Genomic DNA, 115,343 nt, shown 5'->3' with positions numbered 1-115,343 from the left:
AAAGGAATCAATTGGCGCTCGACCACCAACTTGATCACCTGTAGCCATTGCTCACGATTGAGGTCAACGCCGGTCGGGTTGTGGCAGCAGGGGTGGAGCAGTACGATGGTCTTGGCCGGCAACTTGGCCAGGGTGGCCAGCATGTCGTCGAAACGCACGCCACCGGTGGCCGCATCGTAATAAGGGTAATCGAACACCTGGAAACCGGCGCCTTCGAACATCGCGCGGTGATTGTCCCAGGTCGGGTTGCTGACCCAGACATCGCTTTCCGGGAAGTAACGTTTCAGGAAATCGGCACCGATCTTCAGCGCACCCGAGCCACCGATGGTCTGGATGGTGGCGATGCGCTTACCGGTTACCGCTTCATGTGTCGCACCGAACACCAGCTTCTGCACGGCTTCACGGTAGTTGGCCGCGCCTTCCATCGGCTGATACGGGCGCGGGCCAGGTTGAGCGGCCCGTGCGGCCTCGGCCTTGCGCACCGAGCCCAACAGCGGAATGCGGCCTTGCTCATCGTAGTACAGACCAATACCAAGGTTGACCTTGGGTTGGCGGGTGTCTTTGTTGAAAGTTTCAACCAGCGTCAGAATCGGGTCGCCCGGATAGGCATTTACGTGCTCGAACATGGGAAAGGCATTCCTGTTGGCGGTGTTGACAAAGCAAGGGAGTTGCGACGCGTCGAGACGGCAAGCGCCTCAATCAGCAGGCATTTCCGGAAAACATATCATGATACGCGAAAGCACACCGATGATCATCTCCCGCCCGGTCAGGCGGCTCACGCCAACAAGCCCAGTCGGCGGGCCTGAAACACTGCCTCACTCCGGTTGCGGGCGGACAGCTTGCCCAGCATGCGGCGGATGTGCCATTTGACGGTATGCACTGACAGATGCACCTGTTCCGCGATCTGTTCATTTGCCATACCGGTCGCCAGGAGTTGCAGAATCGCCAGCTCACGCTCGCTCAGCAAGGTGTCAGGCGTCGGCCCGATCAAGGCTGTCTGTAGCAATGCCTGATGATATTGCCGTAACGACTCACCTCCGGCCTGCCCGATTGTGGCGCCATCCAGCCCGGCGAGTTGGTGCAACAGCGCCGGGCCTTCGTCGAGAAAGCTGCGTTGCGCCTGCATGGCGGCGCCCAAGGTCAGCGCAGCCATCAGGCTTTGGTGAGCGGCCTCATCCAATTGCAGCGCGGCCTGTGCCTGTGCCATCAGGATCAGGAGCCGCAACCTGCGCCAGCGTTGGCCGGTCCGCTGAGCATGGGCCTCGGCCAGAGCCAATTGCTCTGCCGCCAATGCCGCTTGCCCTGTCGACAACCAGTAACGTGCCCACTCGATGCCCGCGCCATTGAGCGCTGCCGTATGCGAGGGCATGACCGGCCAGTCGGCATCTGGCTTTGGTGGCTGGAATGTTGCCCAGCGCTGTGTTGCGGTGGTGATCTGCCCCTCGATCAGGTCAATGCGAATGCGCTCCCACATGGCGATATGATGGATGCGCTCGAATTGCCAGGCCTGCGCCTCGCGCTCCGCGTCGTCCAACCCGCTGAGCGCAAGGGCTGATTGGCCCAATGCCAACCGGCAGCGGCATCGCGTCAGCACCGCCAGCAGGTAAAGATCCAGCGATGGCAGGTGGCGCATGAGTGGCAGATAGTCGTCCAGCAAGGCAGCAGCCATCTCGACCCGGCCCTGCTCGTAATGCAGGCTGGCGGTCAGACCGATGGTCATGGCCTTGACGTGACCAGGCTCGAACCAATGCTGGCGCAGCTGCAGATGGGCCATCCGGTCGGCTTGCTCGAAACAGGACAGGGCTTGATCGAGCTGACCTTGGCTCGCCTCGATCAAGCCTTGGATGCTCAGCGCATAGCCCAGGCCCAAGCCGCTGCCAATTGCTTCATTGTGCCGTCGCGCCTCGGCCACACTCCGTTGAGCGTCGCCAAAACGGGCAGCCAGGGTCTGGCAATAGGCCAGCATATTGTGCAAGGCCCCTGCTGCAAAATGCTGGCTGTCGGGCACGGTAGGCACCAGCGCCTCCCCTTGGCGCAAGGCATCGTCGATATGGCCACAGACGGCCTGCAGAATCGGTTGCAGCACGGCCAGCTCCCCTTGCCGTGCCTCAGGCAGCTGATCAGCAAATGGCATCAGCCGAGCCAACCATGCAGCGGCCTGTGCCAGCTCACCGGCAAACCCGGCAGACCAGGCGGCAGACAGTAGCAAGGTAAGGGGCAGCTCACCATCCGGTGGCAGCCTGGCCAGCCACCGGTTCAAAGTGACGAATTGGGCCTGGATCACCAGCTCGCTGGCTTGGTCGGCTATTTCCCGAATGGCCGCCGTGATGTCGCCAGCCTGCAGCCATAAGGCGATGGCCTGCTGCACCTCGCCTTGCTGGGCCAGGTGGCGCGCCCCGCCTCGCAACACCGCCTGGATCTGGATCGGAGCACGGCGATGTTGCTGGTGCAGCCGTAAGCAGTCGGCAAACAGTGCGTGGTAGCGGTATTGCCGTGGAGTGGTGGTGTGCACCGAAGTGAACAGGCCCTGCTGGGCCAGCCAGTTCAACCAATATTCGCTGTCCCGCCGCCCTGTGGCGGCATCGCACAAGGCAGGCGACAATGGATCGAAACCACAGGTGTCGAGCAGGAAGTCCTGAGCAGCGGCAGGCAGGGTCGAGATCACCTCATCCACCAGATAATGCAGCAAGGTCTGCGCTTGGTGGTACCGATCCGCCAGATGCTGTTGCAACGCAAGCTCATCACTACTGGCCAACAAGCTCATCTGGATCGCCGCTGGCCAGCCACCGGTCTGGGTCAACAGCATCTGCTGGGTATCAAGCGCCAGGTCGATCCCCAGCGTCATGGCATGCTGCTGCAGCTCGACCAGGTCATACGCCAGCATCTGGCTGTCGATGGTCAAGGTTGGATGGTGCAATTGCAGTCTGGCCAGCCCCAGCGCGGGCAGCACCCGTGCGCCCAGCACCACCGTCATGGTCGGTAGCTGCTGCGCAAGCCAAAGCCGCATGGTGGCCAAGGCTTCAGGGTGGTCGAGCTGATCCAGGTCATCGATGAAGCAATAATACACACCATCCTCGGCATGCTCGACGGATGGCGCGGACAGCGCTTGCAGGTAGATGCTGAGGCGGACGGGGTCGTTGTCGGTGGTATCCACCCGCAGCCAGCGTAACCCATCGGCCTGATCAGGCCGCCGCCGCAACAGCTGCTGCCAGCATTGTTGCATCCAGATCGTCTTGCCATAGCCAGCAGGGGCGTGGATCACCACCAGCCTTGCGTTGGTCTGCTGTGCAAACCTGTCGAGCAGGCGCTGGCGCACCACCCAGCCCAGCGGGGCAGGTGGCGGTTGTAATTTGGTCGGGTTTGGGACAGGCAGTGAAGACGTACTGGGGTCGAGGATCGCCATGGCAGCAATGATCAAATGGCTCTAGGCACGATTGACATGGTGTCATAGCCTGCGCCAAATCGTGCTCCAGGGCAAGGCCGAACACCATGTAAGCCATACCGTCCCGGCCTGATCGGCAGTCATTGGGCCTGACCGGATCGTTGGCGGGCAAAGGCGGCCACGGGATGTCGATTACGCCCTGGCCAGCACCCGCCAGGCTACAGATTGGCGGGGGTCGCCATCTCGGCCACTGGCGCGGGTGTCGCCCGATCCGACGCCGCAGGATGACCAAGCTGAGCGGATTGATGGCGATCGGCTTTGATCAGATCCGCTGCCTTTTCCGCAATCATGATGGTCGGCGCATTGGTGTTGCCACCGATCAGCAAAGGCATGATCGAGGCATCCACCACCCTTAAACAGCCCACACCATGAACCCGAAGCTGGTCGTCCACCACCGCCAGCGGGTCATGCCCCATTTTGCAGGTGCCAACCGGGTGATAGATGGTTTCCGCCTGCTCGCAGATGAATTGCTCGATCTCAGCATCGCTGACGACATCCTCCCCAGGCGTCAGCTCCGGCCCACGAATGGCGTCGAATGCCGGGGCAGCCAGGATGCGCCGTGCCAGCCGTACCCCGCGCACCATATGCGCCATGTCATCGGGGTGTGACAGATAATGGGGGCGGATATCAGGCGGTGCAAAGGGATCAGCGCTGTTCAGGCGGATCTCGCCCCGGCTTTTGGGTCGCAGGTTGCATACATGCAGCGAATACCCCTCACCGCACAGAAAGCGCCAATCCAGCGAGTGTTTACGCAATTTGCCAGGGGTGAAATGCAATTGCACATCGGGCAGGGGCGCTTGCGCATCCGTGCGGGCAAAGCCACAACCCTCGGCACCATTGGTGGTATACATGCCGTCACGTTTGACCAGATAGCGATAGAGATACCAGGGGCCGCGCAACAGATTGCGCCAGGTGATGCCATAGCTGCCTGGCTGCTTGGCCTGATGCGTCACAACCACATCCAGATGATCCTGCAGATTACGCCCAACACCAGGTAGATGCACCACGGGCGCCACCCCGGCCTGCCGCAGCCATTCCGTGTCACCCACACCAGACAGCATCAGGATCTGTGGGCTTTGCACCGCCCCGGCAGACAAGATGACCTCCGCACCAGCAAGCACCTCATGCGCCTGCCCATGCCGCGTGTACGCTACCCCCACCGCCCTGCCCGACTCCAGCAGGATGCGCGTCACATGCGCATCGGTGATCACCTGCAAGTTGGGCCGCCGGCGGGCCGGTGCCAGATACGCCTTGGCTGCGCTGCAACGCCGCCCCTCGTGCTGGGTGACCTGGAACAAGCCAACGCCCTCCTGATCCGGCCCATTGAAGTCAGGGTTGAACGGCAAACCAGCCTGGATGCCAGCTTGCACATAGTGGCGCGACATATCATTGGTCGAGCGCAGATTGGACACCTTTAGCGGCCCTGCACCATGATGATAGGCGCTGTCTCCTAGCTCATTGCCCTCGGCTTTCAGAAAATAAGGCAGCACCTCCTTGAACGACCAGCCCACATTACCCAAGGCCGCCCAGGCATCGTAATCAGCCGCATGACCACGGATGTAGCACATCGCATTCGATGAGCTGCTGCCACCCAGCATGCGCCCTCTCGGCCAGAACATGCGGCGCTGGCCCAGCTGCGGCTCAGGTGCAGTGTGGAATCGCCAATTCAACACCTTGGAGCGCATCATCCACAAAATACCCAAGGGCATGTGGATCAGCGGGTGGGTGTCCGGTGGCCCGGCCTCCAACAGGCACACGCGGATCGACGGATCTTCGCTGAGGCGATTGGCCAAGACGCACCCGGCTGAGCCGGCGCCGATGATCACATAGTCGAACATGTCTCGTCCTGTTAAATTGTCTGACAATTTGATTGTTACGGAATCTTGATCGATCCGAAACTAGCCAAAAGGATGGTTTCATATGCGCTTGCACAAAATTGATGCAACGCACCATGTCACCACTTCGATCCATTCCATTTTGGCATACCGCTCGACACACCACTGTAGTTGACATAGCTGTGCCAATCTGCCCCGCGCCGCTGCCAGAATCACATGGTGCGGCACTGCAGCGGGGCCCGCGCCCAGGGTGCCTCATCCAGAACATCCATCACTCCTGACCAGCTGCTGCTTCAGCCCCTGGGCCACATCACGCGAATCAACAAACTCCTCCAACAGAAGCTCAGCTGGCACTTGGCTGATGAGTGGCATACACTGAACCGATATCCACCAATTGCTCGCGAGTGACTGAAAATGGAACTCAAAATACTGGTATGCGACGATTCATCCATGGCACGCAAGATGCTGATCAAGGCACTTCCGGAAAGCTGGGGCGGGCATATCCAGCAGGCAGGCAATGGGGTGGAAGCCTTGGCGCAATGCCGTGAAAACAAACCTGACGTGGTCTTCCTCGACCTGACCATGCCCGAGATGGATGGTTTCCAGGTCTTGGAGACACTGAAAGACGAGGGGATCGCACCTGCCATCTTCGTCGTATCCGCAGACATACAGCCCATTGCGCAAGAACGGGTGCTATCCCTGGGCGCGAAAGCCTTTGTCCGCAAACCCGTGAAGTCAGACGAGTTACAAGCCGCGCTCAAGGCACAAGGCTTGCTCTGAATCAGCGAGGATCGGCTCATGACTCATCCCCCGCTTCTCACCACCGACCAGACAGATGCCCTTCAGGAGGTGACCAATATCGCCATCGGGCAGGCGGCTACGTCGCTGGCCGCCATTCTCGACTGCTTCGTCCGCTTGTCTGTGCCACGCATCCGCGTGCTGGAGGCCAGTGACCTGTCACGTGCCATGACCGACATGATCGGCCTCGGCACGGAGATCACCGCCACTCGGCAGTCGTTTCAAGGCTCCATGCAAGGCGAGGCGCTGGTCATCTACGATCAGACCGGCTGTGCCGAGCTTGCTGCCGAGCTGATGGGCTATGAAGACGACCTGACCGATCAGGCGGAAGTCGAAATCCTGTTGGAGGTCAGCAATGTGCTGATCGGCGCCTGCCTAGGGTCGATCGCGGAGCTTTTGGGGGTGCAGCAGAGCTTCTCTCCCCCCACCATCCTGGTGACCCGGCGTCCGATCGATACGCTGTTTGCTGACATGACCTTGTGCTGGCAGCATGCATTGCTGGTCGAGGTCAGCTTTTCACTCGAAAACCGACAGTTTTCCTGTCACATTGCCTTCATGATGCCTGATGCCACCATCGAATCCATGCGCCAGGCGATTGAGAAATTCATGGAAAACTATTGATGCCAGGCCAATTGCTGGAACTGAATCCACCCATTGTCGAACACATCGAGGTCGGCATTTTCGTTGTCAATAGCGCGTTCGAAGTCCAGCTCTGGAATCAGTTCATGGTGCGGCATAGTGGAAAAACAGCGGAGGAGGTGCTGTCGCACAATCTGTTCGATTTGTTTCCCGAGCTGCCGCAGAAATGGCTGGAGAAGAAGCTCCGCAGTGTCTTTCTGCTCAAACATTTCTCTTTTGTCTCGTGGGAGCAGCGCCCCTATCTGTTCAAGTTCCCACATAACCGGCCCATCACCGGTGGGGTCGATTTCATGCAGCAAAGCTGCACCTTCATGCCGCTCAGGGGCGAACAAGGGCAGATTGAAAACATCTGTGCGCTGCTGTATGACATGACCGATGTTGCCATCTACCAACGCCAGCTGCAGCAAGCACTCCATCAGCTGGAGGAAACCAATAACCGGGATGCCCTGACAGGTGTATTCAACCGGCGTTACACCATGCAGCGCCTGCTGAATGAGGCGGAACGCGCGCAGCGCTATCATTCACCGCTATCGGTGCTGATGTTCGATCTGGATCATTTCAAACAAATCAACGATACCCTGGGGCATCTGGCAGGAGATGAAGTCCTGCGGGTGTGCAGCCGCCATGTGGTGCAATTGCTTCGCGAATCTGACATTCTGGGGCGCTTTGGGGGCGAGGAATTCCTGATCATCCTGCCGCAGACCGATCTGGATGGCGTCAAATTGCTGGGTGATCGTCTACGCCACGCGATCGAGCAACTGGATGTGTTGATCGAAGACAAGACGATCCAGATCACGGCCAGCTTTGGCGGCGCTTGCCTGATGGAGGGCATGCAGGATATCGAAGACCTGATCCAGGTTGCGGACCTGGCGCTGTATCAGTCCAAGCATGCGGGACGGAACCGCGTGACGGTGTGCTGACCACGGTGGTGCTGGCACCACCCGCCTGGCCGTGCTGGATCAAGCTCGACGAAACTAGCCCAGTGGCCGCTTCAGCAATTGCCACAACGCAGCCCGCAGATTGGGCAACTCCATCGCATCCAGCAAGTTCTTGACGGTCAACCCCAGCTCGGTATCGCCTTCAATCACCAGCCGACGGTGAAAGAACAGCGTATCCGGGTCTTCCTCTCGCTGAATCAGCGCCCAGTAGTCCGCCAGCTCGGCGGAAAAGCGGACATCCGGCTCTGCGCGGCTCAATATCGGGCGAAACCGGCCTTGCTCAAAGCGACAGGGTATGAGCACCCCCAAGTCACGGATCTCGATGGCAAAGCTGCGTCCTTCCAGGCATTGCAAATCGGGCAATACCTGGGCGCGCTGGGCGAGATTCAGCCCCAGGCTGCCGATGACGCCATGCGGCCAGGCCGGTAATTTGCGCAACAGCGTGGCCAGTAGGGGGGGAAATGTCGGAAGTGCTGTCTGCATGCTCAATCCTTTTGCAACATGCCTGCATCACCATGCCAATAGCCATTGCATGGGCCGATTGGCATGCTGGCAGTCCAGGGTGCTGGCTGGCCACGGCGCGCGGCGTCAAATGACTGGATCACGGCCTGCATGTCATGCGCCTGCGGCGAGAGGCGCAACAACGACACGCCAGTGGCAAGACATGCCGGCAGCTCTGCCAGCAGGTTATAGGTCAGGGCTGACTGGGTCTGAATGCCATTCAAGGTCAGAAACGGCTGACCATCGCGGGTCTTCAGGGTGATGCCATCCTCGTCATCCATACAACGGAACTGGCAATCATCCTTCTTCAGGTTATGGTGCCGTGCGGTGAAGCAGCGGGCAGAATAGGCTAAAGGCAGGCGGCCATAGGCGAACAGCTCGGTTTCGATGGCCGGGCGGCCCGCCTGCAGAATCTGCTTGAGCGCTGCACCAGTGATCTCAACCGGCGGCACCCAGCGAGTAGCCCCTTGTTCAGCGAAAAAGGCCAATGTGTCTGCGTTATAGATATTCAGGTGTGGGCCCGCGACAAAGGGGTACTGGGCTTGCTTCAACAAGCGTACCGCACCCAGGTCATTGGCCTCCACGCCAAATCCCCCATGCTCGATCAAACGCCGCAAGGCCCGTTGATCCGACTCCGACTCCAGCAAGACCTGGGTGGACAACACCACCTGTTTGCCCGCCGCCGCCAGATCTGCCGCCAACCCCAACCAGTCGTCTGGCCGAAGTTGGAAACGGCGTGAACAGACCACCTCGCCCAGATAGATCACTTCGACCGGCGCATCTGCCATGTCGGCGTAGAACTGTAGCACCTGATTCTTTGGCCAATAATACAAAACCGGCCCTAATGTGAGTTTCATCATCCGATCATTTCCAGGGTCTTGAATATGCGCCCAGCGTTGCCTGCTGGCCCTCTGCCACTTTGTTGAGCGCACCCGCCCAGGCAGGCTTGACCGAATAGCGTGCAGCATCACGCCCACAGGCATCCAAGGCGGCACGCAGTGTCTGGGTGACTTGCGCCACATAGGCCGGGCTACGCTGTCGGCCCTCCACCTTGATGGCGGCCACACCGATGCGCAGCAGCTCCGGCAACACAGACAATACATTCAGGCTGGTGGGCTCCTCCAGAGCATAGTAAGTCTCATCGTTGACCTCGAACCGCCCTTTGCACAAGGTCGGGTAGCCCGCGTGTTCACCCTCGCCATATTGATCGATCAGCACACCATTGAGCCGCGACTGCAAACCTGTCGGCGTCTGCATCCACCGCACCGCCTTGGCCGGTGAACAGACCCCATGCGTATTGGGCGACTCACCTGTCACATAGGAAGACAGCAGGCAGCGCCCCTCGACCATCACACACAGGCTACCGAAACCGAATACCTCGATTTGGACCGGTGTATGTTTCAACACATGTTCGACCTGACTCAAGGTCAACACCCGTGGCAATACCGCACGCACCACTCCGAATTGTTCATGACAGAAATTGATGGCCTCGTAATGCGTGGCCGAGCCCTGCACTGATAGATGCAGACGCAACTGTGGGTGGGTTTTGGCGGCATAGGCCAGCAGCCCCATGTCGGCCAGGATCACCGCATCGACACCCAGCTCGGCGGCCTGATCGACCGCTCGACGCCAACGGGCCTCTTGTCCAGCCTGCGCATAGGTATTGATCGCCAACAGCACCTTGCGTTGTCGTTGGTGGGCATAGCGGATACCCTCACGCAAGGTAGGGATATCAAAATTCAAACCAGAGAAATGTCGGGCGTTGGTTTCGTCTTTCAGGCCGCAATAGATGCAATCGGCACCATGGTCAACAGCCATCTTCAGGGCGGGCAGGCTGCCGGCAGGGCAGACCAGTTCTGGCAGGTTCACAAGCACATCCTTCAATCAATACGACTGGCTGACGCCGGGCAGGCCGTCGGCCAATCAGGATGCGGCAGCCTACCAGCGCCCCATCCTGTCGCAATTGACCAAGGTCAAGTGCAGGGTGGATTGGGGCTGTTAAGCTGATACCTGAGTCAAATGATCAGGTACTTCCCATGCCCCCCCCTACCTCCCGTTGGCAGACTTTCACCGCCGCACCACATCGGGTCATGTTCTATGCAGGCGCCACCCAGGCACTGCTGGTCATGGTGTTTTGGGCCTATGACCTGGCCGCCCGCTTCGGCGGCTGGCTGCCCAGTGTCAATTGGGCATTGCCTGCTAAGGAAATCCATGCCTTTTTGATGCTATTTGGCGTGTTCCCCTTTTTCTTCCTGGGCTTCCTGATGACCGCCGGCCCCCGCTGGTTGGGGATGCCCGGGCCAGGTCGCCCGCAATATCTGCGCGTATTCGCCGTGTGCACCAGCGGGCTGACCCTGTTCTATGTGGGCATCCTCAGCCACGCGCTGGTGGCCAAGCTGGGCATGTTGATCTGGGCTGGGGGAATGGCCGATGCCACGCTTTGGTTCGCTCGCACCATCCGACAATCGCCACAGAGAGATCGTCTCCACGCCAAAGTGATCGTTGCAGCCCTGACCATCGGCATACTGGCCTGCATTGGGCTGGCTGTTGACAGCCGCCTGCTGGCGCACGCCCTCACCCTGGCACTTTGGGGCAGCCTGCTGCCCGTCTATTTGACGGTAGCGCATCGCATGATTCCGTTCTTCACCGCCAACGCAGTACCCCTGGTCAAGCCGTGGCGACCCATGTGGCTGTTATGGGCGCTGACGGGTGGCTGTGTCCTGCATGGCTTGATCATCCTGGCCCAACTACCGACATGGAGCTGGCTGATCGATCTACCGTTGGCCGTGCTGGCGGGCTATACCAGTTATCGCTGGGGCATCCGTCACGCCCAGCGGGTCTGGATTCTGGCCATGCTGCATTGGGCCTTCCTGTGGTTTGGCATAGGCATGGCCGCCTACGCCATCTCGTCATTGATGCAACTGCTGGGCGGGATCGGGCTGGGGTTGGTGCCGCTGCACCTGATCAGCATCGGCTTCATGGGTGCGTTGCTCTTGGCCATGGCCACCCGCGTCACCCTTGGGCACTCAGGACGGCCCTTGGTAGCGGATGCACGCACTTGGCAGATTTTCTGGCTATTTCAATTGATTGTACTGACCCGCAGCCTGACAGATTGGCTGCCCTGGTCACCAGCGGTGGGATATCTGCTCGCCGCCGTGCTTTGGCTGGTATGTTTCGGCTGGTGGCATCGCCGTTATGCGTCTTTGTACCTGCATGCCCGCGCAGATGGTGTAGCAGGTTGAGTGCCAAACTTCGGATACGCTCGGGTGGAAGACAAACGTCTTTTTCGCCGGTTCACAGCCAAACCGCATCCGATTTGATCGAGGCGTTCCCTGGCCCTTGGGAAACAGGTATAATGCGGGCCTTGTTTTGACGGGTGGTCATCGGCTACCCGCCAAACTGTCGTTCTCCCTGTAGTTAAATGGATATAACGGCCCCCTCCTAAGGGGCAGTTCTGGGTTCGATTCCCGGCGGGGGGGCGTTCAGTGCAACCAAGCCGTCTGCTGTAAACCCCAAGCCACCACAATGCTATAAACTGCGGCGAGCATGTCGTCCAGCATCACGCCCAGCCCGTTGTGCGTCCGTGCATCCAGCTGCCGGATCGGAAAAGGCTTCCAGATATCAAACAGCCTGAACAGACCGAACGCCACCGCCCACCACACTGCAGTCACCGGAACAAAAGCCAATACCAGACAAAAACCGGCAATCTCATCCCACACGATGCCGCCGTGGTCCGCCACACCAACTGCCCGCCCGGCGACATCACAGATCCAGACACCCACCACGCACATCACGGCAATCACCGCCCAGACCGCCATGGGCGGCAACAAAGTGATCAATAGCGCATAGACTGGAAAAGCAGCCAAGGTGCCAAACGTGCCAGGCGCCTTGGGGCTCAAGCCACTACCGAAGCCAAAAGCCAGAAAGTGTGCCGGATGTGCCATCAAAAATCGCCAATCCGGCTTCAATAAAGGTCGAGGGTTATTCTGCAAAATGATTGAATCCTGTTCGTGAAATCGACATGGGCCTACCGTGGAGATCCAAGACCACCAGGCCTGTCGGGACAATCTGCCCGATTCGCGACAACGGCAACTGCAGTGCATCGGACAGCGCGCCAATTTGCTCACGGTGGCAACGGGGCGCGGTAAAACACAGCTCATAGTCGTCCCCGCCCGACAACATGGCCATCAGGCCGAACTCCTTGCCCAGCTCGGCGGCCAGCTCGGGGCGTCGTGCCAAGACACGGCTATCGACCTCAGCCCCCACGCCACTTCGGGCCAAAATATGTCCCAGATCAGCCAGCAAGCCATCCGACACATCGATCGCGCTGTGTGCCAACCCGCGTAGAGCCAGCCCCAGCGCTACGCGGGGCACCGGCTGCTCCAGGTGTTGTAGCGCCAGCGTCGGGTCGGGCAAAGCCAGCCGCCCTTGCAGGTGCGCCAGCCCCAAGGCGGCTTCACCCAGATACCCCGACACCCAGATATCATCCCCAACTTGTGCTGCGTCACGCCGTAACGCTTGTTCAGGTAGGACTTCACCCATGATCTGCACCGACAGGTTCAACGGGCCACGGGTCGTATCACCGCCCACCAGCCGTACCTGCCACTGATCTGCTAAGGTGAAAAAGCCTTGTGAAAAGGCATCCAGCCAGCCTGCATCCGCTGCTGGCAATGCCACGCTCAGCAATGCCCATCTGGGTTGCGCCGCCATGGCAGCCATGTCCGACAAATTGACCGCCAAGGTTTTCCAGCCGAGTCTGAATGGGTCGGTGTCAGGAAGGAAATGACGACCCGCCACCAGCATGTCTGCAGACATGGCCAAAGCCATGCCAGGCGTGGGCTGCACCAGAGCGGCATCATCCCCGATGCCTAGCATGACATCAGGTGTTGAGCGGGTGAAAAAACGCTGAATCAGTTTGAATTCGTCCATGGCCGCGAGTATAGCGGAAATGCACCGAGTGCCTTGGGTTCCGTTGGCAGGGCTTCGTAGCCTGTGATGGCCAATCGGAGGCAAAGTTCGCACGTCAATTGAAATCGTTCGCCACAAACAGCAAAGCCACCCGAAGGTGGCTTTGCCATGACAAGCCGTGCCAAGCGCTCACTGCGCCTTGAATTGGGCGCAATGCTTCTCGCGCTTGGCCTCCAGCTCGCCCCGCTTTTGAAGAAAGCGTTCCTTTTCGGTGGCGCGCAACCCGAGCTTCTCGCGTTTCGCCATCAGGCCCAATTGCTTGTCGAGATCGGCACAATAGACGCGCATCTTCTCGGTATGCTTGGCTGGGTCATACTCAGTTGGGGCCGACTCAGCCCAGGTTTGCGGTGCCACCAGCAGCATCAGCAAGGCTGGCAATAATGTTTGCTTTTTCATATTCTCAGTGCGGTTGATTCGGCCAGCGCACGATCCCATGCTGCCCGAAGCTGTTGGAATCTGGCAGACAGTCCATATGGTTGCCCTTCCACATCGATGACCGGCACTAGCCCGATCAGACTGTTTGCCACCATGACCGCATCGGCATTCGCCAGGATGTTGTCATCAATCCTGCCCATTATCACCGGTATCGACAACTGGCGGCAACAAGTCAAGCACACCTCACGACTGAGGCCAGACACGCCAGCGTGCGCCAGATCCGGCAGCCACAATGCGCCCTGATATTCAACGAACAGGCTGCACATGGTGGTTTCAAGCCAGGCCCCGGTCTGGTCGGCCATCAAGCCGTCGAATACCTGGCTGTCTTGCCACTCGCGGCGGGCCAGTACGCTATCCAGTCGATTCAGGGTCTTGGCACCCGCCAGTGCAGGCTGCACCGTCACTTGGGTCCGACAGCGGATCAGCCTGATCCCTTGCTGCAGCTGGGCATCTTGATAGGGCCAGCCTGCGGTCGCCTGTAGGATACGCGTCGGTGCACAGGCTGGATCGATCCGATAGCCGCGCGGCCCCTCACCTCGGGTCACGGTGATCTTGGCTACGCCCGTCTCGATCCCGGCTATACATTGACGCATTTCATCAGCTAACAGATCGAGCGTTGGCATGGGCAGGTGCAACGTTTGGCAATCCCGCGCCAACAGGGCCAGGTGCCATGCCCAGCCGGCAATCATACCGTCGCGGATCGGCAGTGTTCGGAACACCCCATCGCCGTAGGCCAAGCCCCGATCATTGGCTGCGACCGTTTCCAGCGGCCTGCCGTTGACCAGTATCATGCCGATACCCCGAGCGCCCGCAACAGTCCTCGGGCCTTGGCCCGCGTCTCCTGCAATTCCCGCTCGCGATCAGAGTCGGCAACAATCCCCGCCCCCGCACGGAACCGCAGCTGATGACCAGTCTGCATGAAAGTACGGATCAAGATGTTCAGATCCATGCTGCCATCACGGTTCACATAACCAAAGCTGCCGGTGTAGGCACACCTGGGGCCAGACTCCAGCTCAGCGATGATCTGCATGGTTCTGACTTTGGGGCACCCCGTGATGGTGCCGCCAGGAAACAGCGCGCGTATTGCAGCAGCAGGGGTTACGTCGGCACGCAACCGGCCTTTCACATTGGACTCGATATGATGGACATATGCATAGCTGCATACCGCCATCAATTCATCGACCTGCACGGTGCCGGGCACACATACTCTGCCCAGATCATTGCGCTCCAGGTCGATCAGCATGACATGCTCAGCGCGCTCTTTGATGCTGCCGATCAGTCGCGCTTTCAACGCCGCATCTTCAATTGGATCGGCAGATCGTGGATGCGTGCCGGCAATGGGCCGGGTGTCTGCCCAGCCATTTTGCACCCGTAGCAGGCGCTCTGGTGACGAGCTGACGATGCTATGTGTCTCGCTCAACCGCACCAAGCCCGAGAATGGGGCCGGGTTGGCAACACGTAGGGCGTGGAACAGGTCGATGGGTCGAATCGTGGCATCCAACGCCGCAGACCACTCTCGCGACAAGTTGACCTGAAAGACATCCCCTTCGCGGATGTAGCGTTTGATTTTATCCACACCCGCAACAAATTGGCCTGGGTCTTCCTCTGCCATATCGGTCAGACTGATTGCCTGTGGCTGCCAGGGTGCATCCTGGCGGCATAGAGCCACCAATTCATCAAGCAATGTCTCGGCGCCCTGCTCCACCACCACCCAGGCCTCGCTGGTGGTGCGGTTGATACAGATCGCGGCAGGCACGTCCGCCAGCATGGCATTGGGGAATGGCGTTGGCGCGCCGAGTACCGGTACAGAGGGCTCGATCGCATGCAGCATCTCATAGCCCAAGTAAACGAACCATCCGCCTTTGAAGGGCGGACGTGCAGGGTCGTGTTCCTGTGGGCTGACCAGGCTCGATCCTGCACGGCGGTCCAGCACCGAGAACACATCTCGTGGGTCGCCAGGCCAGAACAGAGTGACATCGCGCGGGCAGGCAAACAACAAATCCCAGCCCTGCGGGCCGGAAGACTGAAGCAGATAAGGAAATCGGGCGGGGGCGGCTGCATGCAGACCCATCAGGTCTGGTAGCCGATCCAACTTGAAATAATGCATGGGGATCACTGGCGTAAATGAAAAACGGGCACCCTAACCGGGTGCCCGCATTTTACGTCAGGCTCGCTTGAACACCAACGTGCCGTTGGTACCACCAAAGCCGAACGAGTTCGACAGCGCATAGTCGAGCTTCATCTGCCGTGCGGTATTCGGCACAAAATCCAGATCGCACTGGGGGTCTTGTTCATGCAGGTTGATGGTGGGCGGCACAACTTGATGGTGCAGCGCCAGTATGGAATACAGCGCTTCGATACCACCAGCGGCACCCAGCAGGTGACCGGTCATAGATTTGGTCGAGCTGACCACGAGCTTGTTGGCGTGATCACCAAAGCAACGCTTGATCGCCACAGTCTCAGCCAGATCACCCAATGGCGTGGAGGTCCCATGCGCATTGATATAATCAATCTGATCTGCATTCAACCCCGCATTACGCAATGCATTCCGCATACAGCGCGCAGCACCTTCGCCATCATCGCAAGGCGCGGTCATGTGATAAGCATCGGCACTCATGCCATAGCCTACCAGCTCGGCATAGATCTTGGCGCCCCGTCGTTTGGCATGTTCGTATTCTTCCAATACCAACACCCCAGCGCCCTCGCCCAGCACAAAACCATCACGACCAACATCCCAGGGCCGACTGGCCGCTGCGGGGTCATCATTGCGGGTTGACAAGGCGCGCGCAGAACCAAAGCCCCCCATGGTCAACGGGGTCACGGCTGATTCCGTTCCGCCGCAGACCATGATGTCTGCGTCACCATATTCAATCAGACGACCAGCATCACCGATACAGTGTGCGGCGGTCGTGCAGGCACTGACCATCGCATAATTCGGCCCCTTGAAGCCAAAATGGATGGACAGATTGCCAGAAACCATATTGATGATCGAGCTGGGGATGAAGAACGGGGACACTTTCCGTATACCGCCCTCCAGCACCGCTTTATGAGTCTCTTCGATCATCGGCAAGCCACCGATGCCAGAGCCAATGATCACGCCAATGCGCTCTGCATCCAGCCCCTCCAGACTATCCAACCCAGCGTCACGCACAGCCTGGATACCGGCTGCCATGCCATAGTGGATGAAGATATCCATCCGACGCGCATCTTTGGGTGAGAGATATTCTGCAATATCGAACCCCTTCACTTCTCCCGCAATCTGGGAATTGCAACCAGATGCATCAAAGCGTGTGATTCGGGCGATGCCGGACTGCCCGGCGACAATATTGGCCCAGCCTCGCTCGACATCATTGCCCACTGGGGACAAATGACCAAGGCCGGTGACAACTACTCTGCGTTTAGACAAGGTAGCTCCACATACGTGATAAAGAAGGGTGCAACAAATCGTTGCCGCCGGCGCGCAAGCCTTGTGGGCAAGCCGCGGCCGGCATGAAACCTGAGCAGGTTAGCTTTTCGAAGCGTGGCCGTTGATGTAATCGATGGCTTGTTGAACCGTCGTGATCTTCTCAGCTTCTTCGTCTGGGATCTCCAGGTCAAACTCTTCTTCCAGCGCCATGACGAGTTCCACTGTGTCCAGCGAATCAGCGCCCAGATCGTCAACAAACGAAGATTCGTTCTTGACTTCAGCTTCATTTACACCGAGTTGCTCAGCTACGATCTTTTTGACACGCTGTTCGATGTTTTCCATTTAACTAACCCATACCTTTCAAGAGGATTAATAAAAGCCCGGGCATTGTACCAAAATTCGCAAACCCGGGCGCAAGCCTTGAGGCGAAAGGATTTTCGCCAATCAATTCATGTACATGCCGCCATTTACATGCAGCGTGGTGCCCGTAATATAGCCAGCCTTGTCAGAGGCCAGGAAGGAAACGGCATCCGCGATATCCTGCGCCGCACCCAAGCGCCCAAGCGCAATCTGCTTGATCAGCTCCGCTTTGGCATCCTCCGGCAGCCCTCGTGTCATGTCGGTATCGATGAAGCCCGGCGCAATGCAATTCACCGTGATGCTACGGCTACCGACCTCTCGTGCCAGTGACTTGGTAAAACCCATGATGCCGGCTTTGGCTGCTGCATAGTTGGCCTGACCAGGGTTCCCAATACTACCGACAACCGACGCGATGCTGATGATACGCCCCCAACGAGCCTTCATCATGCTACGCATGACGGCCTTGGAAAGGCGGAATACTGACTTCAGATTGGTTGAAATGACGTCGTCCCAGTCCTCGTCCTTCATCCGCATCAACAGCTGATCACGGGTGATGCCTGCATTATTGACGAGAATGGCGATGTCACCGAACTGTTTTTGAATATGCTCCAGCACGGCATCGATCTGGGCCGCGTCCTTGACATCCAGCGCCAAGCCACAACCCTTCGCGCCGACGTCGGCCAGATAAGCCGAAATGGCAGCGGCACCCGACTCAGTGGTCGCTGTTCCAATCACCACCGCACCTTGTCTTGCCAACTCCAATGCGATGGCCTGACCAATACCACGACTTGCGCCGGTCACCAGCGCGACTTTGCCTTCAAACATAGCTCACCTTGAGTGTCAGAAAGGATTGTGATGGGATCAGGCAATCAGCAATGACTGCACAGACGCAGTATCAACCAGCGCAATACCTTTGGCGTTGGGATCGATCCGTTTATTCAGCCCTGTCAGCACTTTGCCCGGACCACATTCAACCACTCGCGTGACACCTTGTGCCACCATGTATTGAATGGTCTCCACCCAGCGGACGGGACTATAAAGCTGACGGGTCAGCGCTTCCTTAATCTTATCCGTCGATTCGTGGCTGGCCACATCCACATTGTGAATGACTGGAATGGTCGGCGCACTGATCGCGATACCAGACAATTCCACAGCCAGCCGCTCAGCAGCAGGTTTCATCAAAGCACAATGGGAAGGCACGCTGACAGGTAGTAACATGGTGCGCTTCGCACCTCTTTCCTGGCAAGCCGCCATGCCGCGCTCGACCGCAGCTTTGTCCCCGGCAATGACCACCTGCCCTGGGGAGTTGAAATTGACTGCTTCCAACACCTGCCCTTGCGCAGCGGCTACACAAGCCTCCACGATCAGCGCATCATCCAGCCCCAGTACGGCGGCCATCGCGCCTTCACCTTCCGTGACAGCCTCCTGCATTGCCTGCGCACGGAACCTGACCAATCTGAGTGCATCTGCGTAGCCCAATGCACCCGCCACAACCAGCGCTGTATATTCACCGAGGCTGTGCCCAGCCAGCCACTGGGGGGCCTGACCACCGATGGACAACCATGCACGATAGGTTGCAACGCCTGCCGCCAGCATGGCGGGTTGCGTATTGATGGTGAGATTCAGGGATTCCTGTGGGCCAGCTTCTATCAGGGCCCATAGATCGAAGCCCAATACCGCGTTGGCCTCATCGATTGTTTCTTTGACGACGGGCAAATCCGCGAAACCGTTCAGCATGCCGACGGATTGCGAACCCTGCCCGGGAAATACAAAAGCGGTGCTCACTGAGCGCCTCCCATCATTTTTACAACAGTATTCTTTGGTGACTGTTTTTATAGTTATCACATAACGCCGGGGATCCGGCATTTACCAACGGACCAGCGCTGAGCCCCAGGCAAATCCACCTCCGATGCCCTCAAGCAGCAGTAAATCACCCTGCTTGACCCGACCATCCCGCACCGCTGTATCCAAGGCCAGCGGAATGGAGGCCGCCGAGGTATTGCCATGCTGCGGCAATGTCACCACCACCTTGCTCATCGGTAGATCCAGACGTTTGGCTGTGGATTCGATGATGCGCAGGTTGGCTTGGTGTGGAATCATCCAATCCACCTCGGCCTTGCTGATCCGCTGCGCGGCGAGAATGGACTCTGCTGCGTCGCCCAGCGCTTTGACGGCGAATTTAAACACCGCAGGTCCGTCCATTTCCAGATAGGGCTTACCCTTAACTGCACCTGCTGCGATACTGCCAGGCACTTTCAGTATGTCGGTATAACGACCATCCGCATGTAATTCCGTAGCAATCACACCTGGCAAGGCATCGCGCCTCAACACAGCCGCACCGGCACCATCCCCGAACAGCACACAAGTTGTCCGATCAGTCCAGTCCAGAATGCGTGAAAAGATTTCTGCCCCAACGATCAATGCGCACTTGCTCGACCCCGCGCGAATGAAATTGTCGGCAGTCGCAAGCGCATACAGGAAACCACTACAGACTGCTTGCACATCAAAAGCAGCACAACCAGGGATACCTAGTTTCTGCTGCAAGATACAAGCCGTGCTGGGGAAAATGACATCCGGCGTGGTCGTGGCCACAACGATCAAATCGATGTCCGATGCCTGGACACCAGCGGCCTGAATGGCGCGCTGACTTGCCACCAACGCCAGATCACTGGTCATCTCCCCCTCTGCCGCCATCCGGCGCTCACGAATGCCGGTGCGTTCCGTAATCCAGACATCGCTAGTATCAACCAGCTTGCTCAAATCATCGTTGGTAAGAATTTTCTCGGGAAGATAACTGCCGGTGCCGATGATTCGAGCGTGCATGGTCTAATCTGCTGCCTCTGGTGGGTGGGAAGGAATCTGTTCGGCGATTTTTTCTGCGATGCGGTGCAGAACCTTATTCCTGACCTCTTCCACGGCTTGGCCCAGTGCGTAGCGGAAAGCAAACTCATCAGCCCCGCCATGGCTCTTGACAACCACGCCGCGCAAGCCGAGCAGGCTGGCGCCGTTATAGCGACGAGAATCTACGCGATCTTTGAAAGATTGCAATACAGGGAAAGCGATAACCCCCGCCAACTTACTGTAAACATTACGCTTAAACTCCTCGCTCAAAAAAGTACCGACCATCTTGGCCAGACCTTCCGACGTTTTCAGCGCGACGTTCCCGGTAAATCCATCGCAAACCACGACATCTGTCGTACCCAGATAGATATCATTGCCTTCGACGTTGCCTGCGTAATTCAGACCACTCTTTCTCAGTAACTCACCAGCCTGTTTGACAACTTCGTTGCCCTTGATCTCCTCGGAGCCGATATTCAGCAATCCAACCGTCGGATTGGATTTGTGGTGCACTGCCGAGACCAACATGGCGCCCATGATGCCAAACTGTAGCAACTGCTCTGGCGAACAATCTACGTTCGCACCCAGATCAAGCATGCAGACACTGCCACGCATGGATGGCATGAGCTTGGCGATGGCGGGCCGCTCAATTCCCGGCAGGGTTTTCAGCACGAAACGCGAAATGGCCATCAGCGCGCCCGTGTTCCCCGCGCTCACGCAGGCATGGGCCTCGCCAGTTTTGATCAGATTGGCTGCAACTCGCATTGATGAGTCTTTTTTGCTCTTCAATGCCAAAGCGGGGGATTCGTCCATGGCGACGACCTCGCTGGCATGATGAATGCGCAGACGAGGCCCAATCGTCGCTCGATGTGCCTTGAGCTCTACCTCAAGTGCATCTTGCAGACCAACCAGGATGATATTGACTTCAGGATTTTCGCTCAGAAATTTGAGCGCAGCGGGGACGGTGACATGTGGGCCATGATCACCGCCCATCGCATCAATTGCGACTGTGATATCCATCTTTTGATGACCGCGTGGCGGCCGGAAGTGGAAGCGGTAGACAGTGCTGCGAGGGCCAAAGCCCTAAATCATTCACCCTTGGTGCGGATGACTTTTTTGCCACGGTAGAAACCGTTGGGGCTGATGTGGTGGCGCAGGTGAACCTCGCCAGTCACTGGCTCGACAGCCAGACCAGGAGCGGTCAGAAAGTCATGAGCACGGTGCATACCACGCTTGGAAGGGGATTTTTTGTTCTGTTGAACTGCCATTTCATCAACTCCTAGAAAGTAAACCGAAATCGTTATTTCGGTTGTTTCAACTGTTTCAATACGGCAAACGGATTTGGCTTATCCGAGCGCGCGTTGTTATCGCCAGCAGCTCGACATACGTCATGCCTTGGCGCAAGCGGCAAGCTCAGCAGCACCTCGTCTTCAACCAGCGCTACGACGTCAAGACGCTTGCTCGCCACAATTCCTTCAATATCCGGCTCATCTTCCGAAGCATCTTCGATCGCCTGCTCGTCCTGAAAGAGCGTCAACGATGATTCTGTATCGATCGAGACATTCATGGGCTCAAGACAACGCTGACACATTTGCTTGACATGGCCGGCTGTCGTCAACGCGAGCGTGCCACGCTTGCGTAGGTCAACCCCGCCCGTCAGCTCGAAAGTGATCGAACCCTCGGTCGAAACCAGCTGATCGTGCAATCTTGCCAGATCAGCAACTGCCACTTTGCCGGTCAGATGCTGACCGTCACGGGCAAATTGTTCGCTATCAATGAAGATGGAGTCGGACATAAACGGTGCATGTTATACTGAAATGGAAACCCTGTCAAAAATGCGCTGCACATGTATGTGTTGCCGCGCAACCTTACCTCAAATATCGCTTTTTCCGAACATGAATCGCCCAAACCTTATCCTTGCTTCGACATCCCGTTATCGGCAGGCACTCTTGGAGCGGCTGTCCATTCCATTCACAGTGGCCTCTCCTATCAATGTAGACGAAACACCGCTGCCTGATGAGTCGCCCACACACACTGCGTTGCGTCTGGCCGAATGGAAGGCCAGATCGCTTAGCCAGCAGTATCCACAGGCATTGATCATCGGCTCGGATCAGGTAGCCACGCTGGATGGCGAACAGATTGGCAAGCCGCATACGCATGAGCGGGCCGTGGCACAGCTACAGAAAATGCGGGGGCGAACCGTTGAGTTCCATTCTGCGCTTTGCCTGCTGGACACCCGGACTGGCCACTTGCAGATCGCTGATGTGGTGACGCAGGTGCGATTCCGTCAGCTCAGTGATGAGTTGATCGAAGCCTATCTGCGTAAAGAGCAACCTTATGATTGCGCGGGCAGCGCCAAATCAGAAGGCTTGGGCATCATTGTCATCGAGGCCATTTCCGGTGACGACCCCAATGCTTTGATCGGCCTGCCATTGATTCGCCTGATTGACATGCTCAATCAGGTCCACTACCCGATTCTGTGATGATCATGCCACTTGGTACGCTTTATTTGATTCCAGCCCCACTGGGGGATGTTCCGCTCGAATACTTCCTGCCTGCGGAGGCCAAACGCATTGTCTCGACGCTGCAACATTTCGTTGTCGAACATCCCAAGACGGCTCGTCTGTACTTGAAGCAGCTGGAGATCGCGACGCCTCTCCAGCAACTGCAGATGAGTGAGCTCAATGAACATACGCCCGCCAATGCTGTGCCAGACCTGCTCAAGCCTTTGATGGCGGGTCACCATGTGGGCTTGCTGTCCGAGGCTGGTTGTCCGGCCATTGCCGATCCTGGCGCATTGCTGGTCAGGCATGCCCATGCCAAGGGTATTCGTGTGAAACCGCTGGTTGGCCCGTCCTCCATTCTGCTGGCGCTGATGGCATCTGGCGCCAATGGTCAGCGGTTCAGTTTCCAGGGCTATCTTCCGGCAGACCCGGCCAATCGCGCCAGGGCATTGAAGGAGCTGGAGAAGCGCTCTGCCCAGCAAGATGAAGCCATCGCCTTCATCGAGACACCTTATCGTAACAATCAGCTTCTGGAGGCCATCCAAAGCCAATGCCGCAGCTCAACACTGCTGTGCGTCGCGAGTAATCTGAACACGGATGATGAAACGATCATTTCGCTGCCCATAGGCAGCTGGCCCAAACCCAATCCCAATCTGCACAAGATTCCGACGGTGTTCGTACTCTACGCCAAACCATAGTGCTACCGATGTGGTGTGCCGCCAGCCTGGGCACACCCGCTCACCCCTGGCACTGCCCCGCCTGTGCGCGCCAGGCAAACGAATTCATTCGAATAATTTCGAATAGAACACCCCATTCTGATACGCGCCTAGCGCATCCCGTCACAGCCACGCCCTGGCCATATCAAGCCAATTGATGCTTATGCAAGCACGGGATGTGTTCGATGGATCTCCTGTGAAAACCCTGGCGAAGCGCCTATGATCAAATAGGAAATCGAATTCAAATATTTCACTTTCAATCAAAAATAAATACAATTCGAAAAATAATTGTAAAAAACGAAAACACTCAGCTATAGTTCAACAGACTATATGATCAGCAGCAGGTGCATCGGCACATCGGGCGTTCCGCCACTTGCTCATTTGGAGGCCACGGACGTGCAGAAGTTGGATTTCGACATCTTGGTGATCGGTGGTGGTATCAATGGTGCGGGGATTGCGCGCGATGCTGCGGGCCGGGGCTATTCGGTGTTGTTATGTGAAAAGGATGATCTGGCTCAACACACGTCCTCTGCCAGCACCAAGCTGATTCATGGTGGTTTGCGCTATCTGGAGTATTACGAATTCGGCCTGGTGCGCAAGGCGTTGCAGGAGCGGGAGGTGCTGCTCCGTTCCGCGCCACATATCATGTGGCCGCTACGCTTTGTCATGCCGCACAACCGGGCCATGCGACCTGCGCTGCTGATCCGTGCTGGGCTGTTTCTATATGATCATCTGGCGCGGCGGGAGATTCTGCGCGGATCACGCACCATCAACCTGCATCGCCACCCCGCTGGCAGCCCGCTCAAGCCCAGCTTTGGGCGGGGGTTTGTCTACTCAGACGGCTGGGTGCAGGATGCGCGGCTGGTGGCGCTCTGTGCGATGGATGCCGCCGAACACGGCGCAGCGGTGCACACCCGCACCCGCTGCATTGCCGCCACCCGAGAAGCGACGGGCTGGCTGGTCACCTTGCAGGCCACGACCGGCCAGACTTGGCAGGTGCGGGCACGCAGCCTGGTCAATGCTGCCGGGCCCTGGGTGGGCGAGGTGCTGGGCACCGTCACCCAGCGCAATGCAGCGCGGCGGGTACGTCTGGTCAAGGGCAGCCATATCATTGTCCCCCGGCTGTATGACCACCATTACGCCTATATTTTCCAGAATCCGGACAAGCGCATCATCTTTGCCATTCCATTCGAGCAGGATTTCACCCTGATCGGCACCACCGATATCGAATACACCGGCGATCCTGGGCTGGTGAGGGCGGACGAGGACGAGATCAACTATCTGTGCGACATGGCCAGCAGTTATTTCCGGCATCGCATCAAGCCCGCTGATGTCGTCTGGCACTACTCTGGCGTGCGTCCTTTGCTGGATGACGAATCCAGCAATGCCTCCAGTGTGACCCGGGACTATGCACTTGAATGCGACACCGATGGCGCCCCCTTGCTCTCGGTGTTCGGCGGTAAGATCACCACCTTCCGAAAACTGGCGGAGGAAGCCGTAGATAGGCTACAGTCGCTACTTGGCGGGGGGCAACCCGCCTGGACAGCCCAAGCAGTGCTGCCTGGCGGGGACATTCCAGGCGCGGATTACGATGCGTTCTGCCAACACATCCAGACACGTCATCCCTGGCTGGACCCAGTCCTTACACATCGCTACACCCGTGCCTATGGAACACGCTGTGAGCGGATACTGGCAGGTTGTCATGCCATGGCTGACCTGGGAGAAGAGATTCTGCCTGGGCTGTATGAGGCAGAAGCCCGTTATCTGGTAGACAACGAGTGGGCGCGGACTGCAGCAGATATGCTGTGGCGACGTTCCAAGCTGGGGTTGAAAGCATTGAAAGATGGTGAGCAGCGGCTGTCCGACTGGCTCGACAAGCATCAAGGGCACCATAGCAGCCCAGACGCCGCCTAGCTACAGCTGACGGACTGCCCGCCCCTAGCCCTGCGGCAGCTGTGGCTGCGTAGTGCGCTTGCAGCTGGCGACGGCTCGTTCATGTGGCGCTCCGCACATGGGCCGGACAATCCGTGCTTCAGGCCAGGCCATGGATCTGATCACCCATGCATCACCTGGGCACGACATCAAGATCGTGCGAACAACAATGAGATGCACACCTAAGTGCACCATTTGAAATCGGCTCCACCACATCACTTTGCTGGGTTTGTTATCCATCGACAACCCAACCTTGACCGCATCCATCGGCCAGCATTGCTCGCCGACCGCAACACAAGCACGAACGGAAGATCGCGGGGCTCGCCCCGGACAAGGAGGACGTTTCATGCTGTTGAAGTTGAATGGTGTCAGCAAGCGGGTGGCGGGTGAAACCCACCTCTACCCACTCGATCTGGTGCTTGCACCCGGCGAGATCAATGTGCTGCTTGGGCCGACCCGGGCAGGCAAGACCACGCTGATGCGCCTGATGGCTGGGCTGGATCACCCAACCACGGGCCAAGTGGTGGACAACGGCGTGGATGTCACTGGTGTATCGGTGCGCAAACGCAATCTGGCCATGGTCTATCAGCAGTTCGTCAATTACCCATCGTTCACTGTATTCGACAATATCGCTTCGCCTTTGCGGCTACAGGGCGGCATCCGGGCCGATGAGATCAGGCGCCGGGTGGGTGAGATGGCGGATAAATTGCACATTGCACACCTGCTGGATCGATTGCCAGGCGAGCTGTCAGGTGGCCAGCAGCAGCGCACCGCCCTGGCCCGGGCGCTGGTCAAACAAGCCCCCTTGTTGTTGCTGGATGAGCCATTGGTCAATCTGGACTACAAGCTGCGCGAGGCGCTGCGCACGGAGCTGAAACAACTGTTCGCCCATGGCTCGACCACCGTTGTGTATGCCACCACCGAGCCACAGGAAGCGCTGTTGCTGGGCGGCCATACCGCCGTGCTGGACGAGGGCCGGCTGTTGCAGTACGGGCCGACTCTCGATGTCTTCCACACCCCGTCATCGATGCGGGTCGCGCAGGTCTTCAGCGACCCACCCATGAATCTGCTGCCCGTCACCGTGCAGCCCGATGAGCGACAGCTGATGCTTGGCCACCACACCCGGCTGCCGTTGGTCAGCCATCTTACTCAGTTGAATCAAGGCCCGGCCATCATCGGCATCCGCCCCAGCCATGTTCGACTGCAGCCACGCCACGCTGATGACCACCCGCTGATCTGTGATGTCGATCTGGCTGAGGTCAGCGGCTCTGACACCTACCTCCATGCCCATCACGCCGGGCTGGCGCTGGTTGCACAATTGCCCGGCGTGCAGCTGTTGCCACCGGGCAGCCAGGTCACGGTCTACCTGAACCCGGCTGACATGTTTGCCTTTGCGGCAGATGGCCCGCTGTTGGCTTCGCCACACCGTCACACCCTGGCGGCAATGCACCAGGCCTCCGTCAACGAATAGGAGCAGTGGACATGATTTCATCACGCGCGTCGGTCTGCTGTTGAGCTTGTTGGTCAAACACGTCGCAGAGCGCCCCTGCAAGCGGCGCTTGACGACACAGGCCCAACAGCAGACCGGCCCGAGGCCAGATCGCTCTCCGAGCAATGCGCCCTTGCCACCCGCTCGACGGCAACGTGCAACGTGCTACCCCGAGATCGACCCGGCACCGGGCTTGCAACCCTGTCAACAACATCTAGGAGGCTGACCATGGCCAGAATCGAACTGGTGAACCTAGGGCACCGTTATGCCAGCCACTTGCCCTACGCCCTGCAACCCCAGAGCCTAGTCTGGGATGATGGTGGCGCCTATGCGCTGCTTGGGCCATCCGGCTGCGGCAAGACCACGCTGCTCAACATCATCTCGGGTCTGCTGATCCCCAGCGATGGCCAGGTGCGGTTTGATGGCCAGGATGTCACCCGGCTGCCGACCGAGCAACGCAACATCGCTCAGGTATTCCAGTTCCCAGTCATCTACGACACGATGACCGTGTTCGACAATCTGGCCTTTCCACTGCGCAACCGTAAGGTGCCGGAGCGTGAGGTCAAAAGCCGGGTGCAGGAAATCGCGGAGATACTTGATCTGACCGGGGAGCTGAAACGCCGGGCCAGCGGGCTGTCAGCAGAGGACAAGCAGCGTATTTCACTAGGGCGTGGTCTGGTGCGCAAAGACGTGGCGGCGGTCTTATTCGATGAGCCATTGACGGTCATCGACCCGCATGTGAAATGGCTGCTGCGCCGCCAGTTGAAGCGCATCCATCAGCAGCTGAAGCTGTCGCTGGTCTATGTCACGCATGATCAGGTCGAGGCACTGACCTTTGCCGATCAGGTGGTGGTCATGTATGAAGGACAGGTGGTGCAAAGCGGGCCGCCACAGGCGTTGTTTGAAACGCCGGAACATACCTTCGTCGGCCACTTCATCGGCAGCCCGGGCATGAATCTACTACCCTGCGATGTGGCAGAGCAAGGCGTCAGGCTGGCTGATCACACCTTGCCGATTGCAACCGACCATCTGTCCCGCCTACGTGCCACGGGGCAGCCCATCACGCTGGGCATCCGGCCCGAGTTCATCCGCCGCGCCCAGGCCGATGATGCGCTGGTGCTCACCGCACAGGTTCACCGGCTGGAAGACCTCGGCACCTACCGGTTATTGACCGCGCAGATTGGCGGGCACCTGCTGTCCGCCAAACTTGGCGAGCACGAGCAGATCGACACACCGCAGATCAGACTGGCTTTCGAGCCTGGCCGGGTGATGTTCTATGCCAATGGCCAGCGTGTAGCGTAAGGAGCCGACATGAACAAGACAACCAACCAGAAAGCTTGGCTGCTGGTGCTCCCAGTGATTCTGTGCGTGGCGTTCTCCGCCATCATCCCCTTGATGACCGTGGTGAATTATTCGGTGCAGGACATCCTGGGCCCAGATCAACGGGTGTTTGTCGGCACGGAGTGGTTCAAAGCCGTGCTGCGCGACAGCGAGCTGCATGGCGCCTTGTATCGCCAGCTGTTGTTTTCAGGCGCGGTGCTGCTGATCGAGATCCCGCTGGGCATCCTGCTGGCGTTGGCCCTGCCCGCTGCCGGCTGGCGGGCCTCATTGAGCCTGGTTCTGCTGGCCATGCCGCTATTGATCCCTTGGAACGTGGTTGGCACCATCTGGCAGATCTTTGGCCGCACCGATATCGGCCTGGCGGGCGTTCTGTTGACCCAAGCCGGTATCGATTACAACTACACCGGCAATGCGCTGGATGCCTGGCTGACCGTGCTGGCCATGGATGTCTGGCATTGGACACCCCTGGTGGCCCTGCTTTGCTACGCCGGTCTGCGCGCCATTCCTGAAGCGTATTACCAGGCGGCCAGGATTGACGGGGCTTCGCGGCTGGCGGTATTCCGTTACATCCAGCTGCCGAAGATGCGCGGCGTGCTGTTGATCGCCTTGCTGCTGCGCTTCATGGATAGCTTCATGATCTACACCGAGCCCTTTGTTCTCACCGGGGGCGGGCCGGGCAATGCCACCACCTTCCTGTCGCAATACCTGGCCCAGAAAGCGGTCGGGCAGTTCGACCTGGGGCCAGCGGCGGCGTTCTCGCTGATCTACTTCCTGATCATCCTGTTGCTGTGTTTCGTGTTCTACAACCTGATCCAGCAAGGTGACCAACCATCCACCACGGAGCGCCCATCATGAGGAAACGCAGCATCGGGCTGGCCATCTATCTGCTGCTGGCCATTCTGCCGATCTACTGGATGTTGACCATGGCCCTCAAATCCAATGAGGAAATCCTGGGCGGATTCAGCCTGTGGCCCGCCCAGGTCACCTTCGACAATTTCAAGCTGATCCTGACAGATCCGGCCTGGTACTCGGGCTATATCAACTCGCTGATCTATGTCGCAATCAACACTGTGCTGTCCGTGGCCGTGGCCTTACCCGCCGCGTATGCTTTTTCACGCTATCGGTTTCTGGGGGACAAACACCTGTTCTTCTGGCTGCTGACCAATCGCATGTCCCCGCCTGCTGTGTTCCTGCTGCCATTTTTCCAGCTCTATTCCAGCATCGGCCTGTTCGATCATCATATCGCCGTCGCCCTGGCTCATATGCTGTTCAATGTGCCGCTGGCGGTCTGGATTCTGGAAGGCTTCATGTCTGGTATCCCACGCGAGATCGACGAAACAGCCTATATCGACGGCTACAGCTTTCCGCATTTTTTCCTGCGTATTTTCATCCCACTGATTCGGGCTGGCATTGGCGTGACAGCTTTTTTCTGCTTCATGTTCAGCTGGGTGGAGCTCTTATTGGCGCGCACGCTGACCTCGGTGGATGCCAAGCCCATCGCGGCAGTCATGACCCGTACCGTCAGCGCTGCAGGCATGGATTGGGGGGTGTTGGCTGCAGCAGGCATTCTCACCCTGGTACCTGGCGCATTGGTGATCTGGTTTGTCCGGAACTACATCGCCAAAGGCTTTGCGATGGGCCGCGTGTAAGCACCCGACCCGATATGGAAGGAGAAAGACATGGAGTGGATGGCCTGGACGCCGATTGTTGCCGGTTTTTTCATCTGCGTGGTGCTGATGCTGATCGGCATGACCATCTGGGAAGTGATCAGCCCGACCGTGCCACGACGCGGCTTTCTACCCCTGGTCACCACCCGGGGCGACCGCCTGTTCCTGGGATTGCTGAGCGCTGCTTATCTCAATCTGGCCTGGGCGGGCCTCACTGACATCAATCAATGGCAGGGTGCAGCGCTGTCGTTCGGGGTACTGGTGATCATCATGCGCTGGGGCTGAGTATCGCCACCTTGCTCACCTGGGGCTTGCACTGTCTGCTTTCCGGCGCAGGCCACCTTGCTGTACCAGAAGGCACACGATAAACAGAAGGAGAAGGTTGTGATGAAAAGAATCGCACTGGCCGTCGCCACCGCATTCGCCACGCAAACCGCCATGGCTGACGTGGCGGAAGCCCAGAAGTGGATCGACACGATGTTCCAACCCAGCACCTTGAACAAACAACAGCAATTGGATGAGCTGAAATGGTTCATGGCAGCCGCCGACAAGCTCAAAGCCAAGGGGATCAAAGAAATCAATGTAGTGTCCGAGACCATCGACACCCACGTCTATGAATCCAAGACGCTCGCCAAGGCGTTTGAGGAGATCACCGGCATCAAGGTCAAGCACGATCTGATCCAAGAAGGCGATGTGGTTGAAAAATTGCAGACTCAGATGCAGTCAGGCAAAAACATCTACGATGGCTGGATCTCGGATTCCGACCTGATCGGTACCCATTTCCGCTATGGCCAGATCGTGCCGCTGACCGACTTCATTGCAGGCGATGCCAAAGACTTCACCAACCCGGGCCTGGATCTGAAGGATTTCATCGGTGCCAAATTCACCACCGCCCCCGATGGCAAGCTCTATCAGCTACCTGATCAACAGTTCGCCAACCTGTATTGGTTCCGTGCTGACTGGTTCGCCCGCCCGGATCTGCAAAAGCAGTTCAAGGCCAAATACGGGTACGACCTGGGGGTGCCGGTCAACTGGTCGGCGTATGAAGACATCGCGAATTTCTTCACCCATGATGTGAAGAACCTTGACGGCGTGCGGGTCTACGGCCACATGGACTATGGCAAGAAAGACCCCAGCCTGGGCTGGCGTTTCACCGATGCCTGGCTGTCGATGGCCGGCACGGCAGACAAAGGCAACCCGAACGGTGTACCCGTAGACGAATGGGGGATTCGTGTCGCTGACGACAAATGCACCCCGGTGGGGGCCTCGATGTCACGTGGTGGTGCAGCCAACAGCCCCGCTGCCGTCTACGCCCTCACCAAATACGTGGACTGGATGAAAGCCTACGCCCCACCACAGGCAACTGGCATGACTTTCTCTGAGGCCGGGCCCGTCCCAGGTCAGGGCAACATTGCCCAGCAGATCTTCTGGTACACCGCCTTCACCAAATCGTTGACCAAACCCGGCCTGCCGGTTGTCAACGCAGATGGCACGCCCAAGTGGCGCATGGCGCCCAGCCCGCATGGCCCCTACTGGAAAGAGGGCATGCAGAACGGCTATCAGGATGTAGGCTCATGGACATTCTTCAGCTCCACGCCGGTCGAGCGTCGCCTCGGCGCATGGCTCTATGCCCAATTCGTGACATCCAAGACCGTGTCATTGAAAAAGAGCATCGAAGGGCTCACTTTCATCCGCGAATCAGACATCCAAAGCAAGGCCATGACCGACATGGCCCCCAAACTGGGCGGCTTGGTCGAGTTCTACCGCAGCCCGGCAAGGGTCGCCTGGACACCGACCGGAACCAATGTGCCGGACTACCCGAAACTGGCGCAGCTATGGTGGAAAAACGTCGCCACTGCTGTGACCGGCGAACAAACGCCCCAAGCCGCCATGGACAATCTGGCCAAGGAAATGGATGGCGTCATGGCACGCCTACAGCGGGCTGGTATGAAGAAATGCCCACCCAAGCTCAATGCCGAAACCGATCCCAAACAATGGATGGCAAAAGGCACGGCCCCCTGGCCCAAATTGGCCAACGAGAAACCTAAAGGCGAAACCGTGCCCTATGAGCAATTATTGCAAGCCTGGAAAGCTGGCAAGGCACGCTGAGCAAGCTGGCCCAATGAAAACGCCACCCATCGGGTGGCGTTTTTTGTCTGATCCGCCCAGATCGATCAAACCGAGAACGAAGAGCCGCAACCGCAAGTGGATTGAGCATTCGGATTCCGAATGACAAATTGTGAACCCTCGATCCCTTCGGTGTAATCAATCTCGGCCCCCACCAGATACTGGTAGCTCATCGGATCGATCAGCAATGTCACCCCGTCTTTATCCAACGCGGTATCATCTTCATTCACCATCTCGTCGAAGGTGAAACCATATTGGAAACCTGAGCAACCACCACCCGTCACAAAGACCCGCAGTTTCAGGTCGGGATTGCCTTCTTCCAGAATGAGCTCTTTTACCTTCGCCGCAGCGCTATCGGTAAAAATCAATGGGCTCGGCATCTCGGTAACGGCATTCATGTCAAACTCCTGAGTTGATTCAATCTTCATTATCCGCCGCCAAGGCGGCAATTTCAATCCAACAGACAGTAGGGATATTGATGCACGATAAGACTTTTTCAATCCCTACCGTACACTTTACCCAAGCAATGTGAGCACGCATCAAACGCAGTTGCATAGCTTCATCGCCCAACTTAGGGCAAGAGTGGCACCACGTCCAGACCCGCCCGCTCGTCCAAGCCAAACAGGATATTCATATTCTGCAACGCTTGGCCTGCTGCCCCTTTCACCAGATTGTCGATGACCGACAAGATCACCACGGTATCCCCACCCTGCGGCTGGTGAACAGCAATACGGCATACATTGGCACCACGCACCGAGCGGGTTTCAGGGTGGCTCCCTGCTGGCAGCACATCGACGAACTGCTCGTTTGCATAGCGCTGCTCATATAGCGCCTGGATATCCGCCGGTTTGTTCAATCTGGCATACAGCGTGGCATGGATACCCCTGATCAAAGGCGTCAAGTGCGGTACGAACGTCAGGCCGACCTCGTGCCCCGCCACTCGGGCCAGGCCTTGACGGATCTCCGGCAAATGACGATGCCCCGCAACACCATAAGCTTTGAAATTATCCCCCGCCTCGGCAAACAGCGCGTGAACCTCAGCCTTACGGCCCGCCCCACTGACACCTGATTTACAATCAGCGATCAAGTGACTGGTATCGATGATCCCCGCCTCGATCAAAGGCAAAAAGCCCAGCTGCACAGCAGTGGGATAGCAGCCAGGGTTGGCAATCAGGCGCGCTTGGCGGATCTGCTCACGATTGATCTCAGGCAAGCCATACACGGCTTCCGCAATCAAACCGGGGCTGGCATGCTGCATCCCATACCAATGTTCCCAGGTTGATACATCCTTGATACGGTAATCTGCCGCCAGATCGATCACTTTCACCCCGGCATCCAGCAGGGCCTGTGCCTGCGACATGGCAATGCCATTCGGGGTGGCAAAGAAGACGACATCACACTGTTTCAGATCTGCCTTGGCGGGATCGCTGAAGGCAATATCCACCCAACCACGCAAGCTGGGATACATCTCAGCAACAGGCATACCCTCCTCTTTGCGTGAGGTGACAGCAGTCAGCTTCACCTCCGGATGACGAGCCAACAACCTCAACAGCTCAACACCGGTATATCCCGTACCCCCAACAATACCTACCTTGATCACTGTGACTCTCCTGCCAATAAATTTCGATGCACTGCAACATACTACCACGCCAAACCACCCCAGATGGACATCGCTTTACATTCCACGGGTAAGGCTTCACAACTCAAATCAGGCCATCAACCAACGGATGACCTGAGTAGCCGTCAATAGGAGGTGACCACCCTTTACATGGACGACAGGCCACCACCACAGTCGCCCCAGCGCCAATCGCAATGGGTGCCAGTCAAGCTTTGTTACCCGTGGTCGATGCCTCTCATTCAGCCATGCACTTTGATCACTGATCGACTGCGCGTAAACGGATTACCCATGCATGCATTTCCGCAGCCCTCTTTCATGGCGCTACCAAGCCATTGCCGATGCAAAGCCATCACGCCACAAAACAAAAGCCGCCCGAAGGCGGCTTTTGCTGAAGGCAACCAGGCGATCAACGCTTGGAGAACTGCTTGCGGCGACGAGCACCACGCAGACCAACCTTCTTACGTTCAACTTCACGTGCATCACGAGTCATCAGACCTGCCTTACGCAGAGCAGACTTCAAAGAGGCATCGTAGTCAACCAAAGCACGGGCGATACCATGGCGAACCGCGCCAGCTTGACCGTTTTCACCGCCACCAGTCACGTTGACTTTGATGTCGAACGTTTCAACATGGTTGGTCAGCTCCAGCGGCTGACGCACGATCATGCGGCCGGTTTCACGAGAGAAATACTCATCAACAGGCTTGCCGTTGACGATGATCTGACCCTTGCCAGCAGCCAGGAACACGCGAGCGACAGCGCTCTTGCGACGGCCGGTACCGTAGTTATATTTACCGATCATGGTGCGAATCCCTTAGATGTCCAGAACTTTGGGCTGTTGAGCTGTGTGCGGATGCTCAGCACCAGCATATACTTTCAGCTTCTTCAGCATGGCGTAGCCCAATGGGCCCTTTGGCAGCATGCCCTTGACAGCTTTCTCCAGGGTACGTTCCGGGAACTGCTCTTGCATTTCGCGGAAGGTACGCTGATAGATACCGCCAGGGTAGCCAGAGTGGCGATAGTATTTCTTGTCTTCAAACTTGGCGCCAGTAACGCGAAGTTTCTCAACGTTCACAACAACGATGTAATCGCCAGTGTCAACGTGAGGGGTGTATTCTGCTTTATGCTTGCCACGCAGGCGGCGAGCGATTTCGGCTGCGAGGCGGCCGAGCACCTTGTCGGTGGCATCCACGACGAACCAGTCGCGTTTCACCTCATGCGGCTTGGCGGAGAAGGTTTTCATTCGTTCTTCCAATAAGCTAGATTTCGAGAAAGTTGCGGATTGTAAGCTGGAACGAACGAAGCGTCAATGAAAAGACGCGCGTGCAAAAACCCCTACCCCAAATCCGTTTGGGGCCGGTTTATCGCATCGCACATTTCGTTTGTTGCAGCGCAACCAACGCAGGTCACTTACGTTAAACCCCTCCTCCAATCCGCCTCAAGACAAAAAAAAGCGCAATCTTGGGGATTGCGCCAAATTCCACCAAAGAAGGAGGATGGAGGAGACAACACCAAAACACACATTGCGTGTAACGTCTTAGTGCTGAGTTCATTATACGGATTCAGACAAACAATGCAACTTTTTTTGTGCAGTGCAGTGTAAAAACCATGTGCAAATGCACATGACTGCCAGTCAGAATGCCGGTTGCCGCGTTTCTGGTTACAATGAAGTTCATCCTCGAACCAGTGCATCTTTGAGAAGGGCGTTAAGTATGAAGGCAAGAATCAAGTGGGTGGAAGGTGTGAGCTTTCTGGGTGAAACGCAAAGTGGTCATGCCGTATTGATGGATGGCCCACCGGAAGGTGGTGGCCGTAATCTCGGCCCTCGCCCGATGGAGATGGTGCTGCTGGGTACGGGGGGATGTACCAGCTATGATGTCATCCATATTCTGAAAAAAGGACGGCATGAGGTTTCGGATTGCCATGTGGAGATCGAAGCTGATCGCGCCGACAGCGACCCGAAGGTGTTCACCCGCATTCACTTTCATTTCGTGGTGAAGGGCAAGGGGCTCAAAGAGGAGGTTGTGAAGCGTGCAATCGAGCTTTCTGCTGAAAAATACTGCTCAGCTTCGATCATGCTAGGCAAGACTGCCGACATCACACATGATTTTGAGATCATCGCTGAATAAAACTGATTGATGATTCAGGGTGACCAAGCCAGCCGGTAACAGGCGGGCTTGGTTGGACTCATACCCAATACGCTGTGCCGGTCATAACCTTGGATGACAATTTCATCAGCCCCCGCACCGGCAGCGGCAGCTTGGCGGCACCATGCGCTATTGCTGTCTCGGCATGCTGCGCTTCATCATCACGCATCTGTACCAGAATCGCTCGACTTTTGGTATCGGCTTCCGGCAGCTTGCTTAGATGACTATCTAGATGACGACATACTTGGCGTTCGGTTTCCGCCAGGAAACCGAGGTTCCATTTGTCGCCAATCAACCCTGCCACGACGCCGATCGTCAATGATCCGGTATACCACACCGGGTTGAGGAGGCTCTTGCGTCCGCCCAGCTCGGCAATGCGCCGCTCGGTCCAGGCCAGATGCTCTGTCTCCTCCCAGGCTGCGTGCTCCAAGGCCTCACGGGTGGCAGGATCACGTGCGGTCAGGGCTTGGCCTTGATAGAGAGCTTGGGCGCAAATCTCACCGACATGGTTGATGCGCATCAGGGCGGCGGCGTGTTTCTTCTCTTCCTCGGTCAGGGGGGCTTCATCGATCTGCTCATCCGGGTAGGGGCGGATGGTGTGGGCGGGTGCCAGCAGGGTACGCAATCCTTTGTCGAACTCCACGATCAGTCGGTCGAGCGTCAGCATGAAATGAAAGCCTTTGATACGGACAATGGTCGGTATTTTATCAGCCTATGGCAAATTCCAGTTGATTTTGCGCAAGTGATGTCAATCAGGCGTTCATTGGTATAATGTCTGGCTTTCCTGAAAACAGCACGGAGTAACACAGATGATTCTCGACCGCGTTCCTGCCGGTAAGGATGTGCCCAATGATTTCAATGTTGTGATCGAAATCCCGGCCAACAGCTCGCCAATCAAATACGAACTGGATAAAGAGACCGGTGCGATGTTCGTTGATCGCTTCATGGGTACAGCCATGTTCTACCCTTGCAATTACGGCTATGTGCCCAACACCTTGTCCGAGGACGGCGACCCGGTGGATGTGCTGGTGGTCACGCCGTTCCCGTTACAGATTGGTGTCGTAGTCCGTTGCCGTGCGCTGGGTATGCTGCGCATGGAGGATGAATCAGGCATCGATGCCAAGCTGGTTGCCGTACCTGTTGAAAAGCTGTGTCCGATGTACAAGGACATCAAGACCACGGCTGATCTGCCTGAGCTGCTGCTGTCTCAGATCGCACACTTCTTCGAGCACTATAAGGATCTCGAAAAAGGTAAGTGGGTGAAGGTGCAAGGCTGGGCTGATGTCGAAGCGGCCAAGCAGGAGCTGATCGACGGTGTTGCCCGCTACAAGGCGTAAAACACACCAAGTCAGAAAACCGCCTTCGGGCGGTTTTTTTTTAAGTGCAGGAATGGATGAGGTAGAAATACCGCCGCCCAGGCGGACCGACCTCTTTGGAACCAATCGGCAAATGCGCCACCATGGCGCTTGGTGAGGCTATTGCACTTCCAACGCATTTCAATACATCGACAGACGATGTGCGCCCATTGCCGCAAGATGGGGATTCAATGTTATAACCGCACCAGCAGGATCTGACGAATTGAAATGAACGTTTTTCGCGGTCATGTCTCACATGGCCAGCATGTAAACACCAAGTAGGCCAGCATGCAGAATGAAACCAATGGGCGCGCATGCTGACCACTCCCCACATTGCCCACCCCACTTAGGATTGAAAATGCGTCAATACAAGCTTACAGCGTTGTTGCTGGCTGCCTTATGGGCCACACCCGCAGCCTTTGCCCAGTCCGGTGTCGATCAGGCTGGCATCGACCCCAACACCCGTGCACAGGATGATCTGTTCCGGGCTGCCAATGGCAATTGGTTGGCCACGACTGAGATTCCTGCCGACCGAGCTGGCTGGGGCTCCTTTTCAGTATTGAATGAGCAATCCAAGCAACGGCTACGGGATATGATCCTGGCGTTGGTCGCTGCGGAACAAACACCTGGCAGCGAGGCTGACAAGATCGCCAAATTCCACCGCGCCTATATGAATACCGATGCGGTGCAGAAACAGGCCTTGTCTGCCATTTCACCGTGGCTCGATCGCATTGACGCATTGAAAGACAAAGACGAACTCGCTCGCTTATTGGGCGAGATGAGCCGGGCGGGGTTGTCCGGGCCAATCGATGTCTACGTGCAACAAGACCGCAAACAGTCGGATCGCTATCTGGCGCACATGTCTCAGGCCGGGCTAGGCCTGCCGGAGCGGGATTACTACCTGAAGAAAGATGCTCGTTTCAAACAAGCGCGGTCCGCTTACCAACAATATCTGACCCAGCTCATGACGCTGTCAGGTGAGTCACGCGCTTCGCAGAAAGCTGCCGATGTGCTTGCTTTTGAAACCCGGCTGGCAACCGTCAATTGGGATGCCACGACCAATCAGGACGCCACCAAGACCTACAACAAACGGGCCTTGGATCGCCTGAACAAAGAGGCCCCGGGGATGAACTGGTCTGTATTCCTGGATGCAGCAGGCCTCGCCACGGCTGGCGAAGCCAATATCGAGCAGCCCAGCTACATGGCGGGACTGGCCAAGTTGCTGGCCAAGGCACCGCTGGCGACCTGGCAGACCTATTTGAAAGTCCGCCTGCTGGATAATGCGGCGCCCTATCTGCACCGGCCTTTTGAAGAGGCGGCGTTCAAGTTCCATGATCAAGCCTTGTCCGGCACCCCACAGGAAAAACCACGGATCAAGAAAGCCGTCGAAGCAGCGGAGGGCAGCTTGGGCGAGGCATTGGGCAAGCTGTATGTGGAGCGTTACTTCCCAGCCGACTCGAAAAAGCGGGTCGAACAGATGGTGGAGAACCTGATGACCGCCTATCGTCAGAGCATCGACAACCTGAGCTGGATGACCCCGGCCACCAAAGAAAAGGCCCGCGAGAAGCTGAGCAAATATCAAGTCAAGATTGGTTACCCCAATAAGTGGCGCGACTATAGCAAGCTGGAAATCAAGGATGACGATCTGGCAGGCAATATGCTGCGTGTCCAGCGCTTCAAGCAGGACTTCCAGCTGGCGCACCTGGGCCAGCCGGTCGATCGAGAGGAATGGGGCATGACGCCACAGACTGTCAATGCCTATTACTCACCCAACCAGAACGAAATCGTGTTCCCGGCTGCCATCCTCCAGCCACCATTTTTCAATGCCGAAGCGGATGATGCCGTCAACTACGGTGCGATTGGCGCCATCATCGGGCACGAGATCAGCCACGGGTTTGATACTGAGGGCAGTAAATTCGATGGCAATGGCAACCTGGTGAACTGGTGGCAGCCGGCGGATCGTGCCGCATTCGAGAAATTGGCGGATCAACTGGTAGCCCAATACAACCGCTATGAGGTGCTGCCAGGCAAGTTCGTCAATGGCCGATTGACGGTGACGGAGAACATTGCCGATCTATCCGGCCTGCAGATCGCCTACAAGGCCTATCATCTATCACTGAATGGGCAACCTGCCCCCAAGATCGATGGCTACACAGGTGATCAACGGTTCTTCCTGGGCTGGGCGCAGGGCTGGCGTGCCAAGCTGCGTGAGCCGCTGATGCTGAAGCTACTGGTCAGCGACCCGCACTCACCTGGCCATTTCCGCACCAATGGGGCCGCGTTGAATACCGACAGTTTCCACGAGGCATTCGGTACCAAGCAAGGCGATAAGATGTTCAAGCCGCAAGCGGAGCGCATCCGCATCTGGTAAGCCAGCCTGAGGACTACTCACATGGCTGCTGGGTGCTGTTGATACCGCACCCAGGCATCACCCCAGGGGCTGGGCGAACTCCCAGCCCGCTGCCAGCACCTGATCAATCGCCTGTAATGCTTGCTGCAAGCGCCACTCACGGCTGCCGGTGATTTTCAACCAAGGCACGGATTGTGCCTGCAACACCTCACAGAAACGCTCTGTCATCCAGGCGCGAATTTCCTCTCCATCGCGCAGTCCATCGTCTTCAAATGGCACATGCTCGTGGTCGGTCAGCAGATACAATGCCCTCGGCGGCATGCGGGCAGCCACGTCACAGCATGCCGCCGAGGCGCTGCCCATATAGCGCTCATGCCAGATGGTGGTGGCCAGCGCATCGGTGTCGCAGATCAAAACAGGGCTGCCTTGTCTGCCGGCCCAGTCCTCACGCTGGGTCTGCGTGGCCGCGATAAAGGTGAATTCGTCGCTGTGCCAGTCCAGATCAGCCACACCGGGCCGTGGGCGATGATTGAAGAGCGCCAGCCCTTGCGCCATCGCCAATTTATTCCAGGTGTGTTCGCGGCCAAACTCGGGCACCCATTGCGTCGCCGCCCACACGCCGCCTCTGGCCTGCAGTGCCTGCGTCAGATCGCAGGCCAAGGTGGTGGTGCCGGTCGATTCCGCGCCCAGTACCACAATCCGTTTACATAAGGCAGCTTTGACCGGAGCTGTCAGCCGTGACCATGTCGAAATGGGCGACGCCCGCACTGCCGTACCGGAAACCGGATAACTGACCCGAGGCAGATCCAGGCAGACCGGCACGGCCTGGAAACGCCTGGCCAGCTCCACCACATATGGCTCGGAGGCAAACACCGCATCCACCGGCTGCAGCGGCGCCAGCCGTTGCCGGTTGGCCTCCGCAACCACCCAACGGAAATGGGCCTCATGTGCATCCCAGATGGCCGGGTCGTGATAATCCACTGGCGTATCGTCGTGGCGGCCCACGACGATGACATGTGGGCAGTCTGCCAGGTCTTCCCGCATCCAGGCCAGCCGGTCAGCCAATGCGATGGATTCACCCGAGCCCGGCAACACGCCCACTGTGACCTGCTGGCAATAGCTGGCTGCGGTGCGGATCAGGTAATAGTGTCCGGCATGGGGTGGGTAGAATTTACCGATCACCAAGCCATGACGAAAGGTGGGCTCAAGCTTGACCATCGGCAGGCTCCAGTACCAATCCGCTCTCCTGCTGATCCCCCAGTGCACGGCGCCAGACCACAAACCCATGGCAGGCCATGACCAGGAACAAACCATACAGCAGGGCGACCAGATACAGGTCTTTACTGACATAGAGCGGAATCGACACCAGATCGACCACCACCCACACCAGCCAGCTTTCCAGCCGTTTGCGGTTCATCAGCCCCTGTGCGACCAGGCTCAGTGAAGTCACCAACGCATCCAGGAAAGGCGCACCACCTTTGACATACCACAAGGCTGGCCACATCACAGCCTGTAATGCCAGGCCAATCAGCGCCGCCAGCCACAGTTCGCGGTGCCCTGCCCGCGCAACTTGCAACGGCCCTTCGCCATGAATGCCATGCAGCCACTCCCACCAACCTCGCAAGCCCAATGCGATGAACAGGATCTGCAATATCGCATCCGCGAACAAACGCGCATCGACAAACAGCATCAGCAACAATGCGCTGTTGGCGATACCAATCGGGTAATTCCAGATGTTCTGCCGCCATACCAGCGCCACGCAGGCAATGCCCGTGACAAAGCCCAGCACCTCGGCCCAGGACATGGGCGCACCCCAGGCAACCAATGCCGGCATGTTCAGCCAATCAAACATCATCTGAAACATGTATCATCCCTTCCATGAAAAAAGCCGTGTCAGCGACACGGCTTGGCGCGATTCACACCGCATTGGCGCGGACTTCATCGAAACTGAAGTCCCGCAGCAACTGGCCGTTCTCCCAGACCGGTACCAGCACCTCATCAAAGCCCTCGGGTATCACCTCATCAACCCGCAACGAGCGATATTCGCCGTCTTGATTGCGAAACAGTGAAATACGACCTCGCTTGGAGCGCTTGCCCGAGTCAGTGACCGGGTCTTTGTAGACATCCACCCATTCACCCTGGATGCGCATGGCAGAGCATTTCATGGCCCATTTCAAGGTGTCGCGGTTCAAACCTTGCAGCAGCATGCCGCCCATGCCGAATGCCACGTTCTCGGCGCTGAACCCAGCAGCCAGCAGGCCATCCAGAATGGCGCGCACACTGCTTGGGTTGATACCATCCCCCTGGATCAGTCGCACATGCTTGAGCACCTTGTACCCCTTGCCATTCACGGTACTGCCAAAGCGTGCATCCAGCAAATGGGCGCATTTCAACACCACGGTTGCCGGGTCGCCCGAGTCCGGGCGGATCACCACAGTCGCCCCGGAATCCACGACAGCCTGCCGCAAGGTGTCACCCCAAATGTGTTCAACGGCGTGATAGATATCATAGGAATCAGACACCACCGCCACCAGACTGCCCGGCTTGGCAAATTGGGTCAACATGTTCTGGTAGGCCGCCACCTCGCCAGCCCGCCCCCAGCTGGTGATGGTGGAGTGCTCCGCCGCCGGGATCGAATAGGCGGCCATCTCCACCCCATAATAACGCTTGGCGGCCACCACACCCATCACGGTATCGCTGCCCATGAAATTGACCAGATGCGCCATGCCCCCCAGGGCAGATGACTCAGTGCTGGATACGCCGCGCGCACCGAAATCATGCAATTTGAACGGCAGCTCGCCATCCGGGTTGTCACAGCTGATGTCCAGATAGTGACGGATCAACTGTTTCAGATGATAACTCTGAGTCGCAACGCTGGCGGGGTACCACACTCTTAACAACAGTGGTTCGAAATAAGAGCCGACCCAGAAGAAATCAGGATGGGTGGATTCGATGGTGGCCAGCACCTGCCGGGTTGGCACCACCAGCCCTTCAGGCGCAGCCTTGATCCGGATCGGCAGAAAGCCTCCCAGCTCATCGACGATGCGATGAAAACCCACGGCATTGAATGGCTCGCCATGCGCCTGGAAAAACGTGGCAGCCTCGTCAACCATGGCATGGGTGATGGGCTTGCCCAGATACTCCTTCAAAATGCTTTGCAGGCCAAAAAACACCAGCTTGTCCCACGCTCCACCTCGGGACTCGATATAGCTGAACATGGCATCAGCCCCAGCGGGGTATTGCAGGAAATGAGATGCTTTATAGGAATCGGTATTCAGCAGAATATTGTCGAACATAATGAACCTCCAACGGTTTCAGGGCTGTAAAACGCGGGTCTGTCCCGCGAGTGTTTAGGCAATACCTAGGAAATAGCTGATGATCTCAGCGTGGTCTTCGTACATGGCCGGCTCCAGCAATGCCAGCTCTGCGATGGGGAACCACTTCGCCTTCTCGGCATCGTCCCCACCTTTGACTTCAGGCAGTTGTCCGCTTGGAAAATCGATGTGGAACGCTTGGGTCAGGGTACGGCCCCGCAGGCTTCGATCGGGGTGATCAAACAAGCGATTGGCCTTGATCGAGCCGCGCAGCACCGATGGCAGGATCTTGACTCGGGTTTCCTCACGCAACTCACGAATCATCGCCTGCTCGGTGGTCTCGGTCTGCCCGACAAAGCCGCCCGGCAGGGCCCACAGCCCCTTACCGGGTTGTGCACGGCGTTTGACCAGCAATACATGTCCAGAGCAAGTCAACACTGCATCCACCGTCATGAAGGTAGGCGGATACGGCGCATGAGCCCAGGCAGCTTTGTAATCACGGGTAAAGGTGTATTCCTGCACCAGGCTGTCGTATTCCGGGCTTTGTGCAAAACTCTGCAAGAAAGCCGCCACTGGTGCAGGCACCTTGGTGGCCAAGCGCATCCAGTGTCCATCCCGGTTGGTATCGCAGAACATCATGTCGCGCAGCTCGGTCGCGTTCAGACCCGACAGGTTTTCCACCTCGATCAGCTCCCACTGTGGGAACATCTTCAAATAATAGGACGATGCATCCTTGCTGTGGCCGATCAGGCCGATGCGAGCACCTTTTGGCAGATTCTCGTCCGCCACTGCCTGCTGCACCACCTTGAGCCATTGTGCTTCGTTATAGAGAAAATCACGCAATGGCTTGATGGCCACACGCCCACGCTCTTCGGCATCCAGGCAATGGTGCAGCATGATGGCGCGTTCATCGAAGGTGAATGGATTTTTGATGGTACGAGGCTTGTTGCTGGAGCCAGCCAGCACCAACACACGGTTGGCTTGAGACAGCGCAGTCTGAACGATATGCAGGTGCGCGTTGTGCAGGGGCTGTAAACGCCCGATGAAAATGATCAGATCGTATTGCATGTCGATTCTCCATCGATTCATTGTATTGACTTCGCTACCGAAGCCCTACCGCGTCTATCGCAGTGTCATAGCAGCCATGATGACACCCATCAAAATGCGATGTCAAGTCTCATCTGGCAGGGTGGGGCGCGCCTCATCCATCATCCGATTTGCGGTGCCTTGTCACCATCTGCACAACCGTTCATCAAAACCTCTTGCCTTGTGCCATTAAAACCAAATCAATTTACTCAACCATTCCATTTCATGACAAAACAATTTCAAAAGACCACTCAGACTTTGACAAAGATCAAACAAGCATCAATCTACTCAAAAGCACAAAAAAACAGCCATTCAATCACATGATATTCAATCAATTTCGAAACAATATATTGAAACAATATAGAGCATCATTGAAATAAAACGAAAAAATCAAATAGAAATAAGCAAAGTTTATTATATACAAATACAACAAATATATAAAATATATCATTTGAATTTACAACAATTTAGCCTTCTCTTATGCTGATCTCGCCTATCAAATTGGCGCATTTCAAATTCATTTAAATGCGAAAAGTCAAATAGACTTTTATATAGCAGATACCACCCTCTCACCGCCACTCAAGATATCGGATAAGCAGCTGAAAACCACGGAACTGGAACAATGAATTACACCGCCCACCTGGATACGTTTACACGAGACGGGCTTCCCCCGCCTGATCAACTGCCGGAATGTCTATTTGATCTGCCCGAACTGCAGTTTCCGAGCCAAGTGAATTGTGCTGCAGCGTTGCTCGACGATGCCGTCCATGTCCGTGGTTGGGGGGATCGGGTGGCGCTGCGATTTGAGGAGGGTGGCTGCTGGACGTATCGGATGCTACTGGCACAGGCCAATCGCATTGCCCAGGTATTGCGTGAAGACATGGGCCTGGTAGCGGGGAATCGCGTGCTGTTACGCGGGGCGAATCACCCTATGCTGGCAGCGGCTTGGTTTGGCGTGGTCAAGGCTGGGGGGGTCGCGGTGACGACCATGCCCTTGCTGCGCGCCAAGGAGTTACGACAGATCGTGCAGAAAGCGCGGATTTCACATGCAATCTGCGAAGCAAGCCGGGCGGATGAGTTGCAATTGGCTGCAATGGCCTGCCCTGATCTGCAATCGGTGTGTTTTTACCATGACGAGTCGGCACAGGGGCTGGAAGCGCTCATGGCAAGCAAGGATGGCTGTTTCGACAATGTGCCGACGGCGGCTGACGATGCCTGTCTGATTGCGTTCACATCGGGCACCACCGGGCAACCCAAGGCCACGGTGCATTTCCACCGCGATGTGTTGGCCATCTGCCAGTGCTTCCCGCAGTACATTCTGCGAGCCGACGCAACAGATGTCTTTTCGGGCTCCCCGCCGCTGGGGTTTACCTTCGGACTGGGAGGGCTGTTGCTGTTTCCGCTCAGCATCGGTGCCTCTACCGTCTTACTGGCAAAAGGTGCGCCAGAGCAGTTGCGCACCGCCATTGCACAACATCAGATCAGCGTCCTGTTCACCGCCCCCACCGCGTATCGGGCCATGGCTGCGGTGGCCAAGGCTGCCGAGTTACGCAGCCTGCGCAAGTGTGTTTCGGCGGGCGAGGTTCTGCCGGTTTCCACTCGTAACAGTTGGCGACAATTGACGGGGATCGAACTCATCGATGGAATCGGCGCCACGGAATTGCTGCACATTTTTGTATCAGCCGATGAGCAGCAGGTACGCCCGGGGGCCACTGGCAAGGCCATTCCAGGCTATCAGGCCCGTGTGGTGGATGAGCTGGGCCGCCCACTGCCGCCCTATCAGGTAGGCCGATTGGCCGTCAAAGGGCCGACGGGTTGTCGATATCTCGATGATCCGCGCCAAGCGGATTATGTGCAGGGCGGCTGGAATCTCACCGGTGATGCCTATTACATGGATGAGGACGGTTATTTGTTCTATCAGGCCCGCGTCGATGATCTGATCATCAGCGCTGGCTACAACATCGCCCCTGTCGAGATCGAGGACATTCTGCTGCAACACCCTGCGGTCGCGGAATGTGCGGTGGTGGGGCAGCCAGATGCGGACCGCAACATGGTGGTGTGCGCACACGTCGTGCCCAGGCCGGGTTTCGAGCCCTCCGAGCAGTTGACCCAGGATCTGCAACAGTATGTCAAACAACAAATCGCACCATATAAGTACCCACGGGTGATCGAGTATCACACCGCCCTGCCCCGCAATGAAACAGGCAAGTTGCAACGCTTCCGATTGCGCCATGCAGCCATGGCCTAGGCGTTGTGCCGATGGCGCGCCCCACCCTGCCATATGACTCACCGGGCAGCCGGTCTTACCTCAGAACCTGCATTGACCTGGGTTGTGGCGCCATACCAACAGAATCTGGGCGGGGTTGAACGCCCCCCAGTGGATTGAAAGCCGTTTGTGTCCATCCCGCACTACCGAAACCCAGTGCGGGGCGTAGTGAATCTTGTATCAAGGAAGGAAAGTGCAGTGAACATTCTTGGCGCCGGCATTGCCTTGCCGGATACCCCACCCAACCCCAACGCACTGGCCAGCGACTATGCCGTCAAAGCGGCGCGACAGGCATTGTCGCAAGCCCGTACCCTCCCCTCGGAAATCGATCTGATCATCAGCCTGTCGATTTCGCCCAGCCGGGTGGCAACAGCCGCCAACATTGCCGGGCCCAGGCTCAGCCACCCTATTCAACGTGATCTGCGCGCCAGCCATGCGGTGGTCTTCGACCTGCTGGATGCGGACTGGTCGTTCGCGTTGGACATCGCGCAAAGCTACTGCCGCCAATTGGGCTACCGTCGTGCCTTGGTTGTCCGGGCAGAATGCCTGGCCGATGTCGCCCAGGTCGCAGGCAGTGGATTCAGCGATGGCGCGGGGGCCATTGTGCTCACCTCGGGGCGCCGGCCTCATCGTGCAGCCTATGGCGAGCTGGGCATTCCACCATTGGTAAGTGCCCCGGCACTGTCTGTTGCGCAGATACACGATACCGGCTGCTACGCCCGGTTGGATAGCTGCTACGACGCCCAGGCCCAGCGCTTTGCCGCACACCCCGCCCAGGTCGGGCGTGTCTTCGAGACCATCATCGAGTCAGTGCTCAGCTCGCAGGATGGCCCGGTTGACCGCCTGTTCTGCGAATCCTGGCTCAGCCCGTGGTTACCTCACCAGACGTGGGCTCATCGTGCCGATCACATCATGATCGAGCACGCGTCCACTGATGTCCCAATGCTCTTCCAATTCCCCGCTTGGCTGGCAGACCGGCTGCGGCAGTCTGGCCGTTCGAGTGGTACCAATCAATTGGCTCTCACGCTCGATGTGTTCAAGTCGCGTGTTGGCTGTTTCGTGATGGAGTGACGCATGACCCCAGCCGTTCAGATGGCCAGCCTGGCCTACACCCTTCCCTCGCGCCTGTTACGGAACGATGACCCGGCTTTTGATCGGATCGAAGGTATCCAGCCAGCCTGGTGGCAATTCTGGGGGATCGAATCCCGCTATGTGGTGGATGAAACAGCCGGCGAATCGGAGCTGACCCTGGCTTGGCAGACAGCGGCCCGAGCCTTGGACTACGCAGGCATCGAGGCTGCGCAGCTCGATCTGGTGTTGACGAATATCACCTCGCCATTTGTTTCACATGATGGCACCACCGACAGCCGCCATTTCGCCCCCCGGCTGTCGGGCCTGCTGAAAGCCAAACTGGGCGCACACCGCGCACTGCACGCAGATATCGAAGTGGAATGTGCCAGCTTTCTGTTCCAGATGCAGACAGCGGTCAATCTGATCAAGCAAGGGCGAATCCAACGTGCGTTGATCTGCTCGACAGAGCGCATGTCAGCTTTGGTGGACTACACCTGCAAGTCCTCGACCAATTTCGGTGATGGTGCGGCAGCAGCGGTGTTGACCGCTGCCAATGCCGATGAGGTGACGGCAGACTGGGTGGACGCGGTCTATCACAGCGATGCCCAGCATTATGACCTCGCCACCGTGCAGTGGCGCTACCCCAAGGCCGCTGACACTGCAGCGACGCCTGACGCCTACGCCGATCAATTTGGTGCCTATTTCACGCTGAAACCGGAAGCCCAGGAAGCCATTGCGCGATTCATGCCAGAGACCATTCCAGACATGGTCAATCAATTGCTGCGCAAGACAGGCCATCGTGCAGACGATATCCACACCATGGTTTTCCACCAACCGTCGAAGATCCTGGTCGAGGCGTGGGCGCAGAAACTAGGCCTCTCTCCCGAACGCTATGTGATCAGGCTGTCAGACTGTGCCTGCCTGGTTTCCGCATCGGTGCCAATGGCGCTGTTCGAATCGATCCGGCTGGGCAAGATCAAACCTGGCGATCTGGTCATCATCGCCGGGGCGGGCGCGGGCTGGGGGTTTGGCGCACAGCTTTGGCGGTGGGGTCATACCGCCATCGGCCCGGAAGGAGCGTCATATGCAGCCTAGTGTGACGATTGCCGGGCTCGGCTATTGCCTGCCGGAGCGGGTGGTCAGCAACGATGAGGTCGCCCGCTTCATCGACACCAATGATGCGTTCATCCGCACCCGGACAGGTGTGGTTGCCCGCCGTTATCTGGCTCCCGAGCAATGCCTGGCAGACCTGGCCTGCCCTGCGGCGGAGCGGGCCATGGCACAAGCGGGTGTGCAACCAAGCGAGATCGATCTGCTGATCGTCAACACGCTATCCCCCGATTACCACGACCCCTCCGAGGCCTGCTATATCCAGCCACGGCTGGGGTTGCGTCCGATCCCTTGTTTCGATATCCGCGCCCAGTGCAGCGCTGGGCTGTATGGCCTGGAGATCGCCCGCCATTTTCTCGCCAGCGGCGTGTACCGCAATGTGCTGCTTATTTGCGCAGAAGCCTTGTCGCGCCGCCTGGACACCAGCAATGAAGGACGCAATTTGTCCATCCTGCTCAGTGACGGGGCGGCAGCGATGGTGTTGCAACCCGCCAGCAAGGCGGGGCCTGGATTGCTGGATATCCTGCTGGGGGCGGATGGCAGCCAGTTCGAGCTGCTCCATACCCAGGCGCCCGGCACAAAACGCCCGCACTTCATCGATGCAGATGATCTGGCCGCTGGGCGGCATTGTTTCCGCATGCGTGGGGCAGACATGTTTCAGGATGCCACCCGCCGCATCGTCGAATCCTGCCGTGCGCTGTTGGCCCGGCACCAGCTCACTTTGTCCGACATCGGTCTGGTGATCCCGCATCAACCGAATCTGCGCATTCTCGAAGCAGTCTGTGCCGAGCTGGGCCTGCCGCCAGAGCGCTGCATGCAGACGGTTGACCAGCTTGGCAACATGGCCAGCGCCGCCTTCCCTGTCGCCCTGGCAATGGCGCGCGAGCAAGGGCGCATGCCCCCCGGCCAACTCAATCTGCTGGTGACCTATGGCTCTGGGGCAACCTGGGCCGCTGCCTTGTATCGGAGCTGACAAGATGACCCACACCAAAATCGGCTGGCAACACCCGCACCTGGCTGTGCTGGGTACCCCAGAGATACCACTGTATCTGATTGTGAACCAAGACAGCGCTACCTTGATCGAAGGCGGGCTCTCCGGCATGACTGATCGAGTCTGGCAGCAATTGCACAGCCTGCTCGCCCCATATGGTGGCATCCGCCATCTGCGCCATTGGTTGATCACCCACTCCCACTATGACCACTGCAGCCTGCTGATGACGCTCAAATCACGGATGCCGTGGGTTCAGGTCATGGGCTCGATACGCACCGCCGATGCGCTGCAACGCCCCTCTGCCATCGAGGTGATCCGCATGCTGGATGACGAAGCCTCTGCCTGCTACCAACCGGTGCCACTGGCTGATCGGCACCCTCTTGCCGACGTGCCCTTGCATGTGCTGTTGCCCACCCATGCGCTCGACATCGGGCAAGGCATGCAGATCCGCGCCATTCCCTTGCCTGGCCATAGCGTTTGCCAGCAGGGCTATTACTGTGAGGCGCTGGGGCTGTTGTTCGTCTCCGACGCCCTGGGTGAATGGCAAGGCGAGGGGCAATGGCTGCCACTGGTCTTTCAGGATGTACCCGCCTATCGCCGCTCGCTGGCCTGCATCGATCAACTGGGCGCGGAGCAGATCGCGTTGGGTCATCACGCCATCTTACAGGGCCCGGCAGCTCGGCTGGCCGCAAGCCAGGCCATGGCCAAGCTTCACAGCATGCAGGAACAGGCATTGGCCCTGGATGCCACCCCCGCCAGTCAGCACCGGCTGGCGCAACAGTGGACGACACAATTCGGACTCCGCAGTGCCAAGGTGGTGTCCCCCAAGCTGCATCTACAAAGCATGCAACGCATGATTCAACTGTTCCGCCGGAACGAATTGGAGATCTCGGTATGAAACAAGACAAAATCGATGTGCTGATCAATGGCTGCGGCATTGGTGGTGCGGTTCTTGCCTATGCACTGGGCAGGCAGGGCTATCGAGTGGCGGTGGTGGAGCAAGCCTCGCGGGAGCGCAACCTGAATGGAGCGGATCTGCTCAAACCGGCTGGCATCCAGGTGCTCGATGATCTGGGTCTGCTTCCGGCCACACTCGCCCATGGCGGGCGGGTACGGCATGAAGTCGAGGTGTTCCATGACGGCGAACTCATGGCCACCATCGACTACCGTTATATCAATGAGCGCGGCTATTTCATCCTGATCCCCTGTGAACACCTGCGGCGCATGGTGTTGCAACAGATCGAGTCCCAGCTGCCCAATGTCCGGCTGCTCTACCAGACCCGTGTGACCGATGTTGAATACAGCGAGCCAGACCACATCAGCAACGTCACCCTCAGCGATGGTCAACAGTTGCACCCACAGGTGGTGGTGGGGTGTGATGGCGTATCGTCCATGGTTCGCCGTTGGCTTGGCGTACAAAGTAACCGTCAGGTATATGACGAGCCCATGTACTTCGCCACGTTCCCACTGACCACCAGCGTCGATCAGCGCAATCGCCTGTATATCGATTCCGGCAGAGGCTTGGCTTATTTCTACCCGGTTGCACGCGATCAAACCCGCCTGGTGATCTGCTTTCCACGCGAAGAAGCCCGCACCCTGCTGCAAGACACCAGTGGCGAAGCCCTGCGCACCCGTCTGCGGACATTCGTTTCCTCCGCCAGCGATGATGCCATCGCCATGGTCACCGACACTCGCGACTTCAAGGGCATCCCGATCGGTTCGGTGAATATCGATCGCTACCATGGCGGTAATATGGTGCTGCTGGGTGATGCAATCCACACTGTGCACCCCATCACCGGCCAAGGCATGAATCTCGCCATTGAAGACGCCGGCTGCCTGTCATCCTTGCTCGATCAGTATTTCCAGGGCCAGATCACGCTGCCCACGGCGCTGGCGGCCTATCAACAGGAACGCCATCCCATCAACGGCGGCGTGGTCGAATATGGCCATCGGCTGGCCAGCTCGTTTCATGATCACCGCTGTTTTGCCGCCAACTTCAACCTGCACCTGCAAGGCAGCGGGCGCAACCCCGCGATGTTCAATGCGGCGTAGACCACACAGCCTCTCCCCGACATTTGATGACTGACCTCGACACCATGACCATCCGCGCCTTTCCCACTACTTTGAACGAATTGTTGCAACTTCGCGCTGACACCACACCCGACAAGACCGCCTATGTGTTCTTGAACGGCCCAGCAGATGCGGAAACTGCCACCCCGCTCAGCTACGCCGAGCTCGACCAGGCCGCGAGACAGGTTGCTGGCAGGCTCATCCAGCAAGGCATCGCGCCCAACGACCGGGTGCTGTTGCTCTGTCAGCCGGGGCTGGATTATGTCATCGGCTTTTTCGGGGTACTCTACGCCGGTGCCGTTGCGGTGCCGGTGTTCCCACCCCGCAATCGCCAGCATGTTCCACGTATAGTCGGCATACTCGACAACGCCGGTGCGACCGCCATCATCTGCACCAGCAGCGACAGTGAGCGCTTTGCCAAGCTGTTGCAAGACACCGCCGCGCATCGCATTCCTTTGTTGGATGTCAGCACGATCGATGCGAACCCGCTACCTGTTGCTGCCACTGTATCACCCTCACAGATCGCCTTCCTGCAGTACACATCAGGCACCACCGGCACCCCAAAAGGAGTGATGGTGACCCACGCCAATATCCTGCACAACCTGGGGTTGATTCTGGAGTGTGTCGGAGGCCATGACCACAGCACCATGGTCAGCTGGCTGCCGCCCTATCACGACATGGGCCTCATCGGCGGCATCCTGACCCCGTTGTACCGTGGCTATCGTAGCGTGTTGATGGCGCCGGAGCGGTTCATCCAGCACCCGTATCTGTGGCTGCGCGCCGTCAGCCAGTATCGGGCCGACCTGACCGGTGCGCCGAATTTCGCCTACAGCTTGTGCTGCCGACGTGTCTCGGACGAGCAACTGACGGGGCTGGATCTCAGCTCACTCAACACGACCTATTGCGGCGCCGAGTCCGTCAAACCCAGCACCATGCAACAGTTCAGCCAGCGCTTTGGCGCAGTGGGTTTCGACCCGGCCAGCCTCGTGCCATGTTATGGCTTGGCGGAAGGCACGCTGATTGTCACAGGCCGGCGGCGACCAGACCCACTCCATACCTTGCATGTCGATCTCGCTGCATTGCAACAACAACGGCTGCAGATCAATCGGGCATTCGATGGTCTCGACCAGGCCGCAGCCGCCGCCGTTCAGGCTGATCGTGAATTGATGAGCGTCGGCATGCCAATGGGGCAGCAACTGGTCAAGGTACGCGATCCTCAGACCCATGCATGCTGCGGGGAAGACGTGATCGGGGAGATCTGTGTCGCCGGGCCGAGTGTTGCCCCCGGCTATTGGGAGCAACCCGAGCAAACTGCAGCGACATTTCAGCAAGCCCTCGTTGGTGAAAGCACCCAGGCATTCATGCGCACTGGCGATTTGGGATTTTTCCACCGTGGCGAGTTGTATATCACGGGTCGTCTGAAAGACATGATCATCATCGCCGGACGCAATTACTATTCGGAGGATATCGAACATAGCGTCATCAGCCATCAGTCCATGGTCGTCCCCAATGGTTGTGCAGCGTTCACGCTCGACCATGACGACACCGAGAAATTGGTGATCGTAGCGGAAATGGAACGCACCCAGCGGAAAGGGGATCTGGAACAGGTCACCCGTGGCATCCGTGATGCAATCTGGGCACGGCATGAAATCAGCCCCAGTGCAGTGATCCTGGTTCAGCCGGGCGGGGTGCCCAAAACATCCAGCGGTAAGGTCAGGCGTAGCACCTGCCGCGCCATGCTCTGTGAAAGCCAGCTGAAGGTGTTGCACCACTGGGACAATGGCACGCTGCCGGCGGCTTGGGTCGCCCCCAGCGGGGAGACCACATCGATACCGGCACCATCTCAGACAGATGTCGATGCCATTCTGACCTGGCTGCGGGACTACGCCCGCACCCGCATCGATTCACGCACCATTGACGAGCGCCGCACCATTCCCCCGCATATTGTGCTGGATCTGGGCAATCGCGGCCTGCTGGGCATGCAGATCGGGGCGGAATATGGCGGGCTGGGGTTGTCCACCACCGACATGCTGCGGGTGGTCGAACAGCTGGCCTCGATCGATCTGACCCTGGCCTTCTTCGTCGGCCTCAACAACACCCTGGGCATCCGTCCCATTCTGCAACATGCCCAACCCGCGCTACGCCAAGCACTGCTACCACAATTGGCCACTGGGCGCATGCTGGCGGCCTTCGCCTTGACCGAGCCTGGCGCCGGGTCCAACCCCCGCGCCATTCAAGCCACCGCCAGCCTGAACGGCCAGGGAGAGTGGTCATTGTTCGGGCAGAAAAGCTGGAGTGGTTCATCAGCCTGGGCTGGTGTGATCAATGTGTTTGCCAAACAAGCAGATGGCAGTGGGGTGACGGGATTTGCCGTGCTGCAAGGCACGCCAGGATTACGCATGGGAGAAGAAGAGCTGACCATGGGTGTCCGGGGCATGATCCAGAACACCGTGTACCTGGAAGATGCCTGTGTCAGCGACACCCACCGACTGGGGGCGAACGGTGCCGGCATGGACATCGCACAGGAAACCATGAACTTTGCCCGACTGGGGTTTGGGGCCACCGGCGTGGGCGGTATGAAACGCTGCATCCAGTTGCTGCACCGCTATGCTGAGCGTCGCCAGGTCAGCACGGGCCTGCTGCTGAACAATGTCCTGACCCGGCAACGCCTGGGCGAATGGGTGCAGCGCACGGATGCTCTGTCCGCACTGGTCAAGCGGCTCGCACACGACATCGATCAAGGCTTTGGTGTGCCCGAAGACAGCCTGCTGATCTGCAAGGTACTCAGCTCAGAGCTGCTCTGGAAGACCACTGATGAGCTGATGCAGGCCCTGGGTGGTCGTGGCTATATCGAAACCAATCTGGTGCCGCAGATGCTGCGCGATGCCCGTCTGACACGTATTTTCGAGGGGCCGACCGAGACATTGCTGATGCACCTGGGCAGCCGGGTCCTCAATCGAGGCGACACCTTGCTGCAATACATCGACGGCAAGCTGGGCGGGCACGCCATTGCCGCCGACATCCGGCACATGGCAGACCAGATTCTGCACGACAGCCTGCGTGCCGCTGACCAGCTGGGCACTGAGACCGACGCCACACACTGGGCGCACTACTGGCTGGGCAACATCGCGCAATGGGGTCTGTTGTTGGCTGTGGTGGAGCAAGCTGCGCAATCCAAAACCTTTGACGATGCCGCGCTCACCTGGGCCCGCGCCCAATACGAGCAGGCGATCGAAAACAGCCTGCGCCAGGCCGACCTGCGGCAGGCCCTGCCTACTCGCGCCATGTTGGACAAGCAGGTGGCGCGACTGACCGAATCCCTGCAGGACATCGAACAGACTCTCCCTCCGGCCCTGCAACAACCGGACGCCTGGTTACAAGACGCGCCCCCAGCACCACGAGCTGCCGTGGCCATGCCCGCGTTCGACAGATCGGTCAAGATGCCAGAGCCGACACCATGCACCGAACAGGAGGTGGCCATCCAGGCTTGGCTGGTGGGGTGGCTGCGGGCGCGCATCCCGCACCAATCGGGCGAGCTGAATGGGCACACCACCTTTGCCGATATCGGCCTGGATTCGATATTGGCGATTGAATTGATGATGTCCCTGACCGACACCTATGGCGTGCAGGTGGATTCGTCCGCTGCCTGGGATCACCCCACCATCGGTGCCCTGGCCGCCTTTGTCGCCAGCCGGTTGGCCAGCCACAGCCTGGTCTGATCCATCCGAACCTTGAGAAATCGAGAAACCCAATGACCACCACCACACTTGCAGATACATTGGCATCACTCAGCCAACAACTGACCGACTACTTATGCTCCCACCCCACCGACACCTATCGCGCGTTGGGTATCCCGCCCACTGCAGGCTTGACGGTAGAGGTGACAGAGTCCGCCTGCCCCATCACCCACCACGAGCAGGATGGCCTCACCTGCATCCGGATCGGGCTGGAAGACGCCCGCCGCGTACTGGCCTACACCCATGCTTGCGGCTGGGCGAACGGAGTGGTACTGATCCCGACCCTGACCAAACTGGTGGCAGCGGGTGCCTTTGCCGATCTGAAGGCGGGCGAGCCTCGCGGCATGCTGGCTTTTGCCCGGCAACGTAGCAGCGACCCCACCCCCAACCTGGGCATGCTGTGGGGCGCACTGAATCTGATCGCCCTGACAGGCTGGCTGATCTTGGATCGTGGCGATGAAACCGCCCACTATCAATTGACCCCGAGTGGTGCCTGTGCCGTGGCCTATGTCGAGCAACATCGCGCCTTGTTCAACCGCCTGGCCAGCGCATCGGATATGTTGCAGCACGCCCATGCGCTATGCCATGGTCGCCTGCAAAACCCGGCTTACGTCGCACTGTATGTCGATCTGGTGCAGACCAGCCAGTCTGGCTGGCCATTGCGCACCGGCACAGACCCGATCTCCAAACGGGTACGCTGCCAGCTGCAGACCGCCATGGATGGCCTGCTGGCGGGCCCGACCTGGATCGCGCTGGACATGCCTGTTTTTGAACAGCGGGGCGACAGGCAAAGCAAAGTCGCACCGGCCATCCTGGAGCAGATGAGTGACCCGCTGGCATGGGTCGATTCAACCACCAGCTGGCCCCATGCCTCGCCCGATTTCCTGACAGCCGCATGGCAGTTGATGCACCGCCTGGGCATGCTGGAGCGCAGCCCGGACGGCCAACAGATCCGCCTCAGTGCTGAAGGCGTGATCCACCGCCCCATCGCCGCCCCCTATGCCGCCCTGCCCGCCTCGTATCTACGCTCTTATGCCGTGCTGGAAGAGCTGTTGTTCGGCAACCCAGACCCATTGGGCGTCGCACACGATCGACACATCGACCGGGTCATGAATATCTATGGCTCCAGCGGCGCCGGCTCTGGGCCCGCCTCGCGGGAGATCTCAGAAAAGATCATCCGTCGACTGTTCAACGATACCCCACTGAACCGCCAACCTGCCGGCATTGCAGACATAGGATGCGGCGACGGCAGCGCGTTGAAGCGGCTGGCCGAGTACATCATCCAGCACACCTTACGCGGCAAGCATCTGGCCGACTACCCCTTGCTGGTGGTGGGGGCCGACTATAATGAATCCGCCCGCAGCCGGGCGACCGACACCTTGGCGCCGCTGAGTCAGCAAGCCGATGTGCAGGTACGGGTACTCCATGCCGACATTGCTCGACCTGATCAATACAACCAGACCTTGACCGAGAGCGGCCTGACCGTCAGAACCCAGTCCGGTGCGTTGCGCCCAGCCCAACTGAGTGATCTGGTGCATACCTTCATGTTCCTGGTACATAACCGGCCACTGGCCATCCGGGCTCCGGAACAGGCAAGCAGCATTCTGCAACAGCATCTCGACAAAGTAGACCCACAGCGGCTGCGGAAGATCCTGTCCCAGCACTTTTCCGAGGCTTACCCACCAGCCAGCCCTGATGCCACGGACAAACCGACACTGGAAGAACTGAAAGGCCTGTTCCGGGTTGCCTATGCCGACGAACAAGGCTTGGTACCAGGCTATGTGGCGGCGGCAGACCTGATCGACTTCATCCACCGCTGGCGCCCATATATCCAGCACGGCTTTCTGGCTGTGGAAGGCCATAGCCCCTGGGCCGCCAACCTGGTAGAAGCCGCGCCCAGCAACCCGGCGCACTGGATGCGTAGCGAACAGCTGGCAGCCGTGTTCAACTGGGGGATGCATTTCCTGTCCTGGCAGCTGATGATGCCGTTCAATGAATTCCAGCTTGCGTTATGCTTGGCAGGTTTGGCGCCACGGCAGGACATCTATGGCCGAGTCCATCCAGAGGGCTTCCCTGGGCTGGATCTCCTGAGTGAATACCGCTTCTTCAGCATTGCCGACTATATACCGGTCGATGACACAACCGGGCATTGAGCACCTATGCATGACCGTCATCAAATATCATGATGGCGGTCATGCCAGGGGGGATGAAAGATACCCGACGATATCGAGAGATCTGGATCTGATCACAGAAATGGTGGCAGGCTATGTGCGCAAACCTGCCCAGTAGAGGAACAGTCGTGGCGCCCCGAGCGGGCAGTGATCATATTGACGGCGTCTAGGCTTGATTGCCTGCACAACCGCTCAGCATTGTCTTGAGCCCGGTAAGATTCTTCAATTCGATGTATTTGTTCTGAACCGTGATCAAGCCCTCGTCCTGAAAGCGGGAGAGCGTCCGACTGACGGTTTCCAGCTTCAGCCCGAGAAAGCTGCCGATCTCCTCACGGGTCATCCGCAAATGGAAACCACTCGCGGAATAACCACGCGCAGCAAAACGTTGTGACAGATTCAGCAGAAATGCCGCCAGCCGCTCCTCGGCCTTCATATTGCCAAGCAACATCATCACGCCATGATCGCGGACGATCTCGCGGCTCATCACCTTGTACAGATGCCGCTGCAGCGCGGGAATGGCCCGACACAGATCCTCCAGGCGCTGGTAGGGCATTTCACAGATTTCGCTGTCCTCCAACGCAATGGCATGACAGGTATGGTTCTCCGTGCTGATGGCATCCAAGCCCATCAGCTCGCCGGACATATGAAAGCCAGTCACCTGTTCGCGACCATCTTCAGACAACACCACCGTCTTGAAAAAACCGGTGCGGATGGCGTAAAGCGATTTGAATGGCTCGCCTGCCCGGTACAGGGCTTCACCTTTTTTGACCTTGACACCTTGGTTGACCAGCCGCTCCAGCTGCGCCAACTCCTCCAGCGACATTCCGACCGGCAGACACAATTCCTGCAAGGTGCATGTGGAACAGGCTGCCTTCAGTTGTTTGAATGAGATGTCTCGAATAGGAATAGATGCGGATTGCTGCATAAATAAGGCCACGAAAAAAACAGTGAAACTATGACATGGATGTTGACCCAAATCAAATGGGATTGCGCCTTACGCTGGCATGATCCGATCATCGATTCTTGTTTGCAGGCGACACAATGTCCGTTCTTCCCCTTCCCTCCTCCCTGAATGACTACAACACGGTCGAGGTCGATCTGGAGTTGATCCGACGGTTGGATCGCAATGGGCCGCGCTACACCTCATACCCGACAGCAGATCGCTTCATCGAGGCATTCAATCAGGACAGCTATGCAGCCTGGATGCGCCGCCGCAATATCGGCCCCTTGGCACGCCCACTGTCACTGTATTTCCATCTGCCTTTCTGCAACACGGTGTGTTACTACTGTGCCTGCAATAAGGTCATCACCAAGGATCGTGGCCGGTCTGCCAAATATGTGCGCTATCTGGCCCACGAAATGAAGCTGCAAGCCTCGCTACTGGGCCGTGACCGGCGGGTGGAACAACTGCACTGGGGCGGTGGTACGCCGACGTTTCTGCCGGCGGAGCAGATGGTCGAGCTGATGAACGCCACCCGTGAGCATTTCCAGCTGATCGAGAACGGGGAATATTCCATCGAGATCGATCCGCGCAAAGTCGATGCCGAAACTGTCGCCCTGCTTGGCAAGCTCGGGTTCAACCGCATGAGTGTCGGCGTGCAGGATTTCGACCCCTCGGTGCAGGTAGCCGTCAATCGGGTGCAGTCCGAGACCGAGACGCTCGCGGTGGTCGAGGCCGCCCGGGCGAACGGCTTCAAATCGGTCAGCATGGATCTGATCTACGGCCTGCCCTTGCAGACGGTCGATTCATTTGACCGCACCTTGGACAAAGTGCTGTCCATGCGCCCCAACCGCCTGTCGATCTACAACTATGCGCACATGCCACAGCTGTTCAAACCGCAACGGCGCATCAATGTGATCGATCTGCCCCAGGCCAAGACCAAGCTGGACATCATGAAGCATGCCATCTCCAGATTGGCCGAAGCGGGCTACGTATATATTGGCATGGATCACTTCGCCCAGCCGGATGACGAATTGGCGATTGCCCAGCGTCAGGGTCGCCTGCACCGCAATTTCCAGGGTTACTCCACCCATGCCGATTGTGACCTGCTGGCCATGGGCGTCTCGGCAATCGGTAAGATCGGGCCCACCTACAGCCAGAATTACCGCACGCTCGACGAATATTATGATTGTCTGGATCGGGATGAATTGCCCATCATGCGAGGCATCGAGCTGACAGGTGACGACCTGTTGCGCCGTGCCATCATCCAGGCGTTGATGTGCCAATTCGAGATTTCCATCGAATCGCTGGAAATCGCCCACCTGGTGGATTTCAACCGCTATTTCGCCAGCGAGCTGGCGCAACTGCGTGAGTATGAAAAATCAGGGTTGCTGTCGATCAAAGATGGCTGGATCACTGTCTCCCCGAAAGGCCGATTACTGATCCGCACCATCTGCATGGTATTCGACCGTTACCTGCGCCATGACGATGAACGGATGAAATACTCCAAAGTCATCTGATCACCCGGCCCACCGGAAAAAAGCTTTCCTGTTGCTTGTCTTGTCGCCGCAAGGTGCCTTCCAAGTACATTGATCTACCGCGTCGCAAGGCGCGGTTTTTTTGCGTGGCCTGTCAGCACCCAACCTGACCTGCTATGCTTCGCCCCATGCTTGAAATCAGCCTATTGTCTCTCTTTCTGTCTGGTCTGCTGGGCGGTGTGCACTGTGCCGGGATGTGCGGCGGACTGGTCGGCGCCATGTCGCTCAATTTGCCAGCAGCCAATCGCCATCGGCTCATCATGGGCTACAACCTGGGCCGCCTCACCAGTTACGTGCTGGCTGGGGCCCTTGCCGGGGCAGTGGGGGCGAGCAGCTTGTTGCTGCAACAGCTCCTGCCCATTTCAATAGCGCTCTACCTGATTGCCAACCTGCTCCTGATTGGCCTGGGCCTTTATCTGGCGGGGCTGTCCAGTGCGATTACCCAACTGGAACGGCTGGGCGGAAGGCTGTGGCGGGTGATCCAACCCAGACTGGCCCGTCACCTGCCGATACGCCGGTTGTCGGATGCATGGTGGGCAGGCATGGTCTGGGGCTGGCTGCCCTGCGGTCTGGTGTATACCGCATTGGTATCGGCCTTGGCCAGTGGGTCGCCATGGCGGGGAGCGGGTGTGATGCTGGCATTTGGATTGGGTACCCTGCCAAATCTGATTGCGATGGGCCTGTCGGCACAACAATTGCTGCGATGGTTGCAACAGGCCTGGGTGCGTCGCCTGGCGGGGTTGTCCGTCGCCGCGTTCGGTTTGCTGGGCCTGTTCCGTATCGGGTCGTTTCTGGGCGCAATATAACAGCTGCTGACGCTGCCAGCCTGCGCATGAAAAAACCCGGTCGCGACCGGGTTTTTTCATTGTCCGAGCAGACAGTCTTACAGCTCTTTAGCGTGCGAAGCGAGGTAGGACGCGACACCAGCAGCGTCGGCCTTCATGCCAGCCTTGCCTTTGTTCCAGCCAGCCGGGCACACTTCACCATGCTCTTCAGTGAACTGCAGTGCATCGACCATGCGGATCATTTCGTCAACATTACGACCCAGCGGCAGGTTGTTGACAACCTGATGCTGAACCACGCCTTGTTTGTCGATCAGGAATGAGCCGCGCAGTGCCACGCCACCATCGGTTTCCACATCATAGGCACGGCAGATTTCATGCTTCACGTCGGCAACCAGCGTATAACCGACCGGGCCGATGCCACCCTTGTCAACCGGTGTGTTGCGCCACGCCGCATGGGTGAATTGGCTGTCGATCGACACGCCGATCACTTCCACATTGCGCTTTTTGAATTCTTCCAGGCGGTGGTCAAATGCAATCAACTCAGACGGGCACACAAAGGTGAAGTCGAGCGGGTAGAAAAAGACGACCGCATATTTCCCCTTGATTGCTTCAGAAAAATGATAGTTTTCAGCGATCTCGCCATTGCCCAGTACGGCAGCGGCGGTAAAATCGGGGGCTTTTTTTCCAACGAGAACAGCCATTTGCGATCTCCTGACAAAGTGGTTGACGAAAAAATCGGGTGAAATCTACTCTGGCTTGGTTTGTGGTGTCAAATCAGAATTTCCTTGAAAACTGCGCCAGACAAGCCCCCGCAGTAATATGAGCTGTCGGGGCTGGCCTTTCTGAATACAGCTTGAGAGATATACAGGCGGCAATCAGTCGAAACTCACACAATAGACAGGTGGCAGCTCTGCGGACAGACGCTGCCAGTGATCCCCTTCATCGGCGGATACCCAGACCGAGCCGGTTGTCGATCCGAATGCCAGATGTCTCCCAACCCGATCAACCGCCAATGCATGTCGAAAAACCAGATGGTAGGCAGGCTGCGCAGGCAACCCTTGATAGAGCTTTTCCATGGTCTGCCCGCCATCCCGCGTGCGCATCACGTAAAAATCGCCCTGGCTTGGCACACGTGACATATCGGACTCCGCCGGCACGAACCAAGCGGTATTCGGGTCATTGGGATGCACCGCGACAGCAAACCCAAAATTCGACCAGCCACTATCGATGGCTTGCCAGCTTGCCAGATCGTCTGTCGAGCGGAAAATGCCACAGTGGTGCTGGCACCACCAAGCATCAGGAAAGCTGTGGCAATTGACGATGCGATGCGGGTCTTGTATCACCGGGTCTTCCTGTCGCTCAGGCGGCATGTAGGTGGCGCGCATGCCTGCCGTCCGCGCCTGCCAGGTGGCCAGACCATCCTCGCTACGCCAGACGCCGCCACAGGACACCCCGACCGTCACCCGACGACCGTCACGCTGATCGATACAGACTGAATGCAGGCCCGGCTCATCAGTGCCGCCACCAAACCACTCGGATCGTGACGGCAACATCCACAGTGATTCGACCAGGCCCCAGCTTTGTCCACCATCCCCAGACAGAAACAACGCAGCCGGAATGGTGCCCGCAAGCAACATACCAGGCATATCAGCCCCGGCTGCAGCCAGTGTCCATATGGTATCGACTGCGGGCGGAGTCTGGTCCGCCGTGACGGATTCGGGAGGGAAAGCAGGGGATGGCACTTCCTGCCATTGTGCGCCCTGGTCGTCCGAGATGTGCAGTTTCGGGCCGAAATGCCCGTGTCGCAAAGCAGCCAGCCAACGTCCACTACGCGGATCAACCAACACAGCGCTCACAGGGATGCCGACGAAATGATGTGCGGTCATCTGCCAAGCGGGTGCAGTCGTGCCCTGCTCGAACACAAATAAGCCTTTACGCGTACCAATCAATAGACGTGGCGCCATTGGATCATCCTCCGGACAAAGCCTGCATGATGTAGATACTGCTATCTGGTCTTAACGGGATATCGAGTTTTTCGCGATCCTGCAACATGCCATCGACAAAGATCGCAATGTGCCTGCGCACCCGCCCCTGCTCATCCAACACATACAGGCGGCCTGCTGGGTACGCGGCAAACGCCTCATCCAACAACGCACGCAAGATCAAGCTTCGGCATGGCACCGGCGCAACAGGCAGATAGTGCTGTAAATGGGGGGTGAACGCCACGGTAGGCATGATCTTCCTCAACCACGGAAAGGTGAAGACACATCGACCATCTCGCAGGCAGATGCCCTAGCCTGACCCGATTTTACGTGATGGCCAAACATCCATACGCCGTCAGCGAGGTGCCCAGCGATCCGCCGCCTGTTGATCAGATTCGCGGGCATCAACCCAGCGTGCGCCTTCTGCAGTATGCTCCAGTTTCCAGAACGGTGCCTGGGTTTTCAGATAGTCCATGATGAACTCACACGCCGCAAACGCGTCTCCCCGGTGGGCCGACGCCACCCCGACAAAGACGATCTGATCCAATGGCGCCAGCGGGCCAACACGGTGGATGACACGCACGGCTTGCAGCGGCCATTGTTGCCTGGCGTCATCCACAATCCGCTGTAGCGACTTTTCGGTCATGCCGGGGTAGTGCTCCAAGGTCATCCCACCAACCTGCGCACCCTCGTTGATATCCCGCACCAGGCCAACGAACATGGCCACCGCACCGATGGCTGGGTTACCGGCGCGCAATGCAGCCAACTCACGGGCCACATCAAAATCATCGGTCTGCACACGAATCATTGATCATCCCCCTGTGACAGGCGGAAAGATCGCCACCTCAACCTCATCGGTCAGCGGTGTGGAGAGCTGCGCCATCTCCTGCGCCACCGCCACGCGAAATGTCCGGCCTTCCGCCAGCTCGTCCGCCCAACGATCGCCCCGTGACCGCAGCAGCGATAACAAGTCAGCCACCGTAGCCGCAGACGAGGGCAGTGCCAGGCGCTCCTCGCCGCATCCAAAGACTTCCCGCAATCTTGCAAAATACAGAATTCGAACCCACATCATTGGATACTCTAACAAAATTGGAAAAAAATGCATTTATGCAGAAAAAACCGCTAAAACGAGGGTATACCCGTATGCAAATAGCAACTTGCTGCATTGCAACAAGAGTTATCATTCTAATATAATCTGAAACAAAAAGCGGCAAGCTCTCTATCCTGCTGACAACACAAGACCGATGAAAACATACGACCGGATCATACAGGCAAGCCTGGAATTGTTTAACGAGCACGGAGAGCGGGCGATCACCACCAATCATATCGCTGCGCATCTGGGCATCAGCCCTGGTAACCTGTATTACCACTTCCGCAACAAAGAAGAAATCATTTACCAGATTTTCCTGCAGTACAAGCAATTCATGGAAAATCGCCTGAGCGTGCCGACGGATCGACCGATCATGGTCGAAGACATGATTGTCTACCTGGATACGGCGTTCATCGGCATGTGGCGCTACCGCTTCATGTTCCATGACCTTGCCGGTCTGCTGGGCCGCAATGAGAAATTTGCCGAGGCGTATCAGAAGTTCATCCGTGAGGATATCATCGCCATTCTGACCGCGTTGTTTGGCGAATTCAGCTCCATCGGGCTGCTGGCGACCGATGCAGAGGAAATCGAGTCGCTGGTGGTCAATTGCTGGTTGATCATTAAATTCTGGTACGCTTTTCAACAGACCCAGAACCCGATGGGCAAGCTGACCGAGGAAATGGGGCGGCGCGGGGTGCGGCAGGTGCTCGCATTGTTCAAACCGCACATCCAGCCTATGTTCCGTCCGCTGTTTGCGGAAATCCAAGCCCGCTATCACGCCTGATCCGAGCCAGCCCCATGCTGCATGATTTCGACCCACACCAAGGTAACGGAGTCATGCGGTAGGCAGGCGGCTGAACCCGCTGAGAGATTCGATCTCGACCGGTCGAGTCACCAGCTCATCCACACGCGCACCCGGCGGGCCTTGCCTGCACCAGTCCACCATCTGCATCACCAGCGGGTTGTCTCCTTGGATATGCGCTTCGACCTGCCCGCTGACGAGGTTTCTCACCCAACCCACCACACCCAGTCTGCAGGCCTGTCTGAGCGCTGCATCGCGGAACCCAACACCTTGAACCCGCCCCGTGATCAACACCCGCACCGCTTCGCTCATGTCGATCTCGACGCCTCGGCCATACCAGCACGATATTGCTGCTCGGCATCAATCAGACCATTCATGGTTTGCACCTCCAGATTCAACCGGACCATGTAGTATGCGCAGTTTTCGGGCAATTGGCTCTTGGCGGCCATTTCCAGCTCCTTGCAATTCTCCGCCACCCGCTTGGCACCGATCTGTGCTGCCGACCCTTTCAGCCGGTGTGCAGACCGCGCCACACGGTCCCAGTCCTGTTCAGCCAGGGCGGATTCGATGAGCGGCATGATTTCCTGGACTGCAGCATGATACAGATCGATCAACTGCGGCACGATGTCCTCGCCCAGCGCCGAGGCAACCTCGTCCAAGGCCTGTCGCAAGGCTACGCCGTCGCTATCTTGCAGCTTCTCGCCAATCAAGCCTGGGACAGGCTCAGCATGGTCCAGTTCGCGGGTCGGTGCTGGCTCAGGTGCAGATGCCGGCTCAGGTGCCGGAGGGGGCAGACGAGGCACCCATTTGTCCAGCACCTGCCGGAGGGCGTCCGGCGTAATCGGCTTGGTCAGAAAGTCATTCATGCCCGCCACCATGCAGGCCTCACGTGTTGACTCAAATACATTGGCCGTGAGTGCGGAAATCGGTGTTGTGATGCCTGCCGCACGAATCCGCTTCGCAGCTTCTATCCCATCCATCACCGGCATCTGCCCATCCATCAGGATCAGGTCATATGGAAAGTGCGCTGCCGCCTCGACCGCCAACGCCCCGTTCTCCACCACATCCACCCGACAGCCCTGTTTTTCCAACATCAAGACGACCACCTTCTGATTGACTGGGTTGTCCTCCGCAACCAAAACAGTCGGGACATTTCTGGACTCCTGCTCGGACATGGTTTGCAGGGTGACCATTTCCTGACCACCCTCCGCTGGTGCCACCAACACATTCCGCAGGCAGGCAGCCAGCTGCTCGGCCCGCACTGGCTTGGTCAGATAGGCAGCAAATTGCGCCTGACGCGCTTCACTGCCCTGCCCCCGCCAGGCAAGCGAGGACAGCATGATCATCGGCAGCTGCCGGAACTGCATGTCGCTCCGAATCCGCTCCGCCAGCTGAATGCCGGTCATGTCCGGCAATTGGTAATCCACCATCACGCAATCGACCTGCGCATCGATATCATAAAGTGCCGCCAGGGCGGTAACCGCATCGCCTGCGGACACAACATGCGCACCCAAGCCATTCAACATCTGGCGAAGCATCTGGATCAGGCTGGGTGAGTGCCCACACAACAGGATACGGCGATCAGTCAGATCCACAGTTATAGGTGCCATGTCGGGCTGGTCCTGAGCCAAGCCCAGCTCGATATCAAACCAGAACGTAGACCCCTTGCCCATCTTGCTTTCTGCACCCATTCCTCCTCGCATTGCCTCCGCAAGACGTTTGGAGATCGACAGCCCAAGCCCGGTTCCACCATATCGGCGGGTCATCGAGGCATCAGCCTGGGTGAATGGCTGGAACAGCTTGCTTATCGCCTGCTCTTCTATCCCAATGCCTGTGTCGGTCACCGAGACACGGATACGGAAGCCATGCTCGGTCTGATTGATCCGATTGGCCCGCACGATGACTTCGCCCTCATTGGTGAATTTGACTGCATTGTTGATCAGGTTCAGCAGAATCTGCCTGACCCGCCCCGGGTCGCCATTGACCCGGTGCGGCACATCCGGCTGGGTCAGCAGTATCAATTCCAGTTTCTTTTCCGCCGCCTTGGCCGCCACCATGCTGAGCACATCTTCAAACAGGCGCCGAAGGTCAAAGTCGATCTGCTCCAGCTGCAGCTTGCCCGATTCGATCTTCGACAGATCCAACATGTCGTTGATCAGCACCATCAGCGCATCGCCAGCGCTGTTGATGGATTTCACATAACCCACCTGCTCTTCATTCAGGCGAGTGTCCAACAGCAGTGTGGCAAACCCCAAGACTGCATTCATCGGCGTCCGGATCTCATGGCTGATGTTGGCCAGAAACGCTGTCTTGGCGCTGTTGGCCGCCTCGGCATCCGCTCGTGCTTTGGAAAGCAGCTCTTCTCGTTGCTTACGCTCGGTGAAATCATCGATGATCCAGATGGTACCGCGTGCCGCATCGCCTGGCTCTACGGCCTGAGCCATCAGGCGGCCCCAGAAACGGCTGCCGTCTTTACGACAGATCCATAGCTCCTGTTCCAATGTGCCACCAGCCGGCAGAACCGCCGCAGCCTCTCTGCCCACCGCTTCGTAGGCAGCTCGGCTCTCATAGATGATGGAGCCAGGCTGCCCCTCCATCTCGGCGCGCTGGTAGCCAAGCATCTCCAGCATTTTGGCGCTACAACGCTGAAAGGTACGATTGGATGTCAACGCAATGCCTACGCTGGCATGATCGAAGATCACATCATGCATGGCCAGGGTATCCCGCAGTGCGGTTTCACGAGCCAACAGGGTATCGATATCGAAATGGGTGCCTATCGCCCGAAGGGGCTTGTGGTCCTCGGTCCACTCAATCACCTGCCCCGAATCGCGAATCCACTTCCACTCACCCGTCTTGGTGCGCAGCCGGTGGTCGCACACATATATGGCCGTCTCACCCCGGAAATGCGCTTGCAAAGCCATATAGGTGCGCTCCAGATCATCCCGATGCACCAGATTCTCCCAGGCGGAAAGCTCTGGAGAGATCTCATCCAGCTGATATCCAAGTTGCGCAGCCCATTGCTGGTTGTAGATCACCCGATTGGTTTGGATATTCCAGTCCCACAGCCCCAGGCCAGTGGCTTGTATCGCCAATTCCAACCGGGCTTCGCTGGCCTGCAGATCATGGGTCATCCGGTTCGCCTGTGCCTTGGCGGCCCGTTCCGTCCGTTGCAGGGCCCACACCACGCCCGCCAGCAACATGCTGATCGTTGCACCCAATAAGCCAATCAGATCCGGCGAGGTCAGCCGTAGTCTTTCCACAAACTGCTCTGAGCCAGAAATCACAAGCTGCCAGCTGCGACCGCCGATCTTGATTTCACGTTGCAGCGCCAGATCGACGTTATCCCACAATGTCCGGTAGGTGACGGGCACCACGCCTGGCACTTTGTCGGCATCATAGATAAGACCCAACGGAGTGTTTTGCTTGGTCAGATCAGAGATGCTGACATCCAGGCCCTTGGCCAAGGTCTGGTCCAGCCCTTCCAACACATCATCGATGCGCACCGGAACATAAGCCCAGCCCCAGATCGCCTGTTCACGTTGTGCCTGGGTCTCCTGCGGCAACCCTGGTTTATAGATAGGCAACAGATATAGAAACCCCGGCACGCGTTTTGCGTCCTGCACCAAGATGATCGGTGCGGTCAGGGTAGGTTTCCCAGTCCGTATGGATGACATGGCCGCCTCATAGCGATGTGGCTCGGATGCCACATCCAGCCCAATTGCTGGTTTGTTCCGCTTGATCGGCTCGATCAGAAAAATGATGAAATACGGCGGGGTGTGCGGCTTGAGCTGTTTGAGCGCAACCGGGAAGCCATGCTCTCGCTCCCAGCGTCGCAAAAAGGCTGGCGCCTCAGCTTCCGTCAGATAGCGGATGGCACCGAAACCCAGCGCACCAGGAAACTCAACCGTCACATCCCGTGATGCCAGATAGGTGCGCAACTCGGCCAGATTAGGGCGATCAGGGTTGGCGACGAAATGCCCTGCCAAGCCCCTCAGCCCATATTCAAACCGCTGCATGCGGTCTTCCACCCGGCCAGAAATCTGACCCAAGGTTTCATTCAAGCGTCGGGTAATGGTCTCGTGATTGCCATGTGCAACAAGCATGGCAGCCAGATAGCTCAACCCCAGGCCAAACACCAGCAAGGCCACGGGCAACAAGGCTGACAACCGTTTCAGGAAGGGATTGCTCATTGATGAGGTCGCACGCTTTCAATGTAAGGTGATGCCGACTGCCACAATGCCCAAGAGCCAGATGGCACAGCCATGAAGCCCGCCAGCAGAACCGATTATCTTTATGCGGTATAGACCATCCATCGCGATTTCGCGGCAACCAAAGCTGCCGCTATAATGGTCGGTCTTTCGTGCAACACTCCATTGAGAACAATCATGTCCGACAAACGCAAGATTCTGGTGACCTACGCCCTACCCTACGCCAATGGCAGCATCCACCTAGGCCATATGGTCGGCTACATCCAAGCTGACATCTGGGTCCGGTTCCAGAAAATGCGTGGCCATGATTGCCATTACGTCTGCGGTGATGACACCCACGGCACCCCGATCATGATCAATGCCGAAAAGCAAGGCCTGAAGCCAGAGGCGTTCATCGCCAAGATGTACGATGAACACGTCGCTGACTTTGCCGGTTTTCACATTGGGTTCGACAACTATTCGCACACCAATACCGACGAAAACCGTGAGATCGCCTACGACATCTACCGCCGCCTCACGGCCAACGACAAGATCGCCAGCCGAACCATCCGTCAGCTGTATGACCCGGAAAAAGGCATGTTCCTGCCTGATCGTTTCGTCAAAGGCGAATGCCCGAAATGTCATGCCAAAGACCAATACGGCGACAGCTGCGAAAGCTGTGGCACCACCTACAGCCCCACTGAGCTGCTCAATCCTTACTCAGCGGTTTCCGGCGCAACGCCCGTCATGAAGGAAACCGAGCATTTCTTCTTCCGACTGACCCAGTGCGAGGACTTCCTGAAAGGCTGGACACGTGAGGCAGGCCGCCTGCAGCCCGAGGCCAGCAACAAGATGCAGGAATGGTTCGAGGCCGGCCTGCAAGACTGGGACATCACCCGTGACGCACCCTATTTCGGGTTTGAGATTCCCGATGCGCCGGGCAAGTATTTCTATGTCTGGCTCGATGCACCCATCGGCTACATGGCTTCCAGCAAGTTATTGATGGATCGTCTGGGCCGTGACTGGCTGGAATTCTGGGGCAAGGATAGCAATGCCGAGCTGTACCATTTCATCGGCAAGGATATTCTCTACTTCCATGCGTTGTTCTGGCCTGCTGTGCTCGAATACGCTGGCTTCAAAACCCCCAACGCGGTCAATGTGCATGGATTCCTGACTGTCGATGGCGCCAAGATGAGCAAGTCACGCGGCACCTTCATCACGGCGGGCAGCTACCTGAAGCTGGGCCTGAACCCGGAATGGCTACGCTATTACTATGCAGCCAAGTTGAACAGCCGCATCGAAGATGCCGACCTGGCGCTGGATGATTTCATCAACCGCGTCAATTCCGATCTGGTGGGCAAGTATGTGAACATCGCCAGCCGTGCCGCCGGCTTCCTCAACAAGCGCTTCGGCGGCAAACTGGCGGACACGCTGCCACCATCGGATCTGCTGACCGCATTGCAAGTGGCGGGCAATGAAATCGCTGAGCTGTTTGAAGCACGTGAATTCAGCCGTGCGCTGCGTGAAGTCATGGCGCTGGCCGACATGGCCAATCAGTATGTGGACGAGCAAAAGCCCTGGGAGCTGGCCAAGCAAGAAGGCATGGAGACCAAGCTGCATGAGGTGTGTACCACCTGCATCAACTTGTTCCGCCTGTTGACCATCTACCTGAAGCCGGTGCTGCCGAAATTGGCCGAGCAGGTCGAGCAATTCCTGAACATCGCGCCACTGGGCTGGGCGGACAGCAAGACTTTGCTGCTGGGGCACACCATCAACCCCTACCAACACTTGATGACACGGGTCGAGCCCAAGCAGATCGATGCCCTGCTGGAAGCCAACAAGCAAAGCCTGCAGGCCCCCACACCCGCCCCAGCGCCTGCCGCAGAGGCGCAGCAGTATGAAGCGATTGCCGAGACCATCTCGATCGATGATTTCAGCAAGGTGGATCTGCGTGTGGCCCGGATCGTCGATGCCAAGGCCGTGGAAGGTGCTGACAAATTGGTGCAGCTGACGCTGGATATCGGCGCCGAGACACGTAATGTGTTTGCTGGCATCAAGTCTGCTTACAAACCAGAAGACCTGAAAGGCCGTTTGACTGTGATGGTGGCCAACCTGGCCCCGCGCAAGATGAAATTCGGCCTGTCGGAAGGCATGGTGCTGGCCGCCAGCTTCGAGGACAAGGGCTCGGGCCTGTTCATCCTCAGCCCTGACAGCGGCGCCCAGCCCGGCATGCGCATCCGTTGACACCAGCCCCGCTGGCATGACCGAGGCCTGGGTCGGATCGTGTCAGCCGTAGCGGATGGTGCTCCCTACAGCCTGCTGAATCAACCAGCAGGCTGTTTCACATTCCATCACCCTGCTCCCCTGCCTGGTCGTGAACAGTGCCCCCACTGCAGGTAGGAACATGCATCAGAACCCGCATCAGGTCTGCCTGGCGGTTGGTGCCAGTCTTACGGAACAGATTTTTCAGGTGTGACACCACGGTGCTACGCGCCACAGTCAACGATGATGCGATGTCGCTCGGCACCTGGCCTGCCAGAACCCTCTCCGCAACCCGCTTCTCACTAGGCGTCAACCCAAACAATTGACCTGCGATCTCCATCCGCCCCGCCCGCTGGTGGTCCGGATCGCTCAGCATCGCCAATACACCCTGCGTACCGTTTGGCACACTGGCGGGCAATGGCAACAGCACCAGCTGGTGGAACAGGTTGCTGCTTTGCTTGGTGACAAGGTATGCCACATGATCATCACCAGTCAGTTGATGCGTCCGGGCCAGCCGACTGACCGCTGAGGTAAAGCGGCTGTTCAAGGTTGATTCCCGGAATTGCAAGCGCTGCGCCACATAGCGGAGATTCACGGATTGGCTCAGCATGGATTCAAACACACCGTTACAAAACTGAATACTTGCCGAGGAATCCAGCAGTGCAATGCCGATGTTCCAACACGCAAGGCTGTGGCAAAGCGCCTCGTTGAGCGTGGTTTGGAAATGCTGACGTTGGCTCAGCCGGATCACCCGCTCGATATGGGGCTTCAGATACAACATCCGCTCGACGAGATGCGGCTCCACGCCGCCCTTGTCCTTAGGTACCGCCGCACCCATCAGCACGGTTGTCTCCGCATCATGGATCACCCGCACGCCTGCGCTATAGAAAAGATTCGTTCGCGACAGAAAGCCACGATAAAACGCCGTATCAGTAAAGGTGTCATCCGAAATATATTCGCGCTGATCATATGACACGGGTGCCGATTGCTGGAGTAGCGCCTGCAGGCGGATGTCTTGCGCCATGAATACATCGATATAGTCGTCGATATCATTTGGCGGATATTCACGCTCCAAAATCAGTTGAGGGCGGTGTCCCCGTTGTATGATCAGCAGCCCGGCGGAAAGCTGATCCTGCCCCGCTGCAAAGCCTGTGATGAAATCACGCAGACACTGTGGGTCATTGATGCTTTCATAAAGCACAGAGATCAAATCGATATTTTCGACCTGTGTTGGCTGCCGCATAAATAACCTCTTCTCTCTATTTCCCCAACAGGGAAATCACTACCGACAATTCAATATATGTCAATTCAATCAATAAGTAAGTACCCACCATCGTCATTTTCAAGTTATTGCACCATATAGGCAACCCCACTGCCCCACGCTGACTTAAGTTGGAATTGCAAACCCTTTTTACTTTTGAATATTCATATATTTAATGATCGAAAAAATATATAGATACACCGCCAGTCTCAATAAAATTATCTGAAAACCACCAAAAACAGGCTATAACTCAGTAAGTAGGCAGTTTCGGACAACTTACCATGAAGCCACCTCCGATGCGCGACACCTTCTTCAGTCGCTATTTCTTTTTTGGCCGGATTGATGACACGCCGCTATTGAGCCAAAGCTTCAAGCTCCGTTATCAGGTCTATTGCCTTGAGAAGCGCTTTCTTTCCGCCCAGCACTTCGAGAATGGGGAGGAGTTCGACCACTACGATCTCGATTCCACCCACTTTGCTGCAATTGACCAGACAGATGAATTGGTCGGCACCATCCGGATCGTCGGGCAGCACACCCATCGATATCCGCTTCAAGAGCATTGCGAAGTCTCCTTACCCGGTCTACCGAGGTCGGCGGTTGAAATTTCTCGGCTGGCAGTCAGCAAGCAATATCGTCGCCGGGCCAATGATGATGCATATGGGGCAAGCAGTGATTACGTCATGTTGCCACCAAGCGTCCGAGAGCAGAGCGTTCGCATGCGCCCGGAAATCGTACTGGGCTTGTATCGTGCGGTGTTCCATTACTGCCAGGCACAGCAGATCGAGTATCTGCTGGCCGCAATGGAAACCGGTTTGCTCAGATTGCTCAACCGGCTTTGCATGGACTTTGTTCCGATCGGCCCGGAAGTCGATTACTACGGCCCGGTCAGGCCATTCATGTTGAATATCCGCGACTATGAGCGGGTGCTGCGGGCGACCAGGCCCGATCTGCACGAGGAGTTCTTCGCCAGCGCGGAATACCTGACTGCCCCGCAACGCCTGCAATGACGCCGTCAGCCCTAGCTTCTGATTTTCCACCCTCATTGGAGTGCGACCATGAAGACTTTCGCATCCGATCAAGACAAAGCCGCCCGTCGGGCCTTTCTGGATTCACTCTGCCAGACCGCGCCCGCCGAGCTGCTCAAGCAATCGGAAATGGATGCCATCACCGCTTTCAACCGGGCTTTGCAGACGGTACCGGCCTATGTGAAACAGCTGCAACAACATGGTCAGCCCACGACCCCCATCGAGTCGATCGGTCAGTTTGTGGCGCGCGCACCCTTGCTCAATAAACACAACACATTTGGTCAATACGCCATCCACGACTTGTGTGTGGATGGCAATCTGGAGGGTGTACGATCATTACTGACCAGCTCAGGGCATTCCGGCGTGTTTTCATTTGGCGTCAACACCGCCACCAACCTGGAAAACTCATCGAAGTCGATTGATGCCGGGCTACAGTATCTGTTCAATATCGATGAACTCAGCACATTGGTCATCAATGCACTGCCAATGGGCGTCAAAGTCCACACCCGAGCCACCGTGCTGGCAGAAACCAGTGTGCGGGATGATATGGTGTTCGCTTTGGTGCAGCGCTTTGCTGGCGAGTTCGATCAGATCGTGATGATCGGTGAAGGCTCGTTCATCAAACGGATCATTGAAGACGGCCAGGAACGCCACGGGATCGACTGGTCCAAGTTGCGAGTCCACCTCGTCACGGGGGAAGAAGGCATTGCGGAGAACTACCGGACCTACATCGGCCAACTGATGGGCATCGAGCAACTCGACCAACCAGGTGGGCGCTTGATCATGTCATCCATGGGCGTGGCCGAGCTGGATCTGAACATCTTCCACGAAACCCCCCACACCATCACCATGCGCAGGCTGGCCCATCAAGACCCCAGTTTGCGCAAGGCGTTGTTTGGGGTCGATACGCCTTTCTGTCCGATGTTCTTCATGTATTACCCGCATCGCTGTTACGTCGAGACGCGAGACGCGGGCACCAGCTGGCCAGAGGTGGTGATCTCGATGCTCAGCCCGGAGATGAAGCTACCCTTGCTCCGTTACTGCTCAGGTGACTACGGCAACATCTTCCAACACGAAACTGTACTGTCGGTGCTACAGCAGCATGGCCACACCATCACGCCGGATCTGAAGCTGCCCTTCATTACCGTCTATGGTCGAGGCAAAGCCCTGCCGACCACCACAGGGCCACTCTACCCAGAGGCTGTCAAAGAGGCCATCTATGCAGACAGCACCATTGCCGCAGCGCTGACCGGCAACTTCCGCCTGAGCGCCCCCAACACCAGTGGGCGGTTGGATCTGCAATTACGGCATGGCAAGCAGCTATCCAGTAAACAACTGGACAATCTGCACGGGCACCTGTTGACATATGCAAGGGCCAAACCCGACATCGTGACTCATCCTTACGCCACCTTCCCTTACTGTATGGAAATCGACTTCGAGCGGAAGTTCGCCTATCTCTAGACCCTGCCCCGACCAGATCGAGTTTTGGGCAAGTACAAATAGGAAACGGGCTGCACATACGTGCAGCCCGATTCGTATCGCTTGTTACCGTCTGCGCAACGCCAAGCCTGCGCCCGCCAGCCCCAGCACCATCAACATCACACTACCAGGCTCAGGCAGCAGCATGGCAGAGGCAATCGGGTCTGCGTTACGACCGCCCCAGCCGTTCTTCCCCTCACCGGAGTTCGGATCGACTGCTGTCAGCGTATTGACAGCATGGAAGTCCGACAAACCCTTGTTCTGCCCATTGGTGTCGAACGTTGGACATAGAATACCCGCAACGCAGCTTGCGAAAAATCGACCAGACCCCGTGGCCGGTAAGGTAATGTTGGATACATCCTGAAAGAAAGTCGCCGTTCTTTCGTCAAACGCAGTGGTGGGATCATCCTCCGTGACGATCCCCACATCAAACGTCAGACTCATCAACAAGACACCATCCGTCATCGCCCCAAACCGGTTGAAGGCAGTGCGGTCAGAGGCTTTGAGCCCATCCGTGCCGGCAAAGCCAGGATTGGTTCCACCCACCGCCTTATCCAGATAGAAGTCCAGATGGATTTTCCCATCGCAGCCGAAAGCCGCATTGGTACAACCCACATTGAACAATTTCTGCCCCTGCGTTCCCCCGGATATATTGCTAGCATCAGCAATACCATAGATCATGAACGATATCATTTCGTTATTCATGCCTTGCTGCCAGAATATATCCGCCGGATTCCCCTCCCGCGCGATGCTGGTCAGATACCCCGCCCCAAATGTACTCTCAAGCCCAGACCCGAATTTCCCAGCCCCCCCATCCGCACTGGTAGCCGTATACCCGGTGTACTTCAATTCGACTGGCGTTGCCACCTTCACTGCTGCTGAATGCGCAAAAGGCAATACTGATAACCACGTCACCGCCAATGCTTTTGCAACCCAATCCATCTTCACTTTCATCTCCTTATCATTGAGAGAAATCCATATCCAAAAGCTTCCGTTTAAGCAATCATGGAGTTAGCAATAAACATACCAAAGCAAAAAATAACGAGTTATCAATGAATTGATAAATAAGACCATAGAAATACAAATAAATATCGACACCACCATTCATACTACTAATTACCCAATAAGCATATTCGAAATATAACTCAAAAATATAGTAAAAATCATATATTTAGATAAAAACAGGCTCACTCACCAACATCAATCAATTTTTAAATATAACAACATATCAATTGAAAACACCGCATTCCAACACAACAACAGATCAGGACGCATCAGCAATATTTTTGAAACATTCAACACAATCAACAACAAGAAAACACCACCATGTCAGAACTCGCAATGCCAGCCCCATAGGTATCAGATGCCCCCTGCCAGCCCAACCCTTGATACACCGTTAAGTCAGCCGCGCTGTGGATCACCACCAGCAAGTCATCCAACCCCAGTTTGAGGATTTTGTGCAGCTCGATCACAATGTGCTTATCAGCCAGCGTCAGCGTGGTTTACAGCCGATGGTCCGTGTGAGAGCGATCTTCGATCGCTGTCCAGACTCTTCCATTGGCGAATGGTGTCAATGGTAATGTTGTGGCGAGCCGCCACCTGGGCCTGAGTGCAGTTGGCCCGCTGAATCGCTTTGCGAATGGCCAGCGTAATGCGGGTTTGCTCGTGCAGTTTGACGATCATGCTGTTTGAGCCCTGAGCACTTTCCAAAGCTTGTCCAGACCCTCGCGAGCCATGGTAAATTTTCAGAAGCGTTTACGCAGATGACCGCCTAGAATGCAGCACCTAGGGAATCGCCAGGATCGAGCCACTGTATTGATAGCCCACTACTACATATGGCACGATGCGATTGCCTTGATGACGTTGTTGCGGGATGGTCGTTCAAGTGGGGATCGACATGGAGATGGTACGCGTGACTTGGGAGCCATTGGTAATAGGTGGCTGCAGACCCGTCCAAAGATCACTCCACCCCATGGCCCCGCCACCAACAAGCTGGCTGTTTTCATTCCCTCATTTCTGTTTGACTGAAATGCAGAACAAAAGGACTGCACCATGGTACTGACCGTTTTCTATGACAGCCAATGCCCGCTTTGTATGCGCGAAGTAAAAATGTTGACCCGATTGGACAAGCGCGGTGCCTTACACTTCATCGATGCCGCGGCCAACGATTTTGACGCAAGCAGTTGGGGCTATCAGCAGCAGGAGCTGATGGCTCGATTGCACGCATTGGGAGAGGATGGCCGACTGTATACCGGCATGGATGCCGCACGCGCTATGTACACTGCCATCGGCGCAGGCTGGCTGGTAGCGCCGACCCGACTGCCCGGTCTGCGACAACTGACCGATGCAGCCTACCGGTTGTTCGCTCGACATCGGCTGAGAATTGGCCGCTGGCTGGGTCGTCAGGATTGTGATAGTGGCCACTGCCGCATCAATTGACGCGTGCGATATCACCAGTCGCAAGCAATGCATGTGCCAGCAAGGGCTTGGCGTACCCCTCCTCCTCGACGCAGGAACATGACTGGGCAGCCACGCTCACGAGCACATCCTTTACCGATGCTTGGTCCGATCCAAGCGTCAGGTGTCCAAGCCCTGTCATGGCTTAGTGGTGCACCTCTCCGCTGCAGCTGACCACGCTTCCCACACAGATGAGCAACGCCGATTGCAATCACAGCGGCTTCACCAGCTTTGAATGCTATGCCCAAGGCTCCACACTTCACGTTGTAGTAGGCTTCGCCAGTATGGGGCTGCTAATTCACCGAACAACTGCTACACCAATGGAAATGTACTGAAGATCATCGGTCTTCAGTACCAGTGAAAAAACAGGCACCAACTGGTGCCTGTTTTCCGCCAACATGATATGTAGCTGCCCAGGTCAATGCGCATCAAAGCTTGGGAATACGGATGCGGCTGATCATCAGCGAGCCGGATACGGCGAACAGCAACACCAGCGGGTGCAATTGCAGCCCCATGATTTTGATCACGCCCAACCACAGTGCGTCGCCTAATGCGTCTTCTGAGGCCACCCAGGCCATGATGCCAACCAACACGATCGAGGTGGGGATCGGTGTGCCTTCGAAAAACTTGACCTTGTCACCGCCATCAGCCAGTTTTTCCGCAGTAATGTTATAACGGGCCAGCCGCGATACGCCGCAGGCAACGAAGAACACCAGCACGATCCGGTCAAAGAAGCCTTGCATGCCACAACCATAGGCGATGACAGCAGGCGCCACGCCAAATGAGATGACATCCGCCAATGAATCCAGCTCGCGCCCCATAGCGGAGCTTTGCTGACGCCAACGTGCAATCCGCCCATCGAGCACGTCGAACACCAGCGCCAGTGGAATCAACCCACAAGCGAAGTAGAGGTGCAGCACCTCCTGTGTCTGCAGATAGGTCATGACGGCAAATAAGGCACCTACGCCGCAAAAAGCGTTACATAGCGTGAACCAGTCTGCCAGGTGAAACTCCCGAATCATGGAGAATGGCTTGGGATGAGACATGAATAGGCCCAGGTAATGACATCGGGCGTTATGTTAGTCCAATTTGCGGCTCATGCGGTATGCAATCATCAGGATATCCCGTCGTTACGTCGCGCGCTCATGAAAAAGGCCGGGGTGGCCCCGGCCTTTTGATGCGGTAACATCACGTCTGATCAACGTGTTTCAGGTACGACTTTCAAACGCCCTACCTTCGCATCTGTTTCTCCATGCTGCTTTTTGGCGATCTCATGCCAGACTTCAGCATTCCGGATTCCCAATGCATCCGGGTTGAATACGGGCTTCTTGCCTGCTTTGCGCTGCGCTTCATAGTCTTTCAAGCAGGCCAACGCAGGCTTTTGCAGAATGAGGATGGCAATGATGTTGAGCCACGCCATCACCCCCACGCCAATATCCCCCATATCCCAAGCCATGCCAGCGCTCTTGATGCCGCCATAGGTCACAGAGGCAATCATGACGAGCTTCAGCAAAAAGCTCAGCGACGGCATCTTCAACTTGCGGTTGAGATAGGCCAGATTGGTTTCAGCCATGTAGTAATACGCCACAATGGTCGTGAAAGCGAAGAACATCAGCGCAATCGCCACCACGCTGGCGCCAAAGCCGGGCATGACCGACTCGACTGCTGCCTGGGTGAAGCCGGGGCCGGGGCCCATGCCAGGTATATGGTTTGCCAGCATGGTCTTACCATCTGGCCCGACTGTGTTGAATTTGCCTGTCGATAACATCATGAACGCGGTGGCGGAGCATACCAACAAGGTATCGACATACACCGAAAAGGCTTGCACATAGCCTTGCTCAGCCGGGTGGGCTACTTCTGCCGCTGCAGCTGCGTGGGGGCCACTGCCCTGTCCGGCCTCGTTCGAATAGACGCCACGCTTGACGCCCCACTGCACAGCCAGACCCAACACGGCACCAAATCCGGCTTCCAACCCGAAGGCACTCTTGATGATCAGGCTGAATACCGCCGGCACCTGGTGCACATTGATCATCATGATCACCAACGCGATCAGGATGTACCCCATCGCCATGAATGGCACGACCACCTCGGCAAATGCGGCAATACGCTTGACACCACCGAAGATGATGAAGCCCAGCACCACGGCAATGAAGCAGGCGCTGACGGAAGGATCGATCCCCCAGGCATTCTGGATACCGGCTGCGATGGTATTGGATTGCACGCCCGGCATCAGCAGCCCCATGCCGATCACGGTGGCAATGGCAAAAATCCAGGCATACCATTTCTGCCCCATGGCCTTTTCAATGTAGTAAGCCGGGCCGCCACGGTACTGGCCGTTGCTGTCCACCTCCTTGTAGATCTGGCCCAACACCGACTCGATATACGCCGTTGCCGCGCCCAGAAAGGCCATCACCCACATCCAGAACACCGCGCCGGGCCCGCCGAAGTAGATGGCAGATGCCACCCCCGCAATGTTACCGGTGCCGACCCGCCCCGAAAGCGACATCGCCAGCGCCTGAAACGATGACACACCTGCGTCGGATTTCTGGTTCCGGAACATCAGGCGGATCATCTCCGTAAAACCACGTACCTGCATGAAACGGGTGCGGATGGAAAAATACAGGCCGACAGCCAGGCACAGATAGATCAGTGCGGGGCTCCAGACTATATCGTTGATCTGTTTGACAATTTCACTCATTACTATTTCTCATCCTTGAAATGGTTTGGATGCGCTTTCCTGTGTATCTCGATTTTTACAAAACGCAAGGATAGGGATCATCCGGGCTGAGCAATCCGCAACAATTACGGGTTTCCCCGATTTCGCATTAGCCATTTCAGCCAAATAACCTGCCATATCGACAACTGATCAGCGTTCACTTGACTTTCAAAAAAACGTTTTCATACAAGGCACAAGGCGCTGTTGGTGGGTTTGCTTGTCTCTTGCGATCGCGCCCCGCTGACATGATGACCAGCTCAGTATTGAAATGGATCTGCCGCACACCATCTCGGCAACCACTATCGGATATCGTTGACGGGCACGAGTACGGAATTGATGTCGATCATGCAATGGCATGTTTATAATCAAGCCGAGCCAAACATGGCTGCAGGCCTCACCCACACAGGCACGGCAGCCTCTTTGAACATACTTCCCGTTCAATCGGTCATCGGTTGATGGGGTCATCTGTCTGGAGCGAACGTGAGCGACGCATCTTCTCCACCCGATTGGCGGGCCAAACTCAACCCTGAGCAGTACCGTATCTTGCGCGAGTGCGGCACCGAGCCCCCGTTCAGTGGTCGGTACTACCATCACCACGAGCACGGAATCTACCGTTGTGCCGGTTGTGGCGCTGCCTTGTTCGCATCCGACACCAAATACGATTCCGGCTCGGGTTGGCCCAGCTTCTTTGCCGCGCTGGACAAATCCGCCATCCGTGAGCTGGTTGATGACAGCCACGGCATGCGCCGTATCGAAATCCGTTGTGCACGTTGCGACGGCCACCTGGGGCATGTGTTTCCAGATGGCCCGGCTCCTACTGGCCTGCGCTATTGCGTGAACTCGATCGCATTGGATTTCTCTGCCGGAAGCCCAGATTGAATACGTGCTTTCGCTGGGCGACGACTTGCCTGACGCTGGCGGCCATCTGCCTGGCCCCGCTGGCATCAGCTCGCCCGCAGGTCGGATTGGTATTGGGCGGTGGCGGTGCGCGTGGATTGGCTCATGTCGGCGTGATCAAGATGCTGGAGCATTATCGCGTCCCGATCGACTGCATCACCGGCACCAGCGCCGGGGCGTTGATCGGGGGCATGTATGCCTCCGGGATGTCGATCGAGGAAATCGAGAAACGGATGAAAGAGGCGGATTGGGACGACCTGTTCGACAGCCGCTTGAAACGACAGGATGAAGATTTCCGCCGCAAGCGTGAAGACCGCACCTATATGCTCAAATTCGAGCTGGGCGTGAAAGACGGTGAAGTCCGCCTGCCTCGGGGGGCGGTCAATACCGAAAAGATCGAGTTGTTCATCCGTGAGCTGACCCAGAGTGTCGGGCCCGAGAGCTTCGACAAGCTCGCCGTCCCCTATCGCGCCATCGCTACCGATCTGGAGACAGGCAATCTCTATGAGTTCTCAAAGGGCGACCTGGCCCTGGCCATGCGTGCCAGCATGTCTGTACCCGGCGCATTCGAGCCGGTACAGATTGGAGACAAGCTACTGGTGGATGGCGGCCTGGCGCGTAACCTGCCTGTCGAGAATGCACGCGCCTTGTGCAAGCCCGACACGGTGATCGTGGTCAATGTGGGTAGCCCGCCACTGAAGCGTGATGATCTCAGCTCGATCATCGGCGTCATGCAACAGATGGTCGATCTGGGCATCAATAAAAACGTCCGCGAACAACTCGCCACACTGAAATCCAATGACATCCTGATCCAGCCTCTGCTGGGTGACATCACGGCAGCCGATTTCCCTCGGGTTGCCGAGATCATCCCCAAGGGTGAACAGGCCGCCGAGCTGGTCAAGGATCGATTGCTGGCTTTGAGCCTGCCGGAAAAGGAATTCACGCAACATATCGCATCCCGCCTAGCTTATCGCGAGCCGATCGGCATCGTGGATGAGATCAGGATCGCCGCGACAGAGCGCGTCAATATCGAGTCGATCGCAGCCAAGGTCAACCAGATGCCGGGCGAGCCCATCGATCAGAAACGCTTTCACAAAGAGCTGCTGAATCTGTTCGGCTCTGGCGATTTTGACAGCGTCGATTACCAGATCACCCGCGAAAAATCGCGCAGAGTGCTTAACATCCAACCCGTGGAAAAGGCCGAGGGGTTGGATATCCTGCGGTTTGGGCTTGGATTGTCCGCCACTTCGCATGATGTATCGAGTTTTACCATGGTCACGGCTTACCGGCGGCGGTGGGCCAATGCCCTGGGTGCGGAATGGAAGACAGAGGCTTCGATCGGCAAACGGCTGGGGATCTCGACTGAGTGGTATCAGCCGCTCAGGGTCGGCAGCCGGTGGTTCATTTCACCCGAATTCAAAGCCGAACGCCGCTTGACCAAGGTCTATCAGAATGGCGACGCAGGTGCCGAGTTCTCCGAGCGGGACACCATTGCCCGTGTCGATCTGGGCATGAATCTGGATGACTATGGCGAAATCCGTATCGGCCCATATTTCGGGCGGACCAAAGCCATCGTCTCCATCGGCATTCCTGATCTGCCAAGCTTCAGCCAGCGCCTGGGCGGGGTGCATGTCGATCTGACATTGGACAAGGTCGATAATCCAAGCTTCCCCAACCACGGTTGGCAGGCGCATGGGGAGTACCGCCGCTCAGTCCCCGCCATGGGTGCGGACGAGCGCTATGAGCGCCTGGAGAGCCGTTGGGAAGGCGCCACATCCTGGAAGCAACATGTTCTGCAGGCAGTCGTGAAAGGCGGCACCTCCCTGGGCAGCACCTTGCCCGGCACCGAAGCCTTCACCATGGGTGGCTTTGGCCACCTGTCTGGCTACGCGCCGGATGAATTCCGTGGTGAGCGTATGAGCTATGGCCGTCTGACCTACCTGTATCGGATACCAGTCAAGTTTGCCAAATCGCTCTATATCGGTGCCTCTGCTGAGGCCGGCAGGATGGATGATCGTGCATTCAACCTAGGCACCCACGGCACCAAAACCTCGCTTGGCCTGCATGTCGGGCTGGATACCTTGCTGGGGCCGCTGTACCTGGGCGTGGGCCGTGGCGAGACAGGCCGCAATGCAGTCTATCTGTTCCTGGGGGCGTATTAGGCGCTGCTGATGACATGACAAAGGATTTCCATGAAGCTCGATAAACTGATCAAACCCTATCGAATCGAATCCGGTGATGGATTCAAGCTGAAGCACATCGACCCAAACGACACCGCAGGGTTGGAATCGGAGTTTCGCGACGAAGCAAAGAACCTGTTGCAGCAAAGCGTGGCCGAGCTGGCCGAGCTGCAGGACAAACTGTACGCACACAACGAATGGTCGTTGTTGCTGGTCTTCCAGGCCATGGATGCCGCAGGCAAGGACAGCACCATCAAGCAGGTGATGTCAGGTGTCAACCCACAAGGCTGCGAGGTGCATTCATTCAAAGCGCCCTCGTCTGAAGAGCTGGATCATGACTTCTTGTGGCGGAGTATGCGCAAGCTGCCAGAACGTGGCCGCATTGGCATCTTCAACCGCTCGTACTATGAAGAGGTGCTGGTGGTCAGGGTTCACCCCGCACTACTGGCCAAGCAGCAACTCCCAGCCAAACTGGTCACCAAGCATATCTGGGCAGAGCGCTGTCAGGATATCCGACACTTTGAAGACTACCTGGGTCGCAATGGCACTGTGATACGGAAATTCTTCCTGCACGTATCCCAAGCCGAGCAAAAACGCCGTTTTTACGAGCGCCTGAACAACCCAGAGAAAAACTGGAAATTCTCAGCAGCGGACATTGCAGAACGCCAGTACTGGGATCAATACATGGCAGCATACGAGTACGCCATCCAATCCACCGCCACCCCACAAGCGCCGTGGTTCGTCGTACCGGCGGACAACAAATGGTTCACCCGCCTGGTGGTGATCGGCGCGATCATCGATGCGCTGAAATCAATGAAGTTAGGATACCCCGACGTCTCCGCAGCGGAACATGAGGCCCTGACTGAGGCCCGCCGCAAGTTGGACGCAGAAGGCAAAACATAACACTGCCCATATTTTAGACAACGCCTTTTTTCCAAGCCACGACAGTGGCTTGTCCCTGCTACTCACGAATCCATCCACAGCCTTTGTGGAGAAATACCCCATCAAAGCCTTGCCTGGCTTGACTTCCCAACATCCGTCAGCTGCACAGATTTTAATCAAAACGATATTTCTCTTTATTTTTAAAGAGATGCAAATGCTCCCCGCCAAGTTGCCCACAGCAATTGTGGATGAATCCACGCCATGCACAGGCTGCCGCAACCCTTCCACCAAGTGTAGCCATGTGCGCATCAGAATGGATTCTACCCCCGCATCCATCTGTCAATACGACCGATCAGGCCACAGACCTGCCCATTACACTCAGGAATATCCAGGCGAAAAGCCGAGGCTTTCGCATTGCATCATCGCCACCATTGCATTGCACAAATATTAGGCAATTCATTTTTCTGTAATGAGATAAATGAGTTACTTCGTGTGCTCACCCAGTTGTCCACATGAAATGTGGACGATTCACCTCTCCACACAGCCCAGACTGAATGGTTTTGTGCAACACGCCTTGGCGTAAAGGGAAAGGAGTACATGGCGTGCTGTGCTGGGGGTTATCAGGGCTCGGCATCGCATAAGGGTACGTCGGATCAACCTATACCAAATAAGCGAATAGAGCCCATTTATCTTCAGCCCATCATCAATTTGCCTAATGTGTGAATTCATGTAACATTTCGAATGCTGACATGTATATGAATATCATGATAGCCAGTCAGTACGATCAACTTTACGAAACCAAACTGGAATTTATATTTATATACAAATTCATTTTCCAGCTTCAATCAAGGGAAGAAAACATGCAGTTCAAAGGTATCATTGCAGCTACAACCATTATTGCCGCAGCATTGGTTTCCGGTTGCGCAAGCATCAATAAAGCGCCCGCATCACTCGACGCCGAAGCAAAGAGCTTCACAACCAATACCAGCCATGCCCAGGTATATCTGTATCGCAACGAAACGCTAGGTGCCGCCCTGTCAATGCCGGTAACTGTGAATGGCAAGCTGGCTGGCTCCACAGGCCCACATTCTTTCTTTAAATTCAATTTGCCTGAGGGAAAACACACGTTCACGTCACAAGGCAATGAATCAACGCTGGAAATCGATACCAAAAACAATAAAAACTACTACATTTGGCAAGAAGTCAAAATGGGTGTGTTATCTGGTGGATCTAAGCTTCAGTTAGTTGACGAAGCAACAGGTCAAGCAGGTGTCAAAGAGTGTTCGATGATTCAAAGTGAATTAAACTAATTTAAAATTCATCAAGGGGACACTAATCCCCTTGATTTAATGTACCATTCAACACTTTGGCAGCATAGTCATATCGTGCAGACTTGGTCTGACAGCCTCAACCCACACGAATAGATTGGCATAGCTCTTTGAGCCTTAAGATACTTGCCAATACCCCTGCTCTACCACCCATCGCCCAAATTCTGCGCAACCTGCTTTTCCTCAATTGAAATACGGGCTTGCCTGACGTTTACACGGATTTGCCCACACGAACTGTGGACAAATCCACTACGACCCAGCGCGGGATCAGGCCATGATGTGATGCCCTGCATCGATGTATTGCACTGAGCCGGTGATCAAGCGGGCGGCGGGGGTGCACAAGTAGGCAGCGGCGTGGCCCACGTCATCGATATCGACCAGATCTTGCTCAGGTGAGCGCTGCATGGCGTCGTAGAGCAGCTCGTCGAAGTCCTGCAAACCGCTGGCGGCCCGAGTGCGGATCGGGCCAGGTGACAGGGCATGCACGCGGATGCCCATCGGGCCCAGCTCATAAGCCAGATAGCGCACAGAGGCTTCCAGAGCGGCTTTCACCGGGCCCATCAGCTGATAATTTGGCACAACTTTGTTGGCACCCAGGTAGCTCATGGCCAGCAGGGTGCCACCCTCGGGCATCAGGGGCTCTGCCAGCCTGGCCATGCGCACGAACGAGTGGCAGGAAACGTCCATGGCCTGCAGAAAGCCGCTGGCCGAGCTGTCGGTGAGACGCCCATGCAGATCGGCCAGGGGCGCCCACGCAATGGAATGCACGACGATATCGATCCGTCCCCAATGCTGTTTGATGGCATGGAATACCGCCTCCAATTGCCCAGGCTCGCTGACATCCAATGGCATCAGCAAAGGCGCTGCGATCTCGTCAGCCAGGGGCTGCACGAAAGGTCGAGCCTTGTCATTCAGGTAGGTCAGTGCCACTTCGGCACCCAGCGAGTGAAAGACCCGGGCGCACCCCCAGGCAATGGAGTGTGCATTAGCAACCCCCACGACCAGTGCTTTGGCCCCCGCCAACGACAGACCTGAATTCTCCATGGTGTTGTTTCCTTACCTATGCGTTGTATGTCAAAGCCGCTGTCGCAGGTGGCGGGCGATCACAGCTTCCTCATCGGTCGCCATGACCCGTACCCTCACCCGGCTGCCGGGCGGGGAGACAATCGGCGCATGTGCGTCGTTCAAACCCTCATCCAGCGTGGCTCCCAGCCAGTTGGCATGCGCGATGATCTTCGCTCGCACCGGGGCAGCGTGCTCACCGATGCCCCCGGTGAAGATCAAGGTATCCAACCCTTGCAAAGCGGCTGCCAGCGAGCCGATCATGCGCCCTGCGCGGTAACAGAACAGATCGACGGCTTGGCGGGCGGCTGCCTGCTCACTCGCTTGCAGATCACGCATATCCGATGACAGCCCCGACACCCCCAGCAGACCTGATTCGCGGTACAGCAGGCGCTCCAAGGCGGCGTAGTCCATGCCTTGTGCCATCAGATACAGCATGACGCCAGGGTCGAGATTGCCACAACGGGTGCCCATCATCAGACCATCCAGCGCGGTAAACCCCATGCTGCTGGCCACGCTTCGCCCACCTTCGATGGCGCACATGCTGGCCCCATTCCCCAAATGGGCCACGATCAGCTTACCTTGCGCATGTTGCGGTGCGATGTCGGCCAGCTGGCTGATGATGTATTCGTAGGACAGGCCATGAAAGCCGTAGGCACGCACCCCTTGCGCGGTGATGGCCTGCGGCAGCGCATACAGCTGCGCCAGAGCAGGCTGGCTACGATGAAAGGAAGTGTCGAAGCAGGCCAGCTGCGGCAGGCCGGGGAACTGATTGGCAATGGCCTCCACCGCCAGCAGGTTGCCCGGTTGGTGTAGTGGTGCCAACGGGATCAGTCCATGCAGGCGCTTCAGGACGTCCGCATCGATCCACACCGGCGTGGCAAAATCAGTTCCCCCGTGGACGATGCGATGACCCACGGCATGCAAGGTGATGTCGCTGATGCTGGCGAGCCAAGCCAGCAACCACCGACACGGCGCCAGGGCGGGCTCGCCGGCGGGCAGGCTGACAGCCTGATTGATCAGCTCGTTGCCATGCTGATCCACGATTCGGGCATGCGGCTTTTTCGGCAGCCCATCCAGCGCCCCGCGCCAGATGGGATCTGACAACGTGGCGTCGAGAGTATATACCGCGAATTTCAAGCTGGACGACCCGGCATTGACCACCAACAGGCCCTGCATGCTCAACCCTCCTGCTGTGGGCGTCTGGCATGCGCCACCAACGCCATGATCACCGCAGAGGCCAGACGCGAGCGGACATTGTCCGCCCGGCTGGTCAGCACGATCGGGACGCGTGCGCCGACGACGATACCGGCGATATCCGCCCCTGCAAAATAGGCCATGTTTTTCGCCAGCATGTTGCCCGCCTCCAGATCGGGGGCGACCAGGATATCGGCCTGCCCGGCAACGGGCGACACGATGCGTTTGGTGCGCGCCGCCTCGATGCTGATGGCGTTATCGAATGCCAGCGGGCCGTCCAGTATTCCGCCGGTGATCTGCCCCCGATCGGCCATCTTGCACAGCAAGGCGGCATCCATGGTGGAAGGGATCTTGGCATTGACGACCTCGGTGGCGGACAAGATGGCCACTTTGGGTTGTTGAATGCCCAAGACATGGGCCAGGTTGATGGCATTTTGGACGATGTCGATTTTTTCCTCGAAATTCGGCGCGATATTGATCGCCGCATCGGTCACCAGCAGTGGCCGGGAGTATGCCGGCACATCCAATACGAAAACGTGGCTGATACGTCGGCCAGTCCGCAAACCGGTCGCGCTGGGCACCACAGCGGCCATCAGCTCATCGGTATGCAGCGAGCCTTTCATCAGTGATTCCACCTGCCCAGTGCGTGCCAACTCAACCGCCTTTTGCGCAGCGGCATGACTATGGTCGGTGTGCAATATCTCCACACCATCCAACGTCACCCCAGCCGCCATGGCTGCCGCACGGATCTTGGCCTGCGGGCCCACTAGAATCGGGCGGATCAGCCCTTGCCGTGCGGCCTCCAGCGCGCCTAGCAAAGAGTCACGGTCACATGGATGCACCACCGCGCAGCTGACAGCTTCACGGTGCTTGCAGGCTTCCAGCAGGTGAGCAAAACCATCGTGGCGACGCAAGGTGATTTCCGGCAGTGCCTCGTGTTCGCTCATGATGCGTATACGCGGCGCCCTGACCCACACATGGCCGTGCATCAAAGTGGAGCCATGTTGATTGCGGACATTCACCAGAAACAATGCCAAGCCGGTTTCTGCATCGACCTCTGCCAGTTCGGCTTCACAGTCGATTTCGTCCCCCACCATCACCATGCCCGACGAGCGCAGATCATGCCGGACCACTTCACTGCCCGCACCGGGCATGCGATTACAGATCAACCACAGTACCAAGGCCACGCAGCCGCTGGCATGGGCGGCAATATGGCCCTCACCGGCGGGCCGCATCTGGCCGCTCTCGATCTCCCCGCCCATCAAGGCAAACAATTCAATATCATTGGCCGTCAGACGCCGCATCGTTTCTGCGCGTTGACCGGGCCGCAAGCCCTCCAGGGGGTGATTCTCACTCATGCTCATGGCGTTTTCCATCTCAGTCGACAACCCTTCATAGCAGTTTTCGATGACATTTTTGCACTGCAGCAATTTTGCCGCCTTGCGCTAGCGCAAAAATTAGGCAAGGTATTTCTCAGATAGCGCATGCAAGATATGCCCAACCCAACACAGAGCTGACATCAATGCGACAGTATTGGCATACTGCCTGGGCCTCGCTTCTGTGGCAGGTACAGCGGCCACGCCAGGCCATGTGCTTTTTCTTGTTTCTGTGTGACTGATCACCAAGTTTTGTTAAAGGCCATTCATGTTCAATCAAAGCATCATGTCGCTGATTGGTATAGGCGCGTTGCCGCTCATCACGGCCTGCGCCACATTGCCAGACACCCCGACAGCCCAGGACATTCACCATTATGAGCTGACACTCACCCTTTTGCCTGAACAACAGGCCATATCAGGGCAGCTGGATATCCACCTGGCCCACGCCACATCACAGCTGATACTGGATCGTGGCGCCCTGGATATCACAGCGGTCGAGACGGCTGGGCAGGCGCTCCCCTTTCAGATGATGGACAAGCAGCTGCAGATCACGCTGCCAGCACAGCCTGATGCCGAGCGGGTCTTGACCATCCGTTACCGAGGGCAACCCAAGGCCGGCTTGTATTTTCTTCCCGACGCCCGCCAGGTCTACACCGCATACAGCACCAGTGATTGGATGCCCTGTGTCGATGCCCCACAGGAGCGTGCCAGCTTTACCCTGCACTTGGTGGCACCCAGCGACCTGACCACCACTGCCACCGGCGAGCTGATTGATCAGCATGCCCACACACCAGGCACCACCCTGACCACCTGGCGCCAAACCCAGCCTAAGCCAAGCTATCTGTATGGCTTTGCAGCTGGCCCCTTCAGCGAGGCCCAAGATCGCTACCAGCAAGTGACACTGCGCTACCTGGGGCCACCCACGATGGATCGGCAAGCGCTGAAACAGGTGTTTGCCGACACAGCAGACATGGTTGCATTCTTTGAGAACAAAGCCGGCATGCCCTACCCTGGCCAGCACTACACACAGGTGCTAACCCATGCCAATGCTGCTCAGGAGCTCGACCAGATTGCCATGCTGAATGAAAAATACGGCCAACGAGTGCTGGCTGATCCCAGCAAGATCTGGCTGGGCGCACATGAGCTGGCGCATCAATGGTGGGGAAACGGCCTGACCAACCACGCCTGGACTGAGATGTGGCTGAATGAAGGGCTGGCCAGCTTCATGACTGTAGCTTATCTGGAGCATCGATTCGGGCGTGATCTGTATCTAGCCTATATCGAAGATTTGCAGGAGTCTTATGAAACCATCCGCGATCAAGGACAAGACAAACCACTGATCTTCCCGGACTGGCGATCCCCCACCTTGAACGACCGGGCTCTGGTTTATGACAAGGGCGCTTATCTGATTCACCAATTGCGTGGGCAACTCGGTGAACAGGCGTTCTGGGCTGGCATCAAGCACTATACCCAACACCACTGGGGTCGGGCCGTCCACACTGGCGACTTCAAACGGGCCATGGAAGCGGCAAGTGGGCAGGATCTGGGTGAATTCTTCAACCGCTGGGTGTATCAGGCTGCACCCGCCAAACAAGGGGCCGCATCATGACCATCATCACCCGCACCGAGCGGCTGATTCTGCGTGAATTCAATCTGTCCGACGCGCCGTTCATCTTGACGCTTGTCAACGACCCAGACTGGCTCAACAACATCGGTGATCGCCATGTACACTCCATAGCCGATGCCGAGCAATTTCTACAACGCGGCCCGATGGCCAGCTATGCCCAACACGGCTTTGGCCTGTTTGCCGTCGAACACCAGCAAGGGCATTCCTTACTTGGTATGTGTGGCCTGATCCGGCGTGACAGCCTACCTGCGGTGGACATCGGCTATGCCTTTCTCCCCGCCCATCGTGGCCATGGCTATGCCCGCGAAGCCGCCCAGGCCATGGTCGGCTTCGCGCGCGACACGCTCAAGCTCTCGCGTCTGCTGGGCATCACCTCACCAGACAATCAACCCTCTTGCCGCCTGCTGGAGGCCATCGGCCTAAGTTATCAGCAGGATCTGGTGCTGCCAGGCGAAGACGAGCTGACCAGTCTGTATGAAATCGAATTTGGCAGCTACCCGCCGATCATGAGCTGATTACCTGCCGCAGGTGGATCAACCCTACCGCATTTGACCACATTTGCCCAAGAAGCAGATCCGATCACTTCTTGGGCACCACCCGCATCTGGATTTCCGTGACCGGATAGATCCACACCCAGCGCCGTTCGTAGGCCTCCATCGCTTTGAACCAACGATTGAGCACCACTCGCAGGATTGGCACCACAATGCGATCGAATAGATTTTTGCGGGTGAACACCACCTTCCGCTCCAACAAACGAAAACGCGCGCTGGAGTAATAGCTGGGCACCCTGCGCCCCATCTGGTCTTCCTTGTCCATGAAATAATCAATGGTATAGATGCCCCAGGGCCGGACATGGGTCGGATCCGAGTAATACCAAGGGCTCGAAAAGTGAGGAACGATGATCTCGATTTGCGCATCTGGCTGGCAAATGCGATGGATCTCTTCCATCAGGCCGAGCAGATTCTCAATATGCTCCAGTACATGATTGGTGTAGATCGCGCTGACACTGTTGTCGGGCAACAGGCTCAAGGGTGCGTTCAAGTCCGCCACAATATCCACCTCTGGCAGCGCCACCCGATCAATATTGAAATACCCTTCCCGGCGGGTCGAGCCGCCACCAATATTCAATTTGATCGACTCACCACGCTGCAACGCGCTCTCAACTGCAGGATTCAGTATTTTCATATCACTTTCTGTCGATCAATCAAGGTTGTTTTTTACCAGCCCAAGACCGGATCATGCCACCGCAAGGGCACGCCACTCAAGAAAATGACATACTTTCGAATATTTGAATATTGACAGTAACGACAAGCAACGACTATCACGCCCTGGGCTCGACATGTCGCTGTCTCCCTCGTGCCCAATAGCCATTCAGCACAAGATCATGCATCAATGGATGTGAAAGCTTGAAACCGAGATTCACTTCATCGCCACAGGAAGTCATGTGGCAAATGCCAGCGCCTCCCCACCAGACAGCCGTGGCACCTGACCACCAAAACAAAAACGCCCCGAATGGGGCGTCTTGCAAATCTATCGACCAGTGAGCGATATCACTCAGCAGCTGGCTCGCTGGCAGGCGCTGCGGGTGCCACTTCTGCCAACAGGGCTTTCATCGACAAACGGATCTTGCCTTTGTCATCTTGCTCCAGCACCTTGACGCGAACCTGTTGGCCTTCCTTGACATAATCAGCCACATTGTTGACGCGCTCGTTGGCGATCTGGGAAATGTGCAACAATCCATCCCGACCTGGCAGGATGTTCACGATTGCGCCAAACTCCAGCAGGCGGATGACTGTACCCTCGTACACCTTGCCAATTTCAACCTCGGCAGTGATCTGCTCGATACGCTTCTTGGCGGCTTCCGCCCCCTCAGCACTGGTCGAAGCAATGGTGATGGTGCCATCTTCCGCGATATCGATCTGCGTGCCGGTTTCCTCAGTCAACGCGCGAATTACTGCACCACCCTTGCCGATCACATCACGGATCTTCTCTGGATTGATCTTCATGGTGTACATACGTGGGGCGTGCTGGGAAATCTCATCGCGCGCGCCCTGCAGTGTGCCCTGCATGATACCCAGAATATGCAGGCGGCCTTCCTTGGCCTGATCCAACGCCACCTTCATGATTTCCTTGGTGATACCGTTGATCTTGATGTCCATCTGCAGCGCGGTCACACCATTCGCGGTACCGGCCACCTTGAAGTCCATATCGCCCAAGTGATCTTCATCGCCCAGGATATCCGTCAGCACCGCAAAGCGATTGCCTTCCTTGATCAGGCCCATTGCGATACCGGCGACGTGATCCTTCAGTGGCACACCGGCATCCATCAAGGACAAGCTGCCACCGCATACAGAAGCCATCGAGCTGGAGCCGTTGGATTCGGTGATTTCGGACACGACACGCATGGAGTAGCCAAAGTCCTCCGATGCGGGCAGCACCGCAACCAGAGCCCGCTTAGCCAAGCGGCCATGGCCGATTTCACGACGCTTGGGCGAGCCCACGCGGCCTGTCTCACCAGTTGAATACGGTGGGAAGTTATAGTGCAGCATGAACCGCTCGGAGTACTCACCGGTCAACGCATCGATGATCTGCTCATCCTGTTTCGTGCCCAACGTCGCCACTACTAGTGCTTGTGTCTCACCGCGGGTGAACAGAACCGATCCATGTGTACGCGGCAACACGCCGGTACGGATGGTGATCGGACGGACCGTGCGGGTATCCCGGCCATCAATACGTGGCTCGCCAGACAGAATCTGACCACGGACGATCTTGGCTTCCAGATCCTTGAAAATACCCTTGATCTGGTTGACGCGCTGCGTATCCATCTCTTCAGTGATCAGTTCACCGAACACACGCTCCGCGATTTCATCGATCTTGTTCGAACGCAACTGCTTTTGTTTGATGCGGAATGCTTCATTCAGATCGGCCTCTGCCAATGTGGCAATACGGGCAATCATTTCCTCATCTTTTGTAGGTGGCTGCCAATCCCACAGGTCTTTACCCGCCTCATCCGCAAGCTCATTGATAGCATTGATCGCCGCCTGCATCTGGTCATGGCCGTATACCACGGCACCCAACATCACATCCTCAGGCAACTCTGTCGCCTCGGATTCGACCATCAATACCGCCTGGGCTGTGCCTGCCACGACCAGATCCAACTGAGTTGACTTCAGCTGGGAAGCAGTCGGATTCAACACATATTGACCATCCACATAGGCCACGCGGGCAGCACCAATCGGGCCATCAAATGGAATGCCGGAAACGGCCAATGCAGCAGAGGCGCCCAGCATGGCAGGAATGTCTGCATCAATCTCAGGATCGGATGACATCACCGTCGCCACGATCTGCACTTCGTTATAGAAACCTTCAGGGAAGAGCGGGCGTAGCGGGCGATCGATCAAACGGGAAGTCAGGATTTCTTTTTCAGAAGGACGACCCTCACGTTTGAAAAATCCACCTGGGATCTTGCCAGCGGCATAGGTACGCTCTTGATAGTCAACAGTCAGCGGAAAGAAATCCTGCCCTGGTTTGACACCAGTCGCCCCCACCACGGTTACCAGAACAACTGTGTCGCCCATGGAGCACATGACGGCACCAGTTGCCTGGCGGGCGATTTCACCTGTTTCGAAGGTAACGGTATGCTGGCCGTATTGGAATGATTTTTTGACGAGACTCACGGTGATCCTTTCAGGAACGTTGTGCAACGTGCAGTCCGGTTTGGCGTTGGTCAGAACGAGCAGGCTGTGGAAAGTGCCCTGAGTTGAAACCTGTAAGGCAAGCCACTTTCAACAACCTGCCAGACGCCCGAATTGAAACTGGACGCTGCGAGATTGAGGAAAACAAGGAAAGGAAACGGGCCGGCGAGTGGCTGGAACAGGTGTAGCAGCCACTTACCCAACAAGGCAGTCAGACATTCGTCCGACCCGACTTCCGCATTTGGCTTACTTGCGCAGGCCGAGTTGCTCGATCAGAGCACGATAGCCATCCAGATCAGTGTCTTTCAGGTAGTCCAGCAGGCGGCGGCGACGGCTTACCATCTTCAGCAGGCCACGGCGACCGTGGTGGTCTTTCTGGTGGGCTTTGAAGTGACCAGTCAGGTCATTGATACGTGCGGTCAACAGAGCGACCTGTACCTGAGGGGACCCTGTATCACCTTCTTTACGGGCAAATTGCTTGACGACTTCGGCTTTGCTTGCTGCATTCATAGCCATGTTGGGTATTCTCCAAAATATTCAAAAACGCTTATTGTACCTTTGCTCAAGGCACATCCTCAAGTTGTCGATGGCGAAGACAAACTTGCTTGCGCAACATGTATCATGAGATCACATCTCACGATCAATCCTTAATACCCGCTTCGGCGCAATTCGCTGGTCTGCAGTGACTTCACCCAAACCAAGAAAGGCACCCGACGGGCCATATACTTTGATTTCTCCGGCATCTTGCTCCACGGCACATTTCACCGCCTGCCCGTGTGTAAAGGCATAGGCTGATTCCTGTGCCAGACTGGCAGAAGGCAACGATGCAAGCAACACATCTGCATCAAGGAGCAATGCATCTCGATCCGCTGGGGCCAGCGCCTCCAACGCATCGATCGTGATGGCATCTGCCACATCAAAACCAGCGGTGCGGGTCCGATGTAACCCAATCAGGTGGGCGCCACATCCAAGTTGCCGCCCTATTTCCTCCGCCAGTACACGGATATAGGTACCTTTACTGCAACTGACCTCGATCTGGATCACGTCCGCCTTGGCATCCAACAGTGTCAGCTCGAAGATAGTGACTGCCCGCGCCTGACGTACAATCTCGACGCCCTGGCGCGCATATTCATACAGTGCTTTACCTTGATGCTTCAAGGCGGAATACATTGGTGGTACTTGTTCAATGCAACCCACCAGTCCACCCAAAACCAACTGCAACTGCGCTGGCGTATAAGACACCTCGCGTCGCTCGATGACTTCGCCTTCTGCATCTCCGGTCGTCGTCACTTCACCTAGCTTGAGCGTGGCTACATATGCCTTGTCTGCGTCCAGCAAAGCCTGCGAGAATTTGGTTGCCTCCCCAAGGCAGATGGGAAGCAAACCTGTCGCCAGCGGGTCAAGATTCCCGGTATGACCGGCTTTTTCCGCCTGAAACAGCCATTTCACTTTTTGTAGCACACCATTGCTGGAAACACCCAGAGGCTTATCCAGCAGCAACACCCCTGTAATGGGGCGCTTGATTCGCTTGAATTGCTGGGTCACGCTTCGTCGTCGTCCTTCGCGGTATCTGACACAGCGCGATCGATCAGGCTGGACAACTGCATGCCACGCTCAACAGACACGTCATACTTGAAATGCAATAGAGGCATGCTCCGCATCTTGATCCGTTTACCCAATTCATTGCGCAGGAAACCCGCAGCATGTTCCAATGTTTCCAACGTCTGGGCTTGCTGCGTTTCATCTCCCAGCACCGTGAAAAACACCTTTGCATGCGAATAGTCACGCGTCACCTCCACATCGGTGATGGTCAACATCCCAATGCGAGGGTCCTTCAGCTCAAAACGGATGATGTTCGGTAATTCACGCTGAATTTGCTGTCCAACACGGTCCGAACGAGAAAAATCTCTTGCCATACTTTTTACTCAGCATAGGTGAGGCTGCCCCCACCCATGCAATCTACCGGGCACATCCATCAGATGTGCCCGCGCTGCAATTAAAGGGTACGAGCAACCTCAATGATTTCATATACTTCGAGGAAGTCCCCTTCCACGATATCATTGTAATTGCGAACCTGCAGACCGCATTCGTATCCCAGTTTCACTTCCTTGACGTCATCCTTGAAGCGCTTCAAGGATTCCAGCTCGCCATCATGGATCACCACGTTGTGGCGCAATACACGAACTCTGGCATTACGCTTGATCAAGCCATCGTGAACAAAACATCCTGCAATGGTGCCGACCTTCGAAACATGGAATACCTGGCGGACTTCAACATTACCAATCACCTGTTCACGCTTCTCTGGTGCCAACATACCAGACATGGCAGCCTTCACATCATCAACCGCTTGGTAAATGATATTGTAGTAGCGAATATCGATACCTTCCGATTCGGCCAACTTACGGGCATTGGCGTCAGCACGGATGTTGAACCCGATGATGACCGCTTGTGATGCAATGGCCAGGTTGATGTCGGACTCAGAAATTGCACCCACCGCACCGTGTACGATATTGACGCGAACTTCTTCTGTTGACAGCTTCTGCAATGATGCGGCCAATGCTTCGCAGGAGCCCTGAACGTCTGCCTTGATGATCAGCGGCAGGTTCTTGACTTCCCCCTCGCCCATCTGCTGGAACATGTTCTCCAACTTGGCTGCCTGACGTTTGGCCAGCAATGTATCGCGGAACTTGCCCTGGCGGAACAAAGCAATCTCGCGGGCTTTACGCTCGTCCTGCAATACCAAGACTTCCTCACCTGCATTGGGCACATCCGACAAACCTTGGATCTCGCATGGGATGGAAGGCCCTGCGCTTTGAATGGCTTTGCCATTTTCATCCAACATCGCACGGACCCGACCAAACGCAGAACCTGCCAGAATCACATCACCACGCTTGAGCGTGCCGGACTGAACCAGGATGGTGGCCACGGGGCCTTTACCCTTGTCCAGACGCGCTTCGATGACCAAGCCTTTGGCTGGCGCTTCTTTGGCTGCTTTCAACTCCAGCACTTCGGCTTGCAGCAGGATGCCTTCAAGCAGATCATCAATACCCTGACCTGTCTTGGCGGAAACATCCACAAACATGGCGTCACCACCCCAGTCCTCGGGCACTACTTCCTGCGCGACCAATTCCTGACGAATACGTTCAGGATTGGAGTCTTGCTTATCGATCTTGTTGACAGCCACCACAATAGGTACACCAGCCGCCTTGGCATGGTGAATCGCCTCAATCGTCTGAGGCATAACGCCATCGTCCGCTGCCACCACCAGCACCACGATGTCGGTCACCTTCGCACCGCGCGCGCGCATTGCGGTAAATGCCTCGTGGCCGGGTGTATCCAGGAAAGTGATCGTGCCCCGATCTGTATCGACATGATATGCACCGATATGCTGGGTAATCCCCCCTGCTTCACCACTGGCCACACGCGTCCGACGAATATGATCAAGCAATGATGTCTTGCCGTGATCCACGTGACCCATTACGGTCACCACCGGTGCGCGAGGCTCAACACGGATTTCACCATCAGCATGATCGGCCAGAAATGCTTCAGGATCATCTGCTTTGGCGGCTTGAGGCTTATGTCCCATGTCCTCTACAACGATCATGGCTGTTTCCTGATCAAGCACCTGATTGATGGTAACCATCATGCCCATCTTCATCAGATTCTTGATCACTTCTGCAGCTTTCACCGACATTTTATGTGCCAGCTCTGCCACCGTGATCGTTTCAGGAATCACAACCTCACGCGAAATGGGCTCTGTCGGTTGCTGGAAAGCGTGCTGCGCATCACCACGATGCCGCCCTTTACCACCACCAGAACGCCAGCCATTTGCGGTGTCACCACCACGGACTTTAAGGCCCCGCTTCTTACCATTGGAATCATCCCAGGTATTTTCACGCGGAGCGGGTTTAACCCCTTTGTTGTCACTTGGCCGTTCAACTTTTTTATCTGTTTTGGCAGCTTGGGGCGCAGGTTTGTCAGTTGCAGGCCGCTGAGGTTGCTGCTGTGCGGGCCGTTGTGTGGGCTGCTTCGGCGCCTCCTGGCGATGCTCGGTCACATGCAACGTGGTGTCAGCCTTGGCTGGCGCAGGTGCTGCTGGCGCCGGCGCAGGTACAGGTTCGGCTTGCACGACTTCGACCACCTCAGGCTCTTTGACTGGAGCCGGTTCGACTGCCTTTTCCTGCACAGGCGGCACTTCCTGGGCCCGACGCTCGGCTTCCTTGGCTTGTTTCTGCCGCAGTTCTTCCGCTTGACGTTGTTGCAATTCGGCCTGGCGACGCGCCTCTGCTTCGCGCGCGGCCCGCTCCTGATCATCAATCACCGACACCTGTGGTACAGGTACCTCGATCTCTGGCTCTGGCAACGAGACGACCTCTTCCTGCACGGTTGCATCATTAGCATCGCGCTTCACGAAAACACGCTTCTTACGAACCTCGACCTGAATGGTGCGCGCCTTGCCGGTTGCATCTGACTTGCGGATCTCCGAGGTTTCGCGGCGTGTCAGTGTGATTTTCTGCTTGTCATCTTTGATGCCGTGTGAACGACGCAGATAATCCAATAGACGTGTTTTATCTTGCTCTGTCAGCAAATCAGTCGATTTACTCTTGCTGACGCCCGCTGCTTTCAATTGCTCCAGCAACAATTCCGGCTGAAGACCCAATTCGCTGGCAAACTGTTGTACGTTCGTTTCCGCCATTACGACTCCTAAATTTATTGCATGCCTGATCGTGATTCAGGTGCTTGATTACTCAGCGAACCAGTGTGCGCGGGCTGACAGAATCAGCGCCTTGGCACGCTCCGGCGTCATACCGGTCATCTCGACCAGATCGTCGACTGCCAGATCTGCCAGATCGTCACGTGTCGCCACGCCCTTTTCGACCAGCACATGCGAGGTGTCGGCGTCCATACCTTCGATGCTCATGAGGCTACCAGCCTCGTTTTCCTTCTTCTCCTCGCTGGCAATCGCCTGCGTCAACAAGGAATTACGTGCGCGGCTGCGGAGCTCATTGACCAGATTCTCATCAAACCCTTGGATTTCAAGCATCTCAGCCAATGGGACATAGGCGACTTCCTCAAGGGTCGAAAACCCCTCTTGCACCAGCACCGTCGCGACCTCCTCATCCACATCCAATGTCCGCATGAATAGATTGCGGATCTGCTCGTATTCGGCCTCGTGCTTTTTCTCCGCTTCGTCCACGGTCATGATGTTGATTGTCCAGCCTGTCAGCTCCGAGGCCAAACGAACGTTTTGACCACCGCGGCCAATTGCCTGCGCCAGTTGGTCTTCATCCACCACCACATCCATGCTATGGGTGTCTTCATCGATCACGATGCTGCTGACTTCAGCTGGGGATAGTGCGTTAATGACAAACTGTGCCGGGTCGTTCGACCACAACACGATATCGACGCGCTCACCGGCCAATTCATTGGTCACGGCTTGAACGCGTGAACCGCGCATCCCGATACACGTGCCTTGGGGATCAATGCGCGGATCGTTCGATTTCACCGCGATTTTGGCACGCAGACCAGGATCGCGTGCTGCAGCCTTGATCTCGATCAAACGCTCTTCGATCTCAGGCACTTCCAGCTCAAACAACTTGATCAGGAACTCTTTTGCTGTGCGAGACAGGATCAGCTGTGGGCCACGACCGCCTCGATCGATCCTGAGCAGGAACGCACGTGCGCGATCACCAACACGGAGGTTTTCTTTCGGCACCATGTGCTCACGCGGCAACAGTGCCTCCAATTTACCGCACTCGATAATGGCGTTACCGCGTTCGATCCGCTTGATGACGCCATTGACCAGGTGCTCACGCCGCTGCAGGAAGTCATTCAGCAGCTGCTCACGTTCAGCATCGCGAATGCGCTGCAGGATCACCTGCTTTGCTGTTTGCGCGCCGATACGACCAAATTCGATCGCTTCCAGGGGCTCCTCTATCACGTCGCCCACTTCGAATGTATTCTTCTGCTTGCGCGCTTCCGTCAAACCAATCTCACGCCCCTCGGACAACCAATCCTGATCAGCAACGATATGCCAGCGGCGGAAGGACTCATATGCACCGGTACTGCGATCAATCGAGACACGAACATCCACATCCTCGTCAGGAAAACGCTTTTTTGTCGCAGACGCCAGCGCAAGCTCCAATGCGCCAAACACAATTTCCTTGTCGACGTTTTTCTCGCGCGCCAGCACATCCACCAGCGACAACATTTCGCGACTCATTTATCACACCTCCGGCTTCATTACCTTGAGGCAGGCCTTGGGCCTACCGATCTTATTTAAGCGTTTCGTTTACAAACCGTGCAATTTCTTCAGAACTGCGGATCAAGGCGGACGCGATCCACATTGGTCATGTCGATCTCAATCGCTGTGCCGTCCATGTCAAGCCTGATCCGGCCCGCTTCCAATCCCAATAGGGTTCCGGCGAACATCTTGCGTCGATCGATCGGCACTCTGACTTTCACCTTGACTTTCTGACCGGCAAACCGGGTGAAGTCTGATTCCTTGTTCAATACCCGATCCAAACCCGGGGACGAGATTTCAAGCCGCTCGAAATCAATGTTCTCCACCATGAACATCCGTGTCAGGTGGTTGCTGACTTTGACGCAATCGTCTACGGTGATACCGTTTGGCGAGTCCATGAATACGCGAATCATGCCGCCGCGCCCCAGCTCCAGGTCAACCATCTCATAACCCAAACCAGCAAGCGTGGTATCGAGCAGGTGTCGCAAATCCATATATTCCGTCCTGAGAAATAAAAAATGGGCGTAACGCCCATCTCTAGAAAATCATGAAGAGTTTACCAGAAAACTACAGTCTAGACAAAGCCTCCGTCACAATCCGCGCAATTATTCACTCCACCGCCATTCATCGCCCCTTCCGGTCGACAGCCTATAGCATGCTTCCACCTGACGTGTGAATGGCTGCAATCCGCTTTGCACCGGCTCGGCAAATCCGTTACAGTTACGGCGAACCGCAATATTGAATTTTGCATATAGGTACTTTCCCGACCCCTTTTTCAATATCGGGATCAGATACTTATACGATAGCACCCTATTCAGCAGATCTGGCCGGTTTTCAGCTCAACTATACATATCTGTAGCACACCAATTGGGAGAGTAAGGCATGGAAAAAATCTGGTTGAAACACTACCAAACCGGCGTTCCGGCAGAAATCGATCTGAACGAGTTCAAGAATGTCGGGGAAGTGTTCGAAAAGAGCGCAGAGCGGTTTGCCAATCGACCTGCTTTTTCATGCATGGGCAAGACACTCACTTACCGCGAGATTGATCAACTCACACAACAGTTTGGATCCTACCTGCAAAATACATTGGGTCTGGCGAAAGGCTCTCGCGTCGCGGTCATGATGCCAAATTTGTTGCAATATCCGATCGTTGTGTTCGGTGCGCTACGAGCCGGCATGACCGTTGTCAATGTCAACCCGCTGTATACCCCGCGAGAGCTGGAGCACCAGCTCAATGACTCTGGCGCGGAAACCATCGTCATCATTGAAAATTTTGCCAATGTGCTGCAGCAGGTAATCAAACGCACTGCCATCAAGCAGGTCATCACCACGCGCATTGGCGATCTGCTTGGTTTTCCAAAGTCACTGCTCGTGAATTTCGTCGTGAAGCACGTGAAGAAGATGGTGCCGGATTTCATGCTTCCCGGCTCAATCGGCTTCAATGCTGCGCTGGCCCAGGGTGCCCGTCAGCCGCTGAATGCAGCAGGGGTCACCCATGATGATCTTGCATTCCTGCAATACACGGGCGGCACGACAGGGGTATCCAAAGGCGCTATGCTGACGCATCGCAATATCATCGCGAATATGCAGCAGGCCCATGCCTGGATCAAGCCCTCGCTGGTGGACGGCGCGGAGGTGGTGGTTGCGCCATTACCGCTCTATCACATCTTTGCGCTGACCGCGAATTGCATGGTATTCACCAAGGTAGGCGGGCATACCATCCTCATCACCAATCCACGAGATATCCCAGGCTTTGTGAAAGAGCTGGCCAAGTATCCGGTCACAGCGATGACCGGCTTGAATACGCTATTCAATGCACTGCTCAACAACCCTGACTTTGCCAAGCTCAATTTCAAGACCTGGAAGCTGGTACTAGGCGGGGGCATGGCAACCCAGAAGGCCGTGGCGGAGCGCTGGCGGCAGACCACCGGGGTGCCGCTGATCGAAGCCTATGGCTTGACCGAAACCTCGCCTGCTGCTTGCATCAACCCATTGAGCAACACCGAATTCACCGGCAGCATCGGGCTGCCGCTGTCATCGACCGAATGCTCTGTCCGCGATGAGAATGGCCAAGAGGTTGCCATTGGCGAATCCGGTGAGTTATGGGTGCGCGGCCCTCAGGTCATGAAAGGCTACTGGAACCGTCCGGAGGAATCCGCCAAGGTGCTGAAGGGCGATGGTTGGCTTGCAACAGGCGACATGGCGGTCATGAGCGACCAGGGCTTCTTGAAGCTGGTGGATCGCAAAAAGGACATGGTGTTGGTGTCTGGTTTCAACGTCTACCCAAATGAAATCGAAGAGGTCATCGCATCCCTGACTGGTGTGATGGAGGTGGCCTGCATCGGCGTACCAGACGAGAAGTCAGGTGAGGCGGTCAAGGTATTCGTGGTCAAGAAAGATCAGGCTCTGACCGAAAAAGACATCATCGAGCACTGTAAGAAGAACTTGACTGGTTACAAAGTGCCCCGCCATGTGGAATTCCGCACTGAACTCCCCAAGACCAATGTAGGCAAGATTCTACGCCGCGCATTGCGGGATGAGGAGATGAAGAAACAGCCTGCTTGAGTCGAATCAGGCTGCGTCAGCCTTGTCATCCATGCTGGCAAGCCCGCTCTTGAGCGGGCTTTTTTGCGCCCCGCGAGCGCAGATTTGCTGTGCTACACTCGATTTACGTGCCAGACATTTCCCTGTGCCGATATGGCAATATGAATTGGCTGGATACACCAAGCAGGCCTTCAATCCACTGCCCAGCGCAACATGACCAAGGCATATAAAAAATGCCATGGACTGAATTGACGGGACTCGAAAACATTATGCTTTTGTTATAAAGTCGCGCTTTCGCCCAGTCGAGCCACCATGCCGGGCTGGCTGGCGACAGAGAGAGGCAGGCAGTATCTGCAGGCCCAAGACCAACAAACAGGATGTGCCGCTTGTGGAGTCCATACGCCATAAGCATACCCACCAACACAGCAGGACATGTTCTTATGGATCTCACCCCGTTATTCAAATTAATGGCCGAAAAACACGCATCTGATCTGTTTTTTACTGCAGGGGCGCCAATTCAGATCAAGATCCAGGGCGTGATCGTGCCGGTGAATCAACAGGTGCTGAGCGCCGAGCAGGTGAAACAGTGCGCTTACAGCATCATGAATGCGGAGAAGATCGCTCGCTTCGAGGCAGAGTGGGAGATGAACTTTGGCATCCCCATCCCTGATGTCGGCAGCTTCCGGGTCAATATCTTCCGGCAACGCGGCGCCTGTGCCATCGTCATCCGTTACATCAAGGCCAGCCCGCCCAAGCTGGGTGAGCTGGGCGTACCGGATGTGTTGGGTGATCTGTGCATGCTCAAGCGCGGGCTGATCCTGATGGTGGGGGCTACGGGCTCCGGTAAGTCATCCACGCTCGCCGCCATGTTGAATTATCGGAACGAAACCTCGCCTGGGCACATCCTGACAGTTGAAGACCCTATCGAATTCCAGCACCGGCACAAAAAGTCGATCGTCAACCAGCGTGAAGTCGGCATCGACACCAAAACCTATGCAGATGCGCTCAAGAATGCAATGCGCGAAGCGCCGGACGTGTTGATGATCGGGGAGATCCGTGACAAGGAAACGCTCTCGCAGGCGTTGACCTACGCGCAGTCTGGCCATTTGTGCCTATCGACGCTGCATGCAAACAACAGCTACCACACGATGAACCGCATCATCAACTTCTTCCCAGAAGATGCGCGGCCCGGGTTGTTGCTGGATTTATCGACATCACTGCGCGCTGTAATCTCACAACGCCTGGTCCGTGGCATCGACGGCAAGTTGCTCCCAGCGGTCGAGGTGTTGTTAAATTCGAACCGCGTCGCAGAATTGATCCGCAATGGCGAGGTCAACGAGATCAAAGAGGCCATGGAAAATTCGTTACACCAGGGCTCCCAGACCTTTGAGCAGGCATTGTACCGTTTGTACAAAGAGGGCAAGATCACGCTCGACGAGGCCATGCTACATGCCGATTCACCAACCAACCTGCACTGGCTGGTCAGCCACGGCGAGGTGGTGGATGAAGGTAGCGCAAAAGGCGATTCATCGAAAAAAGACAACAAGGATGGGTCCGACCAACCACAGGTCAGTTTCAATATCGATCTGATCGACACACCGCATTGATGATACACAGGCATGAAAATCTACGGCATTCCCAACTGCAATACCGTCAAAAAAGCCCGCGAATGGCTCATATCCAACCAAATTGACATCCCATTTCATGATTTCAAGAAATCCGGTGTCGATGAAACTTTGCTGAACGACTGGCTGAAGCAGGTCAGCTGGGAAAAGCTGGTGAATCGCCAGGGTACCACCTGGCGGCAACTGTCGGACGAAGACAAAGCCGCCATCGTGGACAATGCCAGCGCGATTCAATTGATGCTTGCCAAGTCCTCCGTGATCAAGCGCCCCGTACTGGAGGTCGATGGCAAGGTCTATCTTGGATTTGACGAGGCAATTTACCAGCAGGTGTTCAACAAATGAATCAAGACCCCACCCTGCTGCTGACTGAACAACTGATCTCATTACCCTCCAATACGCCCCATGATGCAGGATGCCAGGACATCATGATCGAGCGCCTGGAGAGACTGGGCTTCGCCATTGAGCGCATGCGCTTTGGTGACGTTGACAATTTCTGGGCGCGTCTGGGCACCGAAAGCCCTGTCGTCTGCTTTGCCGGCCACACGGACGTCGTCCCGACCGGCCCGCTAGATCAATGGCATAGCGACCCCTTCATGCCCACGATCAAAGAAGGCATGCTGTTCGGGCGTGGCGCCGCCGACATGAAAGCCTCACTGGCGGCCTTCGTCACCGCCATCGAGTCTTTTCTGGCTGAGCACAAGCGCCCAGTTGGCTCCATTGCCCTATTGATCACCTCTGACGAGGAAGGCCCGTCGATCAACGGCACGGTCAAGGTCGTCGAGACCCTGGCGGCCCGTGGAGAAACCATCGATTGCTGTGTGGTGGGCGAGCCCACCTCAAGCGAGCGGTTTGGCGATGTCATCAAGAATGGGCGCCGAGGCTCACTATCCGGTCGATTGATCGTGAAAGGCATTCAAGGGCATATTGCCTACCCTCACTTGGCCAAGAACCCCATCCACCTGCTTGCCCCTGCGCTGGCCGAGCTTGCTGCGACCGAGTGGGATCACGGCAATGAGTATTTCCCACCGACTACTTGGCAGGTTTCCAACATCCACGCAGGAACCGGCGCCAACAATGTGATTCCAGGCAAGTGTGAACTGCTGTTCAATTTCCGCTTTTCGACTGAGAACACCGAACAGTCGCTCAAGGAAAAGGTACGCGCGATTCTGGACCAGCATCAACTGGACTACCACATCGAGTGGACATTGTCAGGCAATCCGTTTCTCACCGCACGTGGCCCGTTGGTACAAGCGCTGGCGGCATCGATCGAATCCATCTGTGGCTTTCAACCTGAGCTCTCCACCACCGGCGGCACCTCCGATGGTCGATTCATCGCTCAGATCTGTCCGCAGGTCGTGGAATTTGGCCCGATCAATGCGACCATCCACAAGTTGAATGAGTGTGTGGCCGTTGACGATCTGCCCAAGCTGTCTGCGGTCTACCATGGCGTCCTGGAGCGCATGCTGACCTGATCCTCACCGGGATAGACCCTCGCTGGAGAGGGTTTATCCCCCATCAGTTTACCCCTTCCGAATCCATTGAAATTAAATTGCATAATCATTCCAAAGCGGAATACACTTTTTCCATTCAATACGTCATCAAGATAAAGTAAACTCGCTATTGAAGCAGCTTGGTGTGGTTGATGTGACGCCAGAACCGCCCGCCATGCGGATTTTCGAGCATGATCAGCCTCAAATCTGCGTATCAGGCTGCCAACTGCATCAGATATTCGGTTTTACCCCAATTTGGCAGGTCAGTTGCATGTTTTTGCTGTAAAACACCGCATTCCTTTGAGTATTCGCGTAATTGTCCGTTGAACCTGCGGCCAAGTAAGCCGGTAGAAGCAAATACAACCATACGAATGTTTGACATGCTCATCCATCCACCCTGCTGGAAGCCAAGTGTTGAAACTACTCTGCCACATATTGATCGTGTCTTTGCTGTGTCTGGTTGGGTCTGCGCTCCAAGCTGAAGGGGTACGGATCACCCGTCAGACACTGATGCATGAACTGAATCGGGACATCACCTATCTGATCGATCAAGAAGGGCAGCTTACCCTCGACCAGATCCGCAGCCCCACCCTGCAGTCACAGTTCAAGCCCATGCCGGACACAGGTCCGGCGTTTGGCTACACACATGCCACATACTGGTTCAAGCTCACTTTACTCAATGCCACCGATACCACGGATTGGCTGATCAGCTTGGATCTACCGGCACTGGACTACATCGACTTCTACGCCCCCGCCCAACACCCAGGCCAACCCTATCTGCACCAACAGTCTGGTGACAGATTGCCCTTTTTCGAGCGGCCTTTGGCAACGCGTGATCATGTATTTCCCATCACCGTGCCAAACAATCAACCCATCACCCTGTATTGGCGCGTCAACACATCCAGCAGCATGACCGTGCCAGCTGTTTTATGGGCGCCATCCAGTTATGCCAGAAACAGTGAATCCGCCCATTTGTTCTATGGCCTCTACTTCGGATTTCTGTTCGCCTTGGCTGCGTACAATCTGGTGCTGTATCTATCGCGGATTCACATCAGTTATCTTTTCTATGTCGTCTCGGTGGTGGGCATCGGCCTATGGCAGTTGACACACAGCGGTCTGGCCTTTCGATACCTGTGGCCTGATGCGCTTTATCTGCAGCATGTCGCGGTCAACCTGTTTGCCGCTGGTGGCATGGCAGGGCTTGGGCTGTTCACCTTGTATTTCCTGAAAGTCAAAGTCATTGCGCATCGCCTCCACGCTGCCTTATGGCTCATTGTGATCGCCTGCACGCTCTCGATGCTGGCAGCAGCTGGCAATGTAGTCGATCAGGTGCTGCTGTCACGCATCAACACGCTACTGGCCCTGACCAATGCTGTGCTGTGCATCGCTGCCGGAATCATCTGCTGGCGGAGAGGTCAACACATTGCGCGTTTTCTGGTGTTCTCGCAGTGCGTCTGGCTTTCTGCGCTACTGATCACCGCATTACGTGCTGCAGGTCTGGTCAATGTCGAATTCCTGAGCCTCTACGCAACCCACCTGTCCATTCCCATTGAAACCTTGCTCCTGGCGATTGCCCTGTCTGATCGCTACCGGCAGATGCATCACCAGAGAGAGGCCGCCAAGGAATTGGCCCTGCACACCTTGCGTTCGACCGAGCGCATGCTGGAGCAGCGCGTCGAGGAGCGAACCGAGGCACTGTTGCAGACCAACAAGAAACTGGAGGAGGCCAATCAGGAATTGGATCGGTTGAATCATGAGAAAACCGAATTGTTGCGTATTGCTGCACACGATCTGAAGAACCCAGTCAGCCAGCTTCGTGCCGCCTCGGACCTGCTCCGACAGAAAATCGCCTATTGGCCACTCAACAAGTCAGTGGCCATGCTTGGCAACATGCACCAATCAGCGGTGCGGATGACGGACATCATCACCAAGCTGCTGGATCTAGACGCCATCGAGTCCGGCAAGCTCTCGGTGAATGCTGTCCGGGTGGATTGGTGCGAGAGTGTGCGCAACGTGCTGGATGAGGTCGGTGAATGGGCTGCCAGCAAACAGATCCAGCTGCAACCCGAGCTGCCACCCCAAGCCGACATCTGGGCCGATGCCGAGCTGGTGTACCAGATCGATGAAAACCTGATTTCCAACGCCATCAAATTTTCACCACCAGGCAGTGTGATCACCATCAAGCTGAGCTGCAATGCCGAAGTCGCCAAACTGGAGGTGGAAGACCAAGGGCCAGGGATTCGGGAAGACGACATGTCGCAGTTGTTCCGCTCTTTTGCCAAGCTCTCGGCCCGCCCGACCGGCGGTGAGCACTCCACTGGTTTAGGCTTGTCAATCGTGAAGCGGTTGACGACATCCATGTCGGGACAGGTCTGGTATGAACAGCCAACCCAGGGTGGCGCCAGGTTCTGCGTCACCCTGCCGCTGCCATCGCACCCCCAGCCGGAGCCCGCCGCCCAACCATCATAATGAAGCCGCCTCGACGACGACATTCGATTCTATTTGTAAAATTGCGCCAGATCACTTGTCCAAATCCCCGGCTTTGATACACTCGACCATCTTCTCTGACACCCGTTTCCCGCCCCGCCAGCACGGGGAGCCTTTACATCATGAGCACACTCGAACAAGCCATCCGCGACCGCCTTGCCAAACTGATCGACCCCAATACCGGCAAGGATTTCGTCACTGAAAAATCACTCAGGCAGATCCAGATCCAAGGTGACAGAACCACCATCAGCATCGACCTGCCCTACCCTGCCCGCTCCCAGCATGCCGCGCTGACCGCGCTCATTGCCGACAGCGTGAATGATCTGGCGGGCATTGGTCAGCTGGACATCCAGATCCAATCCACCATCGTGTCACACAGCGTGCAGCGGGGCATTCCGCTGTTGAGCGGCGTCAAGAACATCATTGCTGTCGCCTCGGGCAAAGGCGGTGTCGGCAAATCCACCACTGCAGTCAATCTGGCCCTGGCTCTGGCAGCAGAAGGCGCGCGGGTCGGCTTGCTCGACGCCGACATCTACGGCCCCTCCCAGCCCACCATGATGGGGTGCGCGCAGCAGCGGCCCGACTCCCCCGACGGCAAAACCATGACGCCGATCGAGCATCATGGCGTGCAAACCATGTCGATCGGCTACCTGATCGACCCGGAGCAACCCATGGTCTGGCGCGGCCCCATGGTGACCCAAGCGCTGACTCAGCTGCTGAACGAAACCCGCTGGGACAATCTCGATTATCTGATCATCGATCTGCCCCCAGGTACTGGCGACATTCAATTGACCTTGTCACAGAAAATCCCGGTCACCGGTGCGGTCATCGTCACCACCCCGCAGGACATCGCCCTGTTGGACGCGCGCAAAGGACTCAAGATGTTCGAGAAAGTGGGCGTACCCATTCTGGGGATTGTCGAAAACATGAGCATGCATATCTGCTCCCAATGTGGCCATGCCGAGCCGATCTTCGGTGAAGGGGGCGGTGCCAGAATGAGCACGGATTACCATATCGAGCTACTGGGCCAATTGCCGTTGGATATCAGCATCCGCCTGGCGACCGATGCCGGCAGACCCAGCGTGGTGGCCGATCCGGAAGGGAAGGTGGCGACGATCTACAAGCAGATCGCGCGTCGCATTGCCGTCAAGATCGGTGAAAAGTCCCAGGACTTTTCAGCCAAATTCCCCAAAATCGTCATCCAGAACACCTGAACGCCAGGGCCTGCACGGCCCTTACACCCAGAAAACGCTCTTGCAGACACGCATAGGCAAAATGCGGTCATTTGGTTAGACTAGCGCACTTTTTTTGAATTGGGAGCACAGAATGTCCATCAAATCAGACAAATGGATTCGCCGCATGGCTGAACAGCATGGCATGATCGAGCCATTCGAGCCCAATCTGATCCGTGAGGCGAATGGGCAGAAGATCGTTTCCTATGGCACATCCAGCTATGGCTACGACATCCGCTGTGCCGACGAATTCAAAGTCTTCACCAATATCAACAGCACCATCGTTGATCCGAAAAATTTCGATCCGAACTCATTTGTCGAATTCAAAGGGAATTCCTGCATCATTCCACCGAATTCGTTCGCACTGGCCCGGACGGTCGAATATTTTCGCATCCCCCGCTCTGTGCTGACCGTTTGCCTGGGTAAATCCACCTACGCACGCTGCGGTATCATCGTCAACGTAACGCCATTCGAGCCGGAATGGGAAGGCCACGTCACACTGGAATTTTCCAATACCACGCCTCTGCCAGCACGCATCTATGCCAATGAAGGGGTAGCCCAGGTGTTGTTCTTCGAGTCCGATGAAATCTGTGAAGTGTCTTATAAAGACCGTAGTGGCAAATATCAGGGGCAAAAGGGTGTCACTTTGCCAAAAATCTAGTGCGCTGGCAGGCGGGATTCGCAGGCGCCATCATACGGGCCAGGCCATCTGCCGGGGTGGCACGGATGGCATCGCCTCACGGCTTATGGTTGCTGCGAGCCGCGCCAGGCACCGGGGTTCACACCCAGCCATTCTTTGAATGCATGATTGAAGCTACTCTGCTCCTGATACCCTAGCAGAAAGGCGATGTCTGTCAGGCTCAAGTCTGTTTCACGCAGATAATGCTTGGCCAGATCACAGCGCGTGTGGTCCAGCACTTGCTGAAAGCTGCTGTCAGCATCCTTCAGCTTACGTTGCAGCGTGCGGACGGTCATGCCCAGCCCGGTGGCAATCAGGTTGAGGCGGGCTTTGTCTTGTGCAAGGCTGTGTACAATCGCCTCGCGCACGCGCGAAACGATTTCGGGGGTCTGGTATGCCTGGGCTCGGGCCTGCAGCAGCTGCTCGGCATGTTGCACCAGCACCGGGAACAGGCTCGGCTCGGCGTGTGGCACGGGCCAATTCAACACAGCGGCAGGGAAGCGTGCCTTGTACTCTGACGCATCAAACACCATCGGGCAGCAGAAAATACGTTGCAGCTCATCAGCATGATCCGGTTTCGCGTGGGCGAAATGCACGGACTCCACAGGCATGGCCCGCCCGGCCATCCAATCCACGAAGACCTTGATCCCGACCATCACGCTCTCTGGCATGTGCCGACAGGGCAGCGCCTCCAGCCATGGGCTATACCAGATGTACTCGGCCACCGCCCCATCGATTCGCAAACCGGTGCGGCCCAGGTCATGCGCCAGCGCTTCGTAGCGCATCACCTGCGCAATGGCCTCGCCAAATGTCCGACACGAGAGAATGATCATGCCGTAGACGGCATAGTTGGCCAGCCGCATGGCCTCGCCCACATGCACCCCAAACCATGCATCATGGCTCAAGGACGCCGCTGCATTCAGCACCCGCAGGTAATCCAGCACGGGTAATTGCTCTGGCGTGGGGGTCAGGGCATCGGCGGGCAAGCCTGCTGCCACAGCCAGATCCGACAATGCGATGCCATGCCGTTGGGCAACATCCAGAGAGACTTGCAGATAGGCGCCCACCACCCTCGCCTGGCTGGCCGGGGGGATCGGCATTGGGCTGAGTGGGGAAGCACCGTCTGGGGCTGATAGCAGAGTCATAGGCAACCGAATCGGGTTGTTACAAGATACGTTGGCATGATTGCACAACAGCCATGGCATGATCGGCCAAGTCATGCCGCTCCCCCTGCTTTAACATGGGGGCTTGTGCAAGACCACGCCATCATGGGTGCTGCGGCACAGAATCGACGAGTATAACAAGGATGATCAAGTGAGACGCTGGAACGGCTGGGGTGACGACTCGGTTCACTCAATATTGAATACGGCAGCATTGCAGTTTTTGCAGGAACGGGTCGGCCACACAACTGCCCCGTCGGATGCCGCCCTGGATGCGGTCACCCAGCGCCTGCCCCCCGGCAGGCTGCCAACGCATCCAAAGCTGAGCACAGACAATGAAGCGCGTGTGCGCGCCAGCTTCGGCCAAAGCCTGCCGGATTGGCTACGGCTGCGTTTTGGTCACATTGACCGGGTGGTGGATGCCGTCGCCTTTGCTGAATCCGCCGAAGATGTACGGGAAGTGCTGGCCTTTGCCCACACCCAGCAGGCCATTGTGATCCCCTATGCCGGTGGCACCAGCGTAGTTGGCCATTTGACCCCGCCCAAGACGGATCGGCCTGTCATTTCATTGAATCTGACCCGCATGAACCGGCTACTGCACCTGGATCGCAGCTCGCAGCTGGCGACCTTCCAAGCCGGGGTCGCAGGGCCGGATCTGGAGGCCCAGCTGCGGGCCCACGGCTATACTCTGGGGCATTTTCCGCAGTCGTTCGAATACTCGACTTTGGGCGGGTGGATTGTCACCCGCTCGTCTGGCCAGCAATCGTTACGCTATGGCCGCATCGAGCAGCTGTTTGCCGGTGGCCAGCTGGAAACCCCGACCGGCCCGCTGACCCTGCCGACCTTCCCTGCGTCCAGCGCGGGGCCGGATCTACGAGAGCTGGTATTGGGCTCAGAGGGCCGCCTGGGCGTGTTGACCGAGGCGACGGTGCGGGTCACCCCCCTGCCCGCAGTCGAGCAATTCCATGCCGTGTTTTTCCCCAGCTGGGCCCAAGCAGAAACCGCCGTGCGCAGCCTGGTGCAGCAGCGATTGCCATTGTCGATGCTGCGGCTGTCCAACGAGCTGGAGACATTGACCTCGCTGACATTGGCGGGCCACCCCAGGCTAATCGCCATGCTGGAAAAGTACCTGGGCATGCGCGGCATCAAAGGCAGCAAATGTCTGCTGCTGTTTGGTGTGACGGGACATGGCGCCACCTGCCGGAGCGCACTGCGCTCGGCGCGCGACATCGTCAGGCAATTCGGTGGCATGCCGGTGGGGAAGACCTTTGGTGAAAAATGGAAAGCCAATCGATTCCGCTCGGTGTACCTGCGCAATACCTTGTGGGAGCACGGCTACTGCGCCGATACCGTGGAAACAGCCTGCGACTGGCCCAAGGTGGAGACCATGATGCGCCGGGTCGAGGCAGCGGCAGTAGAGGCATTGGCCCGCTTCGGTGAGCGGGTGCACACCTACACCCATCTGTCGCACGTCTACCCACAGGGTTCCAGCGTGTACACCACCTTTGTGTTCCGCCGGGCCGGCACCTTCGAGGAGAATTTCAACCGCTGGCAGGCCATGAAACATGCGGTCAGCCAGACCATAATAGACGTGGGCGGCACCATCAGCCATCAACATGGCGTGGGCAAGGACCACGCCCCCTACCTGTCCGCCGAGAAAGGCCCATTGGGCATGCGCACACTCAGCGAGCTGGTCAGGCAACTCGACCCGGATGGCATCATGAATTCCGGCAATCTGGGCCTGTGACCATGGCACCCGGCACATCGTCACGAGAAGCTGACCTGGCCCGCCTGGCCGAGCCCTGGGACATGATCATCGTCGGCGGGGGCATCACCGGTGCCGGTATCCTGCTGGAAGCCACACGCCGGGGCATCAAGGCGCTGCTGATCGAGCAACGGGACTTCGCTTGGGGTACCTCCAGCCGATCCTCCAAGCTGGTGCATGGTGGTTTGCGTTATTTGAAGGAAGGGCAGCTTCGGCTGACCCGTGAATCGGTGCAGGAGCGGCAACAGCTGCTGCGAAGCACGGCAGGGCTGGTCGAGCCGCAAAGCTTTGTGTTTGGCGACTACCAAGGCCGCAAGCCAGGGCGCTGGCTGTTTTCACTGGGGCTGGCCATCTACGACCAATTCGCTGGTGAGCGCAGCCGGGCCTACCATCGCCCTGCCGATCTGCTGATGTTGGCCCCCAATATCAGCCAGCGGCGGCTACAAGGCGGCATGCGCTATCTGGATGCCAAGACAGACGATGCCCGGCTGGTGTTGCGCACGCTGCAGGAAGCCAAGCAATACGGCGGGGTGGCAATCAACTATCTGCGCTGCGAGTCGCTGCTTCGTGATGAGCAAGGCGTGTGTGGGGCGCAGCTGGTCGATGCGTTGTCAGGCCAAGCGCACACCGTCAACGCCCGTGTCATGGTCAATGCCACTGGCGCCTGGGCTGATGTGCTACGGCAATCGCTCGGGCAGCCCAAGCGGCTACGGCCCTTGCGTGGCTCACACCTGCTGTTCCCCTATTGGCGCCTGCCTGTGGCGCAAGCGGTCAGCCTGATGCACCCACAAGATGGTCGCCCGGTTTTCATCTACCCCTGGGAGGGCGTCACGCTGGTCGGCACCACCGACCTGGACCATGACGACCTGAGCGCCGAGCCCCGCATCACCCCAGCCGAGGTCAGCTATTTGATGAGTGCGCTGGCTTATCAATTCCCCCATTTGCATCTGCAGCCGGATGATGTGCTATCGACCTACGCCGGTGTGCGGCCCGTCGTCGCGACCGGGCAGGCCGACCCATCCAAAGAGGGGCGGGATCATGTCTGCTGGCTGGAGGACGGGCTGCTGACCGTATCCGGCGGTAAGCTGACCACCTTCCGGGTCATCGCGCTGGATGCCTTGAAACAGGCGCAAACCCGGCTGGGCCGCACGCTCGACCTGACCCCCGGCCCACATTTTGCACCAGCCAGCCCCCTGCCCGCAGGGCTCGACGCCCATCTCAAACACCGGCTGCAAGCCCGATATGGCCCGCTGGCGAACACAGCCTGGGCAGACAGCCTGCCCACCGAGCGGCATCGCATCGAAGGCACCGATACCTATTGGCTCGAATTGCGCTGGGCGGCACAACACGAGTCGGTAGCGCATCTGGAAGACCTGCTGCTACGTCGCACTCGGCTTGGGCTGTTATTGCGCCATGGCGGGCAGTCGATCCTGCCGCGCGTGCAAGCCATCGTCCAGGCCACGCTAGGGTGGGATGACGACCACTGGCAAGCGGAATGCGAGCGCTACCTAGCCTTGATCGCCACGCATTACAGCCTGCCGCACGAGCCGATCCCGCCGTGGCCCACCCCATCGGATTAAGCAGGAACACCCCTCATGTCCAACGATTACCTGCTCGCCATCGACAACGGCACGCAAAGCGTGCGGGCCTTGCTGTTTGACCTGCACGGCCATCTGGTCGCCAAATCACAAGTACCCCTGCAAGCCTATTTCTCCACCCAACCCGGCTGGGCCGAGCACCACGCCGAGGACTACTGGCAAGCACTCTGTCTGGCCTGCCAGCGGCTGTGGACAATGACCCATGCGCCCAAGTCCGCCATCAAAGGCGTAGCGGTCACCACTCAGCGTGGCACCATGATCAACCTCGACAAACACGGCCAGCCCTTGCGGCCAGCCATCGTCTGGCTCGATCAACGCAAAGCCACACACGTACCCCCGCTGCCCTGGTACTGGCGACAAGCCTTCAGGCTGGCTGGCGTGTCGCACACCATCCGCTTCTTCCAGCACCAGGCCTACCCGAACTGGATGGTCGAGCACCAGCCTGATATCTGGGCGAACACCGACAAATATCTGCTGCTGTCGGGCTATTTGAATTACCGGCTGAGCGGCGAAATGGTCGATTCGATCGGCT

102 protein-coding genes and 1 tRNA gene (2 of these 103 cut by a window edge) are annotated in these 115,343 nt (G+C 57.1%); 50 read left to right on the top strand and 53 right to left on the bottom strand.

Annotated elements, in window-relative coordinates:
- The 3 genes from HNQ59_RS04550 to HNQ59_RS04540 form a co-directional block, all read right to left on the bottom strand.
- Positions 1–626 carry the 5' portion of an amino acid aminotransferase gene (locus HNQ59_RS04550; RefSeq protein WP_184035802.1) on the bottom strand. The gene continues 571 nt to the left of window position 1, outside the view, so 626 of the gene's 1,197 nt are visible here — the first part of the coding sequence; it begins with the start codon at positions 624–626; the stop codon falls past the left edge of the window.
- Between the two features lie 149 nt (positions 627–775).
- Entirely contained in the window at positions 776–3,403 is a 2,628-nt protein-coding gene (locus HNQ59_RS04545) for a winged helix-turn-helix domain-containing protein (RefSeq protein ID WP_184035800.1), read from the bottom strand.
- A gap of 197 nt (positions 3,404–3,600) precedes the next feature.
- Complete coding sequence (locus HNQ59_RS04540) at positions 3,601–5,280, bottom strand: GMC family oxidoreductase (protein ID WP_184035798.1); 1,680 nt, start codon at positions 5,278–5,280, stop codon at positions 3,601–3,603.
- Positions 5,281–5,691: 411 nt separating this feature from the next.
- Here HNQ59_RS04540 and HNQ59_RS04535 point away from each other — a divergent pair, with 411 nt between their 5' ends.
- Genes HNQ59_RS04535 through HNQ59_RS04525 form a run of 3 tightly spaced genes read left to right on the top strand, consistent with a single transcriptional unit; the run spans position 5,692 to position 7,634 of the window.
- Positions 5,692–6,057 carry a response regulator gene (locus tag HNQ59_RS04535; RefSeq protein WP_184035796.1) on the top strand — a complete coding sequence of 122 codons (366 nt, stop codon included), beginning with the start codon at positions 5,692–5,694 and terminating at the stop codon, positions 6,055–6,057.
- A gap of 18 nt (positions 6,058–6,075) precedes the next feature.
- A complete protein-coding gene (locus tag HNQ59_RS04530; protein ID WP_184035794.1) occupies positions 6,076–6,696 on the top strand; it encodes a chemotaxis protein CheC in 621 nt (206 codons plus the stop codon).
- Positions 6,696–7,634, top strand: a complete 939-nt coding sequence (locus HNQ59_RS04525; RefSeq protein ID WP_184035792.1) for a sensor domain-containing diguanylate cyclase — start codon at positions 6,696–6,698, stop codon at positions 7,632–7,634. The genes HNQ59_RS04530 and HNQ59_RS04525 overlap by 1 nt, the downstream gene beginning before the upstream one ends.
- Before the next feature lie 54 nt (positions 7,635–7,688).
- Here HNQ59_RS04525 and ubiT read toward each other — a convergent pair whose 3' ends face one another.
- The 3 genes from ubiT to ubiU are packed head-to-tail and all read right to left on the bottom strand — an operon-like array spanning position 7,689 to position 10,022.
- Positions 7,689–8,135, bottom strand: coding sequence for a ubiquinone anaerobic biosynthesis accessory factor UbiT (ubiT, locus tag HNQ59_RS04520; RefSeq protein WP_184035790.1), 447 nt, complete (start codon positions 8,133–8,135; stop codon positions 7,689–7,691).
- 2 nt (positions 8,136–8,137) lie between these two features.
- Positions 8,138–9,010: a U32 family peptidase gene (locus HNQ59_RS04515; protein ID WP_184035979.1), complete on the bottom strand. Its 873-nt coding sequence runs from the start codon at positions 9,008–9,010 to the stop codon at positions 8,138–8,140.
- Between the two features lie 7 nt (positions 9,011–9,017).
- Positions 9,018–10,022 carry a ubiquinone anaerobic biosynthesis protein UbiU gene (gene ubiU / locus HNQ59_RS04510; RefSeq protein ID WP_343074203.1) on the bottom strand — a complete coding sequence of 335 codons (1,005 nt, stop codon included), beginning with the start codon at positions 10,020–10,022 and terminating at the stop codon, positions 9,018–9,020.
- Positions 10,023–10,189: 167 nt separating this feature from the next.
- On the opposite strand from ubiU, the gene HNQ59_RS04505 reads away from it, so the two are divergent.
- Both HNQ59_RS04505 and HNQ59_RS04500 read left to right on the top strand, forming a co-directional pair.
- The gene (locus HNQ59_RS04505) at positions 10,190–11,395 is read left to right on the top strand and encodes an NnrS family protein (RefSeq protein WP_184035788.1); all 1,206 of its coding nucleotides are present in this window, start codon (positions 10,190–10,192) and stop codon (positions 11,393–11,395) included.
- Between the two features lie 165 nt (positions 11,396–11,560).
- Positions 11,561–11,632, top strand: a tRNA-Arg gene (locus tag HNQ59_RS04500).
- Between the two features lie 3 nt (positions 11,633–11,635).
- On the opposite strand, the gene HNQ59_RS04495 is transcribed toward HNQ59_RS04500, so the two are convergent.
- The 13 genes from HNQ59_RS04495 to HNQ59_RS04435 all read right to left on the bottom strand — a co-directional run bounded on the left by HNQ59_RS04495 (position 11,636) and on the right by HNQ59_RS04435 (position 21,955).
- Positions 11,636–12,097 carry a phosphatidylglycerophosphatase A family protein gene (locus tag HNQ59_RS04495; protein ID WP_184035786.1) on the bottom strand — a complete coding sequence of 154 codons (462 nt, stop codon included), beginning with the start codon at positions 12,095–12,097 and terminating at the stop codon, positions 11,636–11,638.
- A gap of 37 nt (positions 12,098–12,134) precedes the next feature.
- Complete coding sequence (gene thiL / locus HNQ59_RS04490) at positions 12,135–13,082, bottom strand: thiamine-phosphate kinase (protein ID WP_184035784.1); 948 nt, start codon at positions 13,080–13,082, stop codon at positions 12,135–12,137.
- A gap of 168 nt (positions 13,083–13,250) precedes the next feature.
- Positions 13,251–13,517, bottom strand: a complete 267-nt coding sequence (locus HNQ59_RS04485; protein WP_184035782.1) for a hypothetical protein — start codon at positions 13,515–13,517, stop codon at positions 13,251–13,253.
- Complete coding sequence (pabC, locus tag HNQ59_RS04480) at positions 13,514–14,347, bottom strand: aminodeoxychorismate lyase (protein ID WP_184035780.1); 834 nt, start codon at positions 14,345–14,347, stop codon at positions 13,514–13,516. Before pabC ends, HNQ59_RS04485 begins: the two co-directional genes overlap by 4 nt.
- The gene (locus tag HNQ59_RS04475; RefSeq protein ID WP_184035778.1) at positions 14,344–15,663 is read right to left on the bottom strand and encodes an aminodeoxychorismate synthase component I; all 1,320 of its coding nucleotides are present in this window, start codon (positions 15,661–15,663) and stop codon (positions 14,344–14,346) included. The genes pabC and HNQ59_RS04475 overlap by 4 nt, the downstream gene beginning before the upstream one ends.
- Positions 15,664–15,720: 57 nt before the next feature.
- A complete protein-coding gene (gene fabF / locus HNQ59_RS04470; protein ID WP_184035776.1) occupies positions 15,721–16,962 on the bottom strand; it encodes a beta-ketoacyl-ACP synthase II in 1,242 nt (413 codons plus the stop codon).
- A 99-nt stretch (positions 16,963–17,061) separates the two neighbouring features.
- Positions 17,062–17,304, bottom strand: coding sequence for an acyl carrier protein (gene acpP / locus HNQ59_RS04465; protein WP_184035775.1), 243 nt, complete (start codon positions 17,302–17,304; stop codon positions 17,062–17,064).
- 102 nt (positions 17,305–17,406) lie between these two features.
- Positions 17,407–18,147, bottom strand: coding sequence for a 3-oxoacyl-ACP reductase FabG (gene fabG, locus HNQ59_RS04460; RefSeq protein ID WP_184035772.1), 741 nt, complete (start codon positions 18,145–18,147; stop codon positions 17,407–17,409).
- 36 nt (positions 18,148–18,183) lie between these two features.
- Positions 18,184–19,107 (bottom strand): ACP S-malonyltransferase, encoded by a 924-nt coding sequence (gene fabD / locus HNQ59_RS04455; protein ID WP_343074202.1) that lies wholly within the window; start codon positions 19,105–19,107, stop codon positions 18,184–18,186.
- Between the two features lie 81 nt (positions 19,108–19,188).
- Complete coding sequence (locus HNQ59_RS04450) at positions 19,189–20,145, bottom strand: beta-ketoacyl-ACP synthase III (RefSeq protein ID WP_184035768.1); 957 nt, start codon at positions 20,143–20,145, stop codon at positions 19,189–19,191.
- A gap of 3 nt (positions 20,146–20,148) precedes the next feature.
- Positions 20,149–21,180, bottom strand: coding sequence for a phosphate acyltransferase PlsX (plsX, locus tag HNQ59_RS04445; RefSeq protein ID WP_184035766.1), 1,032 nt, complete (start codon positions 21,178–21,180; stop codon positions 20,149–20,151).
- 68 nt (positions 21,181–21,248) lie between these two features.
- Positions 21,249–21,428 carry a 50S ribosomal protein L32 gene (gene rpmF, locus HNQ59_RS04440; RefSeq protein ID WP_137938012.1) on the bottom strand — a complete coding sequence of 60 codons (180 nt, stop codon included), beginning with the start codon at positions 21,426–21,428 and terminating at the stop codon, positions 21,249–21,251.
- 32 nt (positions 21,429–21,460) lie between these two features.
- Complete coding sequence (locus tag HNQ59_RS04435; protein WP_184035764.1) at positions 21,461–21,955, bottom strand: YceD family protein; 495 nt, start codon at positions 21,953–21,955, stop codon at positions 21,461–21,463.
- Positions 21,956–22,055: 100 nt separating this feature from the next.
- On the opposite strand from HNQ59_RS04435, the gene HNQ59_RS04430 reads away from it, so the two are divergent.
- The 9 genes from HNQ59_RS04430 to HNQ59_RS04390 all read left to right on the top strand — a co-directional run bounded on the left by HNQ59_RS04430 (position 22,056) and on the right by HNQ59_RS04390 (position 31,918).
- Positions 22,056–22,643, top strand: coding sequence for a Maf-like protein (locus HNQ59_RS04430; protein WP_184035762.1), 588 nt, complete (start codon positions 22,056–22,058; stop codon positions 22,641–22,643).
- Positions 22,644–22,648: 5 nt separating this feature from the next.
- Complete coding sequence (locus HNQ59_RS04425) at positions 22,649–23,362, top strand: SAM-dependent methyltransferase (RefSeq protein WP_184035759.1); 714 nt, start codon at positions 22,649–22,651, stop codon at positions 23,360–23,362.
- 348 nt (positions 23,363–23,710) lie between these two features.
- Entirely contained in the window at positions 23,711–25,294 is a 1,584-nt protein-coding gene (gene glpD / locus HNQ59_RS04420) for a glycerol-3-phosphate dehydrogenase (protein ID WP_184035756.1), read from the top strand.
- 364 nt (positions 25,295–25,658) lie between these two features.
- A complete protein-coding gene (locus tag HNQ59_RS04415) occupies positions 25,659–26,783 on the top strand; it encodes an ABC transporter ATP-binding protein (protein WP_184035754.1) in 1,125 nt (374 codons plus the stop codon).
- Positions 26,784–27,029: 246 nt separating this feature from the next.
- Entirely contained in the window at positions 27,030–28,103 is a 1,074-nt protein-coding gene (locus HNQ59_RS04410; protein WP_184035751.1) for an ABC transporter ATP-binding protein, read from the top strand.
- A gap of 9 nt (positions 28,104–28,112) precedes the next feature.
- Entirely contained in the window at positions 28,113–28,997 is an 885-nt protein-coding gene (locus tag HNQ59_RS04405; protein ID WP_184035748.1) for a carbohydrate ABC transporter permease, read from the top strand.
- Positions 28,994–29,791, top strand: coding sequence for a carbohydrate ABC transporter permease (locus HNQ59_RS04400; protein ID WP_184035746.1), 798 nt, complete (start codon positions 28,994–28,996; stop codon positions 29,789–29,791). The genes HNQ59_RS04405 and HNQ59_RS04400 overlap by 4 nt, the downstream gene beginning before the upstream one ends.
- Before the next feature lie 30 nt (positions 29,792–29,821).
- Complete coding sequence (locus tag HNQ59_RS04395) at positions 29,822–30,094, top strand: DUF2160 domain-containing protein (RefSeq protein WP_184035742.1); 273 nt, start codon at positions 29,822–29,824, stop codon at positions 30,092–30,094.
- 102 nt (positions 30,095–30,196) lie between these two features.
- Entirely contained in the window at positions 30,197–31,918 is a 1,722-nt protein-coding gene (locus HNQ59_RS04390) for an ABC transporter substrate-binding protein (protein ID WP_184035740.1), read from the top strand.
- A gap of 65 nt (positions 31,919–31,983) precedes the next feature.
- Here HNQ59_RS04390 and erpA read toward each other — a convergent pair whose 3' ends face one another.
- The 4 genes from erpA to rplM all read right to left on the bottom strand — a co-directional run bounded on the left by erpA (position 31,984) and on the right by rplM (position 34,794).
- Positions 31,984–32,334 (bottom strand): iron-sulfur cluster insertion protein ErpA, encoded by a 351-nt coding sequence (erpA, locus tag HNQ59_RS04385; protein ID WP_184035737.1) that lies wholly within the window; start codon positions 32,332–32,334, stop codon positions 31,984–31,986.
- Between the two features lie 173 nt (positions 32,335–32,507).
- Complete coding sequence (argC, locus tag HNQ59_RS04380) at positions 32,508–33,536, bottom strand: N-acetyl-gamma-glutamyl-phosphate reductase (RefSeq protein ID WP_184035735.1); 1,029 nt, start codon at positions 33,534–33,536, stop codon at positions 32,508–32,510.
- A 424-nt stretch (positions 33,537–33,960) separates the two neighbouring features.
- On the bottom strand, positions 33,961–34,353 hold the full coding sequence (gene rpsI / locus HNQ59_RS04375) for a 30S ribosomal protein S9 (protein WP_184035732.1): 393 nt from the start codon (positions 34,351–34,353) through the stop codon (positions 33,961–33,963).
- A gap of 12 nt (positions 34,354–34,365) precedes the next feature.
- Complete coding sequence (gene rplM, locus HNQ59_RS04370) at positions 34,366–34,794, bottom strand: 50S ribosomal protein L13 (protein WP_184035730.1); 429 nt, start codon at positions 34,792–34,794, stop codon at positions 34,366–34,368.
- A gap of 469 nt (positions 34,795–35,263) precedes the next feature.
- On the opposite strand from rplM, the gene HNQ59_RS04365 reads away from it, so the two are divergent.
- Positions 35,264–35,680 carry an OsmC family protein gene (locus tag HNQ59_RS04365; protein ID WP_184035973.1) on the top strand — a complete coding sequence of 139 codons (417 nt, stop codon included), beginning with the start codon at positions 35,264–35,266 and terminating at the stop codon, positions 35,678–35,680.
- A gap of 58 nt (positions 35,681–35,738) precedes the next feature.
- Here HNQ59_RS04365 and coq7 read toward each other — a convergent pair whose 3' ends face one another.
- Positions 35,739–36,365, bottom strand: coding sequence for a 2-polyprenyl-3-methyl-6-methoxy-1,4-benzoquinone monooxygenase (gene coq7 / locus HNQ59_RS04360; RefSeq protein WP_184035727.1), 627 nt, complete (start codon positions 36,363–36,365; stop codon positions 35,739–35,741).
- Positions 36,366–36,507: 142 nt separating this feature from the next.
- On the opposite strand from coq7, the gene ppa reads away from it, so the two are divergent.
- Both ppa and HNQ59_RS04350 read left to right on the top strand, forming a co-directional pair.
- Positions 36,508–37,035 carry an inorganic diphosphatase gene (gene ppa, locus HNQ59_RS04355; protein WP_184035724.1) on the top strand — a complete coding sequence of 176 codons (528 nt, stop codon included), beginning with the start codon at positions 36,508–36,510 and terminating at the stop codon, positions 37,033–37,035.
- Between the two features lie 376 nt (positions 37,036–37,411).
- A complete protein-coding gene (locus HNQ59_RS04350; protein WP_184035721.1) occupies positions 37,412–39,424 on the top strand; it encodes a M13 family metallopeptidase in 2,013 nt (670 codons plus the stop codon).
- Positions 39,425–39,481: 57 nt separating this feature from the next.
- Here HNQ59_RS04350 and HNQ59_RS04345 read toward each other — a convergent pair whose 3' ends face one another.
- From HNQ59_RS04345 to HNQ59_RS04330, 4 genes are read right to left on the bottom strand one after another with little or no spacing between them, the layout of a single operon-like run.
- Positions 39,482–40,621 (bottom strand): AAA family ATPase, encoded by a 1,140-nt coding sequence (locus HNQ59_RS04345; protein ID WP_184035718.1) that lies wholly within the window; start codon positions 40,619–40,621, stop codon positions 39,482–39,484.
- On the bottom strand, positions 40,608–41,267 hold the full coding sequence (gene pnuC, locus HNQ59_RS04340) for a nicotinamide riboside transporter PnuC (RefSeq protein WP_184035715.1): 660 nt from the start codon (positions 41,265–41,267) through the stop codon (positions 40,608–40,610). The genes HNQ59_RS04345 and pnuC overlap by 14 nt, the downstream gene beginning before the upstream one ends.
- Before the next feature lie 52 nt (positions 41,268–41,319).
- Positions 41,320–42,699 carry a nicotinate phosphoribosyltransferase gene (locus HNQ59_RS04335; RefSeq protein WP_184035713.1) on the bottom strand — a complete coding sequence of 460 codons (1,380 nt, stop codon included), beginning with the start codon at positions 42,697–42,699 and terminating at the stop codon, positions 41,320–41,322.
- 54 nt (positions 42,700–42,753) lie between these two features.
- A complete protein-coding gene (locus HNQ59_RS04330; protein WP_221320173.1) occupies positions 42,754–43,785 on the bottom strand; it encodes a bifunctional nicotinamide-nucleotide adenylyltransferase/Nudix hydroxylase in 1,032 nt (343 codons plus the stop codon).
- Positions 43,786–43,884: 99 nt separating this feature from the next.
- On the opposite strand from HNQ59_RS04330, the gene HNQ59_RS04325 reads away from it, so the two are divergent.
- The 9 genes from HNQ59_RS04325 (at position 43,885) to HNQ59_RS04285 (ending at position 57,201) form a co-directional block, all read left to right on the top strand.
- A complete protein-coding gene (locus tag HNQ59_RS04325; protein ID WP_184035710.1) occupies positions 43,885–44,127 on the top strand; it encodes a hypothetical protein in 243 nt (80 codons plus the stop codon).
- 316 nt (positions 44,128–44,443) lie between these two features.
- Complete coding sequence (locus HNQ59_RS04320) at positions 44,444–46,051, top strand: AMP-binding protein (RefSeq protein WP_425491336.1); 1,608 nt, start codon at positions 44,444–44,446, stop codon at positions 46,049–46,051.
- A gap of 216 nt (positions 46,052–46,267) precedes the next feature.
- Positions 46,268–47,140, top strand: a complete 873-nt coding sequence (locus tag HNQ59_RS04315) for a beta-ketoacyl-[acyl-carrier-protein] synthase family protein (RefSeq protein ID WP_184035704.1) — start codon at positions 46,268–46,270, stop codon at positions 47,138–47,140.
- A 3-nt stretch (positions 47,141–47,143) separates the two neighbouring features.
- A complete protein-coding gene (locus tag HNQ59_RS04310) occupies positions 47,144–48,235 on the top strand; it encodes a 3-oxoacyl-ACP synthase III family protein (protein WP_184035702.1) in 1,092 nt (363 codons plus the stop codon).
- A complete protein-coding gene (locus HNQ59_RS04305; RefSeq protein WP_184035700.1) occupies positions 48,225–49,223 on the top strand; it encodes a ketoacyl-ACP synthase III in 999 nt (332 codons plus the stop codon). The genes HNQ59_RS04310 and HNQ59_RS04305 overlap by 11 nt, the downstream gene beginning before the upstream one ends.
- A 4-nt stretch (positions 49,224–49,227) precedes the next feature.
- Positions 49,228–50,139, top strand: coding sequence for an MBL fold metallo-hydrolase (locus HNQ59_RS04300; RefSeq protein ID WP_184035697.1), 912 nt, complete (start codon positions 49,228–49,230; stop codon positions 50,137–50,139).
- Positions 50,136–51,293, top strand: a complete 1,158-nt coding sequence (locus HNQ59_RS04295; protein WP_184035695.1) for an FAD-dependent monooxygenase — start codon at positions 50,136–50,138, stop codon at positions 51,291–51,293. The genes HNQ59_RS04300 and HNQ59_RS04295 overlap by 4 nt, the downstream gene beginning before the upstream one ends.
- 44 nt (positions 51,294–51,337) lie before the next feature.
- Entirely contained in the window at positions 51,338–55,030 is a 3,693-nt protein-coding gene (locus HNQ59_RS04290; protein ID WP_184035968.1) for an AMP-binding protein, read from the top strand.
- Between the two features lie 32 nt (positions 55,031–55,062).
- Complete coding sequence (locus tag HNQ59_RS04285; protein ID WP_184035693.1) at positions 55,063–57,201, top strand: class I SAM-dependent methyltransferase; 2,139 nt, start codon at positions 55,063–55,065, stop codon at positions 57,199–57,201.
- A 184-nt stretch (positions 57,202–57,385) separates the two neighbouring features.
- Here HNQ59_RS04285 and fnr read toward each other — a convergent pair whose 3' ends face one another.
- The gene (gene fnr / locus HNQ59_RS04280) at positions 57,386–58,144 is read right to left on the bottom strand and encodes a fumarate/nitrate reduction transcriptional regulator Fnr (RefSeq protein ID WP_184035691.1); all 759 of its coding nucleotides are present in this window, start codon (positions 58,142–58,144) and stop codon (positions 57,386–57,388) included.
- 116 nt (positions 58,145–58,260) lie between these two features.
- On the opposite strand from fnr, the gene hemN reads away from it, so the two are divergent.
- Positions 58,261–59,679 carry an oxygen-independent coproporphyrinogen III oxidase gene (gene hemN, locus HNQ59_RS04275; RefSeq protein WP_184035689.1) on the top strand — a complete coding sequence of 473 codons (1,419 nt, stop codon included), beginning with the start codon at positions 58,261–58,263 and terminating at the stop codon, positions 59,677–59,679.
- A gap of 146 nt (positions 59,680–59,825) precedes the next feature.
- Complete coding sequence (locus tag HNQ59_RS04270; RefSeq protein WP_184035686.1) at positions 59,826–60,503, top strand: sulfite exporter TauE/SafE family protein; 678 nt, start codon at positions 59,826–59,828, stop codon at positions 60,501–60,503.
- 77 nt (positions 60,504–60,580) lie between these two features.
- Here the strand turns inward: HNQ59_RS04270 and HNQ59_RS04265 are convergent, their stop codons facing one another.
- From HNQ59_RS04265 to moaD, 5 genes are all read right to left on the bottom strand, one after another.
- Positions 60,581–61,183: a peroxiredoxin gene (locus HNQ59_RS04265; RefSeq protein WP_184035684.1), complete on the bottom strand. Its 603-nt coding sequence runs from the start codon at positions 61,181–61,183 to the stop codon at positions 60,581–60,583.
- Positions 61,184–61,357: 174 nt separating this feature from the next.
- On the bottom strand, positions 61,358–62,446 hold the full coding sequence (locus HNQ59_RS04260; protein WP_184035682.1) for a WD40/YVTN/BNR-like repeat-containing protein: 1,089 nt from the start codon (positions 62,444–62,446) through the stop codon (positions 61,358–61,360).
- 4 nt (positions 62,447–62,450) lie between these two features.
- Positions 62,451–62,717, bottom strand: a complete 267-nt coding sequence (locus HNQ59_RS04255; RefSeq protein WP_184035680.1) for a MoaD/ThiS family protein — start codon at positions 62,715–62,717, stop codon at positions 62,451–62,453.
- Positions 62,718–62,819: 102 nt separating this feature from the next.
- The gene (moaE, locus tag HNQ59_RS04250; RefSeq protein WP_184035678.1) at positions 62,820–63,272 is read right to left on the bottom strand and encodes a molybdopterin synthase catalytic subunit MoaE; all 453 of its coding nucleotides are present in this window, start codon (positions 63,270–63,272) and stop codon (positions 62,820–62,822) included.
- Positions 63,273–63,275: 3 nt separating this feature from the next.
- On the bottom strand, positions 63,276–63,536 hold the full coding sequence (gene moaD / locus HNQ59_RS04245) for a molybdopterin converting factor subunit 1 (protein WP_343074200.1): 261 nt from the start codon (positions 63,534–63,536) through the stop codon (positions 63,276–63,278).
- A gap of 172 nt (positions 63,537–63,708) precedes the next feature.
- On the opposite strand from moaD, the gene HNQ59_RS04240 reads away from it, so the two are divergent.
- Complete coding sequence (locus tag HNQ59_RS04240) at positions 63,709–64,338, top strand: TetR/AcrR family transcriptional regulator (protein ID WP_184035676.1); 630 nt, start codon at positions 63,709–63,711, stop codon at positions 64,336–64,338.
- Between the two features lie 51 nt (positions 64,339–64,389).
- Here HNQ59_RS04240 and HNQ59_RS04235 read toward each other — a convergent pair whose 3' ends face one another.
- Positions 64,390–64,668, bottom strand: coding sequence for an acylphosphatase (locus HNQ59_RS04235; protein ID WP_184035647.1), 279 nt, complete (start codon positions 64,666–64,668; stop codon positions 64,390–64,392).
- Positions 64,665–68,546: a CHASE domain-containing protein gene (locus HNQ59_RS04230; RefSeq protein WP_184035644.1), complete on the bottom strand. Its 3,882-nt coding sequence runs from the start codon at positions 68,544–68,546 to the stop codon at positions 64,665–64,667. Before HNQ59_RS04230 ends, HNQ59_RS04235 begins: the two co-directional genes overlap by 4 nt.
- Before the next feature lie 195 nt (positions 68,547–68,741).
- Between HNQ59_RS04230 and metG the strand changes: the two genes are divergently transcribed.
- Positions 68,742–70,787, top strand: coding sequence for a methionine--tRNA ligase (metG, locus tag HNQ59_RS04225; RefSeq protein ID WP_184035641.1), 2,046 nt, complete (start codon positions 68,742–68,744; stop codon positions 70,785–70,787).
- Positions 70,788–70,884: 97 nt separating this feature from the next.
- Here the strand turns inward: metG and HNQ59_RS04220 are convergent, their stop codons facing one another.
- A complete protein-coding gene (locus HNQ59_RS04220) occupies positions 70,885–72,048 on the bottom strand; it encodes a helix-turn-helix transcriptional regulator (RefSeq protein WP_184035639.1) in 1,164 nt (387 codons plus the stop codon).
- Positions 72,049–72,347: 299 nt separating this feature from the next.
- Between HNQ59_RS04220 and HNQ59_RS04215 the strand changes: the two genes are divergently transcribed.
- Complete coding sequence (locus HNQ59_RS04215) at positions 72,348–73,073, top strand: PEP-CTERM/exosortase system-associated acyltransferase (RefSeq protein ID WP_184035637.1); 726 nt, start codon at positions 72,348–72,350, stop codon at positions 73,071–73,073.
- 48 nt (positions 73,074–73,121) lie between these two features.
- Positions 73,122–74,552 carry a phenylacetate--CoA ligase family protein gene (locus HNQ59_RS04210; RefSeq protein WP_184035635.1) on the top strand — a complete coding sequence of 477 codons (1,431 nt, stop codon included), beginning with the start codon at positions 73,122–73,124 and terminating at the stop codon, positions 74,550–74,552.
- Positions 74,553–74,636: 84 nt separating this feature from the next.
- Here the strand turns inward: HNQ59_RS04210 and HNQ59_RS04205 are convergent, their stop codons facing one another.
- Positions 74,637–75,524 carry a PEP-CTERM sorting domain-containing protein gene (locus HNQ59_RS04205; RefSeq protein ID WP_184035633.1) on the bottom strand — a complete coding sequence of 296 codons (888 nt, stop codon included), beginning with the start codon at positions 75,522–75,524 and terminating at the stop codon, positions 74,637–74,639.
- A gap of 822 nt (positions 75,525–76,346) precedes the next feature.
- On the opposite strand from HNQ59_RS04205, the gene HNQ59_RS04200 reads away from it, so the two are divergent.
- Positions 76,347–76,598 carry a hypothetical protein gene (locus HNQ59_RS04200; protein WP_184035630.1) on the top strand — a complete coding sequence of 84 codons (252 nt, stop codon included), beginning with the start codon at positions 76,347–76,349 and terminating at the stop codon, positions 76,596–76,598.
- Between the two features lie 24 nt (positions 76,599–76,622).
- The gene (locus tag HNQ59_RS04195; protein ID WP_184035628.1) at positions 76,623–77,009 is read left to right on the top strand and encodes a thiol-disulfide oxidoreductase DCC family protein; all 387 of its coding nucleotides are present in this window, start codon (positions 76,623–76,625) and stop codon (positions 77,007–77,009) included.
- Between the two features lie 446 nt (positions 77,010–77,455).
- Here HNQ59_RS04195 and pssA read toward each other — a convergent pair whose 3' ends face one another.
- Both pssA and HNQ59_RS04185 read right to left on the bottom strand, forming a co-directional pair.
- Positions 77,456–78,073, bottom strand: coding sequence for a CDP-diacylglycerol--serine O-phosphatidyltransferase (gene pssA, locus HNQ59_RS04190; protein WP_184035626.1), 618 nt, complete (start codon positions 78,071–78,073; stop codon positions 77,456–77,458).
- A gap of 152 nt (positions 78,074–78,225) precedes the next feature.
- On the bottom strand, positions 78,226–79,725 hold the full coding sequence (locus tag HNQ59_RS04185) for an alanine/glycine:cation symporter family protein (RefSeq protein ID WP_184035624.1): 1,500 nt from the start codon (positions 79,723–79,725) through the stop codon (positions 78,226–78,228).
- A gap of 498 nt (positions 79,726–80,223) precedes the next feature.
- On the opposite strand from HNQ59_RS04185, the gene msrB reads away from it, so the two are divergent.
- From msrB to HNQ59_RS04165, 4 genes are all read left to right on the top strand, one after another.
- Entirely contained in the window at positions 80,224–80,622 is a 399-nt protein-coding gene (msrB, locus tag HNQ59_RS04180) for a peptide-methionine (R)-S-oxide reductase MsrB (protein WP_184035622.1), read from the top strand.
- On the top strand, positions 80,619–82,802 hold the full coding sequence (locus HNQ59_RS04175) for a patatin-like phospholipase family protein (protein WP_184035620.1): 2,184 nt from the start codon (positions 80,619–80,621) through the stop codon (positions 82,800–82,802). Before msrB ends, HNQ59_RS04175 begins: the two co-directional genes overlap by 4 nt.
- Before the next feature lie 30 nt (positions 82,803–82,832).
- Complete coding sequence (locus HNQ59_RS04170) at positions 82,833–83,723, top strand: polyphosphate kinase 2 family protein (protein WP_184035618.1); 891 nt, start codon at positions 82,833–82,835, stop codon at positions 83,721–83,723.
- 728 nt (positions 83,724–84,451) lie between these two features.
- On the top strand, positions 84,452–85,012 hold the full coding sequence (locus HNQ59_RS04165; RefSeq protein WP_246490840.1) for a DUF2846 domain-containing protein: 561 nt from the start codon (positions 84,452–84,454) through the stop codon (positions 85,010–85,012).
- A gap of 285 nt (positions 85,013–85,297) precedes the next feature.
- Here HNQ59_RS04165 and fabI read toward each other — a convergent pair whose 3' ends face one another.
- The 3 genes from fabI to HNQ59_RS04150 are packed head-to-tail and all read right to left on the bottom strand — an operon-like array spanning position 85,298 to position 88,653.
- Complete coding sequence (fabI, locus tag HNQ59_RS04160) at positions 85,298–86,074, bottom strand: enoyl-ACP reductase FabI (RefSeq protein WP_184035616.1); 777 nt, start codon at positions 86,072–86,074, stop codon at positions 85,298–85,300.
- 30 nt (positions 86,075–86,104) lie between these two features.
- Positions 86,105–87,271, bottom strand: coding sequence for an acetate/propionate family kinase (locus tag HNQ59_RS04155; RefSeq protein ID WP_184035614.1), 1,167 nt, complete (start codon positions 87,269–87,271; stop codon positions 86,105–86,107).
- Positions 87,272–87,273: 2 nt separating this feature from the next.
- Positions 87,274–88,653, bottom strand: a complete 1,380-nt coding sequence (locus tag HNQ59_RS04150) for a bifunctional enoyl-CoA hydratase/phosphate acetyltransferase (RefSeq protein WP_343074199.1) — start codon at positions 88,651–88,653, stop codon at positions 87,274–87,276.
- A 298-nt stretch (positions 88,654–88,951) separates the two neighbouring features.
- Between HNQ59_RS04150 and HNQ59_RS04145 the strand changes: the two genes are divergently transcribed.
- Entirely contained in the window at positions 88,952–90,274 is a 1,323-nt protein-coding gene (locus HNQ59_RS04145) for a M1 family metallopeptidase (RefSeq protein ID WP_184035612.1), read from the top strand.
- The gene (locus HNQ59_RS04140; RefSeq protein WP_184035610.1) at positions 90,271–90,807 is read left to right on the top strand and encodes a GNAT family N-acetyltransferase; all 537 of its coding nucleotides are present in this window, start codon (positions 90,271–90,273) and stop codon (positions 90,805–90,807) included. The genes HNQ59_RS04145 and HNQ59_RS04140 overlap by 4 nt, the downstream gene beginning before the upstream one ends.
- 64 nt (positions 90,808–90,871) lie before the next feature.
- Here HNQ59_RS04140 and HNQ59_RS04135 read toward each other — a convergent pair whose 3' ends face one another.
- From HNQ59_RS04135 to rimP, 8 genes are all read right to left on the bottom strand, one after another.
- Positions 90,872–91,477, bottom strand: a complete 606-nt coding sequence (locus HNQ59_RS04135) for a class I SAM-dependent methyltransferase (RefSeq protein WP_184035608.1) — start codon at positions 91,475–91,477, stop codon at positions 90,872–90,874.
- Between the two features lie 365 nt (positions 91,478–91,842).
- A complete protein-coding gene (gene pnp / locus HNQ59_RS04130; protein WP_184035605.1) occupies positions 91,843–93,969 on the bottom strand; it encodes a polyribonucleotide nucleotidyltransferase in 2,127 nt (708 codons plus the stop codon).
- A gap of 264 nt (positions 93,970–94,233) precedes the next feature.
- Entirely contained in the window at positions 94,234–94,503 is a 270-nt protein-coding gene (gene rpsO / locus HNQ59_RS04125) for a 30S ribosomal protein S15 (protein ID WP_184035602.1), read from the bottom strand.
- A 111-nt stretch (positions 94,504–94,614) separates the two neighbouring features.
- Positions 94,615–95,532: a tRNA pseudouridine(55) synthase TruB gene (gene truB, locus HNQ59_RS04120; RefSeq protein WP_184035600.1), complete on the bottom strand. Its 918-nt coding sequence runs from the start codon at positions 95,530–95,532 to the stop codon at positions 94,615–94,617.
- Positions 95,529–95,903 (bottom strand): 30S ribosome-binding factor RbfA, encoded by a 375-nt coding sequence (rbfA, locus tag HNQ59_RS04115; protein ID WP_184035598.1) that lies wholly within the window; start codon positions 95,901–95,903, stop codon positions 95,529–95,531. Before rbfA ends, truB begins: the two co-directional genes overlap by 4 nt.
- Before the next feature lie 80 nt (positions 95,904–95,983).
- A complete protein-coding gene (gene infB / locus HNQ59_RS04110) occupies positions 95,984–98,683 on the bottom strand; it encodes a translation initiation factor IF-2 (RefSeq protein WP_184035596.1) in 2,700 nt (899 codons plus the stop codon).
- A 48-nt stretch (positions 98,684–98,731) separates the two neighbouring features.
- Complete coding sequence (gene nusA, locus HNQ59_RS04105) at positions 98,732–100,210, bottom strand: transcription termination factor NusA (RefSeq protein WP_184035594.1); 1,479 nt, start codon at positions 100,208–100,210, stop codon at positions 98,732–98,734.
- A gap of 89 nt (positions 100,211–100,299) precedes the next feature.
- Positions 100,300–100,725, bottom strand: a complete 426-nt coding sequence (gene rimP / locus HNQ59_RS04100; RefSeq protein WP_184035592.1) for a ribosome maturation factor RimP — start codon at positions 100,723–100,725, stop codon at positions 100,300–100,302.
- Positions 100,726–101,113: 388 nt separating this feature from the next.
- Here rimP and HNQ59_RS04095 point away from each other — a divergent pair, with 388 nt between their 5' ends.
- From HNQ59_RS04095 to dapE, 4 genes are all read left to right on the top strand, one after another.
- The gene (locus HNQ59_RS04095; protein ID WP_184035590.1) at positions 101,114–102,796 is read left to right on the top strand and encodes a long-chain-fatty-acid--CoA ligase; all 1,683 of its coding nucleotides are present in this window, start codon (positions 101,114–101,116) and stop codon (positions 102,794–102,796) included.
- 419 nt (positions 102,797–103,215) lie between these two features.
- Positions 103,216–104,382, top strand: a complete 1,167-nt coding sequence (locus HNQ59_RS04090; RefSeq protein ID WP_184035588.1) for a PilT/PilU family type 4a pilus ATPase — start codon at positions 103,216–103,218, stop codon at positions 104,380–104,382.
- Positions 104,383–104,394: 12 nt separating this feature from the next.
- Positions 104,395–104,742 carry an ArsC family reductase gene (locus tag HNQ59_RS04085; protein ID WP_184035585.1) on the top strand — a complete coding sequence of 116 codons (348 nt, stop codon included), beginning with the start codon at positions 104,395–104,397 and terminating at the stop codon, positions 104,740–104,742.
- Positions 104,739–105,872, top strand: coding sequence for a succinyl-diaminopimelate desuccinylase (dapE, locus tag HNQ59_RS04080; protein WP_184035583.1), 1,134 nt, complete (start codon positions 104,739–104,741; stop codon positions 105,870–105,872). Before HNQ59_RS04085 ends, dapE begins: the two co-directional genes overlap by 4 nt.
- A 232-nt stretch (positions 105,873–106,104) precedes the next feature.
- Here dapE and HNQ59_RS04075 read toward each other — a convergent pair whose 3' ends face one another.
- The gene (locus HNQ59_RS04075; RefSeq protein WP_184035581.1) at positions 106,105–106,272 is read right to left on the bottom strand and encodes a hypothetical protein; all 168 of its coding nucleotides are present in this window, start codon (positions 106,270–106,272) and stop codon (positions 106,105–106,107) included.
- A 29-nt stretch (positions 106,273–106,301) separates the two neighbouring features.
- On the opposite strand from HNQ59_RS04075, the gene HNQ59_RS04070 reads away from it, so the two are divergent.
- The 3 genes from HNQ59_RS04070 to dcd all read left to right on the top strand — a co-directional run bounded on the left by HNQ59_RS04070 (position 106,302) and on the right by dcd (position 110,270).
- Entirely contained in the window at positions 106,302–108,359 is a 2,058-nt protein-coding gene (locus tag HNQ59_RS04070; protein ID WP_184035579.1) for a 7TM-DISM domain-containing protein, read from the top strand.
- A gap of 140 nt (positions 108,360–108,499) precedes the next feature.
- The gene (gene apbC, locus HNQ59_RS04065; protein ID WP_184035577.1) at positions 108,500–109,591 is read left to right on the top strand and encodes an iron-sulfur cluster carrier protein ApbC; all 1,092 of its coding nucleotides are present in this window, start codon (positions 108,500–108,502) and stop codon (positions 109,589–109,591) included.
- A gap of 112 nt (positions 109,592–109,703) precedes the next feature.
- Positions 109,704–110,270 carry a dCTP deaminase gene (dcd, locus tag HNQ59_RS04060; protein ID WP_184035575.1) on the top strand — a complete coding sequence of 189 codons (567 nt, stop codon included), beginning with the start codon at positions 109,704–109,706 and terminating at the stop codon, positions 110,268–110,270.
- An 83-nt stretch (positions 110,271–110,353) separates the two neighbouring features.
- Here dcd and HNQ59_RS04055 read toward each other — a convergent pair whose 3' ends face one another.
- Positions 110,354–111,433 (bottom strand): AraC family transcriptional regulator, encoded by a 1,080-nt coding sequence (locus tag HNQ59_RS04055; protein WP_246490839.1) that lies wholly within the window; start codon positions 111,431–111,433, stop codon positions 110,354–110,356.
- A gap of 169 nt (positions 111,434–111,602) precedes the next feature.
- On the opposite strand from HNQ59_RS04055, the gene HNQ59_RS04050 reads away from it, so the two are divergent.
- The 3 genes in view from HNQ59_RS04050 to HNQ59_RS04040 are tightly spaced (at most 15 nt apart) and all read left to right on the top strand, a layout consistent with a single transcriptional unit that may run on beyond the window.
- Complete coding sequence (locus tag HNQ59_RS04050) at positions 111,603–113,195, top strand: FAD-linked oxidase C-terminal domain-containing protein (protein ID WP_184035573.1); 1,593 nt, start codon at positions 111,603–111,605, stop codon at positions 113,193–113,195.
- 2 nt (positions 113,196–113,197) lie between these two features.
- Positions 113,198–114,793, top strand: a complete 1,596-nt coding sequence (locus HNQ59_RS04045; RefSeq protein WP_184035571.1) for a glycerol-3-phosphate dehydrogenase/oxidase — start codon at positions 113,198–113,200, stop codon at positions 114,791–114,793.
- A gap of 15 nt (positions 114,794–114,808) precedes the next feature.
- Positions 114,809–115,343 carry the 5' end (the start) of an FGGY-family carbohydrate kinase gene (locus tag HNQ59_RS04040; protein ID WP_184035569.1) on the top strand. The gene runs 1,028 nt beyond the window's last position, so the window shows 535 of its 1,563 coding nt (coding positions 1–535); it begins with the start codon at positions 114,809–114,811; the stop codon falls past the right edge of the window.

Source organism: Chitinivorax tropicus (genome assembly GCF_014202905.1).
Classification (GTDB): domain Bacteria; phylum Pseudomonadota; class Gammaproteobacteria; order Burkholderiales; family SCOH01; genus Chitinivorax; species Chitinivorax tropicus.
This window is presented reverse-complemented; position numbering and strand designations above follow the sequence as displayed.

Excerpts from the sequence above, each read along its gene's own strand:
- HNQ59_RS04545 (WP_184035800.1), bottom strand. The coding sequence starts at position 3,403 with ATGGCGATCCTCGACCCCAGTACGTCTTCACTGCCTGTCCCAAACCCG.
- HNQ59_RS04540 (WP_184035798.1), bottom strand. The coding sequence starts at position 5,280 with ATGTTCGACTATGTGATCATCGGCGCCGGCTCAGCCGGGTGCGTCTTG.
- HNQ59_RS04535 (WP_184035796.1), top strand. The coding sequence starts at position 5,692 with ATGGAACTCAAAATACTGGTATGCGACGATTCATCCATGGCACGCAAG.
- HNQ59_RS04530 (WP_184035794.1), top strand. The coding sequence starts at position 6,076 with ATGACTCATCCCCCGCTTCTCACCACCGACCAGACAGATGCCCTTCAG.
- HNQ59_RS04525 (WP_184035792.1), top strand. The coding sequence starts at position 6,696 with ATGCCAGGCCAATTGCTGGAACTGAATCCACCCATTGTCGAACACATC.
- ubiT (WP_184035790.1), bottom strand. The coding sequence starts at position 8,135 with ATGCAGACAGCACTTCCGACATTTCCCCCCCTACTGGCCACGCTGTTG.
- HNQ59_RS04515 (WP_184035979.1), bottom strand. The coding sequence starts at position 9,010 with ATGAAACTCACATTAGGGCCGGTTTTGTATTATTGGCCAAAGAATCAG.
- HNQ59_RS04505 (WP_184035788.1), top strand. The coding sequence starts at position 10,190 with ATGCCCCCCCCTACCTCCCGTTGGCAGACTTTCACCGCCGCACCACAT.
- HNQ59_RS04495 (WP_184035786.1), bottom strand. The coding sequence starts at position 12,097 with ATGGCACATCCGGCACACTTTCTGGCTTTTGGCTTCGGTAGTGGCTTG.
- thiL (WP_184035784.1), bottom strand. The coding sequence starts at position 13,082 with ATGGACGAATTCAAACTGATTCAGCGTTTTTTCACCCGCTCAACACCT.
- HNQ59_RS04485 (WP_184035782.1), bottom strand. The coding sequence starts at position 13,517 with ATGAAAAAGCAAACATTATTGCCAGCCTTGCTGATGCTGCTGGTGGCA.
- pabC (WP_184035780.1), bottom strand. The coding sequence starts at position 14,347 with ATGATACTGGTCAACGGCAGGCCGCTGGAAACGGTCGCAGCCAATGAT.
- HNQ59_RS04475 (WP_184035778.1), bottom strand. The coding sequence starts at position 15,663 with ATGCATTATTTCAAGTTGGATCGGCTACCAGACCTGATGGGTCTGCAT.
- acpP (WP_184035775.1), bottom strand. The coding sequence starts at position 17,304 with ATGGAAAACATCGAACAGCGTGTCAAAAAGATCGTAGCTGAGCAACTC.
- fabG (WP_184035772.1), bottom strand. The coding sequence starts at position 18,147 with ATGTTTGAAGGCAAAGTCGCGCTGGTGACCGGCGCAAGTCGTGGTATT.
- HNQ59_RS04450 (WP_184035768.1), bottom strand. The coding sequence starts at position 20,145 with ATGCACGCTCGAATCATCGGCACCGGCAGTTATCTTCCCGAGAAAATT.
- plsX (WP_184035766.1), bottom strand. The coding sequence starts at position 21,180 with ATGGATATCACAGTCGCAATTGATGCGATGGGCGGTGATCATGGCCCA.
- rpmF (WP_137938012.1), bottom strand. The coding sequence starts at position 21,428 with ATGGCAGTTCAACAGAACAAAAAATCCCCTTCCAAGCGTGGTATGCAC.
- HNQ59_RS04435 (WP_184035764.1), bottom strand. The coding sequence starts at position 21,955 with ATGTCCGACTCCATCTTCATTGATAGCGAACAATTTGCCCGTGACGGT.
- HNQ59_RS04430 (WP_184035762.1), top strand. The coding sequence starts at position 22,056 with ATGAATCGCCCAAACCTTATCCTTGCTTCGACATCCCGTTATCGGCAG.
- HNQ59_RS04425 (WP_184035759.1), top strand. The coding sequence starts at position 22,649 with ATGCCACTTGGTACGCTTTATTTGATTCCAGCCCCACTGGGGGATGTT.
- glpD (WP_184035756.1), top strand. The coding sequence starts at position 23,711 with ATGATCAGCAGCAGGTGCATCGGCACATCGGGCGTTCCGCCACTTGCT.
- HNQ59_RS04415 (WP_184035754.1), top strand. The coding sequence starts at position 25,659 with ATGCTGTTGAAGTTGAATGGTGTCAGCAAGCGGGTGGCGGGTGAAACC.
- HNQ59_RS04410 (WP_184035751.1), top strand. The coding sequence starts at position 27,030 with ATGGCCAGAATCGAACTGGTGAACCTAGGGCACCGTTATGCCAGCCAC.
- HNQ59_RS04405 (WP_184035748.1), top strand. The coding sequence starts at position 28,113 with ATGAACAAGACAACCAACCAGAAAGCTTGGCTGCTGGTGCTCCCAGTG.
- HNQ59_RS04400 (WP_184035746.1), top strand. The coding sequence starts at position 28,994 with ATGAGGAAACGCAGCATCGGGCTGGCCATCTATCTGCTGCTGGCCATT.
- HNQ59_RS04395 (WP_184035742.1), top strand. The coding sequence starts at position 29,822 with ATGGAGTGGATGGCCTGGACGCCGATTGTTGCCGGTTTTTTCATCTGC.
- HNQ59_RS04390 (WP_184035740.1), top strand. The coding sequence starts at position 30,197 with ATGAAAAGAATCGCACTGGCCGTCGCCACCGCATTCGCCACGCAAACC.
- erpA (WP_184035737.1), bottom strand. The coding sequence starts at position 32,334 with ATGAATGCCGTTACCGAGATGCCGAGCCCATTGATTTTTACCGATAGC.
- rpsI (WP_184035732.1), bottom strand. The coding sequence starts at position 34,353 with ATGATCGGTAAATATAACTACGGTACCGGCCGTCGCAAGAGCGCTGTC.
- rplM (WP_184035730.1), bottom strand. The coding sequence starts at position 34,794 with ATGAAAACCTTCTCCGCCAAGCCGCATGAGGTGAAACGCGACTGGTTC.
- HNQ59_RS04365 (WP_184035973.1), top strand. The coding sequence starts at position 35,264 with ATGAAGGCAAGAATCAAGTGGGTGGAAGGTGTGAGCTTTCTGGGTGAA.
- coq7 (WP_184035727.1), bottom strand. The coding sequence starts at position 36,365 with ATGCTGACGCTCGACCGACTGATCGTGGAGTTCGACAAAGGATTGCGT.
- ppa (WP_184035724.1), top strand. The coding sequence starts at position 36,508 with ATGATTCTCGACCGCGTTCCTGCCGGTAAGGATGTGCCCAATGATTTC.
- HNQ59_RS04350 (WP_184035721.1), top strand. The coding sequence starts at position 37,412 with ATGCGTCAATACAAGCTTACAGCGTTGTTGCTGGCTGCCTTATGGGCC.
- HNQ59_RS04345 (WP_184035718.1), bottom strand. The coding sequence starts at position 40,621 with ATGGTCAAGCTTGAGCCCACCTTTCGTCATGGCTTGGTGATCGGTAAA.
- pnuC (WP_184035715.1), bottom strand. The coding sequence starts at position 41,267 with ATGTTTCAGATGATGTTTGATTGGCTGAACATGCCGGCATTGGTTGCC.
- HNQ59_RS04335 (WP_184035713.1), bottom strand. The coding sequence starts at position 42,699 with ATGTTCGACAATATTCTGCTGAATACCGATTCCTATAAAGCATCTCAT.
- HNQ59_RS04330 (WP_221320173.1), bottom strand. The coding sequence starts at position 43,785 with ATGCAATACGATCTGATCATTTTCATCGGGCGTTTACAGCCCCTGCAC.
- HNQ59_RS04325 (WP_184035710.1), top strand. The coding sequence starts at position 43,885 with ATGTCAAGTCTCATCTGGCAGGGTGGGGCGCGCCTCATCCATCATCCG.
- HNQ59_RS04310 (WP_184035702.1), top strand. The coding sequence starts at position 47,144 with ATGACCCCAGCCGTTCAGATGGCCAGCCTGGCCTACACCCTTCCCTCG.
- HNQ59_RS04305 (WP_184035700.1), top strand. The coding sequence starts at position 48,225 with ATGCAGCCTAGTGTGACGATTGCCGGGCTCGGCTATTGCCTGCCGGAG.
- HNQ59_RS04300 (WP_184035697.1), top strand. The coding sequence starts at position 49,228 with ATGACCCACACCAAAATCGGCTGGCAACACCCGCACCTGGCTGTGCTG.
- HNQ59_RS04295 (WP_184035695.1), top strand. The coding sequence starts at position 50,136 with ATGAAACAAGACAAAATCGATGTGCTGATCAATGGCTGCGGCATTGGT.
- HNQ59_RS04290 (WP_184035968.1), top strand. The coding sequence starts at position 51,338 with ATGACCATCCGCGCCTTTCCCACTACTTTGAACGAATTGTTGCAACTT.
- HNQ59_RS04285 (WP_184035693.1), top strand. The coding sequence starts at position 55,063 with ATGACCACCACCACACTTGCAGATACATTGGCATCACTCAGCCAACAA.
- fnr (WP_184035691.1), bottom strand. The coding sequence starts at position 58,144 with ATGCAGCAATCCGCATCTATTCCTATTCGAGACATCTCATTCAAACAA.
- hemN (WP_184035689.1), top strand. The coding sequence starts at position 58,261 with ATGTCCGTTCTTCCCCTTCCCTCCTCCCTGAATGACTACAACACGGTC.
- HNQ59_RS04270 (WP_184035686.1), top strand. The coding sequence starts at position 59,826 with ATGCTTGAAATCAGCCTATTGTCTCTCTTTCTGTCTGGTCTGCTGGGC.
- HNQ59_RS04265 (WP_184035684.1), bottom strand. The coding sequence starts at position 61,183 with ATGGCTGTTCTCGTTGGAAAAAAAGCCCCCGATTTTACCGCCGCTGCC.
- HNQ59_RS04260 (WP_184035682.1), bottom strand. The coding sequence starts at position 62,446 with ATGGCGCCACGTCTATTGATTGGTACGCGTAAAGGCTTATTTGTGTTC.
- HNQ59_RS04255 (WP_184035680.1), bottom strand. The coding sequence starts at position 62,717 with ATGCCTACCGTGGCGTTCACCCCCCATTTACAGCACTATCTGCCTGTT.
- moaE (WP_184035678.1), bottom strand. The coding sequence starts at position 63,272 with ATGATTCGTGTGCAGACCGATGATTTTGATGTGGCCCGTGAGTTGGCT.
- moaD (WP_343074200.1), bottom strand. The coding sequence starts at position 63,536 with ATGATGTGGGTTCGAATTCTGTATTTTGCAAGATTGCGGGAAGTCTTT.
- HNQ59_RS04240 (WP_184035676.1), top strand. The coding sequence starts at position 63,709 with ATGAAAACATACGACCGGATCATACAGGCAAGCCTGGAATTGTTTAAC.
- HNQ59_RS04235 (WP_184035647.1), bottom strand. The coding sequence starts at position 64,668 with ATGAGCGAAGCGGTGCGGGTGTTGATCACGGGGCGGGTTCAAGGTGTT.
- HNQ59_RS04230 (WP_184035644.1), bottom strand. The coding sequence starts at position 68,546 with ATGAGCAATCCCTTCCTGAAACGGTTGTCAGCCTTGTTGCCCGTGGCC.
- metG (WP_184035641.1), top strand. The coding sequence starts at position 68,742 with ATGTCCGACAAACGCAAGATTCTGGTGACCTACGCCCTACCCTACGCC.
- HNQ59_RS04220 (WP_184035639.1), bottom strand. The coding sequence starts at position 72,048 with ATGCGGCAGCCAACACAGGTCGAAAATATCGATTTGATCTCTGTGCTT.
- HNQ59_RS04215 (WP_184035637.1), top strand. The coding sequence starts at position 72,348 with ATGAAGCCACCTCCGATGCGCGACACCTTCTTCAGTCGCTATTTCTTT.
- HNQ59_RS04210 (WP_184035635.1), top strand. The coding sequence starts at position 73,122 with ATGAAGACTTTCGCATCCGATCAAGACAAAGCCGCCCGTCGGGCCTTT.
- HNQ59_RS04205 (WP_184035633.1), bottom strand. The coding sequence starts at position 75,524 with ATGAAAGTGAAGATGGATTGGGTTGCAAAAGCATTGGCGGTGACGTGG.
- HNQ59_RS04200 (WP_184035630.1), top strand. The coding sequence starts at position 76,347 with ATGCAGCACCTAGGGAATCGCCAGGATCGAGCCACTGTATTGATAGCC.
- HNQ59_RS04195 (WP_184035628.1), top strand. The coding sequence starts at position 76,623 with ATGGTACTGACCGTTTTCTATGACAGCCAATGCCCGCTTTGTATGCGC.
- pssA (WP_184035626.1), bottom strand. The coding sequence starts at position 78,073 with ATGTCTCATCCCAAGCCATTCTCCATGATTCGGGAGTTTCACCTGGCA.
- HNQ59_RS04185 (WP_184035624.1), bottom strand. The coding sequence starts at position 79,725 with ATGAGTGAAATTGTCAAACAGATCAACGATATAGTCTGGAGCCCCGCA.
- HNQ59_RS04170 (WP_184035618.1), top strand. The coding sequence starts at position 82,833 with ATGAAGCTCGATAAACTGATCAAACCCTATCGAATCGAATCCGGTGAT.
- HNQ59_RS04165 (WP_246490840.1), top strand. The coding sequence starts at position 84,452 with ATGTATATGAATATCATGATAGCCAGTCAGTACGATCAACTTTACGAA.
- fabI (WP_184035616.1), bottom strand. The coding sequence starts at position 86,074 with ATGGAGAATTCAGGTCTGTCGTTGGCGGGGGCCAAAGCACTGGTCGTG.
- HNQ59_RS04155 (WP_184035614.1), bottom strand. The coding sequence starts at position 87,271 with ATGCAGGGCCTGTTGGTGGTCAATGCCGGGTCGTCCAGCTTGAAATTC.
- HNQ59_RS04150 (WP_343074199.1), bottom strand. The coding sequence starts at position 88,653 with ATGAGCATGAGTGAGAATCACCCCCTGGAGGGCTTGCGGCCCGGTCAA.
- HNQ59_RS04145 (WP_184035612.1), top strand. The coding sequence starts at position 88,952 with ATGTCGCTGATTGGTATAGGCGCGTTGCCGCTCATCACGGCCTGCGCC.
- HNQ59_RS04140 (WP_184035610.1), top strand. The coding sequence starts at position 90,271 with ATGACCATCATCACCCGCACCGAGCGGCTGATTCTGCGTGAATTCAAT.
- HNQ59_RS04135 (WP_184035608.1), bottom strand. The coding sequence starts at position 91,477 with ATGAAAATACTGAATCCTGCAGTTGAGAGCGCGTTGCAGCGTGGTGAG.
- rpsO (WP_184035602.1), bottom strand. The coding sequence starts at position 94,503 with ATGGCTATGAATGCAGCAAGCAAAGCCGAAGTCGTCAAGCAATTTGCC.
- rbfA (WP_184035598.1), bottom strand. The coding sequence starts at position 95,903 with ATGGCAAGAGATTTTTCTCGTTCGGACCGTGTTGGACAGCAAATTCAG.
- infB (WP_184035596.1), bottom strand. The coding sequence starts at position 98,683 with ATGGCGGAAACGAACGTACAACAGTTTGCCAGCGAATTGGGTCTTCAG.
- nusA (WP_184035594.1), bottom strand. The coding sequence starts at position 100,210 with ATGAGTCGCGAAATGTTGTCGCTGGTGGATGTGCTGGCGCGCGAGAAA.
- rimP (WP_184035592.1), bottom strand. The coding sequence starts at position 100,725 with ATGGATTTGCGACACCTGCTCGATACCACGCTTGCTGGTTTGGGTTAT.
- HNQ59_RS04095 (WP_184035590.1), top strand. The coding sequence starts at position 101,114 with ATGGAAAAAATCTGGTTGAAACACTACCAAACCGGCGTTCCGGCAGAA.
- HNQ59_RS04090 (WP_184035588.1), top strand. The coding sequence starts at position 103,216 with ATGGATCTCACCCCGTTATTCAAATTAATGGCCGAAAAACACGCATCT.
- HNQ59_RS04085 (WP_184035585.1), top strand. The coding sequence starts at position 104,395 with ATGAAAATCTACGGCATTCCCAACTGCAATACCGTCAAAAAAGCCCGC.
- dapE (WP_184035583.1), top strand. The coding sequence starts at position 104,739 with ATGAATCAAGACCCCACCCTGCTGCTGACTGAACAACTGATCTCATTA.
- HNQ59_RS04075 (WP_184035581.1), bottom strand. The coding sequence starts at position 106,272 with ATGTCAAACATTCGTATGGTTGTATTTGCTTCTACCGGCTTACTTGGC.
- apbC (WP_184035577.1), top strand. The coding sequence starts at position 108,500 with ATGAGCACACTCGAACAAGCCATCCGCGACCGCCTTGCCAAACTGATC.
- dcd (WP_184035575.1), top strand. The coding sequence starts at position 109,704 with ATGTCCATCAAATCAGACAAATGGATTCGCCGCATGGCTGAACAGCAT.
- HNQ59_RS04055 (WP_246490839.1), bottom strand. The coding sequence starts at position 111,433 with ATGACTCTGCTATCAGCCCCAGACGGTGCTTCCCCACTCAGCCCAATG.
- HNQ59_RS04045 (WP_184035571.1), top strand. The coding sequence starts at position 113,198 with ATGGCACCCGGCACATCGTCACGAGAAGCTGACCTGGCCCGCCTGGCC.